Below are 115,343 nucleotides of genomic sequence, written 5' to 3'. Positions count from 1 at the left end.
CCATCGGATGCGCCATTCCCAATTTGAATACTTCGTCGACTGCCTGTGGAGTCGCAACGCCCTCCATGACGGAGTACATTGCCTCGTTTAACAGTGGCATGAGCACTCGGTTCGAAACAAAGCCGGGAGCGTCGTTTACTTCTACGGGCGTCTTGTCGAGCTTTTCCGCTAATTGCTTTGTCAGTTGATAGGCTTCATCCGAAGTAGCAAGACCGCGGATCACCTCTACCAGCTTCATGATTGGCACAGGATTGAAGAAGTGCATGCCGATCACTTTGTCGGGCCGCCGAGTCAGTGCGGCGATCTTCGTGATCGATATCGAGGAAGTGTTGCTGGCAAGGACGATCTCTGGCTGGCAGATGCGGTCAATGTCGCGAAAAATCTCCGATTTGACTTCGAACTTCTCAGTCGCAGCTTCGATGACAAAGTCACATTCTGAAAGAGCCGTGCGGTCCACTACTCCGCGAATGCGGGCAACGGCCGCAGCGCTGTCTTCAGCACTGATCTTGTTCTTCGCAACTTCACGCTCCAGGTTCTTGCGGATCGTAGCCAGGCCACGATCCAAATATTGCTGCGCCATTTCGCAGAGGACTACGTCATAACCGCTCCGAGCAAGCACGTGAGCGATGCCGTTGCCCATCGTTCCCGCGCCGATGACGCCTACTTTACGGATTTCCACAGAGTCGTTCTCCATCGATGAGTCTGGACCAGAAAGCAAACTGTCGAGTCTAGCAAAGCGCCACGCGAGCTACTGTGAAAGAGGGACCTCAGGAATCGCAGATTCCGGCGGCAGGGGTTCAAGAGACACAAGCTCAATAGCAGCAGCGAGCGGAGTATGCCGCTGATACCAAGCGGCAGTAAGAGCACGTTGCCACCACCGCAGAACGAGGAGATAGCCAAGCGTTGACTGCAGAATAAGGAAACTGACGATCACTTGAGATGCGGGAGCCGCTACCCACCAGAGGTAAATGCCAAGTGCAACTAGGAGTGACGTCAGGATCCCCAGCAACACATAACTCCCGTAGAGTCGAGCCGCGCGTCGCGCCGACTTGAATCCATAAGCGATGCTCGAGCGGATGCCGGGCGTGCCGTTTGCAACCAGCTGCGTTTGTGCAAGGTCGAACCACATGCGCACCCAGAGCAGAGCCAAAGCTTCAATCAATAGCATCCCGGTTTGGAGCGCCAAGGCCGCTTGGCGATTGGCCGAGTTCTCTGTGGCAACATCCAAAGCTGTCCGGATAGCATGCAAAATGCCACCAGCTAGTCCCGCAACCAAAACAAACACGAGGGCAATGCGAACCATCTTCCAGAAGTTCTCGCCACAGGCCGCATAAAAACGAGGTCGATCAACCTGCTGCGCCGCCAGGAATTGGGTAATGATTCCGCCAGTAAGGAATAGCTGCAACACAACGAAGAGTCCAGCGAAAACCAGTGCAACTGGGACTTGGGAGTATGGAGCTATTTCCGGCTTGTTGATGAGTTCGAGGAATACTCCGAGATCGAATCCATGAGCGAGGCGTTCGGAATAGAGACTCGAGCCTGTGACAGCTCCGATTCGGGATGACAATCCAAATGTTGTAGACCAACCCAAGAGGAGATTGGCGGCGTACAGAGTAATCAAGTGACGCTTCGATGTGGCAAGACGTTTTCCTCCATCGACGAGGAGCCATCTTCCTCCATCGACGAGGAGCCATCCACTGGCTTTCATGCCATCCACCCCAGAACCTGCGCGATCAACTGCCAGAAGCTCATCCAGTAGTTGCTGAGCTTGCGGCGCACACGCCCAGTGGACATGTCGGCGAGTCGGCCGTTGTTGAAGAAATCCACGTCGAGCCACACCTTGTGATCGGGATCGACCTCTGCGGAAACTAACTTGGCTTTCTTGTCATAGCTGAATCGCGTCCAGCGATCTTTGCCGTCCCAGTGTTCGCGCAGATGTGAACCATCCTCGAATTTGAGTTCGATTTCGACGGGGAGTACAAACTCGCCCTTGCGATGCACCATGACCTCGCTGTGATAGTTCGCGCTGGCGGTCCTGTCGTCGTACCAGTTGCTGGGCCATGACGCGGCGCTCGAGACTTCATAATCCAGGACCTGAGTACCGTAGATCGCCTGATTGAAATACCATCCCAGGTCTCGACCGGAGACTTCTTCGACGATCCTCAGAAACTCGGCTCCACTGGGATGTGTGAAGCGGTAGCGCTCGAACCATGCGCGCAGCGCACGTTGCATTGTGTCCTCACCAATCAGGCTTTCGAGAGTGAGCAGCGCGCAGCTAGTTTTTCCATACGTCATGTCACCATACGAACGCTCGCTGGCGAACTGAAATGCGTAGCGCGCAATTGGATCGAACCTCGGGTTCCTCTGATAAGACAAATGCTGTTCCTCTGCGTCCCCCCAGGTGATGCGCTTTCCATTTACCAGGCTGCGATCCTTGCCATACAAGGCGTCGAGTGTCTTAATTTCGGTATAGGTGTTGATGCCCTCGTCGAGCCACGCCTCCTCGAATTCATTAGTGGCAACCATGCCATACCAATACTGGTGTCCGAATTCATGCGCAACAACGGTTTCCGGCACCAGAAAACTATCCGGCATGTACCACGTGGTATCTGCTGTGATGAGCGTGGGATATTCCATGCCACCGGCACGAACGCTCGCCGGATCCACAATCGTGAGCTCCTCGTATGGATATGGCCCATACCATCGGTCAAAGAGCTCCATCGTGCGTTTGGCGATCGTGTTGTAGCGCGGGCCCTGCGCGGCGTTCTCCGGCTGCATCAGAGTGCGAATGCGGACTGGGCCGGAGCTTCCTGTGAACGTATCTTCGAAGATCTTGTATCTGGGATCGGCGGTCCAGGCGAAATCGTGGACATCTTCTGCATGAAAGGCAAGCGTTTTTGTGCCGTTTGAGTTGTTCAAACTCGATGTCTGCGCGCCAGTCGCTCCGACGATCTGATCTTGTGGAAGCGTTAGCTTCACGTCGAATACTCCAAAGTCAGCGAAGAACTCCGTAGTCTCATGAAACTGATGGCAATTCCATGCACCATGCCACCACACGCCCACTTTGGGAAACCACTGGGCTCCCATGGTGAAAGTTCCTTTGTAGCCGGTTCGTGCTACGACTTCGGGAAACTTGTCATGGAACTGGATACGGAACTCTACCGACCCTCCCGGCGGAATCGCCCGTGGAAGTTGCACTTGCGCCACCGTGCGGTCGTCCGGATTGTGGTCATCCGGAGATACGAATTGCAGTTTTGTGGTCAGATCGCCCTGGCCGACCACTTCAAACTTCTTGATCTCAATCGCACCGAGGTAGCTCGACTTCCATTCCTCATCCCGGTAATCGCGATGTGCCTCGCGTGTAAAAGTGGAGTTCGGTTGAAACGCGTTTAGATAGAGATGAAATGGAAAAGTCGATTGCGGCTGACCGGAAAGATTTTTGTAAGTGAGGATCTCTGTAGCGTCCAACGTGTGCGACTTGGGGTCGTAGGTCGCATCGATGGTGTAATGCACTACGCGATTGGATAGGGGAGCGTTATTCTGAGTAGCCTCTGCAGAGCCAGCGAATGAGAAGGCGAACAGCAGTGGCGCAAGGATCCCTGGTTTCATCGAACGGACATTCTACTCGCGGCTTGACTACTTAAACGGCTGGCATGAGAGGTTGCTTTAAATCACTCATGCACTCACCCCGGATGACTGCTTATGTTTCACCGCGCTGTCGCTGACGGCAGCGAGACGGCGCAGGGCGGGAGCAAGCACGAGATACAAAATCCAGATCGCAAGAGGGCCAACCAGGCACCACGCGATCATTGCATGCCAGCCGGAGACCCAGTAGGTCTTGGCGGTTTGCCAGGTGCTGCGTTTGATGGATTCAAAGATGATGGTCAACGACAACGACGCGTGCGGAGCGCGAAATAGTACTTCGCCGAAACGAATGAAGGGAATCAGCAACACCAGTTGCAGTGGATAGACGAGATAGTTCACCAATTGTATTGCGGGCAGGTTCAAGCGAAATAAGATCGCGGCGAGAGTGCAGAGAGCAGTGGTGCTGCCGATGAGGGGAAACACTCCGAGACAAATGCCGATGGCAAGACTCAGCGCGATCTTCTCCGGAGTAATGCCCTGGCGCAGCAAATCGACAATCGGCAAAATCAGTTTGCGGTAGAGAAAGATTTGCTTCATGCGTGGCGAGTAATCACATTGGCGACCGGTTCGTCAGATTGAGTCGGAACAACGGCATCAGCACGCAAGCCGACATGGCTATGTTGCCCAGTGCCATGACGAGCACGAACATAGGACGCGTGCGGCGTCGATAGCCGTTTGTAGCAGAGCCAGACGAAAAATGGGATGAGTCCAAAGTACGCGTCCCAAAGAGTCCCCATCGGCCAGGGATTGCTGGCGTATTGCGGTTGCCAAAGAGGGAAGTCCCAGAAACTTACCTGCATTTGCGTGCGGGTGGTCATTGCCACCATGAATACGAAGATGAACCGGTTTGGCGAAGAATATCGTGGAACCCTATGGCGCACAATGGCGTTGGTCACCACTGCTTAGCCAGACCATTCCCTAGTACACTCCGAACCACTCCAACCAAAAGCAGCCATGATGCAGTGCGAGGTCGAACAACTCGACGCTGTAGAGAATTGCATCAATGAGGCAACCTACGCGATTACGATCAGCTATCTGGGACGCCCGGCAGTCGCGGTCAATCTATGCAAGGTTCACATCCTCGATACTTGGCATTTGGCGCATCACGGTTCCGCAGCGCTCTACGGCAATGATGATCACGTAAAAAGAGTTGCCGTGAAGAAGCTGTGAGAAAGCCGTGTTGGGAATAAGCAGTGAGCTGCGAAACCGCAAAGACGTTTTGAGAGCCAAGCGAAGTCGTCATCGCACCAGAAGTTCCCTGATAGTTCCCTGTTATTTTTTTGCATCCCTCACTAAAAACCACTAAGTGGCTGGTGGCTGTTCGGCCTAGCGAGAAATCCACAGAACTCCCTGTTATTTCCCTGCCTTGAAGCAAAATTTGCAAGTTTCGGGCAGAATTCGACGATTTCCCCCTGAATTCGAAAATTTCCCCTGTTGTTTTCTCTGTTCTTCGATTTGGCAGTCTATTTTCAGCAGCCGATAGAGGCTTCTTTACTCCGGCAACGCTATCAATTTCACGTTGTCGATCGACGTGCCTAAGAAGCGGCTACCCAAGTGTCGAAACTTGTCCACAGAGTCGGTGGCGAAGAAGTGCACTTTCGGGATGCGGGACGACGAGGCAGCGGGGGACAGATGCTTCGCTGCGTCGTGAGCTGTAGACTGCGCCGAATCCACCAAGTGCACATCTGCCGGCAATACACGGCGCAGTAAAGGCTTGAGTAGCGGATAGTGTGTACATCCGAGTACCAGGACATCCGCGTGATTTCCATTGGTGTTTTGCTGCTCGTGCGTTAATTCATCCAAGTAGATTCTCGCAACTTGCTCCGTGACCGGATGATCGATCCAGCCTTCTTCTACGAGCGGCACAAGCAAAGGACATGCCTTCTCGACCGCCTGAATCCCCAGCTTCTGTAGCTCTTTCCGATACGCATGGCTTGCGACCGTGGCGGCCGTGCCGATTACGGAGACGTTCTTGCTGCGGGTGATCTGCGATGCGGCGCGCGCTCCCGGTTCAATCACGCCCAAGACCTCCACTGAAACCGCCGCACGAATCTCCTGCATCGCCAGCGCGCTGGCGGTATTGCACGCAATGACCAGATATTCGGCCCCGTGCTCCACTAGGAATTGAACGCTGGAGACGGCGTAGCGGGCGATCGTCGCCGCGGACTTAGAGCCGTAGGGAAGACGCGCGGTATCGCCAACGTACAAGTAGTCTGCCTGCGGAATCGCCGTAAGCAGTTCGCGTAAGACCGTGAGACCACCGACTCCCGAATCGAAGACGCCGATCTTCATTGCAGTTGTGCGACTACCTTATGGATCGCAGCCGTGCTGTATGTGCTTCGGATATCAGCGTGGCCGGCAAGCGTTTCACGCTCTTTGCCGTTGATCAGGATCTTCACCTGTTGCAATTGCGGAAGGTTGCTTGCCAATGTGTCGATAAGCGACATAACTGTGAAGTCTTCCACCATGACGCCGGAACGGTGTCCTTCGGCAAGTGCCTGGTTCAGGTCGACGACCGCAAGCTTCTGATTCACCATGAACACGCCGTTCACCGCCGATCCTTCGGCCAGCTCGTGTGGAGAAGGCTTGCTGAGGTAATAACCGATCAGCGCTTCAAGGACGCTCTTCGCGCGCGCGCTGGGCTCGGGTGGAACAATCGCCGAAATGTCGCGAGTGCGAAATACTCCGTCTTCATCGTAAGCAATCGTCAGCTTCAAAGTTTCGTTTGTACCGGCGACCGGCGCCGCCACAGGACGCTGATCAGAAGCGCGCCGAAGGTTTTCTTCAGTCCCCCGATGCAGCAGCAGGATGTATATGCCACTGCCGAATATCGCGACCAAGAGCAGCACTAGCGTGATCTGAACGTTACGCGGAATCACTGCATTCCTCCCGCGTTAGGCTTGCGTTCTGCTATCGCCTCGGCCAGGGCTCCGGCAAGTCGATCTTCGGGGATTTTTGCTCCTTTTGAGTCAGCAGGCACCTCTATAGCAATCGCAGGAGCGGCAATCGAATGCATAGGCTGCAGAAAGGCTGGCCGAACCTGCGCGTTCATCTTGCGCTTGTCCATGGCAGCGGCCGCAGCGGAAGCTAGCGAACTACTCTCAGCCGAGAAAGCTCCCTGCGCCGATTGCCATGGAAGAAATGTGTTTCGCTCTAACGGAGTTCCGGATGAGGCAGGAAGCACGGGAGTATAGATACGCAGCGTACCCCCGGGCTCCGCGTGGAGGCTGACGAAAACCGAGGGCCGAGCTAGATTTGCGGCTAGGACGCGCTGTTCCAGTGTCACATCCGAGTCAGAATCCCGGAGCATGCTCACTGCGATGTGTCGCGCCTGAAGCTCCTGGCGCAGTTTTCGCGCCAGTGAGAGTGTGATCTCTTTCTCCGGAAGATTCGGGGTAATTCGCGCTCCAGTGTCGCTTCCGCCATGTGCAGCGTCGATCACGACCACGAAGGCGGGTGTGGCGGGGCGTCGCGCTGGTGGAGGAACCGCGCTCGGAAGGACTGGTTCGCCTGCGCTTGGAGCTTGCACCGCCGCTTCCGGTGACTCTTGTGGTTGTTCTGTTGATGGCGACGATGCCGCAGCGGTCGCCGCTGGGGGGGCAGGAGCTGCACTGATGATGATGGTTCTGCCGTTCTCGGCGAACTTCGCGAGCAAGGGCGCGTTCCCATTGATCGTTAGAGTGGCGGCTCCGTTCTTTTCCTCGTACGCCGAGGAGCTGAACAGCTTGTCGTTCAGAGCTTCCTTTTCCGAAAACGAGACTACTGGGTCGCGTGTGAACGACAGAATGAGAGCATTCCCCTCCGAATGTATGTTCGGATTCACGGCTTCAGCGAAGTGGAGAGCCAGTATGCTGGGCTCTCCCTTGCGCAGCTCCGTCGATATGGCCGAGGCCGTTCCGCCAAGAAATAATCGTCGTGCAGACTCGTGGAAAGTTACATCCGTTCCCAATAGGGGAATAAGGACCGTACCAATGCCATGCAACGGCAGCAGCAGGCGATGATTTTCAACCCTTGCAGGAGCAGAGAGTGTGGTCTGTCGTCCCCGAACCTTGATTCCGGAGCTACCTTGCTCGATTTCCGCGTCAGCAAACTTGCCCGATGCCTTCGGATCAGGAAGACGAAGCTTCCATCTCTTGCCCTCAGGCTTCAGTTCTGGTGTTCCTAAAGGCTCGATGAGATCTAAAAGACCGACGTATTGCCGTCCATCAAAGCTAACGACTGGAATGCTGTAGCGCGCTCGCGGAGCGTATACGGAAAGCTTGTCGGACTCTGCGGCAGAGACAGGTCTCAGGAAGTAGAGACAGAGCAACAGGCAATAGCCGATCGGCGATAGACGAATTCGGGCTTTAGGAGCGCGAAGAACTTTAGAGACGGGCTTGGCAAAGCAAATTTGGAGGTCAAACTTCACTTGGTTTGCCTATCGCATGTTGCCAACTGCCCATTCTGGCGTTCAACATCCATTGTCGAGAGAATAAATCGTGAGTCCGCTGAGCAATTTCGGGTAAAAATCAGTCGACTTCTGTGGCAACACTTCGCCTGCGAAGGCGATTTCGCGCATCTGCTCCATAGAGACTGGGTTCATCAGGAACGCTACATTCACTTCGGCATCGTTCTTAACGGCACGAAACGCCTCGTCAGCACCGCGTAAATAGCGAAGATGCTGCTGATCGATAACCTGTTGGTGTGAGATCCCCAGCGTCTTTTCTAGCAGTAATGAGTGCAGATTGACGACATCGAGTTTCCGTTGCCGGGCAGAAAAATCGCCTGGGATCTGGATTTCGCTGCCAGTCTTCGCAGTCAGAAGGAAGCTTCCTTGTTTGGTTACTGCCACAAATGAGATCACATTCTTGCCAGATTCTGCGAGCGCGCTTACCGCCCGTGCGGAATCGAGAGCGCCAAGTTCGCGCACTTCGCACAGCTCCCTCGCCTTCTTCGCGAAGCTTGAAACATCGAAATTTGGCAATCCGAATACCACGCGATGCGTCGGTAGGATTACTAATCCGGGTGAATCCATGTTGACGAAGGTCATCATGACGCGATTTGCATTGTTTCTAAGGCATGTATTCGACGTATTCGCAGCTTCTTTGCGGAAATTCAGAGCGGTTTCGTAGCGATGATGACCATCCGCGATAATCAATTTTCTGTCCGCCATCTCCGTCTTCACAATATTCAGGGTTGCGGGATCGCCGATTCTGCGCAGCCGATGCAGCACTTTGTACTCGTCTGTGACCTCTTGCCATTCATGATTTCCGTCCTCAAACAGAAGCGAATCGATGGTTTGCGCGGGGTCGCTGTAGAGCATAAAGATTTGTCCGAAGTGCGCATGCGTGGCTCGTAGGAGGTTTAACCGGTCACTTTTGGGCTTAGCTAAAGTCTGTTCGTGACGAAAAACTACCTTTTCCGCGTAGTCGTACAGTGTTCCAGCAGCGATAAAACCCCTTCTTTCAACAGTCTCGGATGTCCCCGGTACGAGAAATCGCTGCGAATATGCGTACATTGAGGGCGAATCCTGCGCAAAAACACCGGCTTTTCGCCAGTTTTTGAGGCACTCAGCGGCTTCTGTATAGCGATTGTTGCGCTCAGTTTCCTCACCTTCAGGGCGTCCCAGGATAATTCTCACCAGGTTATAAGGGCTGGCCTGGTAATAGCGGTCCTGCATCTGCGGAGTAATTTTGTCGTAAGGCTGGGTGACAACGTCGGCTAAGCGCACCTTCTCGCGGTCGTAGCGTAAGGCAGGAAAGGCAGAAATCAGGGCCATGTCTCGGGGTCGGATGACCCTAAACTCCTCACTGGCATTTTGAACAGTCGAATTTTCGTTTGAACAGTGGAATTTTATCAGCAGGCCACTTCAGATCTGGCCAATTTCGGCGGAGAGTAATAGGTAACCATCCGCCGAAAAAAGTGATCTTATGTAATGAAAGCTGCTCACTGACCCGAGACAATTTGCCTTCGGGCCTATGGTAGTATCGCCTAAACAATAGGGGTTGACCTATGCCCGGGACCAGCGGGCCATCTGTTTCTGTTTCCCTGATCGGCAAGCGTTCGACGACTCCGCAGACATTCTCTGCGCTCGCATCAACCTGCAAAGTTACTTCCAGAATTTTCAGTCTCCTCGCGTTCGTCGCGATCTTTGCGGCTACAACATTTGCGCAAGGCACTGGCGATCTCACCGACGTTCACATCACCCCGCGCGCGAAGGCCGAACCGGCGAACGCAGTTGCGAGTCCAGACGTGAGCACGCCGTCGGTTGGACTAAAGACGACTAATCGGCAGTTCAAAGTCGATGTAAATCTAGTCCTTGTTCCCGTGACCGTTACTGATCCTATGAATCGTTTGGTTACGGGCCTCGAAAGGGACAACTTCCTACTATCGGAAGCCAATCAGGGACAGCAGATCCGCTCATTCTCCAGCGAGGACGCTCCACTTTCGCTGGGCGTGATCTTCGATCTCAGCGGGAGTATGGGCAATAAGATCGAGAAGAGTAAGCAGGCGGTGGTGGAGTTTTTCAAGACGGCGAATCCTGACGACGAGTTTTTTATGATCGGATTCGCGGACAAGCCTGAGCTCTTGGCCGATTTCACAAACTCTATCGAAGACATTCAGAGCCGGCTCGTGTTTGCAAATGCAAAGGGCAGGACCGCACTGCTCGATGCGATCTACATGGGCATGAAGAAGATGAAATCGGCGCATCACGAGAAGAAGGCGCTGCTCATCATCTCCGATGGTGGCGACAATCGCAGCCGCTACACCGACAGCGAGATTAAGTCCCTGGTCAAAGAAGCCGATGTTGGGGTCTATGCCATCGGATTATTTGACAATAGCGCTGCAACCCCGGAAGAGCGCTACGGACCCTATCTCCTCAATGAAATCTCCGATGTGACTGGCGGACGCATGTTCCGCGTGGACGATGTGAACGAACTGGCCGATGTCGCCACAAAGATTGGAGTAGAGCTGCGCAACCAATATGTGCTTGGTTACCGTCCAACAAATGCAGCTCGGGATGGCAAGTGGCGCAAGATAAAGGTTAAGCTAAATGCACCCAAGGGCCTGCCGCCACTCACTGTACATGCAAAAACCGGATACTATGCACCTACGGAATAAGCTGCCCCATGTGACAGCCCTGTTCCTGCTGGTTCTTTCTGCAGCGTTGGCGATTTCGCAGCAGAGCCAGACAGTTCAGCCCGCGACGGCCTCGCAAACCCAGGCTGCGCAACCGCAGTCCAACGCTCCGACCGGTGTGCACCGCGAGGGCACAGACAATGTCCTCGTCGACGCTGCGGGCGTTCCTTTGGAGGATCAGTCAGGCAAAACGCTGCCGCAGACTAACGCCGAAGCCGAGGCCGCTACGCCTCCGAATGTTGGAGGGCCCACGGTGAGTGTTCCCCCTCCCAAAAGTGGAGAAGTAACGAAGACAAAGAGCGGCGGATTCCTCATTCCTGTCATGGTGCAGGAGGTTGTGCTGCATGCCACCGTGGTTGATCAGCGGTCGCGACTTGTCACCAATCTGAACAAGAATGACTTTACCGTGTACGAAGACGGCCAGCCGCAGCAGATTACTCGCTTCACTCGTGAAGATATTCCAGTGTCGATCGGAATTCTGGTCGACAACTCCGGTTCCATGCGCGACAAGCGCCAGGCGGTCAACACAGCCGCCCTCGATTTAGTGAAGGGCAGCAATCCCGAGGATGAAGTATTCATCGTGAACTTCAGCGATGAAGCCATCATCGACACCGACCTCACCAGCGATATCGCGAAGATGCAGGAAGGCCTGCAGCAAGTTGATTCCCGAGGTGGAACTGCACTCTACGATGCCGTGGTCGCCTCCGCCGATTACCTGGTGAAAAAAGGACGTCGTGAAAAGAAGGTGCTGTTGGTGGTCACCGATGGTGAAGACAATGCCAGCACCGACACGCTCGAACAGGCCGTCCGGCGCGTGCAGGACGACAATGGGCCGGTAGTCTACACCATCGGAATTCTCGGTGGGGAGCGTGAGAAGCGTGCGAGGCGCGCGCTCGATTCACTAGCGCAGCACACCGGCGGCGTCTCCTTCTTTCCCAAAGATCTGGGTGAAGTCGATCAGATCGCGCGCGCAGTGGCCCGCGATATTCGCAATCAATACTCGATCTATTACCGTCCAAGCCGTCCCCAGGACCAGGGTGGATTTCGTCAGGTCAAGGTCGACGCACATGCGCCGGGCTACGGACGTCTGCAGGTCCGCACCCGCAGTGGCTACTACGCAGGCCAGCAGACACGCGCTTCCAAACAGTAGTTCAGTACCGTTCGCGGTAGCGAATGGGTGAGGTCTATCACCCATCCGCTACCGCAGACGGTACTGAACCATCAGTTGCGCTAACATGAAGCCAGATGAGCACCACTGAGGCCGTCCACCTGCGAGTAGCCGAAAGCATTACGGATCTCGTCGGCGAAACTCCCATGCTGCACCTCAGACGGATGATTCCGTCAGGCAGCGCCGAAGTCTACGCGAAACTCGAATACCTGAATCCCGGAGGTAGCGTGAAAGATCGTGCCGCGATTGGCATGATCTCGCGCGCCGAAAGCGAGGGAAAGCTGCGACCGGGCAGTACGATCATCGAAGCCACCGCCGGAAACACCGGTATTGGGCTCGCGCTCATCGGCGTGAACAAGGGATATCGCGTAATCGTCTGCGTGCCCGAGAAGTTCTCAGAAGAAAAGATGAAGGTGATGGCGGCGCTTGGTGCCGAGGTGATTCGCACACCAGATGCCGAAGGTATGCAGGGAGCGATCACGAAAGCACGCGAAATCGCCGCGAAGACACCCGATTCCTTCATTGCTCTCCAATTCGAAAATCAAGCGAATCCCGAGTTCCATTATGAAACAACGGCACAAGAGATCTACGATCAGATGCAGGGACAGATTGATGCAATCGTGATTGGCGTCGGCACCGGAGGAACTTTTTCCGGTGTTTCCCGGTTTCTGAAGGAGAAGAATCCCAGAATTCAAACCGTCGCAGTCGAGACGCAGGGATCGATCCTCCAAGGCAATCCTCCTGGTCCCCACAAAGTGGAAGGCATCGGTGTCAGCTTTATTCCCAAAACCTTCGACCGCAAGGTATGCGATGCCATCATCATGGTCTCCGACGATGACGCGTTCGCGACAGTACGCGAGCTCGCTCGAAAAGAAGGCGTCCTCGGCGGATCAAGCTCTGGTGCGAACGTTTTCGCCGCAATGCAGATTGCCAAACAACTCGGCAAAGGCAAACGCGTGGTGACCGTAATTCCTGACGCCGCCGAGCGATATCTATCAAAAAACATCTTCGACGGTGGAATTTGAAAACGGAGGCCATAGAGGAGAGTCAACGGCTAGAACACGGATTGAACGGATCTAACGGATTTGACGGATTACCAAGATTGGGTAATTTCGTAATCGAATGATCGCTGGATTGCGGGATCCCATCGCGAAATCGCGGGTTATAAAACGCGAAACAAAGAAAAATTCTTGTTTATCCGTCCGATCCGTTGAATCCGTTCAATCCGTGTTCTAGCCGTTGACTTTCCTCTGTGACCTCCGTGTCCTCCCGCGCCGTCTTGCCTGTTATCCTGAAATTCAATGAGCAAAGACCAGAATCCTAATCGCGGTTTCGCCACCCGCGCCATCCACGTTGGCCAGGAACCCGACCCTTCGACAGGCGCCGTTACCGTACCGATCTTCGCGACTTCTACTTACGTCCAGGAAGAGATCGGCAAGAACAAAGGATACGAGTACGCTCGCGTATCCAATCCGACGCGTACGCGGCTGGAAGAGAATCTCGCGGCACTTGAGGGCGGGACCTCCGCACATGTGTTTGCCAGCGGAATGGCCGCGATCACTGCAATGCTTACGATGATGAAATCCGGTGACCACATCGTCTGCGGCTCGAACGTTTATGGCGGTGTGCCGCGGCTTTTCAACCAAGTGCTGACTCACTATGGCTTGGAGTTCACGTATGTGGATACGTCAAATTCAAAAGCCGTAGAAAAAGCGATTCGGCGCAACACGAAACTTGTGCACATCGAGACGCCCACGAACCCGCTGATGACCGTTACGGATATCGCCGCGATTGCGAAGATCGCGCATGCCCACGGCGCGGAACTGTCAGTCGACAACACCTTCATGTCGCCATACTTCCAAAAGCCAATCCCGCTGGGCGCGGACATCGTGATGCATTCCACGACGAAGTTTCTTAACGGGCACAGCGATGGCCTAGGAGGTGTGCTCGTCTGCACCAAGCCGCAGCACAAAGAAACCTTTGCCTTCGTGCAGAAATGCACCGGAGGCATTTTGTCGCCATTCGAATGCTGGCTGGTCCTGCGCGGCGTGAAGACGCTCGCCGTGCGTATGGAACAGCACGACCGCAGCGGCAGGGAAGTGGCGGCGTTCCTGAATCGGCACAAGAAAGTGAAGGAGGTCTTCTATCCTGGATTGCCGGATCATCCGCAACACAAGCTAGCGAAAGAACAAATGTCCGGGTTTGGCGCAATGATCACCTTCGAGACCGGCTCGTTTCAGAACGCGCAGAAGATGCTCCGCAAAGTGCGGGTCTGCTCGCTTGGGGAATCACTTGGCGGCGTGGAGACGTTGATTTCTCATCCTGCGACCATGACGCACGCCGCCCTCGGAGAAAAAGGTCGAGCTGAAATCGGCTTGACCGACGGTATGGTGCGAATTTCGGTTGGAATCGAGGATGTGGAAGACATCATCACGGACCTGGATCAGGCGCTCGCGGCGATTTAGGCAAGCTCCTAAGCACCAGCTCTTGAGCTAAGAGCAAAACCAAAATCCGAACACGGATTGAACGGATCTAACGGATCGGACTGATTTGGTCGGAAAGTCGGAGTCACTGGATTTCTGTCCTACCAGTCTGACATCATCCGGCGAATCTGGTAGTCACAGGTTCGACTATTGGTTTATCCGTGCGATCCGTCACATCCGTCCAATCCGTGTTGGGCTTTTGATGTTGCCGTTTTGCTCATTAAGAGCGACGTTAAAAATCGAAGGCCCCCGCAGAGGCGGAGGCCCTTTATTCCCGTTGTGAGAATTATCCGCGCTTCTTATTGTTGTGTTTGTCTTTGTAGATCTCTTTCGACAGGTGGTTCTGCTGGCGATTGAGTTTTGCCCGATCGGCTGCCGTTAGCTTGCCACCATTTTCCTTGCGCATCTGACGCTCTTCCTTGTTCAGAGCGTGTTCCTGCTTCTCGAGGTGCTTGGCTTCGCCTTTCGTCAGCTCTCCGCTCTTCACACCTTCATGAATACGCGCCTGCTGGTTGTGCTTGCGATGCTGGATGGGGTGTGGCCCCTTGGTTGGAGTTGTGCTGTCGCCAAACGCTGTAGCGGTCAGCAGTCCTGTGATTGCGATTGCAATAAGTTTGTTTTTCATGGAATTTGTCGCTTCTTCCTCTCCTCTCGGTTTACCCGAGTGGCGCTTCCTTTGGGGGATACAGACACGCTAGTTATGCCAGAGTCGTGAGCCGATGGGTGGGAATGACTCAGCAAGGGCAATTACGAAGGTTCATGTCGGGAGCAGCACGAAAGAAAGCCTCCAAGCTGCTAAGCTTTTGAGCTTCTACACCAAAACCAAAATCGGAACACGGATTTGACGGATTTGGCGGATCTGACGGATGTGGGAGGGAATACTGGCTTACTCGCTACTCAGCATCCATTGAGATGGCACTCGATCTCTTAACACAGTTTGTCCCGGAAAATCTGTCCCCTTCATTTCTTTCGGGATGCGGGCTTTGGCTTTTGGTGTTGTTGTTTAGCTTAGAGGCTCAGAAGCTAAGCAGCTTAGAAGCTTCCTCGTGATACCTTTTCACCTCGATGCCTATCGACAAGAAAGGTGTTTTTAGCCAACGAGTCTGGCTCGGAATTGTGCTGGCTTTGGCCGCACTTGCCTTGAGTTTTGTTCTTATCTCGCGCACATATCCTCTGCCGGAGGCACTGCTTCGGACTACCCGATGGGCTTTGGTGGGAGCGGTTCTGGTGTATGCAGTCCTCCGTCGCTCGCTGATGACGTGGATCTTTGCCTGCATGCTCATCGGCGGAATTTTTGGTCACGAGTTTCCTCGCCAGGCCGTCGGACTGCAGGTGATCACGCAAGTCTTTCTGCGACTTATCAAGGCCATCATTGCTCCACTAATCTTTAGCACTCTGGTTGTCGGCATCGCGGGGCACTCTGACCTGAAGCAGGTCGGGCGCATGGGACTAAAGGCGCTGATCTACTTTGAGGTAGTCACGACGCTGGCTCTGATCATCGGACTCGCCGCCATCAATATCAGCAAAGCCGGCGTGGGCGTGCGCGTTCCCTCCGACCAAGCTGCCGCACCGGCTGTTCCGCAGAAGCAAACGCCGAGCGATCTGATCCTGCATATCTTCCCGGAGAACATTGCGAAATCTGTCGCTGAGGGACAGGTGCTGCAGGTGGTCGTCTTCGCCTTGATCTTCGGGCTTGCATTGGGGATGCTTCCCGAAGTGAAACGCCGCCCGATGCTGACGCTCTGCGAGAGCCTGTCCGAGACGATGTTCAAGTTCACGAATATTGTGATGTACCTGGCGCCGCTCGCAGTCGGCGCGGCGATCGCCTACACAATCGGTCAGCTTGGCGTGGGTGTTCTTTCCAATTTGCTCAAACTGCTGACTACGCTGTATCTCGCATTGATTGCATTTCTTGTTTTTGTGCTGTTGCCGGTGGCATTGATTTTTCGCGTCCCCATCCGTCGCTTTGTGCGCGCTGTCGCCGAGCCCGCGACCATCGCCTTTGCAACCAGCACCTCGGAGGCGGCATTGCCTCGTGCCATGGAGGCTATGGAGGCGATCGGAGTTCCGCGGCAGATCGTCGCATTTGTGATTCCCACGGGATACAGCTTCAATCTCGACGGCAGCACGCTCTATCTATCTCTGGCGGCGATCTTCGTATCGCAGGCGGCTGGTCACCCACTCTCGATTGGAGAGCAAGTGCTTCTGGTAGTGACGCTGATGTTGACGAGCAAAGGAGTCGCCGGTGTTCCACGCGCAAGCCTGGTGATTCTCATGGCCACGCTGGGCGGATTCAATCTGCCTGTGTGGCCGGTATATATCATCCTCGGCATCGATGCGCTGATGGACATGGCGCGAACATCGGTCAATGTGATTGGCAATTGCCTTGCCAGCGTGGTGATCGCGAAGTGGGAAGGGGAGTTTGGGAAGGAAATGCCGTCGGAAGTCGTGGTGGAGGCGTTGACAAATTAGTTGTCATTCCGAACGAAGTGAGGAATCCCTGCGGTAACCATGAGCACCGTTGCTATCGAAGCGCGTCAGAACCCGAAAGCATTGGAGACAATCGTCAAGCTAGCGCGGTGGACGCTTCTTTGGAGCTTCTTATTGCTTACGCAAGCCTGCAAAGAAGACTTCGAGTCCCACTATGGTTCGTTCGAGGAAGCTCACAAGGCTGACGCAGGTCACGGATGGTTGCCGGAGTTTTTGCCATCGACTGCTACGAATATTCGAGAGATCCACAACCTAGATTCAAATCGGGTATGGGGTTCATTTGTGAACGTTGCTGGTGCATCGGTGACGTCATTCTGTCTTAATTCCTCTACGCTTTCTGGTGTCCACGTAGATGATCCGGGGGCTACTTGGTGGCCGAAAGAGTTGGTTGGCGACATAAATTCTTCGGCTCACGCATGGAACCTTTACGAGTGTTCCGGATCTCCACATTCAATCTTGATAGCGCCTACGAATGGGAGGCAATTTTATTGGGTATCGTTGCCGCGTTAGTCGTTCGATGAGGAATTGAAGATGTTGTAGGGATTCCTCGCTACGCTCGGAATGACAAACTTACCGCTCCGGATATGCCATTCTCACGAGCGTTCGCTGAGCGAACGGTGAATAAACCGCAAGTACGAATAGCGGGAAGGCGAATCCCAGCCCTATTGTGGGAACAAGGAAGAAGGTCATCGCAGACCAAAACTCGTCGATCAAGAGCAGAAAAGGGAATAGCCTCCGAAATTTCTGGCCAAGGTAGTCATAGTCGAAGAGGATGGCAAAGCACAGGTAAAAGCGCAGCGGCAGTCCCAACGCACACCACAGAACAATCAGGGAAGCGATCGTGAACGACTGCGCCGCGCCAAAGCTAAAACGCGCCAGCATCCGCACCCAGATCAGATAGTGCAGTGCGGCGATGTAAGAAACCAGATATGCACCTTCGATGAGCAGCAAAAGCCCACGAGCGGCCGGACGCGGAGCAGTAGGCAGATCTCTCTTGTCCGGCGTAGAGACGTCCGCCGCGGCGGACTGCGTCTCTGCCTGGGACGGCGATACAGCCTCGCTATTGGCCGAATTGTTGATCGGCCCAATAAACCGGTATCCCCGCCGGGGCAGTGTCTCAATGAACCGAGGATTGTTCGCGGAATCGCGCAGCGCCTCGCGCACTTTGTTGACGGCAGTGTTCAAGCCGTGCTCGAAATCGACGAAGGTATCGGCGGCCCATAGGCTCTGCCGCAGCTCTTCGCGAGTGACCAGCTCTCCCGGCCTTTGCAGCAGCGCGGCGAGAACCTGAAACGGCTTGTCCTGAAGCTTGAGACGATGCCCCTGCCGCCGCAGCTCTCCACTACGGAGATCAGCCTCGTACTCCGCAAAACGAATGACGCTGGGGCCCTGATTCATGCTCGGGAGGATAGCACCACATAAGAATCGGGTGATCGGGCCATCGGGTCATCGGGTGAAATGAGAAGCACATGCCATCCGCGCGAAGCACTCGCTTTAAAACCATTAGTGGTGCGCAGCGCTCACAAATTCGTCGACGAGCTTGTTGAAGCGCTCCGCATCATCCACAAAAAGCGCGTGTCCGGCATCTTCGAAGTTTTCTACTCGGGCTGAGGGAAGCTTGGTCTTTACGATCTGTGCTGTGGCTGCTAGCTGCGGCTCATATGCGAAAAGCACTGGCTTATCGAGCTTCGCGAGCACTGGGGAGAGATCACCCATGGTCGCCATGTTCTGCATCAGCGTTACTGCCGTGTTTGTCGGTGTGCGCAGGCTAGCTCGGATCACGCTACGTAAATAGTCCTCCGACTGGGGCTTGCGGTACATGCTGCGCACAAACGCCTCTGTCCATTTGAGGCGATCGAGTTGCGCTTGCTTCAGCATTCCCGCGAAGGCGGCTTGAACTTGCGAGTCTTTAGGATCGAGCGCGACGAAGCCGTCGACAAGGACAACAGACCGCAGACGGCCAGTGCCAAATTGGTTTGCGTACGCCAATACTTCCGGCACTCCCATCGACCAGCCAACCAGGGTGACGTCGCGGAGCTGAAGGTGCTCCATCAATTCTTCAATGTCTCGTGAGCGTCGTTCTGGATAATTGCCGTCGGAAGGCGTGTCGGACTCACCTTGCGATCGTGGATCGACAGCTATCACGTGGTACTTGCCCCGAAGCCCCTCGAGTTGAGGACGCCAGATGGAAGCTGGCATTGTCCATCCGGGAATGAAGACGATGGGAGGCTTGGCCGTTTCCCCGGCTTCGACGTAGTGGATTCGCGCGCCGTCCGTCGTTCGGAAAGCTTTCCCTGGGAAAGCGCCTGTAGTCTCGGCGGAAAATTCGTCGCCGTGTTCTTTTGCCCATGCCTCGTCGAGTTCAAGGGCGAAGCTCAAGGCTGCAGGTTGGCCCTCCGATACTCGCACTTTGTGGGCGGAAGGCGCGAATCCGGCAAGGGCGACGAAGACATCGTAAAAGCCCGACGGGAGCCCTGCTCTCGCCTGCCCTTGCGAGTCTGTTCGGAGCTCAAGCAGGGGAGGTTTCGAGGTTTGCTCTGCGCTTGTCTCACTCCGGACGGTGACAAGCGCTTTTGGGATTACCGCTCCCACTTCATCGCTGACGGTAACCGTGAGCGGTGAAAGCTGAGGTTGGCCCTGTGCTGGAGTTTGTGGCGTTGCTGCCGAGACGCAGCCAACCGTCAGCAACAGCAGAAGCAGTCGGCGAGGCATGATTCGCGAGAATAGCACTGGAACGGCGAACACGAGGGCATGAAGGAAACTTCGGAGGTCACCGAAGGGGTAGGGCTGTCGGTACTTGGTAAATTCGATGTCTTTGCTGGTCGAGTAGCAAACCACAAAAGGAAAATGCACAATCCCCAAGAATTGTCCCGAGCATCTCCGTGACCTTGCTGTTTCCTTCGTGGCCTTCGCGTTCGCCCCTCTCCAGCTCCGGAACCACCCACTTAAACACAATTCGTAGTAGTGCCCTTTCCGGTTCCTACTTCACGTAGTTTTTTCCACACGTTTTACTGAATCGATACCCCGATCTTGAAAAAAGCCATTGACTTACAACCGCTTCGGCGTAGGATGTGGTCAAAAGTGGTTGAAAGTGGTAAGAATCAGTACCTCTAATGGGTCGAGTGGTCGAGAGTGGCAGCGGATGCGAATGAGCTTCATTAATCCGACGAACCACAGAAAAACAACCTCTAAGACCCGATTCTTCGCTGCTTCAGCCTCCTTGGCCCTGATGGCTATATCCAGTCAGAGCCAGACGGTTAATCAATGTTTCGTGGCAATCACCCAACGCGCGTGGACGAAAAGGGACGACTCAAGGTCCCTGCCGAATTCAAGCGCACCATGGACGAGAGCTATGGTGGCGCGCAATTTTACATCACCAGCCGCGATGGGAAGGTTGCCGAGATTTATCCCTTTGAAGAGTGGCAGCGGATCGAAGAGAAGCTGGCAAAGGTGTCGAACTTCAATCCGGCCAAGAAGAAGTTCCTAGACCGGGTGAATTACTACGGCCAGATGGTGGAGATCGATAACCAGGGGAGATTGCTGATTCCGCAGCTGCTGCGTGAATCGGCGGACGTGAAAGGGGAAGTGCTGGTCTTCGGGAACCTGACTTATTTGGAAGTGCGGAACGCAGAACTCTTCCGCAAGCACCTCGAAGACAGTCCGATCACGCCAGAGGATGAGAAGACACTCGCTGATCTGGGCATCTAGCGGTGGAAGACAACAAGGCCTCTCAGGAGGCCGAACATGGCGAGGATGGTGGAAGGCAACGTCATGTTCCAGTTCTTTTAGAAGAAGCGATCCATTTTCTGAACGTGCGGCGCGGCGGCACCTATATCGACGCGACCCTCGGACTTGGCGGCCACTCCTGCGAACTCGCAAGGCGCCTCGGCCCACAGGGTCATTTGATTGGCTTCGATAAGGATCCAAAAGCGCTGGAGCTGGCGCGCAAGCGTCTCGGGGATCTTGCAGCCGAACTTGGCGGCGAGGCTCCGACCATCACGCTAATCAACGAGTCGTATGCGGAAGTCGGGCAACGAATCGAGGCGGCGAGCGCAGACGGTCTGCTGGCCGATTTGGGAATCAGCTCCTTACAGCTCTCCGACGCAGCACGCGGATTCAGTTTTCAGGCGGAAGGGCCGCTCGACATGCGCATGGACCCGCGCAACGAGCGCACCGCCGATCAAGTGGTAAACCACCTCGACGAGAGAACTCTCGCCGATGTGATTTACGAATTCGGTGAGGAAAGGAGGTCGCGGAGAATCGCCAGAGCCATTGTCCGGGCACGGCCGATACGATCGACAGCTCACTTAGCTCAAGTCGTTGCGGCCGCGCTCCCGGCAATGAAACACAAGCGCATTCATCCGGCGACAACGACTTTCCAGGCGATCCGAATCTTCGTAAACCGCGAACTTGAGGACCTGAGGAGTTTGCTTGAGGCGGCTCCTCAGGTTCTCCTCCCTTCGACGGGGAGGTTGGTGGTGATCAGCTTTCACTCGCTGGAAGATCGCATCGTGAAAGATGCGATGCGCGAGGGAGCAAAGAATGGCGTCTACCGGCTGCTGACAAAAAAGCCGGTAACGGCTTCAGAGGCGGAAGTGGATCGCAACCCGCGAGCGCGCAGCGCAAAATTGCGGGCGGCAGAAGAGATTTAGGAATTGACGGCGATGAAATCCGAGCATCACGAAGAGATCCTTCGCTTCGCTCAGGATTTCGGCAGCGGGCTCAGACGCCCGCTAATCGCCGAAAGGTGGCCGGGCAGCATCGTCCTACCGGATGGACTTAAGGGCGAAAGAAAAAATCCACAGCACACCTACCTCATCGAGCGGTGCTGTCCCGGTTAAACAAGTTTAGGTAGAGACGCAGCATGCTGCGTCTGGAGTACGAGCAAGTACAAGGAGGCAAACGATGTATACAGGCAAACTGATCGACGAGCTGATCCAAAGCGTACAGCGCGCCGAGGTTGAGGCGCACATCAACCGTGAAGAAGAACTCATTGAGCAGTTCCTTCACCATGCCGATTTACTCGACGCTTCCTACATTCATGTACACGCGGGAGTAGCGTAAATGGCGACCCAAGCAATCACCGGGCGCGGCGGCTACCGCATGTGGCAGCCGGTCGGCACAGCATCGAGATCGGGCGGGCAGCATTCGCGAACCCGCCCACGGATGCGCAAGTGGGGAGGAGTCACGCCCGAGATCTACTTCAATAAGGCCATCGATAACTCGCGTCTCGTGAAACTCGCGGATCCAAAGCGTGCGCGAGAAATCGCGATGTTCTCGGTTTCGCTGGCGGTCCTGTTCTTTTTCACCATGATTTACGCCTGGCAGCACCTCAGCTCGATCGAGTACGGCTACAAGATTGAAGCGCAGAAGATCGAGCGCGATGCGCTGCTCGAGCAGAATCGTGCGCTACGTCTCGAAGAAGCATCGCTACGCGATCCCGAACGGATTGAGCAACTCGCAGCCAGATTGGGCCTCGTGGCTCCGCAGGCGGGGCAGGTAATGCATCTTGAAGCTACCGCAGATCCGACTGCTCCGGTAATGGCAAGAGCATCGGGTATTCAGGTGGTGGAGAGCAACTGGCAATAAGCTCATCTCCTAAGGGCGGCAATCTGAAGTTTCGCGGGATTTGACCCGCGGCATTGTGGTGGCCTTGGAAAACCAACCGGGCCGCCACACACGTTTTAGATCGGGTGATCGGGCCATCGGGTGATCGGGTGAAGTAAGAGTTGAGTTCCGGTCTTAGTTCACCCGATCACCAGATGACCCGATCTCAACAATGTTTCTAAATCTAATCTTGGGCTCGTAGCACCGATGCCTCCTGGTACCACGAAGCACGAAGGCCGTCTACGACTGTCGCTCTTTGCGGCTTTTTTCTGTCTCTGGATTTTCGCGATCTGCGGCCGATTGCTGTGGCTGCAAGTGGTGGAATACGGATTCCTGACGCAAAAAGCAGCGCGCCAGCAGCAGCGCAGTATTGAAGTCTCTCCGCCGCGTGGCGTCATCTACGATCGCAAGGGACGCGCGCTGGCCATGAGCGTCCAGGTGGACTCAGTCTTCGCAGTGCCTTCCGAAATTCCCGATCAGGCGAGCACTGCGAAGTTGCTCGCACACATTCTCAAAACTGATCCCAAAGAGATGTTGGCTAAGCTCGAGTCGTCGCGCTCGTTCACTTGGATCGCGCGTAAGCTCGACAACAACGTTGCAGCACGACTGCGCGCGCTGAATCTGAAAGGCATTTACTTCCAAAAAGAGCCCAAGCGCTTCTATCCAAAAAATGATCTGGCCGCGCAGGTAATCGGTTACGTCGGCATGGACGATGATGGCCTGGCAGGAATTGAGCGCTCTTTCAATCAGCGGCTGAGCGGTCGTCCAGGCAAAATGCTCATCTCGATGGACGCTCGCCATCGCTGGTTTGGACGTGTAGAGAAGAATCCCGAGCCTGGTCAGAACCTCGTGCTCACGATCGACGAGGATGTGCAACACATCGCGGAAAAGGAACTCGATGCGGCGATGCAGAAGACCCACGCTGAAGCCGGCACAGTCGTAATCCAGAATCCCAAAACAGGAGAGATACTGGCACTGGCGAATCGTCCGACATTTGATCCGAACAATTCGCGCGGTCTCGATCCTAAGTCGCTAAAAAACCGCGCTGTAAGCGATGTCTACGAACCGGGCTCGACGTTCAAGATGGTGACCATCGCCGCGGCGCTAGAAGAGAGGATCACGAATCCCAACGAGATTTTCGACTGCCAGATGGGATCGATCGTCGTAGGCGGCGTTCGCATTCACGACTGGAAGCCGTACGGGCTGCTTACCGTGAGCCAGATCCTGGAACGCTCCAGCGACGTGGGTGCGATCAAGATCGCCATGCGGTTAGGCGAAGACCGCATGTACAAGTACATCCGCGGCTTTGGTTTCGGCTCCCAAACTGGGATTGAGCTTTCAGGGGAAACCCGAGGTATCACAAAGCCTGTAAACCGGTGGTCGAAGATGAGCATCGGCGCGATCTCCATGGGGCAGGAGATCGGCGTTTCTCCCCTGCAGTTGGTCACGATGACTTCCAGTATTGCCAATGACGGTATTTGGACGCCCCCGCGTATCGTCGCTGGCAGCACCCCGGTTGGGCAAGGCCGTGCTGGATCCGCACAGACCGTGGTGTTTCGTCCGGGACAGCAACATAGAGTGATCTCGACCTTTGCAGCTGCAGAGATGAAGAGGATGCTGGAGGGAGTAGTGCTCCAGGGCACAGGAAAGAAGGCAATCCTGGATGGCTATACTTCGGCGGGAAAGACGGGAACGGCTCAGAAGATCAATCCAGTAACGCACCGTTATGATCGGGTGAAGCACATAGCCTCGTTCTCCGGCTTTGCGCCGGTCAACAATCCTGCGATTACGGTGACGGTGATCTTAGATTCTCCCGTTGGCGCGCATCACGGAGGCGATGTTGCTGCGCCGATCTTCAATCGCATCGCGCAGCAGGTTCTTGAGTATCTCGACGTTCCTCATGACGTAGAGGTCAGAAACCCGCAGCGAATGCTCCTTCGCGCCAAAGCCAAGCCCGAGGATGAGATGGAAGGTTCGCCGGATCATGTGGGCGAGGAGGTTGCAGAGAATGACAATCAGCAGGATTCAGCCGCCACGGTGGTTGCGTCTGCTGCCCCGTCAAATGATCACGGAGTCGTTCCTGCTGCCTATCGTCAAGCAGCAACTGTAGAGACGCAGCATGCTGCGTCTAGTGATGGCAGCACAACCCTGCATGAAGGTTCGAATTCCCCGCTCCTCCCTAGGACTGGAACCGTTGTGCTTGACGTGGACGCCGCAAAGACTGTGCCGTCATTCCTGGGCAAGCCGGTCCGCACAGTAATCGAAGAGAGCCAAAAGGCAGGGCTGGAGGTCGACATCTTCGGCTCCGGAGTGGCGAGGCAACAGAATCCGATGCCCGGCGCGCGACTGCCCACTGGTGGACACGTGACAGTGCAATTTGCGCGCTAGACCTTTAGTGTTTCCCTAGGTCTTTACCTCAATTATCAACGGAATTTACGCCACTATAATCGCCTCAATGAAGTTCCGAGAAATCATGCGCGACGTCGACGCGATCTCAATCGCTGGCGACGCCGATGTTCAAGGTGTCGCCTATGACTCGCGCAAGGTGCGTCCTGGATTCGTCTTTCTTGCGATGCATGGTGAAACCAGCGATGGCAATCGCTTCATCGATACAGCGATCCGCCAGGGCGCAGTTGCCGTAGTTTCCGATTCCGATGACGTTGCTTTGCCCGGCAGCGTAGCATTCGCCAGAGTAGCGCACGGCCGGAAAGCATTGGCTCGCATTAGCTCCAACTTCTATGCTCGACAAGCAGAGAAGTTGAAGCTGACGGGAATCACTGGAACGAATGGAAAGACCACGACCACTTTCCTTACCGAGCACATTCTGCGAGCCGCGAGCCGCTCGGTGGCGATGATTGGAACCATTGAGTATCACGTTGCCGGTCGCGTCATTCCTGCTCCTCACACAACGCCCGAGTCACTGGAGCTGAATGCGACATTCGACGAGGCTCTGCGGGCAGGTGCGAGCGAGGTCGTGATGGAAGTCTCGTCTCACGCATTGGAGCAGGGGCGCGTCTATGGACTGCATTACGATGTGGCGGTTTTTACGAACCTAACACGCGATCATCTCGACTACCACCGCACCATGGATGCCTACTCTGCGTCGAAGCAAAAGTTGTTCGAGTCGAATGGGGCCGCTCCTCCCCGGTTGGCCGTAGTCAATGCCGATGACAGCTTTGGAACTTCGCTTCTTGGGACAGCGAAGCACAGCGGTACCGAAACCATGAGCTACGGGCTTCGTTCCGAATGCGATGTGACTGCGCAGAACATCGAGTATCTGCCTACAGGAACGCGGTTTCGGCTGCGCGTTCGAGGCAAGTCGGTCGCGTGTGAATCACGATTGATTGGTGAGATCAACGTTTACAACGTGCTGGCTGCGGCTGGCGCAGGCTTTGCTCGCGGATGTGCTGTTGAGCAGATTCGCAACGCGATAGCCTCGTTCGAGCGGGTACCGGGCAGGTTCGAGCTGGTTGATTGTAGGCAGCCTTTTATCGTGGTCGTCGACTATGCCCACACGGACGATGCATTGCGCAATCTCACTCGCAGCGCGCGGCAATTGCGCGATAAGCAAAAGGCGCCGGGCCGGATCATAACTATGTTTGGGTGTGGCGGCGATCGTGACCGCTCTAAGCGTCCGCTCATGGGGCGTGCGGCCGGAGAAGGCAGCGACTTTGTGGTACTGACGTCCGACAATCCTCGCAGTGAGGACCCGCAAAAGATCATCGCTGATGCCCTGCCGGGCCTACTGCAAACGGGAACTCCACACGCCGTTGAGCCCGATCGTCGAAAGGCAATTACGCTCGCAATCGTTGAGGCTCGTTCGGGCGACATAGTTCTTCTCGCCGGCAAAGGTCACGAGAAATACCAGATCACTCGTGACGGCACGTTCCCGTTTGATGATGTGCAGATCGCTAAGGAAGTGTTGGCTAGTTTGAGTTATAGGGCGTTCGTTCCTGAGGGAGCGCCCGTCGCATGAAGCTGCCGTTGTGGCGAATTGCAGAGTTCATTGAAGCATCGGGCAACTTCGATGGCGAGCGGGTGGCGTCTGGTTATTCGATCGACTCCCGCACCATCCAGCCGGGGGATCTATTTTTTGCCGTAAAAGGCGAGCGGCTCGATGGTCATGAATTCGTCTCAGGCGCGCTCAGGTCTGGTGCGGTTGCAGCGGTAGTCGCGCAGGATCAATCTCAGAAGTTCGCCGGCGAAGAACAAGTACTGATCGTAAAGGACACGCTCGTCGCCCTTCAGCGACTAGGAGCCGCAGTCCGCAGACTTTGGGGTAAGCGATTAATCGGCGTGACGGGCTCTGCTGGTAAGACCACGACCAAGGATGTAATCGCGCATCTGCTCTCGGCACGCTTTCACGTGCTGAAATCACTCGGAAACCTCAATAATCATTTCGGATTGCCCTTGCAACTCCTAAAGCTCGAATCGGAGCACGACATCGCCGTGATTGAGATGGGCATGTCGCACGCAGGAGAGATCGCCGCGTTGTGCGAGATTGCAAAGCCGGATTGGGGTGTGGTCACTTCGGTCGCTCCTGTTCATCTCGAATTTTTTCCGGAGGGCATTTCGGGCATTGCGCGGGCAAAATATGAGTTGATTGCGGCATTGCCCGCGGGTGGGATGGCTTTCCTGAATGCCGACGATGCTTACGTTTCGCAGTTCGGGCGCGATTTTCACGGGAAAGTCATTCGGTTCGGCATTGAACATCCGGCCGAGGTCTGCGCAAAGCGGATTGAGGACCTCGGTCCACGCGGATCGCGTTTTCAGCTCGCTGCGAGTGGAGTGAACACTCCGCTGGAGCTGCCGTTGCTGGGACGTCACAACCTGCTGAATGCCTTAGCGGGCATCGCGGTCGCTCTCGAGGGCGGAGTCACGCCAACTGAAGCTGCAGCTTCGCTTGCTTCGCTCAAGGCTCCCGACAAGCGCGGACAAGTTACTCAGGTTGCCGGCGCCACGCTCATCAACGACTCTTACAACTCGAATCCCAAGGCGCTCGATGCTATGGTGGACGTGGTGGCGGCTTCACCGGCCAAACGCAGGATTGTGGTGGCGGGCGAGATGCTTGAACTCGGTCCCACCGCTCCCGATTTGCATCGCGAATCCGGGAATCACATTGCACAACGCAAGATCGATATTCTCATCGGAGTACGTGGGCAGGCTCGCTTTATAGTGGAAGGTGCTGCGGCCGCTGGTGTGAACGCGAAATTTTTCGCGGAGCCAGAACAGGCAGGAGATTGGCTTGCCGACAACCTTCAAGCCGGCGATGTGGTTTTGCTCAAGGCATCTCGCGGGGTGCGGCTCGAACGCGCTCTCGAACGGCTGAATGAGAAATTACGTCTTACATGACGAACTGAACAAGGTACACGTTAGGCCCATATCCCCAGGGTGATTCATATTAGATATATCGGTTAGAGCGGAGGAAGATTGCTTTATTGGTTGCTGTATCAGAGGCTGCACACGGTCTTCCCTCCTTTTCGCATCTTCAGTTACATCACTTTCCGCACCGCCTTTGCCAGTCTCACTGCGCTATTCATGGGGATGATCGTAGGTCCAGCCATTATCCGGCAATTGCGTCAGTTCCAGATTGGGCAATACATAAGAGAAGAAGGTCCAGCCGCCCATCAGAAGAAGGCGGGCACTCCAACCATGGGCGGAGTGCTTATCGTGGTCGCCATCGTCGTTCCTACGCTACTCTGGTCCGACCTGACGAACCGATATATCTGGATGGTTGTGCTCTCGACGTTGGCATTCGCAGCGATTGGATTTACAGACGATTACTTGAAGATCGTCCATCATCGTAACCTCGGGCTAACGGGCCGCTCCAAACTAGGTCTACAGATCGCGGTTAGCTTCATTATCGCGGTCGTGTTGGTTGCCATGCAGGCGACCGGTCAATACTCCACGCATCTGATGGTGCCTTTCATAAAGCGGTTTCGACCTGATCTGGCGATCGAAGCGCTGCTGCAGTCTCCTCACCTCTGGGTCCTCGCGTTTCTTCCGTTCATCATCTTTGTAGTTCTAGTGATTGTGGGATCGAGCAACGCGGTTAACCTCACTGATGGACTGGATGGGCTCGCGATCGGCTGCACAATCGTAGCCGCCGCTGCTTTGACGGTCCTTACTTACGTAAGCGGCCACGCGCGCTTTGCCGAGTACCTGGAATTGCAAAAGATGCCGCAGGTCGGAGAGCTTACCGTGTTCTGCGGCGCCATGGTCGGATCGAGTATCGGCTTTCTTTGGTACAACGCGCATCCCGCCGAAATCTTCATGGGCGACGTCGGCTCGCTGGCACTGGGTGGCGCCATCGGGACCGTCGCCGTCATCATCAAGCAGGAGCTGCTGCTGCCATTCATCGGTGGAGTATTCGTGCTTGAAGCGCTGTCGGTGATTTTGCAAGTGGGTTCGTACAAGCTTCGCAAGAAGCGCATCTTCAAGATGGCGCCACTGCACCATCACTTTGAGTTAATTGGGTGGTCGGAGTCGAAGGTGATCGTGCGCTTCTGGATTGCTGCGCTCGTGTTTGCACTCTTTGCTCTTACGACGCTGAAACTGCGCTGAAGTCCAGAGCAACTCGTGGCAGAATGGCAGATGGCGATGGATGTGAAAGGCAAACGCGTGCTTGTCGTCGGACTAGGAAAATCCGGCGTCGCATCTGCGCAGTTTTTAGCCGCTCGCGGCGCTCGTGTTACCGTCTCTGACACCCGAAGCCAAAGTGAGCTGAAGAACCAAATTCCAGCCCTGCTCGACCGTGGAATCGCGGTCGAAACCGGCGGACACGGCGAGCGCACTTTTCGCGATCAGGACCTGATCGTAGTCAGTCCGGGCGTGCCCTCGGATATCCCACAGCTAGTTCGCGCACGCGCCCAGGGCATTCCCGTGATCGGAGAAATTGAGTTAGCAACTCGCTTTCTCAAAGGAAAGATCGTCGCGATCACAGGCTCGAACGGCAAGACTACGACGACTACTCTGTGCGGCGAGTTGATCGCCAGTGCCAGTCAAAGAACTCTCATCGGCGGCAACATTGGAACACCAGTGATTCTCCTGGTGGATGATTCGACCGATGACACCGTGAACGTGATCGAAGTTTCAAGCTTTCAACTCGAGACGATTCAGACGTTTCATCCTTCGATTGCGGTCGTCCTGAACATTACGCCCGACCACCTCGATCGGCACGGCAGCATGGAGGCTTATACAGCGGCGAAGGCGCGCATATTCGAGAATCAAACCGTGTCCGATTACTCGGTGTTGAACCTCGACGATCCGGGCAGCGCTGGACTCGAAACGCGCACCAAGGCCCAGCTCTGCTGGTTCACACGCAAGCGTGAGTTAAGTGGCGAACAGGTTGGAGCATTTGTCCGAGGAGGCGAGATCTATTGGCGCGACTTTAAGCGCGAGGACAAAATCATGCCGGTCTCGGAAATTCCGCTTAAGGGCGCCCACAATCTCGAGAATGTGCTGGCTGCGGTCAGCGTTGGCCGTCTTTGTGGTTCCGATGGGACAAGTATTCGTGATGCCGTGCGGAAGTTCAAAGCCGTCGATCATCGGCTGCAGCACATCGCCACGGTTGCCGGAGTGGAGTATTACAACGACTCCAAAGCGACAAATGTCGATGCCACTATTAAGGCGATTGAATCTTTCCCTGGAAATATTCACTTGATTCTCGGCGGTAAAGACAAAGACAGCGATTACACACTGATGAACAATCTGCTGCGTGAGAGAGTAAAACGCGTCTACACGATCGGCGCGGCGGCGGAAAAGATCCGTTCGCACGTGCAGTCAGCGGTTGAGGTGCTGCCGTGCAAGACCCTCGACAATGCGGTCGAGCGTGCCCGTGATCTCGCCAAAGTGGGAGATGTCGTATTGCTGGCTCCAGCCTGTTCCAGCTTCGACCAGTTCGAGAACTACGAACACCGCGGACGTACTTTCCGTACATTAGTGGAACAATTCGCTAGCCCTGCAACCGCAGGCCAGGAGCGCCGCTGATGGCGAAGCGCGTCAGCGTTGATCGCTGGCTCTTCGGCGCCACTCTCCTTCTTGTTCTTCTTGGACTGGTCATGGTCTTCAGCGCTTCAGCCGTGATGGCCAAAGACCGCTTTGGGTCCCCGTACACCTTCCTCTTGCGGCAAATCGGTTGGACCTGCGCAGGAGTGCTCGCGATGGTTGTGCTCATGCGAGTGGACTACCGGAAATACAAGCATCCCGCCGTGGTCTTTACCCTACTCGGCGTGACGATGGTGCTGTTGGTAGCGGTGCTGTTTCTCGACCGCTCGCACAATACTCATCGTTGGATACGCTTCGGCGTGCTCTCCTTCCAGCCTTCAGAGCTGGCAAAGCCCGCGCTCATTTTCTTTCTAGCATTCTTTTTGGAGACCAGAACCGGAGCGATCGATGATTGGCGGCGAACTCTGCTGCCCGCCGTGCTACCCAGCCTGATTTTTTCACTGCTGATTGTGAAGCAGCCCGACCTGGGCACCGCTCTAGTCTGCATGGCCATGACTGCCTCAGTGCTGTTTGTTGTCGGCATGGAGCTGAGGTACCTGGGATATGGAGTGCTGGCTAGCTTGCCCGCGCTGTATTACCTCCTCTTTCATGTCGGCTTCCGCCGTCAGCGCATGCTGGCATTTGTGGATCCTTGGGCCGACCCGCAGGGCGCAGGTTTCCATATGATTCAGTCGCTCATTGCGGTGGGCACGGGGGGCATCGCTGGTATCGGACTTATGGAAGGGAAGCAGAAGCTCTTTTATCTTCCTGAGCCGCACACCGATTTCATTTTTGCCGTGATCGCCGAAGAACTCGGCCTGCTGGGCACGGTGGCAGTGGTCGCGTTGTTTGGAGTGTTTTGTTACCGGGGCATGCGAGCGGCGATCCGCACCTCAGACCTCTACGCTCGATTGCTTGCAGTTGGCATCACCAGCACGATCGCGATTCAAGCCTTCTTCAATATCAGCGTGGTGCTAGGTTTGCTCCCGACGAAGGGTATTCCTCTGCCGTTCATCTCCTACGGCGGAAGTTCGCTCTTCATTACGCTCGCCTGCGTGGGTGTGCTGCTGAATATCAGCCAGCAGACAGACTAGTCGATGCGGGTAGCGATTGTGGGCGGAGGCACTGGCGGTCACGTAATTCCTGCACTGGCCGTCGCGCGCGAGCTTCGCCAGGTTCACTCTGCAGAAGTCATCTTCGTGGGCACGAGTCGGGGGATCGAGACCCGCCTCGTTCCGCAGGCCGGGTTTGAGCTGCGTCTAGTCCAGGTTGGACAACTGAAGGGTGTCAGCTTGGCTCGTCGTGCCAGGACGCTCACGGATATTCCTCGAGCAGTCCTCGCCTGCCGCAAGATCTTTGCCGAGTTTCGGCCGGAAGTTGTGATCGGTGTTGGCGGATATGCTTCTGGTCCCGGCATGTTGGCAGCTCTGTTGATGCGCATCTCCACTCTCGCTTTCGAACCTAATCTGGTGCCGGGATTCGCCAACCGAGTCGTGGCCCGTTACGTGACCGCAGCAGCGGTGCATTTTGAGGAGACCAAGAAGTTCTTCCATAATGCCCGTGTGACCGGCGTGCCCGTGAGGCAGGAATTCTTCAAAATCGCCGAGCGAAAGTTCTCGCCTCCAGGCTCGTTACTCGTGTTTGGCGGCAGCCAGGGCGCGCGCATACTCAACCAGACCATGATTGACGCTATTCCAAAGTGGCACGCACTTGGCATTCACATTCGCCACCAGACCGGCGAGCGCGATTTCGAGCGCGTAGATGCGGCGTACAGGCAGGCGAACCTCCCGGTCGAGGTGAGCCGCTTCATTGATGACATGCCTGCGGCATTTGCTCAGGCGGATGCGGTGTTATGCCGATCTGGAGCCAGCACCGTCGCCGAGATTACTGCCGCAGGAAAGCCCGCCATATTCGTTCCATTTGCGTTAGCAGCCGATGATCATCAACTCAAGAATGCACAGGCATTAGAGAGCGCGGGCGCAGCGCGCATGATTCCGGAATCGCAACTCAGCCCGGCGAGCCTCAGTGCGGTCGTCGCGGAAATGCTCGGAAATCCAACAGCGTTGCTTAGCATGTCAGCCAAAGCGCAATCGTTGTCCCATCCGAACGCAGGAAAGGAAATCGCCACGATGGCGGCGGACATATCAAAGACCCCTGGGGTAAGGAAATGACCATTCCTATCCTCCTGTAACCTGTTGCCTGTACGCTGTCTTTTAGACCATGTTTGCCAAAGTTCAACGAATTCATTTCGTCGGCATAGGCGGTATCGGCATGAGCGGCATTGCTGAGGTGCTGCTTAACCTGGGCTACAAGGTCTCGGGTTCCGATTTGCGCGAGTCATCGGTCACGCAACGCCTTGCGAGCCTCGGTGCCATCATCTTTATTGGGCATCGTGCGGAGAATGTCACAGGATCCGAGGCGGTGGTCACCACATCGGCGGTCACGCGAGACAATCCCGAAATCCAGGCTGCGCGAGCACAGCACACTCCGGTGATTCCCCGTGCCGAGATGCTCGCCGAACTCATGCGCCTGAAGTACGGCATCGCGATTGCCGGCATGCATGGCAAGACCACAACCACATCGATGGTTGCCGCGGTGCTCGCGGCCGGCGGACTCGATCCCACAGTCGTCGTTGGTGGACGCGTAGATGCTATGGGCTCTAATGCACGCTTGGGGAAATCGCAGTATTTGGTCGCCGAAGCCGATGAGAGCGACCGGTCGTTTCTGAAGCTCTCGCCGATTCTGTCGATTGTGACCAACGTCGATCGCGAACACATGGACTGCTATCGCGATATGGACGATGTGGAACAAGCTTTCGTCGATTTCATGAACCGAGTTCCTTTTTATGGCGCGGTGATCGCATGTCAGGACGATGAACGTCTTCGCAACCTGCTCCCCCGATTAGAGCGCCGTGTAATTACGTACGGTGCTGGGGAGGAGTGCGATTTTCACACTCGCGTGTTGGAGGAAGGCTGCAGATCCGAAGACGGGCGGCCACGCAGCCGGTTCGAGGTCGTGAACCGTGGGACGAAGATCGGCGAGTTTGATCTCCATGTGCCCGGCCACCACAACGTGCTGAATGCGACGGCCGCGGTCGCAGCCGGAATCGGACTGGATATCCCTGCAGAGAAGATTTCCGAAGCGCTCTCGCAATTTCGCGGCGTAGATCGCCGTTTCCAGCTCAAAGGCAAGGTCGACGGAGTGAGCGTCGTCGACGATTACGGGCATCATCCCACAGAGATACGCGCGACTCTGGCAGCCGCTCGGCAGTGTGGATTCAGGAACATCCATGTGATCTTTCAACCACATCGTTACACGCGCACCCGCGATCTCGCCGACGAATTCGAAACCGCTTTTGGCTATGCCGATACGCTTCAATTGCTCGATATTTATGCTGCGAGCGAAGAACCGATTCCTGGTGTAACGGCCGAAGGACTAGCTGAGCGCATCACGTCTTCTGGAACACAAGCTGAATACGTCACCTCGTTTGCTGATGCTGCAAGTCATGCTGCATCAAATGCGAAGAGTGGAGATCTCGTGCTCACTCTCGGTGCAGGCAGCGTTTATCAAATTGGACCACTAGTATTGGAAGAGCTTGAGAAGCGAAACGCGCGCCGCATGTCGAGCAAACAGGGCGTTTCATCGCTTGAAGGCAAATCACCCGATCACCCGATCACCCGATGACCCGATCTGCTACGAATTCAATTCAAAAAAATCTCTCGACCTTCATTTTCCTGCTCTGAAAATTCATCGTTTGCGGTTATAGTTGCAAGTACGGCGATTCTCTGACAATCGATTAATGCCGCGAAACGACGCTCAGTATAAAGAGTTGGATATTTCCACTCGCGTCGATGTCGCTTCTGCTGGCGACGACGAACTCAACTCGGGGTTCGGTGCGGACTCGTCTCTCGCCGATACGAATCCTGAGCCACAATTTCGCCGTGCCGGCCGGCGAGTTGTTGTTCGCAAGGGTGCTCTTCCTAAGAAGACTGCCGGTCGCATCCGAATCGCGCTGAGCGTGGTGGCGCTGCTCTCGGTCGGGGCGCTTGCTTACGGCAGCGTTTATCGCTACGGAACAAGAAACTGGCGGTTTCGCGTGCTGTCGAGCGACGACATCAGTATCAGTGGCTTGGATAAGGTGCCCCGTTCCCAAGTCATGGAAGTGCTCGGTGGAGATATCGGGCGCAATGTTTTCTTCATTCCGTTGGAGCAGCGCAAGAAGCAGCTTGAAGAAATTCCCTGGATCGAATCAGCAAGCTTGATGCGCCTGTTGCCGAATCGCCTTGCAGTGCAGGTTCAAGAGCGCACACCTGTTGCCTTCGCTCGCATCAATGGGCGTATTCACTTGGTGGACGCCCACGGCGTCATCATGGAACCAGCGCGCAGAGCACACTATTCCTTTCCGGTTGTATTCGGTTTGAGCGATTCCGACCCAATTTCAACTCGTGGCGTTCAGATGAAGTTCTATTCGCGATTGATGAGCGAATTGGATGCTGGCGGAAACCATTACTCAAACGACCTGAGCGAAGTAGATCTGACGGACCCTGAGGATCTGAAAGTGACAGTTGCCGATCCTGCTGGGGCGGTGCTCGTTCATCTTGGCGCTGATCAATTTCTTTCGCGCTTCAAGCTTTATCTGTCCCATGCGGGCGCATGGCGGCAGCAATTTCAGACGCTCGATTCAGTCGACCTGCGCTACGACGGACAGATCATCGTGAACCCAGATAGCAGCAACGAGGTTATGAAGAGGAATTTCACCGCGGAGACACGGAGACACGGAGGAAAACGATGAGGGTGCGCGCGGAAATCAAAGGCACTGTCGCCTTTCATCAAAATTCCTTCGAATTGCTCTTCTCCGTGCCTCCGTGTCTCCGTGGTGAAATCGGGTTTTAGGAATAATGGCAAAAGTAAACGAGAACTCGATCTGCATTCTCGACGTAGGCAGCGTGAAGACCTGCGTCTTGGTTGGGGAAGTTACGGAAGCTGGCCTGCGCTATCGCGGACACGGCATCGCCGATTCGAAAGGCTCGCGCAAAGGCGTGATTGTCGAGCTCGACAAAGCTACAGCCTCGATTCAGCGTGCGGTTGAGCAGGCCGAAGCAACGGCTCAACTGCCTATCGAGCGCACGGCGATTGGAATAGGCGGCCCACACATTCGGGGTTTCAACAGCCGGGGCGGCATCAACCTGGGCTCGCGCCCGCGCGAGATCAATCGCGACGACGTTCGCCAGGCCGTGGAACGGGCGCGATCGGTGTCTCTTCCTCCGGATCGCCAGACCATCCACCTGCTTCCGCAGGAGTTCATCGTCGATGAGCAAGGCAGCATTCAAGATCCCATCGGCATGATTGGAATGCGACTCGAAGTGAATGCGCATGTCGTAACCGGCGCTACCGGAGCCGCGCAGAATCTGGTGACCGCAGCCAATAAGGCCGGAATTCACGTTGACGATATCGTTTTCGAGCCGCTGGCTTGTGCCGACGCCACGCTCGATGCCGACGAGCGCGAATTAGGTGTCTGCCTCATCGACATCGGAGCTGGGTCGACTGAGGTAGTGGTCTTTTACGAAGGCGCTATCGCTCACACCGGAGTCGTTCCCATTGGCGGCGATCACTTCACTAACGACGTGGCAGTTGGCATGCGCACACCTCTGGCTGAGGCAGAGAAAATGAAACGGATGTTTGGTGCCGCCGTGGTGACCAGCATTCCGGAAGGAAACGAAATCGAAGTACCTTCCGTAGGCGAACGACCCGCACGGCTGATGTTACAGCGGACCCTAGGCGAGATCCTCGAGCCTCGTGCGCGAGAGCTCTTCGAGATGCTTCGTGATCAGCTTCGCCAAGCCAGGGTTTTTGAGGGACTTGGCGCTGGTTGCGTCCTGATCGGCGGCGCCTCGCGACTGCCAGGAATTTGCGAAATCGCGGAGCAGGTTCTGCGTTGTCCCGCACGATTGGGACACGTGAGCGGCATTCCACGAATGCCGACGAGTCTGGCACAGACGGATTTTGCTAGTTGTGTTGGCTTGCTGATGTACACGCATCGTGCACGTGTGGGGCGAATCAAGGAGGAGCAACAGAGTCTCAAGGCAAGGCTCAGAACGTTGTTTGTAGGAGCCTGAAGAATCGGGTGATCGGGCCATCGGGTGATCGGGTGAAGTAAAGACATCGGGTGATTTCGTGATTTTGCGATTTAGCGATGTAGCGATGTCAAACTCACCAAATCAGGAAATTACGAAATTGCAAAATAAGCCAGATCGGCTGTTAGTTCACCCGATGGCCCGATCACCCGATTGTGAGAGCGAGCGCAAAACTTGAAGGGAGAATGACTTATGGCAAAAGGCAAAGCCGAAGGTAGTTCCGAAGACATCCGCATTAGCTTCAACGAGGATCCGCGCAACAACGCGAAGATCAAAGTGATCGGTGTGGGCGGTGGCGGCGGCAATGCGGTGAACCGCATGATCAATGCCAAGGTGGAAGGCGTTGAATTCCTGGTAGCCAACACCGATCTTCAGGCGCTGCAAATGTCGCAGGCCTCGGTGAAGATTCAGCTCGGCGTAAAGCTCACCAGCGGGTTGGGTGCCGGCGCAAATCCCGAAGTGGGAAGGAAAGCCGCGCTCGAGGACGCTCATCAGATCATCGAAGCGCTCGAAGGCGCAGACATGGTCTTTGTAACAGCAGGACTCGGCGGCGGCACGGGCACTGGCGCGGCTCCGATTATCGCGTCGTTAGCCAGCGAAATGGGCGCACTGACAGTCGCCGTCGTCACCAAGCCCTTCGCATTCGAAGGAAAACGCCGCAAGTCGCAAGCTGATCACGGACTGGACGAGCTCATCGAATCGGTAGACACAACCATCGTGATCCCGAATGAGAAGCTGCTCGCGGTGGCGCAAAATGCGGGCTTTTTTGAATCCTTCCGCGTTGCCGATGACATTCTGCGCCAGGCCGTGCAGGGTATCTCCGACATCATCACCATTCCCGGCATCATCAACCGCGACTTTGCCGATGTGAAGACGATCATGCAAGGCATGGGCTATGCGGTAATGGGCACGGCCACAGGTCGCGGCGAACGTCGCGCTCTGGAAGCAGCGCAGGCGGCTATCGCGTCTCCATTGCTCGAAGCAGGTGCGATTGACGGAGCACGCGGCATCCTTATCAACATCACGGGATCAAGCACGCTTAAGTTGGCCGAAGTGAACGAGGCATCCACCATCATCCAGAATGCGGCCCACGAAGATGCCAACATTATCTTCGGCGCTGTGCTCGACGAAAAGATGAAGGACGACGTGAAGATCACAGTCATCGCGACGGGGTTCAAGAGCGATCATATACAGCGCAGCGACCGCGCTACGGGCGTCGCTGTCGGAGCAATCGCCGCTGCTCGTGCTACTTCACCGCATGCGCCGAGTCCACAGGTGACGATGCAGGAAAGATCCTCGCCAGTTGCGGCAGTTGAGTCCCACGCACACAATCATCATGAGTTGGAGGATGAAATACATGCGTCAGTAGGCGTCGCCGCTCCAGTCGCAGTTTCCGCGATGTCTATGGCCTCACGCGTAGTGGCGCCGGTGAGAGATTCCATCTCTCTCGAAGCAGTTCGCAACAGCGTAAACGGCATCGATGGTGACGACCTCGACGTGCCTGCATTCATCCGCAAGCGTGCTGAGAACTAAACTGGGAAATAGGGGACAGCCTACAAGTGCAGTTTTGCTGTAAGCTGTCCCCATAACTTTTTCCAGAGCACTTCTGCCCCGACTTTTATTGAGGAGTTCCCCTATGAAGTCCCGTCTCGCCTTGCTCTTCTTCCTAGTTCTAGCCGTGCCAGGTGTAATTGCGCAAACGTTTCGTGGCACCATTTTGGGCACAGTAACCGACTCTTCCGGCGCCGTCGTTCCCGGTGCGAAGGTCACCGTACGTCAAGTGGCGACCGGCCTTGAACGAAACACCGAGACCACCTCTGACGGCAGCTACAGCGTTCCTGAACTACCGATGGGCAGCTACACTGTGACTGTCGCTGCAACGGGTTTTCAGACTTCAGTCACGAGGAATGTCATTGTCGACGTTGCGACCGAGCGTCGTGTGGACGCACAGCTACCGGCGGGACAAGTCTCCGAGACTGTCGAAGTTTCAGGAGAGACGCTGTCGCTGGTAGAGACCACGTCGGCTGAACTCGGCGGGACCCTGACTACGAAAGCGATCGAAAATTTGCCCGTCAATGGACGTGACTACACCAAGCTGATCTACCTCAATCCAGGGGTATCCGGCTCGCCCGATCAGATTTCGGATTCCCCCGGATCCTTCGGCACGTTCTCGATGAACGGTTCACGCGGCCGATCGAACAATTTTCTGCTCGACGGCACGGACATGAACGACGGCTTCCGCAACGATCCCGCCATTAACGAGGCTGGAGTTTTTGGCGATCCGGCGACGATTCTCCCCATTGACGCGGTCGCAGAGCTGCGCGTGCTTTCGAACTACGAAGCCGAGTATGGGCGCAATAGCGGGGCTGTGGTGAACATCGTTACGAAGAGTGGTACCAACATATTTCACGGTTCGGGGCTTGAGTTTCTCCGCACTGGTCAAATGGGCGCGCGCAATTACTTCAACAACGTCGGCGGAAAGAATCCTTTCCACAACAACCAATTCGGTGGCGCGTTCGGTGGCCCGATCATCAGGAATCGCACTTTCTTCTACGTCGACTATGAAGGCCAGCGCGAGACCGGCGCTCAGGCTGGACTCAGTTGCGTTCCCGATCCCAAGCAAATCGCCGCCGACATAGCTGCGAACGGGAATCCCAATCCGGTAATTGCCTCGCTGCTCAAACGCAATCCCTGGCCCGTGCCGAATCTTGCTGTGACCAGCGATGACTCGGGATGCCCGAACGGCGGGAATCTCTCTACGGCCACGCGCTTCAAGAATCGCGTGGACAGCATGATCGCGAAGATCGATCACAACTTCGATAGCAATAACCTGCTTACCGGCCGCTACTACTTTGGGGACAGCGATCAGAGCTTCCCCTTTGCTCAGCTAGCCGGAGGCTTGCTGCCGGGCTTCAACACGGTCACGCCGACGCGTGTACAACTGGTTTCGCTGTCGTACGTGAAGGTCGTGAACCCAAAGCAGGTGAACGAAGCGCGTCTGGGATGGAATCGCTTTGCCGAGGGATTCTTCCCCGAAGACAGCGCGTTCAATCCAAGCTCCATCGGCTTGAACACAGGCGCACAGCCTTTCGATTTCGGGTTGCCGAAGATCTCGGCTGCCGGATTTTCAGTCATTGGCGCGACCGCCAGCGTGCCGCGTGATCGTGTCGACTCCAACTGGCACTTCATCGACAACTACACCTGGAAAGCAGGTAGGAACGATATCAAGTTCGGATATGAGTACCGTCGGACGACCATCAAAGTCATCCAGGACTCGAATTTCCGCGGCAGGCTCTCATTCGACACGCTGAGCGACTTCCTGCAAGGCGTTCCAAGCGGCGGCTCGCAGGCGCAAGGCTTCACCGCGCGCCATTCAGTCGAGAATAGTCACAGCTTCTACGCTCAGGATAGCTTCCGCGCCACTCCGCGCTTAACCCTGAACTTAGGCCTGCGCTGGGACTATTTTGGTTTGGTAAGCGAGAGGGATAATCTCTTTTACCATTTCGATCCCACATTGGATGCCGTCTTCCAAGTGGGAACTGGTGGTACTTCGCGGAATTTGTACGAGCCCGATTACAACAACTTTGCTCCGCGTTTGGCCTTCGCCTACGACGTCCGTGGTCAGGGAAAGACTGTGGTTCGCGGTGGCTGGGGATTGTTCTACGACGCGTTCTCGCAGGACATCTTTCTCGGACACGTGCCGTTCAACTGCACGTTCTGTCCCGGCCCCGCCTATTCAGGGATTGGACCGGCAGCCATCTCTTTTGCGGGCTTGAGCGGAACGCCGTTGTCCGCCAATACTCCTGTGTATTCAAGTCCGGCACCCCTGGGAGACTTCTTCGGAGTCGATCCGCACATCCGCACGCCCTATGTCCAGAATTTCAATCTAAATATCCAGCGGCAGCTTGGCAGTAGGGCTGTCGCCCAGATTGGATACGTCGGTGCAAAGGGTACCAAGCTTTTCCGTTTTCGGGACATCAATCAGCCCAGTCAGGCTGCGATTACGGCCTCTGATCTGGCCAACGGCATTCAGAGCTTTAGTGTTCCCAGGCCATTTAGCAATTTCTTTTTCATCAATCAGGAGGAAGCCAGCGCCAATTCCATCTATCACAGCCTGCAGACAAGTCTGCGGCTCAGCGGTTTCCACGGAATAACCTCGCAAGCGAACTACGTTTACTCGCACTCCATCGACAACGCCAGCGACAGCGAGGACTTCATTCCCAATGCTGCACAGCCGAACAACAGTCTTGCTCCCAATCTGGAACGCGGAAATTCCAACTTCGATATTCGCAACCGCTTCACCTGGAACTTCACCTATGAGTTTCCAAATCGCAAGGGAAGTCACGCACGACTCACCGATGGCTGGGGTCTCGACGGAGTCCTAAACCTGCAGGACGGCCAGCCGTTCTCGTTCAACTACAACTTCGAGGGCGATTTTTCGGGGGCGGGAGAAGGATTTGACCGTCCCGATCTCGCCGGACCGGTTCGTTACGGCAAGGTGCCATTCAATTTCATCGATCTAACGTCGTTCCGCGTGCCGTGCACGATCGCCGCTGGCGTCACTTCTGCGTCCGACACAGATTGTGTGCCGGGCACGCGGCACTTCGGCAACCTCGGACGCAACTCCCTGCGCGGTCCGAGCTTCAAGGAATTCAACGCGACCATCTTCAAGAACACGCCGCTCACAGAGCACGTAACGCTGCACTTGCGCGCGGAGTTCTTCAACCTGTTCAACCATCCGAACTTGGCGAATCCGGAGTTGCCGAACTTTATCGCCGATCCGGCGGTAAACGGACTTGATGGCGCAGGTCGCGGCATCGGTTCCTACGCGCTAACTGCTACCGGAGATGTGGGCATTGGCAATCCATTCCTCGGCGGCGGTGGTCCGCGTGGATTGCAATTCGCGGCCAAGATCAGTTTTTAGCGAGCGCAAGCTGAAAAGCAGAGACGTACGCTGCAGCGGACGTCTCTGCTTCGATGGGTCTTGGTTGGGGGATCAGAACGCTAGTTTGACCCCCAAACTATTCAGGGCTCTTCTTCAATTACTTTGGCGGAGGAGTGGGGTCCGTCGGAAGCTGCTTCCCGTCGTAGAGGATCTTCGTCTCCGAGCCGAAACGCTTGTAGTCCGTGTACTTGATGATGATGCGAATGTCGACGTCGCCTCCCTTGAAGTGCAGCGTGTCTTTCGCGCTAGTGTATGTGGGGAACCAGTAGACGTTGTCGACCTGTTCTCGGTAGGTCGTGAAGCGCGGAAACAAATTTTCGTCCTTGCCGCTGCGCAGATCTGGCACTGACTTTCCGTAGGTTTTCACGATCTGGAAATCATGATTGTCCACCCAAATGCGACCCTGAAAGCGTCGATGAGTCTTTTCGATCTGCTTCGGCGCGATGTCGAACACGTAAGTCTGCAGCTCGTCTTCGCGCTGTTGGCCTACGTACAAGATGTTGTAATCGGGAATCTCATCAGTCGTGAGCACAAATGGCATTACATTCTGCAGATCGTTTGTGTCTTCACTTGTCATTGAGATGCGCGTGAGCGTTGGCTCCGGAGCATAGGTCACTGCGATCGAACGCTTACCGTGCGTGTCGAAGTTTACGTCCCAATCCTGGCGATATTCGCCGTCGGCAGTGTTGCCTTCCAGTGTCTGAATGATGTTGGATTGCCGATACGTGTAGTGGGCGCGCGCCGCCTGAAAATCTTTCTCCTTAGCTGCAAATCGCCGAATAATCTCGTCAACCTGGATCCCCGAGGGCGATGTCGACACCACTGCTCCCTCTCCCCGTTGCGCCTGTGCAGACAAAACGCAGAAGAAAGTCACGAGAGTCAGGAGACCGAGCAGAATGAAAGACTTGAGCTGCGGAAAAGCTCGAAATGACAATGAATTGTAAGTATCACGGGGTGACATCTATCTACTTAGACGTGCAAACTCTCCGCCAAGACGCACAAATACCGCGTCCCGAATTCATTAATCGAGAGTTGTTCGTCTTATCCCTTTGCTTGTACAGACGCAAATTCCGCGAAGGAGTTGCGATCACTTGGGACAATGTGGCCCTTTATTTTGACTTTTGCGAGGGCGCTGTTCGGAGCCCGTAAGGTTGCGCGCGGCCTTGGCAGAACGGAAGAATCATCCCACGGACTGTACATTTTCCTAGTGGCGGGCTGGCTCAAGCATCAAGCCTGAATCGAGTTTCCGCGAGACGATAGAGAGGACGCCACACCAGACGATTCACCGTCACCACCATCGTTGCCATCACAATTGTGGAAAGCAGAAGTAGCGGGAAGTTTCCGGTATCGGTCGCACGGCTGATTGCTGCGCCCAGCCCCAGAGTCGACAAGGTTTGGTCTTTCATATGGAAATACTCTGCGACAATGCTGGCGTTCCATGCGCCTCCGGATGCAGTGACGAGCCCGGTGATCAGATAAGGAAAAATGCCAGGCAGGATCACCGTCTTCCAACGGTCTCTCTTCGATAAGTTGAAGACATCAGCGACTTCGCGCAGGTCCGAGGGGATGGCCATGGCTCCGGCGATCACGTTAAACAGGATGTACCACTGAGTGCCTAGCAGCATGAGCGCAATTGACCCGACGCCGAGCCCTCCGCCCAACTGCACAATGCCCAGCAGCAGAATAGGAAACAGAGCCGTTGCCGGCACCGACGCAGCGATCTGTGCGAGCGGTTGCGCGATGCGAGCCAGGCGCGGATGGAAGCCGATGGCTACGCCTGCTGGGATCGTCCAGGCGGAGGCAATGAGCAACGAAGCATTCACGCGCAGGAAAGTCGCTGCCGCACTCTTGAGAGTCAGAAGAAAATTGGATCGATCCACGTCGCGCAGTAGTCCGATTGCGCGGGTTGAGGCGTAGATAGTGACAGTGGCAAGAACTGCAATTATGAGGACAGCGAGCGTGTAACTCAGCGCTTTATCTGTCTTCTTCTCAGGCCGGGGACGCTGCGCTTTTTGAGCCAGGCTCAGCACGAACTGTTCAGCGAGTGGCCGGACAATCCTCTTGCTCAACACCTTCACCGCCTGAGAGCGCCGCAAAGCTTCCAGAATAGGAGACCTGGGTACTGCGACGCTCTCCACCTGCTCGAACTTGAACTTGTCCGACCAGGCAATGATCGGCCGCCACACGAGTTGGTCGAGCAGCACGATGATTCCGATCATCGTCGCGAGCCCCCACAGGATGGAGACCGTGTCGCTGGCGCTAGCCGCCGTTTGTAAGTAGGATCCAAGCCCAGGCAGGCGAAAGTCGCGCTTCCCCAGCACGAACATCTCGCAGGCCATCAGGAAGAACCAGCCGCCGGCAACTGATACCATCGAGTTCCAAACCAATCCGATGGTGCCGTAAGGCAGTTCCAAAGTGAAAAAGCGTTGTAACGGCGAAAGCTTATAGATGCGTGTAGCTTCATGCAGCTCTCGCGGAATACTCTTCAGCGATGAATAGAAGCTGAAAGCCATATTCCAGACTTGTCCAGTGAAGATCAGGATCACGACGCCTATTTCCAGCCCTAATTGTCGCGTCGGTATCAGGGCAACGAGAGCCAACATCACACCGGGGAGGAAGCTAAGTACCGGAATGGACTGAAGCACGTCGAGGATCGCGAGCAGCGGCGCTTCGAGGCGAGGCTTGTGAGCGGCCAACCATCCATATCCAAGAGCAAACACCAGGCTCAGAAAGTACGCAATCAGAATGCGAACCAGCGAGTAGAAGGCGTACACCGGGAGTGCCGTGGGAGAGCGATCGATCTGGGCTACGCGTACAAACCCGCCAGACCAGTAGCGTGCGATCAGAACGATTCCGTAAAAACACGCTAGCCCACAGAAGAGAACTACAAAGTCAGTGGCAACCGTCCATGTCGGTTGTTTCACCACTGAGCGCGCGAAAGTGCGGACACGGATCACTGCTTCACCTGATTCAGAGGGGGCGATGGTTCTACTCCCTGCGGAAGCATCAGGCGGTGTCGGCCGGCATCGTAGTCAAAGATCTCGGCATAGCGACCCCAGTTGATCGCGGTTTCCATCTGCTTGATGGTTTCATCCTCGCTGAATTGCTCGTCCAGGAGATCGTGGAAGAATTCTTCATGAACCGCATGGTCCGACTTGCTCTCGAGCACTCGCGTGATTTGCCGGAAAAGCAATAAACGTTTGAGCAAGGCTTCACGGAAGAGTTCCTTTTGCCGCTGGATCTCTGCGTACGCGAACGCACGGCCCTCGGGAGTGATCTCGGCATAGCCCTGTTCGACCTTGAGGAAGCCGAGCATGACGGCGGCATCTATGAGCGGAAGCAGATCGTCGATTTCGAAGCTCAGGTCTTTCGCGAGCCGGGAGATTTCCTCTCGTCCGCCGCGATCGTCGAGCATTTCGAGCAGTCCGGCGATGCCGCCGGGACGAACGTGCGGCAGCATCTCATACATGGTCTTCGCCCCCTGCTGCTGAGCGGGTTGCTCGTGCTGTCCCGGAACAGACGGGACCGCCTCGGGCTGCGTGAGCACGGTATAGATGTAATCGATGTAACGGTTGAAAAGTGACTCTTTGCGGTCGCGCGGCCGAGGCAATTGCACGCGGAAGTCGGTGCGGATGCGCGCGGGATTTCGTCCGAGTACGATGACACGATCGGCAAGCAACACTGCTTCCTCAATGTTGTGCGTGACGATGAAGATGGACCGTGTGGGAATTTCCTTCTTTTCCCACAGCTCAAGCAATTCACTGCGGAGGTTCTCTGCCGTGAGAACATCGAGGGCAGAAAACGGCTCATCCATGAAGAGCACTTCCGGTTCGATCACCAGAGCACGTGCGAACCCGACACGCTGTTTCATTCCGCCGGACAGTTCTTTCGGATACGCTGCCTCAAAACCATCGAGACCGACTGTGTCCAAAATCTTGAGTGCACGCTTGCGCCGCGGAATCGCGGGCACTCCTGTCGCTTTCAGAGGCAGCTCGACATTATCGAGAACCGTGAGCCATGGAAAAAGCGCAAAGCTCTGAAAAACGATCGCGACATTCGGTTTCACGGTGCCGAGGGGCTCGCCGTGCCAGAGAACGCGACCTGCGGACGGCGTCGAGAGTCCGGTAAGAATCCGAAGCAGAGTGGACTTGCCGGAACCTGATGGACCAAGCAGTGCCACGATTTCGCCGGAATTTATGGTCAGATCTGTGGGCGCAATCACCAGGATCGGATCGCCATGGGGCTGTGGGTACGACTTCTGTACCTGTTTTGCTTCGACGATGATTGTTTCCTGGTGCATCGATCAGTTAGCTCCGCCTATCCAGCACGCTGGGCGTGTCACATGATTCTATGGATTGGAACGTGAAAGGGGAATGATAAGGAACACTACAGCACACAGCCTTGACGAAGAACCGTTAACTCAGTGACTCACTCGCGAGCTTCCTGATATGTAAAGCGCGCGTCTCAGTTGTTGCCTTGCCGGGTGCCCCGCCCTTGATTTTGTTTTCTCATAATGAACCCACCAGGTGGGTGCCCTACCTTCCGCGATGTTCGGAGGGTGGGCTGCAATGAATTATGCAACTCTGGATTGAGTCTTCGACTTGTATCATTCCTGAAACGGGCATGTCAAAGCAGTTCTAAGCAAGCCATTGCAGGCAGCATGGCCACCCTCCGAAAGTCGCGGAGGGTAGGGCACCCACCGCTTCGGTTCGTTAGCAAACAGCGAAACACTAAATGGGGGAAAGGCTGAGGCACTCGGCCCGGTCAATTTATTTGGCCGCTTCATCTGCGCATTTGACGCGCCATTTTTCACCGCAGAACGCGACGGCATCCCTCGCAGCAGATTCTAATTGCGATGCCTCTTGTGGGTCCGTGGCGGCATTAGCCGCTTCCTTCAGAACCCTGATTGCTTCTGGCGGCGACTCCCTGTGGATGAACATCATCGCACGAATCCCGTTTTTCCTTTCCGTCGGAGAAGCCTTTCTGGTCTTCAACTTTGTCAGTAAATCGGGGATCGCAGGGCTCCCAACTCCGAAAAGTGCCGATACGGCCGGGAATTTATCGTGCGCATCGAAGACGTGAAGCTTTTCAGCGTCACTATCTGGCCTGCGAAAGTCCAGCAGATCCACCAGAACCGCGATTCCTAAGGGTGAACGGAATTCGCCCAGACGCCGAATTGCCAACGTGACGCATTCCGGGTCAGCCGTGCGCGCCTGCGCCTCAAGGAATTGAACTAGATCGGCAGGATCGGATTCGACTGGCTTTGGACACTCCAGTGCTCGCGCAAGACCTGAAACAAGCACTACGAATATCACGCCGACTGTAAAATTCCGTCGCCGGGTGCCCCGCCCTTGATTTTGTTTTCTCATAATGCACCCACCGCTTCGGTTCGTTAGCAAACAGCGAAACACTAAATGGGGGAAAGGCTGGTGCACCCCGCAGGGAGTATACGGGAGCGCAGTGCCGCGTCTTCCTGTTCTCTCATGGCGTTTTGACAAGTACCTGCTTGTTCCAAGGCGCCACACTTTCCTCATACTCCATGGGATCGCCGAAACCTTCGGTCTGAACGCCGAGTTGGCGCAGAACGTCTAAGGCCATCAATCGGCGATGGGCGTTGAAGGTCATGATATGGGCGAAGACGCCGCCAAACGTGAAGGTCTCCGCCGGTTCGCACAGACCGTCGACGAACGTATCATCCCAGGCGGAGCGGTTTCGGACGTCACTCAAAATACGATCCAGTTCAGCATCGGTCTTTTCGAGCCTTTGCAGCATCGCTTGTGGGGAACGCCGCGACTTAGGAGGGTTCATATCGGTACTCGTTCCGGACAGCGCGGCGGTCCAAACTTCTTTCGTGAAGATAATGTTTTCCAACAACTGCCTTAGCGTCTTATTCGACTCCCGCCAGGGCAGCAACTCAACGACCGTGGCCAGCGGCCGATCCAATTGCTCGTCTGTCAAGGTATTCGCATATTCCAACAAACGCCGCGTGTGCCAGGAGTCGTTGCCTGCAAATCGATCAAATAAATCCATGTCACTTCCTCCTTTGGTTGAGGAACCAGGGGCAAAAAAGTGAATTTTGTTGGACGCCGGCAAATGAAAGTGCGGATCACGCATGCGCCGATAGAGGCTCGGAGAGATCCGAAAAGCTTTTCGGAAAGCGCGAGTGAACGCCTCCAACGAACCGTAGTTGGCGTCCAGGGCGACGTCCGTGACCGACATTCCGGTATGCGCCAGTTGATATGCGGCTCTTTCCAACAACAACCGTCGTCGCATGGCACCCGGAGTTTCTTCGATCACCGTTCGGAACAACCTGTGAAACTGCGTGCGGCTTTGGTACGCCTGGCGCGCTAGATCCTGCGTTTTCGCCTGAGTGTCCAGCGAGCTCACCACGATTGCAGAGAGACGGTCTGCCGTGTCCTGACCGTCCGCTTTACTCATGGTTCCTCATCCTGAACGAATCATAGACAAACGATGAGCCTCGCGCCTGATCGTACGTACCAATCTTCTCCATTGAGGTAAACCCAGGGATCCGAAACAGGCACGTGTTGGTGCGACTTTCCTCGCGATGCCTGCATCTAGACAACGCCCAGGATTATCAAGCGCCTCGGCAAGATGCCCAGAGGAGACAAGCGATGTCCAATAGCATATCGACCTTGCTGATCCGCAATCTTCGTGATGTCTTCGGTGAAAACGACCCCGCGCGTCGGCGCGCGGCCATCGACGAGCTCTACACCGAAGACTGTGTGTTCTACGACCCCAGCAAGGGAGTCTACCGTGGCCGTGACGAGATCGATCGCATCGCCGGCGCGGTCAAGGCTACTCACCCTGATTTTCAATATCAGCCAACTAACGAGCCCGAGGAATCGGGCAATGGCGGGCTGGTCCGATGGGTATCGGGCCGCCCCGGCGAGGCGCCGGCTTACTCCGGAACTGATGTCATCATTGCCCGGGACGGCCGAATTGCCGCCCTTTATCTATTTTTCGACAAGCTACCCTGAGCTGCATTCTGCCGTGCGACAGTCCTATACGTGGGATTTGGCAACGGAAGCGAACCCGGCGCGTCGCATGAGCAGCATGGCAAGGAAGCCGCCGGCGAGAACGTCGAACGAAAGGCAGAAGCCGGGCCACCACACCGGGACACCGGGATTCTGAATGAACCGGTGATGAAAGAAGTCGAAAACTCCGTGTCCGGCGAGGGCAGCCACAATCAGCCAAAGGTTCTTCTTGAAGCCTGCCACGGCCAGCACGAAAAAAGCGCAAGCAATTAGGGACTCCAAGACCAGCACCCGCGTCGAACTCCCCACGACGGCAAACAAAATGTAATAGGTGGCAATCACTATCGCCACCGTCGGATAGAAGACGCGGTCGCGATCAAATCCAACCAGCATGGCGAAGGCGCACGCTACCACTGCTAGTCCAACCCCGATCAGGTATTCCATAGATTCCTTTCGTCTGCTTTGGAGCGAGTTCCACATCTTCTAAAGCCATCGCCAATACTCTTGTGTGACCATAATCACGTATTGGAGGATGAATGCTGGGTGGCCGCTCTTGATTTTGTTTTCCCTTAATGAATCGACCAGGTGAATGCTCCCAACACAACAGCCGCAGATAGAACAGATCAAACTGTCCCGTTTTGATCTCCACGTCATGCGGGCTAGCGCTGGCGGGCGGCGTAGGCCGCCACCTTGAGGCGGTTGCCGCACAGCCGCATGCTGCACCAGCGCCGGGTCCCTTTCTTGCTGGTGTCGTGGAAGTGCAGCACGCATTGTCCGCACTTGCGCACGCGATTCCGGTCCGCCTCGGCGAAGAGCGTGGCCACGCTGTGGGCCAGCGGAGCAAACAGGTCTTCGGGCTGATGCGGTTCAAACCAGAGTTCTGTGGCGGGCTTTTTCTGCGAGCTTAACCGGACGCGCATGGGATGCTCCGCCATCAGCTGGTTCACTTCTTTCACCATTGCCGGATGAACTGAAGCCCCGTCTTCCCAGGTAGTGACCTGTTTCCTCAGCCGCTCGCGCCACTGCCGCATCTCCTCGACTATCCGCTTGCCGGCGGGAGACTCCGCCCACTTTTTTGCCAGCTCATGTGCCTGATGCTCAGTCAAGACCCCGGCAGCTCGAAACCACCGAACGAGTGCCGCGAAGTCCGGCAACAACTCGGTCGCCTCGCCATCCAGGACGGGTCGGGTATTCAGGAAATCCAGAGCTAACTCATTTCCAACAAAGAGAAAGCCATCTCTCCAATCAGGTCCCTCAATGCGCTCGACCGGTTTCATCGCCATCCTGTGTAAATTTCTTAACACCAATAATGAAACTTTTTATCGGTTAGTTCATCCGATGCGGTGGGCAAGTAAAACGTCGCAAGAGCCTAAAGGAGGCACACTATGACTAGCTATCACTTTGCCGAGTTTGACGGCAAGAAGATCTTTTACCGCGAAGCCGGCGCCAGATCCGCACCCGCAATCCTGCTGTTGCATGGCTTCCCCACCTCTTCGCACATGTTCCGCAACCTGATCCCGGCCCTGGCTGAGCATTACCACGTGGTCGCGCCCGACCTGCCAGGTTTCGGCTTTTCCATCACTCCCGACCGCAAGACCGTCCGTTACAACTTTGAAAACCTGGCCAAAGTGATCGGGAAGTTCACTGAGACTATCAAGCTGGAACGCTTCGCTCTCTACATCTTCGACTACGGCGCGCCTGTCGGTTTGCGGCTGGCTCTGGCACATCCGGAGCGCATCATCGCCATCATCTCGCAGAACGGCAATGCCTACGAAGAAGGCTTGAGCGAAGCATGGAACCCGATCCAGCGATACTGGAAAGAGCCCACCGAGGACAACCGCAACGCGTTGCGCGAGTTCCTGACGCCCGAAGCCACCAAGTGGCAATATACCCACGGCGTGGCCGATGGGTCACAGGTTGCCCCGGAGAGTTACACGCTCGATAGCGCGCTGCTGACCCGGCCCGGCAACGACGAGATCCAACTCGACCTTTGCCTCGACTACGCGAGCAACGTGGCACTGTATCCCAAATTCCAGGAATACTTCCGCACCAAGCGGCCACCTCTGCTTGCCGTCTGGGGCAAGAACGATCCGTTCTTCCTTCCTCCCGGTGCAGAGGCCTTCAGGCGCGACAATCCAAACGCAGAAGTGAAGTTGCTGGACACCGGGCACTTCGCACTCGAGACCCACGTCGAGGAGATTGCCCGCGAGATCCTGGACTTTCTCGGACGCAAGCTCGTGCGAACAGCCTCGGTTGCATGAAGGCCGTTCCGATCCCAGTTGCCGGGTGTACCGCCCTTGATTTTGCTTTCCCTTAATGAACTCACCAGGTGGGTGCTCTTCGATAGAACGAAGGGCACCTGCATCTTCGGATCGTTGGCACGCAGCGAAACACCAAGTTTGACCGTTGCCGCGTTCTAGATGAGATTGTTGCGAGTTTTGAGGGTATCTTTGCTGTCAGCCATGCTCTGGCCCTCCATGCAAAGAGAAATTCGGCGATAATTCCACTCCAACCGCACACAGAGCATCTGCCCGGTACTCCAACTTCGCGATTGTCCACAGGAGGGATGAATTCGTTATGACGACGACGCTCTTTCTTCGAATCGCTTCGGCCATTTCGCTGTTGTTCACGCTCGGTCACAGCTCAGGCGGCCTGCAGAAGTGGTCACCGATGGGGGACAACGAGGTATTGAAGGCCATGACGGCTGTTCATTTCGACGTTATGGGCACGAATCGCTCGTACCTCGACTTCTACCTGGGCTTCGGCTGGAGCATCAGTGTGGCCATGCTGATGCAGACGCTACTCTTGTGGCAAATGGCCTCCCTGGCCCGGACTAGTCCGGCAAGCGTGCGGCCCATGATCGCGGTAATTGCGCTTGCAACCGTCGCTAGCGGTGTGATCGCCTGGCGTTTCATCTTTCCGGTACCGGCGCTCTTCACGGTCGCGTTGGTGATTCCCCTGGCGGCAGCGTACGTCGTGGCGCGTTAATGGCTCTGGGTGGCCATCTTCCCGTTTTAGGTTCTGCAACGGATTGTTGCGCTGTGGGTGCCGGGTGTGCGCCCGGCAGTCTTCGCCTGGGTCACTTTGGGAAACTTTCCGTTCTGCTCCCTCTGCTTCCTACATTACCGGCATCGAGACGGTGCCGACATTCTCACTGAGATCGTCGCGAACGATGAAGCGAAGCCTTGTGCTTGCCGCAGGGATTTCCATTTCGTTTCCGTAAAGAAATCCGTGCGTTCTGATGCGTTGCAGCTCTTCCCTTGTGGGATGAAGATCTAGCTGCTGCGTCAAGTCGTTCAGCACCTTTCCCTTGTCGTTCATTGCCAGAACGACGATGTGCAAACGGATGTGATTGCCATCGGCTTCGTCAATACTGAGAGCCCCCGGGGCAATACCAAGCTGGAAGTTTCTCTTGTTACGTCTCTCCAGGAATGGACTAGTTCCGGCTGAGGGTTTTTCCGCTTTTCCGCCTGAGTCTGACCAGCGGGCGCTGATTGGGACTCCACGGAACTCGACTGGCGTCTGAGAGGCCTCGGCTACGTCTCGCTTGCGTCTCTCCTCAGGATCGCCTGTGAGACCTACCGAGTAGTATCCGTTTCGTGCCTTAACGTCCAGATTCTCGCCGCGCACCTTCACGCGTATTTTTCGCCACTGGCTCCTGTCGCTTGGCTTGACGTAGTAGGTGAGAAGGTAATAGTGGGAAGTGAGGTCCGACATTTTCTGGAAGCAGTGTCGATCCCGGCGCATGAGGCAGTAGTCACCCCCAGTTCGCTGCGCCAGGTCCCAGAAATTTTGAATGCGTTGGATTTCAGGTGTGAGCGACAAGTGAGTACTTCTGCTCGGGTCGGGCAGCATATGCATCGTGTCCCGGAACGCCGCATTAGAACTTTCCAGCACGGTATCAATCGGCGTGACGACGATTGTCGCTGCATTCAGCAACTTCCAGGTTTCTTCATATTCATCAACCAGACGAAGCGATCTCGTATCCATGATCCGAGGCAAGACAATTCCTCCCGATACCCAGATCAGCGATTTCATTCCGGGAACGGAGGACAACCCGCGTGCGAGTTGGCGCAGCTCCAGCAGCGTGGTCTCGCGATCGTTGTCGGCAATGAATTTGTCAAAGCTATCTTTCCCCTGGGTGACAGATGGATCGCCAAAGAATTCCTTCTCGAGCGCTTCATATTCAGCGGAAACGTCGATCTGCTGCAGGAGTGTTCCAGAATCATCCTTCTGCACAACCGCATCGCTTTCCAAGTCGTGCTTTCCATCTCGCTTCAGATGACGAACGAGTGTCTCCAGCACTTGAGGGTCGTTTGTGAAGTCGTGAATGACTCTCAGCCCGCTGCGACTAAGGATCGCCAGCATAGTCGGTCGATCGGCGCGATAAGAGTGCTGCAGATAATCGAGAAGCTCGCGCTTTACCGGCTCTTGATTGAGATAAGGCGTGTTAATCAAGTCAAGCGCTATGATCGTCATCGTCACCGGGCCATCGGAGAGCACTTCGTTCGTGTAGATTCCGGGAGGCGGTGAAATCGGTTTCGCTGACTGCGCCAGGCCAACCTCCTCGAAAGTGGCCAACGTCATCGGATGACCATCTTCTTCGATCTCGAAATCACCCTTGGGAAGGCCGGTTACATGCTTCCCGTGACTCAGAACAATGACCGGAACTGTGACCAGCTCCGTTCGAGCAACGAACTTCTGCACGCTCGCTGGAGGATTTTGATGAGCACCCAGCGGCAGATTGAGTAAAACGAAAAGAAATGCAATGACTGACAGGAAGTATCTGCGAACGGAAGGGTTACCGGTACGAGCTAGAGTCATAGTGGCCGGCGCTGTCGCAAATTATACGCGCGGTTTACTGTGGCCGTGTGTCCCGCCTTTGATCTTGTTTTCCCTTAATGAACCCGCCAGATGGGCGGCGTATCCTCCGCCATGTCACGGAGGGCTGGGACCCTCGTCTACGGCTTGCTAGCAAACAGCGAAACACCAAATGGAAGAAAAGGCTGCGGCACCCGGCGCCGGCACCCACAACGAGATATCAACAAAAGTTAAACCGTGTTGAAACAAAAGTGCATTATTGTCTAGAAGCGAGATAGTGCCGAGGAGTCAATCATGATCGAATCTTCCGATTTTCGGAGCATGGGAATACCGCTTAACCACGGAGGCCGGATGCCGGCACTCGGGTTCGGCACACTGATTCCTTATGCCGCCGCAACTATAAGCGCTACCAGGGACGCGCTAGAGGCCGGATTTCGACACTTCGATTGCGCGGAGCGATACGGCAACGAGCTTGAAGTAGGCGAAGCGTTACAGGCAGGACTTGCCGCTGGCGGGATCGCGCGCGAAGACGTCTTCGTCACAACCAAATTGTGGAACACCAATCATCGGCCTGAGCGCGTGAGACCGGCTTTCGATGCGAGTCTGGATCGACTCAGGCTCAACTACCTGGATCTCTACCTCATTCATACTCCATTTGCGTTCCAACCGGGGGACGAGCAAGATCCGCGGGATCAAAACGGCAATGTCATCTACGACCGCGGCGTGACTCTGCTCGATACCTGGAGAGCGATGGAGAGTCTCGTAGATCAAGGCAGATGCCGCGCCATCGGCTTGTCGGACATCGACTTGAGCGAACTGATGCCCCTCTATGAATCTGCAAGAATCAAGCCAGCCGTGGTCCAGGTGGAGTCGCATCCGTATCTTCCCGAAACGGACCTTCTGGAATTCTGCAAGAAGAATGGCGTTGTGCTCTTGGCTTTTGCGCCCCTGGGTCACGGAATGAGGCCGGGGCCGCTCGAAGACCCAGTGATTTTGACAATCGCCGTACGAATTAAAAAGACGCCGGCGCAAGTGCTGCTGGCATGGGCGGTGCAGCGTGGCACGGCTTTACTTACTACGCCTAGAACTGCGGCTCGGGCGAAGGAGAATTTCGACATCTCCGCCCTACCGGAAGATGCATTCAACGAAATCAATCGAATTCAGACTCGACAGAGACTCAATGAGGTGGTGAAAACCGGCGTCCCAGGATTCATTCCACGAGGTCGTTCCGCATGAAACCTTTCGGAGGATGAATGCGCCTGAATATATTTCTCCTAGTGGTAATGGTCATTGTTGTGCCAGCCCGGTTCGCCTTCGCAGGGTCGCCATTCCTATGTCCGATTGCAGTCAATTCTGTTCACGGAAACGCACTCGCACTCGTCAACGACACTATTCAATGGAACGGACAGACTGGCAAACTGATCAGGCACCAGTTCACTGTGATGTCGAAGAATGTCAACGATTACCAGAAGATTTCCGCACCTGTGACTTATTGGGGCGCCTGGCGTTGGGAAGTCGTTCTAGACGTGAATAAAGAAAGTGAGCACCCCTTCTCGATGTCCTGCCTGGTGCCGTTGGTCACGGACGATGCACGTTTCCTGATTCTCCTAAGAACCGGGGATGCATTCGGTGCGGTCTTGCGCATATATCGTAAAGGTGATTCCAGCATCCGGATGGAAGACGGCTCGATAAAAGGCGTTCTGGTTAGAGAGATCAAACTCGATGAATTGTGGCCTGAAGGGAAAATTGAGTCCTTTTGGTCGGATCACACACCTGAATGGTTTGCTGGAGGCAGCTTTGATTTTCCTGAAGATAACCTTCATCTGGTTCATAAGACCCGCTGGGGAACGACTGTCCGCATTGACTTACAGGATGGCCGGGTGCTGAAAGAGTAAGAACTGTCTTCCCCCAACTGACACATACATCGACACAACCCGAACATCTATGAGGGCTTTTCAGAACGTCCTTCAAGTCGTGACACTAACTCATCGAACAGCGCTGGTAACTTCGCTAAGGGATACCTCTCTCCCTCTGTCCTGACGTCCGGCGAAAGCATCTCGATAAGGCCAAGCCGGTATTCAACGTCGTACTCTCCCAATGTGTCATCGAGCAACAAGTAACCGATTTGCTTCCAGTCGGCATTGCTCTCTTGGTAACCAGGAATAAACAGATACAAGCCAGCTGTCTTTCCGTTATCAAGTAACGAGAATCGGACATCTGCTGAGTCAACGCGCTTATCTCGAAATTCCACAATGTTTGGAGGTATTCGGCGCGGACGAAAGGCAGTTACCAGGAATCGATCCAAAGCAGGTGCGGCGTTCACTATCGTAGTAACAGCTGGAAATGCGCTTTTTATGCCGCCTGCACTGATAACGAATTCTCTTCTTGTCGCCCTTGGACCAAATTCGAAAGTAAGGTGCGCATCAACCTTTTGCAGCTCACTTGCGAGTTGGTCGAAAATCCTTTCACGTTCAGTTTCCTTATCAGGATCGAATCGAAATAGCTCTCGTTCATGCTGGAGAAACCAAGCCCAAAACTGTTCTGCAGCTGTCCTCTTGGTTTTCTCCACTGATCGACCTCACGTCAGAATCAAAATGCGAACGTTCCAATATCTGCAAACCTAAAGTGTTCCTCTTTCACGCTTTCCACGCTGCAATTCGCAATCTCCGGTAGTCGAGCACCCAACTGCCATCCCGAAACAGCTCACTCCTGCATTGCCGTTCCACCTCTCGAATCCATCGCTGCGCGTCCTGTTCGCCCATCTTTTCAAGGAACGTCTGTCGGAACACGCGAATCCAGTTTTCCAGTCCTCGCTCCCCCTCTTCCAGCTTCGTCGGCCGATCGAACAGCGATGCTTCACGCACTTCCAGGCCATGCTTCTCCAGCAGTCCCGCATATTCTGCAATGCTCGGGTAAAACCACGGACCCACGGCCTCCGGTTCTGGCATTTCCAAGGCCGCCAATGCCCGGTGAAATCCCTCCACCAGCCTTCGAATATTCCCCTTGCCTCCAAACTCTGCCACGAATCGTCCGCCGGATTTCAGCGCCTCCACTACCCCGGCGATTACTTGCTCCGCCTCTGGAATCCAGTGCAACACCGCATTGGAAAACACTGCATCAAATTCCGCGTTAAATCGAAGCTGTCTCGCGTCCATCGTCTCAAAGTTCAGCGCCGGGAATTTCTTTCTCGCCTGCGAAATCATCTCCTCTGACTGGTCAACCCCCAGCATTTGTGCGCCGCTTTTGCCAATTTCCGCTGTCAACACTCCAGTCCCGCAACCAACATCGAGAATCCGCTCGTTGGCCTGCGGCGCCAGCAGCTCCACCAGTCCCTTTGCCTTCTCATAGACAAACGCATGTTTCGCGTCGTATTGCGCCGCATCCCACCGATTGGTCATTTCCCTCAATTTATACTCCCGGGTGCCCGCGGCCACTTTGATTTAGTTGTTTTGGCTGAAGGCGTTTGCTTGCTGACGTATCTCTCGGCGCATCTGGATGCAGCCGGAAATTTCACACCGGGCACACATGGAGGCTGGGAGCCTGAGGCCAGAGCTAAAATGGGAAGGACGGGCCACTCGTCTACCCCTTTTGGTCCCTTTGGTTTGCTCACGGAGGATGAATGCGCCTCAAGATGTTTTTCCTAGTCGTGATAGCCGTCATAGCCTCGGCTTCGTTCTCATTCGCTGGACCACCGTTCCCATGCCCCACGGCAGTCAACTCTGTCCACGGAAACGCTCTGGCAATCGTTCATGACACGATTGATTGGAAAGGCGACACAGGCAAACTGCTGAGCATTCAGTTCACAGTCATGTCGAAGGCTGCCTTTCTCAACGACTATCAGAGGATTTCTGCGCCTGTGACGTACTGGGGTGATTGGGCTTGGGCGGTTGTTCTAGATATGAATAAAGAAGCTGATCGGAGCTTCTCGTTCTGCGGCGTGCCACTGATTACGGATGATGCCCATTTCCTGATTTTGCTGGCAACCGGACCTGCATTCAGGTCGGCTCTGCGCATATACCGCCAAGGCGATTCTAGCGACCGGATGGAGGACGGAACCATAAAAGGCGTTCTGGTTAAGGAGATCAAACTCAATGAATTGTGGCCCGCGGCGAAGATTGATCCGATTCTCGTTTGGACAGATCACACACCAGAGTGGTTCGCTTTTGGCACTTTTGATTTTACTCCCGATAACCTTCAACTAATTCATAAGACCCGCTGGGGAAACGCCGTCCGCATTAACTTGTCGGATGGCAAGGTGCTGAAGGAGTAGGACCCACACAAAGGGGACGGCCGAAACGCGTCTAAATCCCTAGCTCGACTTCACCTCAAAAAAAAGGACGCAGCGCGGGCTTGCTCCTTCGTTCCAATGACGAGGATAGCCTCCCATGAACCGTAATCGAGTCTCGATGGTTGTTCTTTTGCTTTCCGCCCTTACCATTGCTCAGTCTGGTGTTCCGTCCCCTCAGCAAAAACCGGTGGGGGAAATAATGGGAACCGTAGTAGATGAGAGGAGTGAGCCTGTTGCAGGTGCGAAGCTACATGTGGCACTAAGAATCGGGGCTGTTGTTGCCAAGGCGATCCAGTATTTCGACTCAGATGATCATGGTTCTTTTGCCGTTCCAGTGTGGGATTTCGGCACCTATTTCGTTTATGTGGGCAAGGAAAGCGCGGGTTACCCGGATACGCTTTCCTTTTACCCGGAGAGGGTGCCACTCGTAGAGGTTACAGGTGAGAACCCCAATCCGCGAGTGATTGTAAATCTTGGGCCGAAAGCAGCTGTTCTAAGCGGTACCGTCAGAGATGCCAAAACCGGCAGGCCGCTATCAAGCGCCTTCAATCTGCATTGGGTCGATCAGCCAAAAAGGTTCTATTCAACCTCCGAATCACCGAGCTTCCGACTGCTCGTTCCTCCCCGACAAGATATAACGCTCGATGTAACCGCTTCGGGCTACGAGAAGTGGGTTTATAACACTCAACCTGTATTGCGTCTTGAACCGGGGGCACGAATGCGCTTAGACGTTGTCTTGGAGCGATCCAACAATGATGCGTTTGGCCATGTGCAGTACCTCGTGCCTACCGGCTATGTAGGATGGGTGAGAATTCGTTTTGACACGCAAGATGGAGCAGCTGCTGCTACAGAAGGTGGAGTCGCAATTGTGAAGGTTCCGTCGAGTGGTGAACTAATGACATCCTCACCCGTACCGGAGATTGGCGCACGTGAGGAATACCTTTTCCTGTCGCCGGACGATTCTACTCGTCCAATACCCTTGGATTACTGGAATGACGACGGCATGATCTGGGGAGAGCACGAGGTCATGAGAGGAGGACATCGTAGCGAAATCGATTTTTTTGTCGGAAGCGAGGAACAATTCCTTCAACACATATCCAAAGCGGAACGCCAGTTCTGGGTGCTTGAGCAGAACGATGAACAGACGCAGGCACATTGATTTAACAGGCAGTCGCTGCGCTCATCTTCATCGCGGAGGGTACGGCACCCGACCTAGTGCGCTCATCAAGGGAAAACGAGAATCAAGAGCGGGACACGCGGCGTAATTGTTTGAGATGGCGGCGGAGATCTTCAGCAAGTCGCTCTTCCTCCCGCGTGCGATTGGTTATGCGGGAGCGTCGATTGTGACCGCTATGGCTGCAGAAATCGGACCCGACCTGCGGTTAAAAACGTTAAACAGCGCCTCGTCTTCCATCGGAGTTACTCCGGCAACATGCCCTTCCTTGCAGCTCAACACCAAATCGGCAATGAAATAGTCGAGAGTCCAAGGTGGCAGGTTCATGTCTTGAGCGCTTCCGAAAAGCTGCTGGAACATCGGGTTCTCTCCCTTTTTCAACCCTCCTGTCTTCAATTTCCCGTCAAGCGTGCGGGCGGAAATGACCCGACATCCGATGATTTGGTTCCCGCTAACGTTTGAAATACCTCTGGCTTCAATGGGGAAAGAAACTCGAATGGGAAGTGAAGTGGGATTGTATAAGAGGTAGTGAACAGGTAAGCCACTGTCGTCTGTATAAGAGAGCACGGCTTTATACTGTTTACCTTGGTATTCGAAAGCTCTATACCTCGACTCTTTCACAAATGTGAAAGTGCGTTCTCGCACAGACGACTTATATTCCTGTTCTGCAGGCAACAGCCGACCAAAACCAATAGCGTAGTCAATACGGTGATCTTCCGCTGACGCTTCTGCTTCGACTGGATACAACCTCTTCGACTGCAAGAGAGCAATCTTGGTTTGCTGGGCCGCTCCGCCACGCCTGAATATTACAAGAATCCCAATGTCGGCAATTTCCCATTGTCCCCAATATCTGCCGCCACCGAGATAGTGCGTCTCCAATCGCACACTCCAACTTGACGAAAACCGGAATGGTGCAGCGTGTTGAGATAGCTCTTCGATTAACGTAATGTCCAACGAAGTTTCGTGCGTCGTCGGAATCCTTGTGAGCTTCTGTGACACGCGAAGATTTACGTCAGCAAAAACGGCACGAATCCAATCGATCACTTCTTGCGGGATCTGAAACGGGAGTTCAGGCATCACGCAAGTATAAGAGCGGAAAGTCGGGTTCAGATAGATAACATCGTCAGGGCCAAAAGGGGAGGCCGGGTGCCCGGTTCTTACCGGCTGGGTGGCCCAGCCTTCTTCCCGTTTCGGGCTTTGCACACGACTCCCATGTAAAGGATGGCCCAGCCAGCGAATCGGCTTCAGGATGCGTCAGATGCCGGTGTACCAGGCGTAGCCTGCCTCACAAGCTGCAGATCCGCAGCCTTTACCAAACGTTTTCAGGTTGTCTGTGACCGTCAGGCGATTGATGAATTTAATGTTCTTGTACCCGATTTGCCGAGGGAGCCGCACGCGCAGCGGCCCACCGTGCGGTACTGGAAGTTCGCCGCCATTCATGCCGTAACACAGAAAGGTTTGCGGATGCAGAGCGTCGGCCATATCGATGCTGTCCCAGGTATCGGGTTCCATTGAGACATACACGACGTACTTGGCTTGTGGGTGGGCCCCGACAAGGTTCAACACGTGGGAGAGAGGCACGCCAATCCACTCGGCGATGTAGGACCAGCCCTCTTCACACGCGATTTCGGTGATGTGGCTGCGAGATGGGCAGCTCTTGAGATCGGCGATCGAGAACGACGCAGGTTCGTGGACCATGCCGTCTATAGACAGCCGATAGTCCGCGAATCCACCCGCCTGAAGACGCTTGAAATCTGCCGTCAGCGGCGCGAGTTCGTTCTGGAATGGACGCGGCGAAATTTGGCTTCGCGGGAATTCGCGTGCCAGTGAATGGCTCGTCAGCAGCCGCTGCGCGGCGTAAGTGAGCGTTTCGCCGAGACCGTAGATTCCGCCATGATCGGGAGGAATCAATCCATACTTCTGCGCCAGGCGCGCTGCCACTGCCACTCCCGACGCACTCGCGGTCGCGGCGAGTCCGGATACGATCAGCTTTCGGCGTGAAATGATCATGGGGATTCCTTAGGCGTGCCGGTGCGGCCTGTGATCATCGCTCCTGTACGGCTCCAGAAACCGGCCAGCCAAACCATGGCGACGTGAACGAACATGAACAGCACGAGCGCAAGCGACACAAAGAAGTGAATCGTGCGGGCCGATTGTTGGCCGCCCAACAGAGTAAATTCTTCGGCCAACATCGGGCCTCAGAATGACAGGCTTTGGAGAGATAGGGACTTAGGATGACAGTTCTTATTTGGTATAAGGGCTGAACTCGTGCCGCGAGACGCGGCACGTATTTCGATCGATTGCGCTTACTGTGCTCTCACTCCAGGCTCGCGCACCCTTTCCTGGTTCTTGTTTCCAAGGCCCAGGAAAAGAGTGTGCTACCCGCGGAGCTCATGTGCAGTCTTACTTGCCTGCGGCTTCTGAGCTGGGTACCGCCTGGTCCCCGGCAACGGTCTCCTGTTTAGCCTGAGCGATTGCTCGCTCCTGCCGCCTGGAATACATGAACTGGTGGCCAGTCAGGCTGCCTGGGTAAAACCACTTCACGAGCATCTCGGGCTGTCCACTTTCTGGTTCTGCCAGAGTAATTGTGGTCTCTCCAGTTGGCTCCTGACGATCGGTTGGGATTGTCTGCAGAGTCGCGTAGAGAACGCTGCGATCAGCGCTGAGGATTCGGACAAGGTCCTGATCGTCATTGGGATCTGCCTGCTCGAACACGTAGGTTCCCGCGGGCAGTACCTTTCCCGGAATCTGAACTGGAGCGCTGAACGTGATCTTAGTTAATTCATTCGTCTGGTCCGCATGAGCGGCGAGCTCGAAGAACAGTGCAAAAGCGATAACAAGACCAAGTACGATATAAAGTTTGTTGATTCTCATTTTGTAAATCTCCTTCCCATTATGGGTTTGTGCTTCTCTCCCCGGCGATCAGAAGAGAAACTTTACGGCCTTTACGGTTGCTTTCGAGGTGTCCTTGCCTGCGACCGCAACGGCTTTGCCTGAATCCTTACCTGCGACCGTAACGGCTTTGCCGGAATCCTTACCAGCAACTGTGACGCTATGGCCGACGACATTGCCTGCAAATGAGGGGACCGTCATGCCGAGTGCAAGAACAATTAGAGCTACCTTCTTCATATTTCCTCCTTACGTTTGCCGCTCGTGGCGTACCCCATCAACTCGAGTACCGAAGAGCTGAATCCGTGCGCCCCTCGTCGGCATTCTTTTCACACTTGGGACAAAAGCAACGCGCGTGCCAAACCTCGGAGCGCCGTGGATCTCGCCTCACAACAAGTGGTTTCAATCGTTTCCGAACTGAGCCATGCGGATTTGTTTTGGGAACGATTTCTCCTTGAGTCCATTTCCGGGCGCGAGATGTCAACCGATGGACAGCGAAACGCCATCTGGATCGCCTGCCGCCCGGCGGTAAAGGAGTGGAGAGCCGGGAGCACCGTCGTCCGACGGCGGCGTCTTATCTGGGATTCTTTCCTGCAAGGAGTGGAATGGGCTTTTTAAAATGCAGGCCTCAAAGGCGAACAGTCGGCCTGCTCCACCCAACAGCTGGCCTGCTCCATTCCCAAAAGAAACCTTTAGATGGAGCCATCAGGGCTCCGGTCTTCCTTGGTCTGTTACGCCGAATGTGGCCAACAGTCCTTGCAGCACCTTTTTGTCGGCCTCCTCGAGCTCAGCGGCGGACTTTGGTGACTGCTCGCGCGGCTCCTGGTATGCCTGCATGAGTGCGCTTAGCAGGCGGAATGCGGCGGTGTCGCCGGCGGCGGCTTTTGTGACCAGCTGCTCTAGGGCCGCTTCGAGCTTGGTCACGCTGCGGGTTTCGCCGTCCTGTTCGATCGTGGTCAGGGCGCCCAACGTCCTTTCCAGGGCGGTGACGATGTCCGCTGTGGGCTTGCGTTTCCCGCCAGGATTTCCGGATTTCCCTTTGTGGAAGCGCGTGTGCTTCGGAGGCTTCTTGTATCCGACTTCGTAGTTGGCCATGGATGATCTGATCCCTCGGTGCGCAGGGTTCTCCCTGAGACACTATTGCGCTGCTACCACCGAAGCTTTCGGCGCGCAAGCGATTTGCATGGCTTGCGTCGCAGCGAATGATTTCTTGTGTCCCCCTAATTTTCGTGGTAGCACGATAGTGGCGGGCGGTCAAACAAATTCTTTCTCCGTTTTGGGAATCGAACGGACGTGGGGAAGCCGGTTGGAAGAAGGCGGTGAGACGATATTCTCTGCTGCTTCCCTCAGGATTTCCCTCACCGATTGCCGATCGCCAGTGTCTCTGCGGGTCGCGCGGTCGGAAATTTTCTCCGCGGGAAAAATTCTCTACCGAATTCTCTGAAGCAGGGAATCCGGCTATTCACCGGATTTGAACCGGTTACTTCTGCCTTTGACCCAATCTCAGTGCAATTTCCTAGTTGGTAGTTAGGCACTTCCCAGAGAGTCGAGCACTTTAGTCATCTACTTTTCCCGCTTGAACCGTGGCACAGTCGGCACTTGCATCCACCTTATTTCTGCAAGCCACCGAGGGGAGAATGAATTTCCAATCTAAAAAGAGATTAGTGCTCACCGTGTGGGCTCTCGGGGTAGTGTCCCTACTCACAGTGAGCTCGCTATATGCCGCGCAACCCACGATCGGACCTGAGGGCGGCGATGTCCGCACCTTTGCTTACAATCCTCAGAATCCCGATCAGATCCTGCTCAGCACCAGCGCTGGACAGATGTATTCGTCGAATGACAATGGCAAGACCTGGTCGCGTTTCGCCCGCATTGGCGAAGGCGGCGACTACGTTCTTGACCACATCTATTTTCATCCAAGCGATTCCCGCATCATCTACGTTGCCGCGTGGAGCGTAAATGGCGAGAACGGCGAACTGTTCCGCACCGAAGATGGTGGCCGCAGCTGGTCTTCGCTGAAGGAGATGAAAGGGAAGTCGATTCGCTCGCTGACGATTGCGGCTTCGAATCCGAAGATGATCGTTGCCGGTGCGCTGGATGGCGTTTACCGCAGCGACGATGGCGGCAAGAAGTTTGCCCGCATCTCTCCCAGCAACATCCACAATGTCCAGTCGTTGGCAATCGATCCAACCAACGCGAACGTGATCTATGCGGGAACCTGGCGTCTGGCTTACAAGACGAGCAATGGTGGAGAAAGCTGGCAGCAGCTCGCGAAGGGCATGGACGAAGACTCTGACGTATTCTCGATCGCTATCGATCCCAAGACTCCTTCAACTGTCTATGCCAGCGCCTGCACGGGCGTTTACAAGAGCAAAGACGGCGGCATGACGTTCACGAAAGTTGAAGTCATTCCTGTTGACCAGCGTCGTGTTCGCGTGATCAAACAGGATCCGAGCAACCGCAGCGTTGTTTACGCAGGCAGCACAACTGGTCTGTGGAAGAGCGTTGACGGTGGATTGAAGTGGCGTCGTGTATCCGCAGCGAACCTGATCATCAACGACGTGATGATCGATCCCCGCAACTCCAAGCGCGTTCTTCTGGCAACCGATCGCAGCGGCGTAATGGCCAGCAACGACGGTGGCCTTACTTTCGTTTCATCCAATAGTGGATTTGCGCATCGCGCGATCCAGGCTCTGGTCCTCGACAAGTCCCAGGCTGATGTGATGTACGCAGGTGTCGTGAACGACAAGTCGTTCGGCGGCGCTTTCGTTTCCGCAGATGGCGGCTCGCACTGGTCGCAGATCAATCGCGGACTGAACGGCAGCGATGTGTTCGCGCTTGCTCAGGATGCGAACAATCAGATCATTGCCGGAACCAACAACGGAATCTTCCGTATGGAACCTTCAAGCCGCACGTGGACCAGCGTATTTACCACTTCGGTTTGGCATCCGTACGTAACCGACCTCCACATCGAAGGAGAGAACTGGTTTGCGGGCACCAGCTCCGGCCTGCTCTACTCGCATGACGGTGGACGCTCATGGCAGGTCCAGCGCAACAATGGGAAAGAGCCGATCACGATGGTCCGCAGCTCCGGCAGCCGCATCGCCGCCGCGGGATATCGCACGCTCTTGACTTCACGCGATGAAGGCCGCAACTGGGGCAAGATGCCATCGCCCTCGGTTTCGCTTATGACTGGAATGATCCTCGATCAGGACGAGCGGCTTTGGGTTTCCTCGCCGCAAGGTCTGTTCCATGAGAAGGCCGCAGGTGGATGGGAGACTGTAAAAACCAATCTGCCGGAAGGCAACATCAAGGCGTTGACCTACGACAATCACATGCACCGCCTGTACGCGGTCACGGATTCGTCGAACGAAGTCTTCGCCAGCACCGACGGCCAAAACTGGACGTCAGTGTATGAAGGCGCCTACGCAGTGCACGAAGTTGTGCCTGCCGGCGACAGCCTGATGGTAGTAACGAAGTATGACGGCATCGTGAGCTTCAGCGCTCGCGACCTGAATGCGAAGCTGACTGCCGCCAACACCAAGTAAACTCCTCCACCGTTCATTAAGGAGAGGCGGGACTTCTGAGTCCCGCCTTTTCTCTTGATGCCCGGATGAGCGCGTCAGCAAGGGCCCTATCTCATACTCCAAGAGTTGAAGCCGTCCCCGTCCGTCCCACTTTTCTCCAATTTTCTCGCATCGGTTCCCGGTTTTCTCACATCGAGAACGAGACATCCTTCCTTCAGTTCTGAGTTGGATCTTGAGATACTCGGCCTGGCTGCAACGTCAATGGAGGAACATTCTTGTTTCTCCATCGCACCATTCCCGCGAAATTGGAGATGTGCAGAAGCTTGTCCATACTGAGCCCGCAGCGATGGCAGAAGGTCAGTTCTCACCTGGACCACGCGCTTTCCTTATCCGAGCCTGAACGTGGCGTCTGGATGAATTCATTTCGAGTTAGCAATCCTGAGTTGGCTGGAATCGTCGAAGAACTCCTGGCCGAGCACGACGCGTCGGAAATCGAACAATTCCTCGAGCGGCCGTTACTGGAAATCGCGGAATCATCCTTGGCAGGGCAAACGATTGGTCCATATACGCTGATCTCCCCTCTCGGACATGGGGGCATGGGCGTAGTCTGGCTTGCCGCGCGCAGCGACGGACGCTTTGAGCGGCGGGTCGCCATCAAGTTCTTAAAATTCGCGGTAGCCTCGCGGATCGGAGAGAAACGCTTCCGCCAGGAAGGTCAGATCCTCGGCCAACTCAGGCATCCGCATATCGCGGAGCTGATCGATGCCGGTGTCACCTCAACCGGAGAGCCGTTTCTGGTTCTCGAATACGTCGAGGGGGAACCGATTGACGAGTACTGCGACCGACACAAGTTGAATGTCGAGGCTCGTATCAAACTCTTTCTCGATGTGCTCGGTTCCGTAGCTCACGCACATTCCAACTTGATCGTTCACCGCGACATCAAGCCTCCTAATGTGCTGGTAAGAAATGATGGCCAGGTGAAACTGCTTGACTTTGGAATTGCGAAGTTGCTGGGCCCCGACGGAAATTCCGCAGCTATACAAGCCACGCGAGAAAGCCAAGGAGCGCTGACTCCGCAGTTCGCGGCTCCGGAACAGATTACCGGCGGGACCATTACCACTGCGACTGATGTTTACGCTCTCGGCGTCGTCCTCTACATGATTCTGACCGGACAGCATCCTGCCGGACCTGGGCCGCATTCTCCGGCGACGCTGGTCAAGGCAATTGTTGAGGCGGAGCCTACCCGTTCCTCCGACGCGGTTACAACCGACGCCGGCACAGCGGCAGCAGAGAAACGCGGGGCCACTCCCGACAAGCTTCACCGCCAGCTTCGTGGCGATCTGGACACAGTACTGGCCAAGGCTCTCAAGAAAAACCCTCAGGAGCGCTACGTTTCGGTCACCGCGTTCGCCGACGATCTGGGCCGGTATCTGAAGCATCAGCCGATCAGCGCGCGGCCAGACAGCATCAGGTATCGGGCAGCGAAGTTTATTCGACGCAATCGCATGGGCCTTAGTGCGGTAACACTGGCTCTGTCCGCCATCCTCGCAGCTTCCGGCGTCGCTGTTTATCAGGCCCGAACGGCGGAACGGCGTTTTCAGGATGTGCGCAAGCTGGCGCACACCTTTGTTTTCGATTTGCACGACGAAGTCGCTAAACTCGAGGGATCGATCAAAGTGCGGGAGATGATGGTTCGGACCGGGATGGAGTACCTGGACAACCTCGCGCGCAACGCAGGCGGCGATCTGGAACTGCAGCGCGAAATCGCCGCCGCTTACATGAAGATCGGCGACGCTGAGGGCTATCCCACGAAGGCCAATCTAGGCCGCACCTCGGATGCGCTGGCGAGCTACGCGAAGGCTGGAGACATATACCGTGAGATCGCAGCGCGGGAGGTGGCGTATGTTCCCGATTTGGCGAGGTTCTACCAAAGCTATGCCGGACTCGTCCGGTTTACACACGACTACAATCGAGCAAGAGTGATTTCCCAATCCGGCATTGATACTCTCGACCGCTTTCGCTCTTATCGCCCACTTGAAGGACAGTTGGCGATTGACTACCTACAGGCATGGTGCACGCTCGGTGACATAGATGAAGATCTGCTTCAGTTTCATCAGTCACTCGAGGAGTATTCACACTGCCGTGACCTGGCTAGTAGCCAACTCAGTAAGAGGAGAGACGCGCAAGGGTTGTTGCTATTGGCGCACGCAGATGAACGTGTGGCCACGTCAGCAGACTCGCTGGGACATCTCGATCAGTCACTTCGGGCTCTGGAGGATGATCAGCTGGCGCTGACAGAACTGCTTGCCGCCGAACCTCACAATCCAACTCTGCATCGCCGTCTCGCCTTGGTGCACCACTACCGCTCTGAGGTTTACTACAGCGATGTGGACCCCAACCTTGGCGAGCCGTCACGAGCACTGGAAAGTGCCAAGCTTTATTTGCAGACGGCGGAGGAGATGTTCCGCAGCGATCCTGCAAATACTTCGGCTCAGTTCAGTCGTGCAATTGCTAGCTACAAAGTTTCCTTTTATCTGCGTGAATCCGATCCTCGGGCAGCCGAAAAGCTGGCAGCGAACTCTGTGCAGATGTTTGACACGATGCTTGCATCGGGCAAGTCGGATTACTTGATCACCTCTCGCCGCGTGCGCGCATTGCTACATCTGGGCGAGGCACAGTTAAAGGCCGGACACGTTGCAGAAGCCCGTGCGACAGCCCACACAGCCCTTGAGACACAGCGGCCCGTAGCCGCAAAACGTGGAGCTGAGTGGGACGACGAGCGCAGAGTCCTGATACAAATTCTGACCCTATCCGCTCATGTCAGCGGAGCTTCCGGCGACTACCGGACGGCAGAAAGTCGGATGGAGGAGGCTCGCCAGGAAGCTCTCCAGATTGCTCAATCCCAAGAAATCTCGGCCACGATTCCGTTGGCCAACGTAGAGCGAGCTTGGGGAGCTTTGTATCTTCGCCAGCGTCGCAAGCAAGACGCGCGCGGGTGCTATGAACGGCTGGCCAAGCTTTGGCAGCAATTTCCAGAAACAAACCAGTATGTCGATCTGCAAAGACGCGCTGCGAAGCAAATGCTCGCTTCGCTCGACTGAGTTCGCAGTTTCAGTGCTATGCAATACATTGCACACGGTGCACCATTTTTGGGTACTCGGGCGTAAGCTGCCGCAGGAGAGCGATTTACGCTCGTAATTCTGCCAGTTCCAATTGAATAATTCTCGAAAATAATAATGAGGGAACCCGCAGCTCGGGGCAGCATCTCAGATTCTGTGGGGTTTACACACTTGGCTCCATTGCGGGTGGGAATCAGCTTGCAATCGAGCAGGAGCTCACTTAACATCGGCAAAGCCAATAGAACCAATTGGTAAGGTCGTGGAAAAGTGGTCCCGACAGTGCTGCTGGTTCCGGAGCAAACCATCTCCGATAGGGATCGAATGAAGAAGAGTCAGGCCTACCGCTATCTTGCTGTCGTCATAGTCTTTTTCGTGGGCGCCGGAACGGCGCTTGCCGCCAAAATCTCCACCGCTGGAACCTCTACCACCAAGCGGGCAACACGCAAGGTAAACGAATCGAAGCGAACCCAGGCGAAGATTAGCCGGCTGCGTCATAGCCGTCGCGTAAAGTACACGCGCAAGAGCCGGAGGCGTCATCGCTATTATGAGCGCTTCACGGCAAACTCGTTTGCTACGAGCGATTTGACCTTCGGAGATGTTACTGCGGGCGAGGATCCAGTGGTGCGCCAGGCCGCACTCGATGCTTTGGGTAACATGAACGGCACGGTGGTCGCTATCGACCCGACGAGCGGACGCATCCTCGCGATGGTGAACCAGAAGCTGGCTCTCTCCGAAGGCGCGACTCCTTGTTCTACCATCAAGTTATCGGTGGGGCTCGCAGCGCTGAGTGAGGGCATCATCACCCGAAACACACCGGTAAAGATTGGTCCTCACGCGTACATGACTCTTACCGAGGCCCTCGCAAAATCAAACAATCTTTATTTCGAAGCCCTGGGACGCAAGCTCGGCTTTGAGACCGTCCATCGCTATGCGACTCAGTTCGGGCTAGGCGAGCTGGCAGGCTACAACATTGAAGGCGAGCATCTCGGCGTCTATCCGGACGAGGAGCTCGATGCGAAGCTCGGCGGCGTTGGCCGCATGTGCTCATTCGGCGACAGCATTTCGATGACTCCGCTTCAACTCGGAGCCATGGTAGCCGCGATGGCCAACGGCGGTACGCTCTATTATCTGCAGCATCCGACCAGTCCCGAGGAAGTTCTGAATTTCCAGCCCAAGGTGAAGCGTACCCTCGAAATCGCGAACTATCTCCCCGAAATGAGCGACGGTATGGCGGCGGCGGTACAATATGGGACAGCGCGTCCTCTGCGCGTGAACTTCTCTGAGGAGCAGATCCTGGGCAAGACAGGCACGTGTTCCAATTCAGGAACGCGCTACGGATGGTTCGCCTCCTATGCCAACACCAGCTACGGACGCATCGTAACGGTTGTGTTCCTGGAAGGCGGGCGTTCTACCTTCGGTCCGAAAGCCGCTGAGATTGCAGGACGCATGTATCGCGGTCTGTATGATCACAGCTTCTTTGCGGTCAAAGCGCCGGTGGAAAAGGCCGGAACTACTGAGGTCGGTGTATCGCAATAGTCTTAGATTTGGTCATGTAACGGCCTCTTTCGGGAGGCCGTTCTTGTGCGTCACAGGGCACTGCCACACCTGGTATTTCCTACGAGACTTCTCCGCCATCGCCTCCATCGGGAGACTTTTGCATACGGCCACTCGTAGAAAGACTCTGATGCCGAAGGGGTGACTGCATGCTGCGTAATCTGAAAGAGTTTGTGAAGAGGCTGCTGCAGCCCCGCCGACCGGCGGATCCTCCGCGCGAGCCGTATGCGGAAGTTCCTGCCCCCAGGAAGCCCAAGAGGCCACAACTCAGTGGAGCTGTGGCCCTGGCTGAACCTGAAGACGAGTGAGCAACGCTACTTCGAAATCGCCGCGAACAGATCAGAGTTCACGAGACTGACGAACTTTCGATCATCGGTTTCAAACTTCAGCTTCAGCGCGCTGCTGTCTGAATCTACCACTAGATTCTCGAGGGCGACCTTCTCTGTCGGAGTGGCATTCATCTTCTTATACAGCACACCGGCCTGAAGCAAAGTCTTGAGCGTGGCCGCTGTAAAAGCATCAGAAGTGTTGACGTTCAGGTTGAACTTCACGCCATTGCCAAAATCCATCTTGTAGGCCGAATTCTTGATGCGGTTCTTGATGGAGTTGTAGTCAGCGAGATTCGACGCATCGCCAAGGGCGGACTTCATCATCTCCTGCGTGCCCTTCTCATCAAGGACGCTCCAGATGGCGTCCGAATCGACTGAGGAGATCATGTCGGTGATCGCCGAATTTGAGTTTAGGCTGCTACCTACTCCATCGCGCACGTCGAGCGCCGATTTGAGAGCGGCCGAATCGCCGAAGAGCATGTTGTAGTTATCGAGCAGCGTCATCGACAGGCCGCCGTCGAGGGGATATATCCTGGAATCGCGATAGACGACTGCCTTGATCTTCTTCGACTTCAGGCGGGTCACAACTTTGTTGATGGCAAAGTCGCCTTGCGCCACGCCTACTACTTGCAGCCCGTTCTTCACTCGGAACGATGCGAAGGTAAGTTGCTCGACATCCTTATCAGGATCAACGCCGACGCCTTTTAGCGCGGTCTCGAATTTCTTGAGCTGGTCAGGGAGCACACGTGCTTTCAGAGCTTGTCCGCTCTGCGAATTCTCCATACTGCGGTAATCCACGTTAATAATTTGCTGGATGTCGGAGGGGATCACTGCTCGGGTCGCGCTTGCAAGCGACGATCCAAAACTGAAAGCGGGAGCCAAACAGAGAGCGACAATACCTGGTAGTCGATACTTCATAGATTCCTTAATTTTAGCTAAATACGTGGACGAGCAGCTCTGGATGAATGGTATCTCAAGGTGTGCCACTCAAGTTACCGGTATTAACCCTAGGAGAGGCCCTCAGTTGCTGGTGTTGATTACGGAGGCCGCCTTACTCATCTCGGCTTTGAACGTTTCATCCTTCAGTTCTTGCAGGTTGATTTCGACGTTGGCCAAGCCGCCTTCAATTGCGGTCCTTGCCAGGGAGGACGCTACAGCCAGGTCGGACCACATGTTCTTACTCGTGATTGGCTTGAGAGACTCGACGATTTGGCGAACTTCGTACGACTTCTGAGCGATCCCTAAGGGAACGCGAGTCGCATTTTTCAGCGCGTCGGATATTGCGCGTTCACCAAGTTCTGGCGAAGCGCTTTTTGCGTCCTTGTAAGCCTTCATCACTTCTGCATACGAAGCCGCGTCGAGATCAATGCTGGCTTTGAGTTCCTCACGCAAACGATTAAGTCGTGCCAGGGCATCGCTGAGTTCATGTTCGTACTGCTGGAAGGCCTTCTTGCCGCGCGACATTCCGGCAACCATGCCTGCGAGCGCTGCGGCCATTGCGCCCGCGGCTGCGGATGCGCTGCCTCCGCCCGGTGTGGCGGTCGGCGCAGCAAGCTGCTCGATGAACGGCTCGACCCCTGCACGAATCCCGCCGACCGCAGCTTTGCCTCCGGTCACGGCAGCAAGGCGATTTTCGAGAATCAGCGAAGAATCGAAGTTCTCCACCTGCAAGAACCACTCCGCAGCTTCTTCCAGTGCCTTTTTAGGAATCAGCCCGACAATCTCGCTCGACACTGGCATTACTCCATAGCGGGCCGCCTCGCGCTTCACGAACTCGAAGACGCGGGCAATCGGGGTCTGCTCAAAATCGGTAAGGTTCATCGAAACCTGTGCCATGCCGCGAACGAGGACGCCCATACCTTTTACAAAACGCAGCCCGCCGGAGGAAAAGCGCACCGCCTTGCCGATTTTCTTCGCGATCTCAACGTCGCTTGTGTTCAGGTAAACGTTATAGGCGATGAGCGGCTTGCGCGCACCTACCACGGTTGCTCCAGCAGTTGCGTGCAAAGCAGCTTCACCAAAGTCGGGACGGCGGTCGGGATTGGTTCCCACGTCTGCTTGCAGTCCCTCGAATTGTCCACGGCGGATGTTCTCGAGGTTCTGTCGTTCGGGCCGGGTCGCAGCCGCTTCGTACAGGTAAACCGGCACGCGAAAGCGCTTCCAGATCTCAGCACCAACGTGCCGGGCGATGGCAACGCAATCTTCCAGTGTCGCGCCCTCGATTGGAATAAAAGGCACAACGTCCGCAGCGCCAATCCGAGGGTGAGCTCCTTGGTGCTGAGTGAGATTGATCAACTCGGCTGCTTTGCCAACGCCCCGAATGGCGGCTTCGGCAACGGCGTCACGATCGCCAACCAAGGTAATCACGCAACGGTTGTGATCGGCGTCCATCTCTTTGTCTAGTAGATAGACGCCATCCAGTTTCATGGCGGCGATAATCGCCTCGACCTTGGCGGCATCGCGGCCTTCGGAGAAGTTGAGGACACATTCAACGAGAGTCATAGGGTATAGGGGACAGGGAACAGGTTACAGGGTACAGGGAACGACCAAGGTTGAATCTCGCTTTTCCTGTCCCCTGTAACCTATCCCCTAGGCTTTGAACGCTTCCTTATTTACAACGTAAGGCATCTTTGTGAAGTCACCGCCGTAGTTCTTTTCCAGCACATCGATCAATCCCTGAGCACAGCGTCCGGCCATTCCTATATTGGGATCAGGGGACAACCTCGTTTCAGTGGCTCCGCTTGCGAAATGGTGGAAGATGCGGCATCGGTCTTCGATTTCAGGATCACGCAGAGGAGAGTTTGCCGGCAGCGGCTCCTTCTCGAAAACGTCGAGCGCTGCACCAGCGATCCAGCGCTGCTTAAGAGCCTTCGCTAAAGCGGCCTCATCGATAACTGGGCCGCGTGATGTGTTGATCAAGTAAGCGCTGGGCTTCATCATTCGCAGCGTCTTCTCGTTGAAAAGGTGAAGAGTCGGAGTAGACGATTCACCGTCACGCAGCAGCGGTACATGCACGCTGACGAAATCGGCTTCGCTGAGTGCATCTTCGAACCTGACGTACTTAATCTGTGTCTTGTGCTTCTGGATGCCGCGCTCGTGGCGCAGGTCCATCAGGCTTTGTATGCCGGCGATGTATTCGCGATTTTCGTATGCTGGGTCGTAGCACAGGATATTCATATCCATACCCGTACACTTCTTGATCATCGCCAGGCCGATTCGGCCGGTGCCGATGATCGCAACGGTCTTGCCAGTGACCTCATCTCCCAGAAAGGGAAGAAATGGATGCCACGCTCCCCAGCGATTCTCCCGAACCAGTCTCTCGCTGGGCCAGAGCTTGCGAGCAACAGCGCCCAGCATGAAAAAAGCAAACTCGGCCGTCGCCTCGGTGAGGACGTCCGCGGTATTGGTGAATGGGATCTTGTAACGGTTCGCGTCCGCACGGTTAATGTTGTCGAACCCAACTGCGATCTGCGATACGACCTTCAACTTTCCTTTTCCCGCTTCGAATACTTCGGCGTCAATCGAATCACGCAGCGTGGTAATCAGACCATCGACGCCATTTCGCACTTTATCGACAATCAAGGACTTTGGCGGGGGATCGGAATTCGCATAAACCTCAACCTCGTAGCTGCGCTCACGCAGACGATTTAGTGCTGCTTCACCTACGTCGCAGGTGGCGTAGACACGGAATGGCATTGCTAGATCCGCTTTCCTGTCCACTGCCTTATGCGCTCAAGTGCCTTTTCGATATTCTCGATCGAGTTGGCGATACTAAAGCGGATGTAGCCTTCGCCGAAGCTGCCGAACGCGGTTCCCGAGAGGCAAGCTACTCCTGCTTCCTCCAGCAACGCATCAGCGAGATTTTTCGATGTCCAGCCCGTGCCTTCAATATTCGGGAAAACATAGAAGGCTCCGCCTGGCTTCTGACAGCGGAATCCCTTGATGCCGTTCAACGCGTCAACCATCACATCGCGGCGACGGAGAAACTCCTGTCGCATTCGCTCGACAGACGCTTGATCGCCGTGTAGCGCGGCAACTCCAGCCATCTGCGTGAAGCTGGCAGTGCAGGAATTGGAGTTGGTCATCAATCGCGAGACTTGCATGGCCAGATCGGGACGCATCACGCCATATCCCAAGCGCCATCCAGTCATTGCATATGTCTTCGAGAAGCCATCGAGAAGAATGGTGCGATCACGGAACTCCGGGATCGACATAATCGAGAAGTGCTCGCCTTCGAAGATCAGACGACTGTAGATTTCGTCAGACAGCACCATAATGTCGCGATCGCCAATCGCCTTAGCGATTGCTCGCACATCTTTCTCATTCAATACCCCACCGGTTGGGTTGTGAGGCGAGTTGAGGATAATCAGCTTGGTGCGATCGGAGATCCTGCTTGCGAGATCGTTGACATCGAACCCAAACGCACGTTCTTCCCGCAAATGAATGGGAACGGCACGCGCGCCGAGAAACTCGATCATCGATTCATAGATCGGAAATCCCGGATTGGGATAGATAACCTCGTCGCCCTCTTCCACCAGAGCCAGGATCGTAAAGAAGATGATCGGTTTGCCGCCAGGAACAATCACCACTTCTTCGGGATTGACCTTCACATGGCGACTTTGCGCCACATACTCAGCGACAGCCTCGCGCAGCGCCGGCAGGCCAGGTGAAGGACCGTAGTGAGTCCAGCCACCCCTAAGCGCGTCTACTCCGGCTTCCACAATATTGCCCGGCGTATCGAAATCAGGCTCCCCGATTTCAAGATGCACGATGTCTCGTCCCTGCGCCTCAAGAGCGCGGGCACGCGCGAGGACTTCGAACGCCGTTTCCGTCCCAAGCCGTTGCATGCGCTTGGCCAGCTTAAGGGGACGGAGGGTTTGTACCGGAACCATGAGCGATTTTTAGGCAGCAGGCAAACCGCTGATTATAGACCTGTTTTTGAGCGCAAAGTGACAACGCCCCAGGCAGCCAATTAGCCGCTGGAGCGTTGGATTCGGAGGGCATCCGATTACGTCTTAGGTATTACTGCCGCTATAAGCTTTCCCAGGCGATCATGGTGCCCATGCTAATTCGTCACGAGGTGGAAAGGAGCGAAAAACCTCGACCTTACATTACCGGAGTAACTTTCGCGGACTGAAACAACAAACAGATCAGCCACCTGCTGTGAGCAGCCGCAGTTTCTCGACGATGCTCTTACGGAATCTCGTCCACGGATATTGCTCCGCGGTTACGCGCGCTGAAGCCCGCATTTGTCGCACTTGATCCCGATTCTGCGATGCCCATTCCAGGGTGGCGATCAGAGCCTCAAGATCTCCGGCAGGAACTACAAAGCCGTTCTGGCGATCAAGAATCAGATCAGAAGCACCGCACGAACTCGTGGTCAGTGCCGGAGTACCGCAAGCCAGCGCTTCGAGGACTACTTGACCGAAGCCATCACTCAGCGAAGGCAAGCACAGCAGATCGCCCGGCGATACTCCTCGCGAAGCCCGATCCACTCTAATGGGCCGAGAAACCGCGCCACCTGTGCGTAATTAGTGACAATGCCTTTGTAACGAGGGAAGCGCCCCACAATGCGCAGTTCGGTATTTCGCAGATCGAGGCGACGCCACGCCTCTAATAAATAATGCAAACCCTTTTGCCGGCATACCTGGCCCACGAAAAGTACTGAGAATCTGTCTCGTTGAGAACTCCCTGGGCAAAAGAACTCGAGATCGACTCCGTAAGGAATGACAGAAACTCGATCCGAGCTCACACCGTTCTCGGCCAGCGTTTTACGCGTATAGCTTGATGCAACAATGCACAGATCGGCTTGACCTGGCTCTCTCGAAAACGTTTCAAATACCTCTTGCGGCCAAGTGACCTCATTCCTGATTTGGTCCTGAAACTCCGGCAAGAACTCATCAGTCAGTAAGGCAGACTTCACGGCGGCCGGATGAGGCTGCATCTGCATCAGCACTCGTCTATTGGGGCCGGCAGTAGAGAACGCAGAGGTGGCCACATGCGCGTACGAGAAAATCGAGCAATGCTCGGTAGCTGCGATCTGTCCCGCACGTTCACCGAGCTGCCCGACACGATGCATCCAGCCTTCAGGATCCCACCAATTCTTGATTGCGTAATTGAGGTGAGACTCTACGAATCCCGACGGTAATGCCGGATTAAAACGCCTGCCGAGTTTTGCGCGTATCGATATTGGCAGGAGTTTCGTGGCGCGACCGAACAGCTCTCGATCGAAAGGCGCATAGAAGTCTGTCACCAGAGTCTGCAGCAATCCAGATTCACGCAGGGCAATGGGAACCTGATATGAATCTCGTGCGCCTGCGAAAGCAACAACCCAGCGATGGTCGTTGGCTGTCGCCATTAGTGAAGGGAATACGTGATCACTGCTGCTCGACTCGCATGCGCCATTGTTTGGCGGCGTCTTGTTCGACGACTATGACCAATCGGCCGTCCTCGTTGGCTACTACGGTTGGCCCCTTCTGCTTAAACGTCTTTCCGTCTCCTTGCTCAAAGCTGAGGGTGACTTCGCCGCGCGAGAGCGGCTTGATGCGATATGAGAAGGAAGCGCCGGGAGCGATGGTTCCGGTTCCAAAGGCGGCACCCGGATAATCGAATTCCACGTTCCGGATCGTGGTCTGCCCATCGTTGAGAATGGTAACGTCAATACCACGGGAGCGACACGCGATAATGTTCGCGATGACTGCAGACAAGACAAAAATGATGGCGGTCTTCGATCTCAAGGTGCGTTCAGGGTTTATGCGCTCGTTGGGTCAGGCATCTTCAACGGATCTCTCCGCTCGAGAATACGAGCGCTTAGCACGGCGCCGTTGCGATTGTCGTGCAGCTTGAGCGAGAAGACCAGCACATTCCAAATGTAACGCGGACTTTTCTTGGGTAGGGGAAGGCCACGAAAGGTGCGGTCGATGTAAGTTTCACGCGTGTCGGCGACCGTGCGAATGATCTCCTGCCACTCCTCTCCGAGTTCGGGAAATTCATGAAACAGGTTCTTGCCGATGAACCATGATCGTTTCTTCTCGAGTAGCTTGGCCAGAGTGTCATTCACATACTGCCAATTTCCGTCGCGATCCATGATCTCGAGCACAACATCGTCTCCCATCGCCATGTTGATACGCGAGTAATAAAAGTCGCGCGCATCAACCACGACGGGCTTTCCGTGCCGCTTGGCCTCAAACGAACGAAGAGCCGCGAGCAGATCGTCGACCGAGCTGTAGCCCTTCAGGAGGTGCATGTCTTCCACGCCGCCAAACTTGCGTTCGAGCGTTGCCGAAAGAATGATGATCGGTACCTGAGGACGCTTTTCGCGAAGCGTGTTGGCCACTTCGGTTCCGAATTGCCCGGCGCCGAGATGGTAGTCAAGCACCGCGATATCGGCGTCGTGCAAGTGAGCCTCAGCTTCGTCAATGGTTGAGGCTTTGATGGCTTCGTAGCCATGCTTGCGCAATATGGCGGACCGCAGGATGAGGTTATCGATGTGATCGTCGAGGAGAAGCACACGAATCGGACCTCGCTCGGTTGCTGGCTTCTTTTCGTCCATGGTCGTGAGGGATTGTCCCGGTCCATCCATCCAGCTACTCACCTCTACGGGTTGGATGCGAGCGCTTCGGTAAGAGTCTATTCGATAGCTGTCTCTTCGCGCGCGGGGCTCTTTTTGGCTGAGCGCAGGCTCCTCGCAAGCTCCGGCAGGCGGCTGAAAACCGCTACTGCACGCAGCCATTGGCGATTGTCGATAGCGGGATATCCGCTGACGATTTTTCCGGCCTCCACGTCGTTGGGAATGCCGGTCTGAGCAGTGGCGATGACTTTATCGCCGATGGAACAATGACCGGCAACGCCCACCTGTCCTGCGAGAATCACGTCATTGCCGATATGCGTGGATCCGGCAAGTCCAACTTGAGCGCAAAGCAGCGTGCGCTTTCCGACTTTGGATCCATGGCCGACTTGGACCAGGTTGTCGACTTTCGAGCCGCGTCCAATTCGAGTTTCCCCCACGCTGGCGCGATCGATGCAGGCGTTTGCTTGAATTTCCACGTTGTCTTCGATTACGGTTGGCCCGGATTGCATAATCTTGTGCCACTCCCCGTTGTCGTCTTTCGCGAAGCCAAATCCATCTGATCCGACCACGGCGCCATTCTGAAGGATCACGTTGTCTCCAAGCACGCAATTCTCACGCACGACGGCGTGGGCATGAGCAAAGAAGTTATCGCCGATGCGCGCACCGGGATAGATGACGACGTGAGCAAGCAGGGTACAGTGACTCCCGATCTGGACGTCGTGTTCAACCACGACATACGCCCCGATTGATGCGTCTTTTCCAATCCTGGCTGACGGATGAATCACAGCCGTCTTGTGCACGCCCGGAACGTGCTCGTCCTGGGGATGAAAGAGCTCGATCGCACGTGCGAATGCCAAATACGGATTCTCGTGGCGGAGCAAGGGACGAGGCAGGTCGGGGAAGTCGTTGCCCACAATTATCAATGACGCCCGCGTGGAGCGCGCCATCCCAGCGTACTTAGGGTTCGAGATAAATGTGACTTGTCCCGGAGAGGCTTCCTCTATCCCTGTGACGCCCGTTACGGTGGGGTTATCAGTCGCATTTTCCAGCTTTCCCCCAAGACGCTGCGCTAATTCATGCAGTTTCATGGGCGCAATTCTAGTAGGAGCGGGGGAAAAGCAAAACACGACACGGATTGCACGGATTTTACGGATTACGCGGAGGCCAAAGGGGATCCGGCTGCGGCTGCTCTAGCCACTTTTCGTTCGTTGTCGAAAATGAGACGCCTGACCTGCGCTTTGGGACCGAAGTTAAAGAGCAGTCCTACTTCGAACTGCGTCGCTTTCAAGTAGTTCGTGATCTGGCGTTCGTGGGCGGACTCGAGTACCTGCACGGCTTTCAATTCCACGATGACAAGAGATTCCACGACCAGATCAGCCCGGAATTCACCCAACGAGACTCCGCGAAAGCTCACGTTGATCGGGAATTGCTGCGCGAATTTCAGTCCCGCCTGCTGCAATGCATATGGGTGTAAGCCTTCTGATAAATGCTTTCAAGAAATCCATGGCCAAGCTCGTTGTATACGTCGTAGAAAATCCCTATCAATTGTTGGGTGAGAACCTCGTGTTTCATCGCCCGAGCATTCTACACTCCCTTGAAAATCCGTGTAATCCGTAAAATCCGTGCAATCCGTAAAATCCGTGCAATCCGTGTCGTGTTTTGCTCTTAGGAGCCAGCCGCTTCTTCGTCGAACATCGCCACCTGGCCCGTATCCTTCTCTTCTTTCCTACGACGTATACCTCCACCGATCACGGCAAGTACTGTTAGGGAAGACAAAGCTGAACGTGGCACGAAGATGCGCTGCGTGTTTGATCGCGTGTCGGGAGGAATGACGAAGTATCCGTCTCCTTCGAGAAGAGTGAGGTCATTTGGCATCAGGCCTTCGAGAACATCGTTGTCGGCGAACTCGATCCTTACCCACAAACCCTCGCTACGTGGACGGCTGGTGAAGGTCTTGCGTCCCAACGACTCGGCATCGCCAAAGTCGCGGACGAAGTAAACGCCTTTCACCTCCCGAAGATCGATGAAGATCACTTTGCCGGACTGCGTTAGCAACTCCAGCCTGCCATCCGCAATGAACTTCGACGCCACATAGCCAGTCAGGCTATCGCGATCCATTTTGCGAACGATGACTTTCTTGTGAGTCGAGGGCATGAGACGTCAGCTCTGGAACCGCGATTCTCGCATGTTTACCAGTGTGGTTTACCGTTACGGGGCCGGCAGTAGCCAACTTGTTAACTGCTGTGATATTGTTCTAGGTTTGCCGTGACCTTTCAAGGCCTGCTTCAGGCTAAGTACCTGTATTGGAGATACTTATTGGCTTACGGTATCCGGGCCTGGCAGTCCCAAGCACGTCCTTCCCGGGCTGACAGTCTGGGCTTTTGGCTCGCTGTGAACATCCTGCCGTCCAGGGACAAGCAACACCAGAATGGCTGATTACATATACATGATGGAGAGCCGGTTATCACCGGCGCAGCTCCAGGTTGTCGGACAAGTGCTGGAAATCGCCCGCTCCCACGAGATGAACGTCTATCTCACTGGCGGTGCGGTGCGCGACATCATCAGCGGATTCGCGATTCGTGATCTCGACTTCACCGTCCAGGGAAATGTTCACAAGCTCCGGAAGGATCTCGAGAAGATCGGAGCGATTATCCAAGGAGAGGATGAGGATCTCCGCATTCTCTACGTGCTTTTTCCCAATCATGTTCGGACAGAGATCGCGAGCGCTCGTTCGGAAAGCTACCCCAAGCCGGGGAAGCCCGAAGTAACGTTCGAGACGATCAATGAAGATCTGCGCCGGCGCGACTTCACTGTAAATGCGATGGCGCTTTCGTTGAATCCAGGTTCACGCGGATTGTTGATGGATCCGTTCAACGGAGTCGCCGATCTCGAAGCCAAACACCTGCGCATTCTTCAGAACTATGCCTTCCTCGAAGAACCATCACGCATGCTCCGAGCAGTTCGCCTCATGACGCGCTTCCATTGGACGCTGGAAGAACGAACGCAAGCGCGTTTTGACGCGGCCAAGGAAGGCAACTATCTCGAAAACATTTCCAACCGGGCAATCGGCTACGAGATCGAACAAATCGCGCACGAGGACGATCCGGTTGCGGTCATGAAGGCCTTCGAGAAAGAAGATTGGATGAAAATCCTCTTCCCGTCTTGGAGCATTGCGAAGGTCGATGTCGCGGGACTCACGGCCCTGCAGAAGACGCGGCAGCAGTTGACCGATATCGGAGTTCAATCCGATCCGGCCGCGGCGCGCATGTACTTCCTGACGCACAAAATGTCGGACAAAGACGTGCATGCGATGGAGAAGCTTGTGCCACGTCACCATTTTGTCGAGCAGTGGCAAAAGATTGAAGACCACGCCAAAGATTTGGCCAAGCAGTTGTTGTCCAAGGAGTATGCCGCCCCTTCCGCCACGTGGAAGCTGCTGATGTCCACGCGTCCCGAATTGATTCTGTTTCTCGACGTGTCAACACGGCAATCAGCAGTTGAACAGAAGATTAAAGCGTTCCTGACCAAGTGGCCGCAGTATCGCCAGAAAATGCCGTTGCAAAAGATGGCGGAGATGCGCATCACTCAGGAGTTGCCTGTCTATCAGAAGCTGCTAGACGAAATGTTCCTCATGATGCTCGACGGCAAGCTTAAGAACGAAGCCGAGATCGTCAAGTATCTCGAGCCACATTCGCCGCCATTGCCGGTCGCGCCCCCAACTCCTACCCGGCGTGGCCGAGGGAAAAAGAAAGCCGCTGCAGCAGCAGCAGTCCCCGCTGCTCCTGCACCTGACCAGGCAGCGCAGGGTGCGGCTGCTGGCTCCTCGGTAGCAAAGACTGACAGCAAAACGAAAGCGCCGAAAAGGGAAGTTGCGGCAGCTAAGACGTCCCCCGCACAAGCCACCACAGAGAAAGCTGCGCTGCACAAGCCCGTTTCGGGAAAGTCCCCCGAAAAACCGGCGCCGGCTCCGCATGCGAAGCCGGAGGCAAAGAAGGCTGCAGCAAAGAAACCCACCAAAACCGCATCGAAGCCAAAGGCCAAGCCAAAGCCGGCCGCCAAGAAGCCTGTCGCCAAAAAGCGAAAATAACCCCTTCCGTAGCCGATCTGCGTTAACACCTGTTAACGAGCAAAAGCGGTCATCGACAAATCGGAAGAGCGGAATCCGACTTCAGTTCAACACACTGGTTTCTGGATGATTGTTGTGCAAATGCTCCTCACAAGTAGTGGGCGTGTGCAAACTTTTGCGCTATCCGGGCGAGGTCAGGTAAGTGGCCTTTAGATACGAAATGCACAAGATTGGGATAAAAAGTCGCATTGCTGCAACGAGATTGTTTACATGGAAAGTAGAGTAGCGTATGTTGCTTCGGCCAGATTCAGCTCTGGATCTGAGCTTTGGAGTTAATGGATGAAACTTTCTGTACGTTTTCTCACTTCGTCTCTGTCTGTACTGGCCTTGACAATGGCTGGTGTCGCGCAAACGAACGACTCGGCAGCGTCCCTGGCGGGTAGCACAGCCGGCTATGCCGACGTAAGCCCAATTGACATAAATCAAGCGTCACAGGTGACCATTGGTTCGGATTCGGTCTTCGACGCAACCACAGGATTACTCGAAAACAATGCTGCAGGCGGACAGGGTCCCGGCCCGGGTAGCAGCGCCAGAGCCGTTCGAACCGACACCTCCACAATTGATGGAATGGACAGCCTGGTTACATTCGATGGCGCCTTTATTACGCAAGCAGGACCAAGTCTCGGTAAGCTGTTTCGCTTTACCATGATCGGAAATCACCCTCTTGTTGGAGGGAAAACCAACATTCCTGCCCCCATCGCAACCGTCTCTTTGAATTTGCTGAATCCCGACGGTACCCTTTTCGCTACTGTACCGTTCGCTCCCTTCGAGAGCCTTACGCTCCAGTCGCCAGACTTCAACTTCATAAACTACCGATCGGGAAACCAGATTCAATATGCCGACGCTGTACATCGAGCTCAGTTCTTTAACCGGATGGCTCCAAATTGGCATACAACACTGGTTCCAAACATCGTAGACCGCGTAACCTTTACTGTCCCCAAATTTGTGAGTGTCCGTCTCGCGAATGGCAATATCGTGCAGGCACTCGCCTACCAAAGCGGAATTGCTTCCGATGGCAGCAGGTTCGTCCTGATGCTGAATCTGCTTTTCAACTCGTTATTCAGCAACGGGTTTATAAACGAAATCAACAACGGGAACTTCACTACAGATGCCTTGAGCACGCTGATGTTGCCCAATACGTATCTCTACTCGCTTAACACGACTAATCCGCTAATTCGGGGAAGTTGCTGCGTTCTCGGTTTCCATACCTATTTCCGCGATTCGAGTGCAGTTCCGCAACCTCGCTTCGTTGCGGAATACGCGAGCTGGATCTCTCCCGGACTATTCGGTGGAGGCTTCCAGGACGTTACAGCTCTGTCGCACGAGATATCCGAAGCTTTTGCGGATCCGTTTGTGGACAATGCAACGGCCTCCTGGCAGTTCGCCGGTGTGCCCGCGAATTCCAAGATGTGTCAGGCCAATTTGGAAGAGGGCGACCCGATCGAAACTCTACCGGTTGCGTCTATTCCAGTCGCCATCAAGGAAAAGGGTCAGACGTTCGTCTACCATCCTCAAGTCATTCCGTTGCTGCAATGGTTTGAGATGGGACCGACTTCGAACGCCATCGACGGAGCATTTAGCTTCCCAGACGAGACGACTCTGCCGCATTCGGCAATACCGTGCCCGCAGTAAATGTTTCGAGAAGTTAGTCCTCACGAAGGCGCCGAGATCTTCGGCGCCTTTTTCTCCAAGGCCTGAGCAAAAACTACCTCGGGAAACGAATGCAGCTAACCCGGATCACCGGGCCTCACCGATATTCCGAATTGGGCCTCGATAATAACGACCTCGAATGCAGTCTTCATCGGTCGAATCCTGTGAAATCACTCCACAGCATAGACTTGCAGCGAATGCGCAATCGTTTTCACACGCCTGAATGCAAAGTTTCGTAAAGAGTGCCTGTTTATCCCGCTTGCGTATGACATGGCTGTTTACTCCCATCTTGTACCAGCGTATTGTGAGTTGCTCCCTACTCACCTCGTCTTTAGGAGACTCAATCTGTATGAGAATTGCTTCCCGATTTACTGCATGTCTCTCGTGCGCAGTGCTCATTGTTTTTGCCATCGGCACAAGCGTTGCGCAGGAGCTTGATGTAATTTCCAACGATGATTTCCTGGCCGGATCCCACCCGAGAACTGCTGCTATAGCGCCTCGAGGACATCAGAATGGGCAAGCGCACGCCCGTTTTGGAATTTTTGGGATCGACTCGCTCGCCAATTTCAACGGCCACTACTTCGTCGACGGCTTCGACTCGAACGGCAATCCGAATAATCACTGGTATTTCAACACCGTCGGCAATCCGCCGCAGTTGGGCGGTACAACTCTAATCAACGCGCCGGTTGTCCCAGTGGCTGTTGATCTGCGAGATGCAAACGGCAATCCTCGGTTTAACGGTACCAACCGCCTCCTGTCGGACCCGACACCCTTTGTTGCGCCCACCATCAACTCACCGGTGTTCCAGAACTTCAGCTACATGAGCAGCGACGTGCCAACCCAGTTCACCGATGCTGTCCAGAGAGCTGAGTACTTCAATCGGGCAAAGTCAGACTGGCACACCCTCCTAGTACCAAGCGTAAAAACCATGAGGACTATGGCCATTAATCAGGATCCAAATTGCGGACAAATGGTCGGAAATCCTCCGAAGCCCGGACATTGCAACTATCAATTCGCACTGAACGCGAACGGGACGTGCTGTCGCTTCATCCTGGCGGATATCGATGTCTTCGCAAATCTGTTGTTCCCTGCCACTGACGCGGACACTACTACTCCGGTAGGCGCTGCAGAGCATGCTGGAGAAATGACAACGAAAGACATGTCGAGCTTCTTGTTCCCTAACACGTTCCTGTACTTTGGCACGAGGGCCAATTGTTGTGTTTTGGGATTTCATACTTTTGATGTCGAACCCGGCGATGCCAGCAACGGGAATCAGTTCAAGCTCTATGTGACCGATTATTCAAGCTGGATATCGCCAGGACTATTCGGCAACAGTTTCACGGACATAACTGCGCTCAGCCACGAGATCGCCGAAGCCTACAACGATCCGTTCGTTGCAGCCATCGGAACGAACAATATCACTCCCTGGTGGAAGGCTCCCAATGGCCTATGCCAAAACAATCTCGAAACCGGAGACGTGATCGAGGGACTGGCGAAGGCCACGTTCCCAATCACGATGAACGGCTTTACCTATCATCCGCAGAACGAAGCTCTGCTGCAGTGGTTTGAATTCCAGCAGCCGTCCGATGCTCTCGGTGGTGCATACAGCTATCCCGATACAACTGTTCTCACCGGACCATCAGCGCCGCAAAAGGCAAACTGCGCGCAGTAAGTCGCTCACTGCCAATCAAGGATAAGGAGGCACCAGCAAAAAAGGGGCCTCTTTTTTTTGTGGCGATTGGAACGTCCACATCCCGCGGATTCCCTCATGGCCAATTTGAAAACCACTCGCAGTTCCAGATCCTCGCTTATCGCCACCCGGCAGTTTTGTACGTGCCCTTTGCGAGCCCAAGCCCCAAGGGTCTTTTTGCCTCGCCGCTGGGATCATGATTCTGTATAATCGCTAAGAGGCGAACAAATGGAGAATACTGCTCGTGGGCTCATGTGATCGTCACTGCCCAATTGGCAAGGCGCTGGTAAATGGAAGAACGGTTGGCAGAGGTCGAGAGCGGCGACAAGATGCACCGCAAGATGTTGCGTTTCGACCATGCCTAAACCGGAAGATCTTGCGTTATCGCCCATGAGAAATCGGCGAGAAAGTGAGCTAAGTCTTTTAACAGTGCGATTTTGCCGAGAAGTGGAAGTGGGAGGGGGAGGGAGAAACACGGACTTAATTGCAAACAGCTAAGGCAAGTACCGCCCGGCAGCGTGTTCTACACACCTAGAAGCTGGCGAAATATTTAGCGTTCTCTTGGACTCGTTTTCCACGCGAGGACCGTGAAATCCTCAGCGTGTTACGAATCTATGTCCGATTAGAATCGAAATGACGAACCTACCTGCGATGTCTGAGTTTGCCCACCTCCATCTTCATACCGACTATTCGTTGCTGGACGGGGCCTGCGATGTCGACAAATTGGTCAAGCGGGTAGCCGAGATTGGCCAGAAATCCGTGGCCATGACCGATCATGGCAACATTTTTGGTGCTGTTGCCTTCTACGACGCGGCGACCAAGACGGGCGTAAAGCCGATCATTGGCTGCGAACTTTACGTTTGCAAGAAGGAAGACCATCGCGCCGCTCCTGAGGGCGATGAATACAACCATCTGCTCGTCCTTGCCGAGACCGACGAAGGCTATCGCAACCTGGTGAAGATCACCTCCGAGGCCTCTCTGAATGGCATGTATTACAAGCCGCGGGTGAGCAAGAAGTTTCTTGCTCAGCACGCAAAAGGACTTATCGGGTTGTCGGGCTGTCTTGCAGGAGAGCTCTGCGAGAACCTGATGGCTGGAAAATATGAGGCTGCCAGACAAACAGCAGGGACTTACAGCGACATTTTTGGTCGCGGAAACTTCTTCCTTGAGATTCAGGACCAAGGTCTTCCACTTGAGAAGCAGATTCGTCCAGATCTGCTGCGGCTCGAAAAAGCCCTCGATATTCCCTTAGTCGCTACGAATGACAGCCACTACATTTGCGGCGAGGATTCTTACGCGCATGAAGTTCTGCTCTGTGTGCAAACCGCTTCCTCTATCCACGATGAGAAGCGGTTCAAGTTCGACAGTGATCAGTTCTACGTAAAGTCAGCCGATGAAATGCAACGCATCTTCGGCGAGATTCCAGACGCGCTCAAGCGCACCCTGGCGATCGCCGAACGTTGCAACGCGAAGATTGACAAGGTCAAGAATCCGTTTCCGAAGTTCGATGTTCCTCCAGGCGAAGACCTCGATAGCTATTTCGAACATGTCTGCCGCCAGGGATTCGCAAAACGCGTGGAGATGATTCGCGCTCTGCAGGCGAAGGGCGAACTAAGAAAATCGATCAGCGATTACGAGCAGCGCCTCTCACGCGAAATCGATTGCATCAAGCAGATGAAGTTCTCCGGATACTTCCTGATCGTCTGGGACTTCATTCGCTATGCAAAAGAAAACCATATTCCAGTTGGGCCGGGGCGTGGTTCTGCTGCTGGTTCGCTTGTCTCATTCGCCATGGGGATCACCGATATCGATCCTCTGCAAAACGAGCTGCTTTTCGAGCGATTCCTGAATCCGGAACGCGTTTCGATGCCCGATATCGACATCGATTTCTGCATGAACCGCCGCGGCGAGGTCATCGACTATGTGACGCGTAAGTACGGACGTGAGCAGGTGGCGCAGATCATCACCTTCGGCACGATGGCCGCGAAGGCCGCGATCAAAGATGTTGGCCGGGCGATGGACATTCCTTACGGCGATGTGGATCGCATCGCCAAAATGGTTCCCAACACGCTGAACATCAGCATCGAACAGGCGCTGGCGGATTCTCCTCCTTTGCAGCAGGCGTATGAGAATGAAATTCAGGTAAAAGAGTTGATCGACATTGCCTGCAGGCTGGAAGGATTGGTTCGTAACTCCGGAGTTCACGCCGCCGGTGTCGTGATATCGCCGCAGCCGCTTACTGACCTTGTCCCCCTCCATAAGACAAAGAACGACGAAATTGTTACCGCCTTCGACATGAAGGCAATCGAGAAGATCGGTCTGCTCAAGATGGATTTTCTTGGGCTCACCACACTCACCATCCTTGAGGATGCGCTGCGACTAATCGAGCAATCCTGCGACACTAAGCTCGACTTGCTGGCGCTGCCGCTCACCGACTCGTTGACTTACCAAAAGGTGTTTCACACTGGACTCACCTCCGGTGTATTCCAGTTTGAATCTCAGGGCATGCGCGATGTGCTGCGCCGTTACCAGCCCACGGCCGTTGAAGATCTCACGGCTCTAAACGCGCTGTATCGTCCCGGACCAATTCAGGGTGGCATGATCGACGACTTCATCGAGCGCAAGCATGGTCGTCGCAAAGTTGAGTATGAACTGCCGGAACTCGAAGAGATCCTGAAGGAGACGCTGGGCGTCATTGTCTATCAGGAACAGGTGATGCAAATCGCCAACCGGTTGGCTGGATATTCACTCGGTGAAGCCGATCTCCTGCGCCGTGCCATGGGCAAGAAGAATCCGGAGGAAATGGCCAAGCAGCGCGACCGCTTTGTGAAGGGTGCCGTCGAGCGCGGCTTCCCCGAGAAGAAGATCGTAAAGATCTTCGACCTGATGGAGCAGTTCGCCGGATATGGCTTTAACAAATCTCACTCTGCCGCGTACGCTCTGCTTGCGTTTCAAACCGCGTATTTAAAGACCCATTATCCTGTCGAGTTCATGGCTGCGCTGCTGACGTCACAGGCGGGTAGCACCGATGACGTGGTGAAGTACATCAATGAATGCCGAGAGATGGGGATTCCGGTTGAGCCGCCGGATATCAACTTCAGCGACGCTAATTTCACGCCGCACGGCGAAGCCATCCGCTTTGGACTTGCCGCAGTGAAAAATGTCGGCCGCAATGCCATCGACTCAATCATTCAGGCCCGCGCTGAGGTCAAGAAGTTTTCCTCGGTTTTCGAGTTTTGCGAAAAGATCGACCTGCGGCTCCTGAACAAACGTGTGCTGGAGTCACTAGTCAAGAGCGGTGCTGTGGATTCGCTGGGCACGCGTGCGCAACTCATGGCTGGACTGGATCGTGCGATCGAACGAGGCCAGAAAGCGCAGCGCGATGCAGAGTTCGGCCAGCATGGACTCTTCGGCGTGTTTGCCTCGGATATGCCGCAACAGACGGACCGTCTGCCGGATGTTCCAGAATGGGACGAACACCAGCGTCTTACGGCCGAAAAGGAGATTCTTGGGTTCTTTATCACCGGACATCCGATGGAAAAGTATCGCGACAAGCTCATGAACTTCAGCGGATACCTGGATACCGCTGCGATTGGCGCGATGAAGCAGGGAACCGGCAAAGACGAAATTCCCACTGCCGGCATTATCTCGGGCGTGCGTGTGATCAAGTCGCGCAAAGGAGATCTGTATGCGCAAGCGGTTCTCGAAGACATGGCTGGATCGGTCGAGGCAATCGTTTTTCCTGAAGCCTACAAGCGGCTGGCTGAAAAGCTGAAGATGGAAGTGCCGGTATTCGTCCACGGGACGGTCCGCGTGGAAGAAGGGGCAAATCCCAAGCTGGCAATTTCGCAGATATCATCGCTCGACGAAGTTAAGCCAAAGCTTCCGCGATCGCTGCGCATTCGCTTGCCCCTCGATAATGCGCTGCCAGAAACGGTAGATGCCCTGCACACCCTGTTTCGCGATCGCCGGGGAGAAGCCAAGGTGCTGTTCAATTTGGAACGTCCGGGTGATTTCATGGTGGTGATGGAAGCTGACGGCTATAATGTTCAAGCTGATCGGCTTTTTATTTCACGCGCAGAGGAACTCTGCGGTCGTGGCAGCGTTCAGGTCGTCGACTGATCGTCTCTCGCCCTCAGCCCTCCCCATTCATGGACGCAGCTACTAGAGCCAGAAAAGACATCGAGCACATTGAGAGGCAGATCTCGCACTTGGAAACCATTTCCGGGGCTGATCTCGAAACCAAGCAGCAGCTGTACGAACTCCACCGGCAAGTCGAGAGCCTGCGCCGGCAGTTCGACTCCGTGAACACAGCCTGGCAGAAAACCGAACTTGCGCGGCACGCACAGCGACCCTATTTCCTCGACTACGTCGAGCGCATCTTTTCCGACTGGAGCGAAATTCACGGCGACCGGCGGTTTGCTGACGATCCAGCGCTGCTCTGCGGGATGGCCCGTTTTCACGGCGACGAAGTATTGCTGCTGGGAACGCAGAAAGGTCGGGATGCGAAGCAACGCGTTCAGCGCAACTTCGGCATGGCTAATCCTGAAGGCTACCGCAAGGCGCTGCGCGCGATGAAGCTGGCGGAAAAGTTCAAGCGCCCGATCATCAGTTTCATCGACATTCCTGGAGCGTATCCCGGATTGGGAGCGGAGGAGCGCGGCCAAGGCGAAGCTATCGCGCTCAACCTGCGAGAGATGGCGCGCTTGCGAGTTCCTACGATCGCGATCATCACCGGCGAAGGCGGAAGCGGCGGCGCGCTCGCCATCGCTGTCGCAGATCGCGTGCTGATGTTGGAGAATGCAATCTATTCCGTGATTTCACCGGAGGGTTGCGCGTCGATCATGTGGCGCGACGCCACTAAGAAAGAAGTTGCAGCGCAGGCAATGAAGATTACCGCTACGGATCTTCAAGACTTGCAATGCATCGACGGAATTGTTCCCGAGCCCGATGGCGGCGCTCACACCGATGTGGATGGCGCGGCCGCATTGGTCGACGAAGCTCTTCAACGTAATCTGAAAGAGCTCAAATCAATGCCGCCCGATCGCTTACTCGAATCGCGCTACAACAAGTTTCGCAATATCGCGCAGTTCTTCACCGAGAGCTGATGCCGAAATCTCCGCGCCCTTCAGCTCAGCCGAACAAGAGTGACACGATCGTTGCTCACGCGTCCTGTCGTGTGGACTTGGCTGGCAGTACGCTCGATCTTTGGCCGCTCTATCTCTTCCATCCTGGTGCAGTGACGGTGAATTTTGCCGTGAACATACTCACCCGCTGCCAGATTATTCCGAGTAATGATGAAGCGATTCACTTCAAGTCGATCGATACCGGTCGCGAGGATCATTTCAGGAACTTCGACGAGTTTTGCCGCGCCAGGACAACAAAGCATCACTTGGCTGAGCATCTGGTGCGCTTCTTTTTGCCGGATGGTCCAGTAAATGGGCGTGGATTCACCCTCCAGACCAACTCCGAATCTCCCGCCGGTGCAGGCATTTCAGGATCTTCAGCGCTGATGGTCGCCACAGTGGCGGCGCTGGCTCGATACAGCGGGCGCACGCTCGATCGAGAGCAGATTCGCGTGATTGCTCAGAACGTCGAAGCGCAATTGATCAAGGTTCCTACGGGATGTCAGGACTACTACCCCGCGCTTTACGGCGGAGTGAACGCGATTCACCTCGACCCTGACGGCATTCACCGCCAATCAATCGCGGTCGCGCCCGAAGATATCGAGTCAAGGTTTGTTCTCGTGTACACCGGAGCACCGCGCCAGTCAGGCATCAATAACTGGGAAGTATTTAAAGCTCATATAAACGGTGACAAACGAGTCTTCCGCAATTTCGAGCAAATTGGCGCGATCGCGCGCGAGATGCACGCCGCACTCGAATCAGGAAGGTGGGACGACGTTTCCCGGTTACTTGGCGAAGAATGGAAGCTCCGCCGCACCAATGCACCGGGTATCACGACGCCATTGATTGACAAGCTCATCGCCGTCGCAAAGCGCAAAGGCGCATTAGCCGCAAAAGTCTGCGGCGCAGGTGGTGGTGGCTGCTTCGTGTTGTTCGTGCGCGAAGGCAGCCACGAAAATGTTGCCGAAGCCATTCGCAAGAATGGAGGCCGCGTACTTCCTTTTCGAGTAAATCCGGAGGGAGTGACTGTTGTTAGTGGAGCCGCTGCAAGCTCACCCTATTGCTGAGGGGAACCGAACTCTCATCTGCAGGACGTGGAGAGCCGGGCGAACGCGCCCAGCGGAGGATGATCCATAGGCAAACAATGTCTCTCGTCATGGATCCAACGCAATAACCGCCGAGAGTGGCAAAAATCTTGCGAAAGCGGTTGAGCTTCATCCCGCTCCAGCCTCCCTTCATCCTCGTGTTGTGGGCCGTTCCATCAGTTTTCGGTTCAAGCCGCACTGTTCGCAGGCGAACACTCGTGAAGCGCATTGCAGATGTCATTCCAGTTCGGACAAGGTGAAATCGGACCCTTGTTGAACGATCAGCATAATCGCGAAAAACAGGTCCAACCTTTCCTGCTCTTTTCGGTCTAACACTTGCCCATTCCATCTCGGGTCTCACGACGGGAGACATTATGCAAGCGTTGATTCAAGACCTCCGCTTTGCTCTGCGGCAGTTGCGCACCTCACCTGGATTTGCGATCGTCGCGATTCTTTCTCTTGCGCTGGGAATCGGCGCTACCTGTGCGGTGTTCAGTGTCGTGTACGCCGTCTTAGTGAATCCGTATCCTTACGCGAACTCGGATCGCATGGTTCATCTCGTTGTGAAGGACAAAGGTGGGAACCCGCGATGGATTAGCTTCACGGGACCGCAGCTGCAGGAATTTCGCAAAGCGAATTCAGTCGAGAGCGTTTCCGGGATGGACGAGTGGAATCTCACGACGACCGGTGGCGATCTGCCTGAAGACCTCACTGCTATTTATTTCACTGGGAACGCCTTCAACCATTTTGGCGTTCCGATGCTGTTCGGTCGTGGCCTGCTTCCGACGGATGCGCCCGAAGGTCAGGATCCGCAGCCGGTCGCAGTGCTGGGATACCAGTTTTGGATACGCCACTACAACGCCGATCCGGGCGTGGTCGGCAAGACGATTCAGTTAACGCATAAGTCTTACGCCGTGGTCGGAGTTGCTCCTCCGCGCTTTACCTGGGGCGACGGAGACGTGTATCTGCCGTGGAAATTCACCAATGATCCAGCGCGAACAGTGATGCCTCAGGTCAGGCTGAAGCCTGGAGTGAGTCACGCCGCGGCAAATGCGGAGTTCCAGATTCTGTTGGAGCAGTTTGCGAAGGAAACGCCAAAGCATTTTCCAGAACAGTTCAAGACGGCGATTCAAGGACTTAACGATCAATTCATCGAACGGTTGGGAGGAACGCTCCGCCTGCTCTTCATTGCGGTTGCGTTGCTGTTGCTGATTGGCTGTGGCAACGTGTCTATCCTGTTGTTGGCTCGGGGAACTACCCGTCAGCATGAAATGGCCGTGAGATCAGCGATCGGCGCTGCCGGCAGCAGAATTCTCCGTCAGCTCCTGACCGAGTCGTTACTCCTCTCCTTTACTGGCACTCTGCTGGGTGTTCTGGTCGGATATGGACTGCTGGCGGTCATTGTTAAGTGGCTCCCCGCGTTTTCATTCCCGCACGAAGCTGCCATCAAGATGAATCTTCCGGTGCTCGTATTCAGCGCCGGTCTCGCGCTGTTGACTGGAATCGCGTTCGGAATCGCACCCGCGCTGCGATCTTCTCGTCCTGATATCGCACAGGTCATGCAATCAAGTACACGCAAGATGACCGCCGGCGTCAAAGGCCGGCGCATGCACACCGGCTTGATTGCTGGACAAATGGCGTTGACTCTGCTGCTGCTTGCTTCGGCCGGAGCGGCGATGCAGGCATTCGTGCGCATGATGCACGTGGAACTCGGCTATGATCCGCACAACGTGATGTCAGTTGGGATTCCAGTTCACGACAATACCTACACAACTTGGCGGGCGCGCGCTACCTATTTCGACCAGCTGCGACAGAAGATTGCCGCGATGCCGGAGGTAGTTTCTGCTGGCATTTCCACGAATGCTACTCCCCCCGACAACGGTTGGGAGCAGCGCTTTGAGATTTCCGGCAAGCCCTCGGCGGAGCGGCAGCGGGCGGCGTTGAACTTTATCAGTCCCGAATACTTTTCTGTACTGCACATTCCTTTGCTGCAGGGCAGAATTTTCGATCAGACCGAAACTGCTCACGGGGCGCGCGTTGCTGTGATCAGCAAGACTATGGCTCAGCAGTATTTCCCAAACGGGGACGCCGTCGGCAATCAGTTCCGTATTCCTGAATTGAAAGGTGAGCCGCCGTTTCAGCTCTCTGTTCCAGAAAGCGATTCCTGGATACAGATTGTAGGTGTGGTGGGAGACGCTCGCGACGATGGGCTCAGCAAACCGATTAAGCCGCAGTTTTACTTGCCCTACACCGTGATGATGCCAGTATGGACGCAAGTCCTCGTGCGCACGCATAACGATCCCCTTGCATTGCTTCGGTCGGTTCGCCAGCAAATACAGACTATCGATCCAGATCAGCAGACATTCAGGGAAACGAGGAGCCTCGAAGAATGGATCAAGAATCAGCAGGAATATGCCCGAGAGCACATGATCGCGTTTCTTTTTGCCTTGTTTGGACTACTCGCCCTGGGATTGGCTGCTACGGGGCTCTACAGCGTCGTGTCTTACACGGTGGCGCAGCGCACCGGAGAGTTCGGAATTCGCATGGCGTTGGGCGCCATGCGCGAAGACGTAGTCATGATGGTCTTTCGCTCGGCGGCGGTCAGCGTTGGCTCGGGAGTTCTGGCGGGACTCATTCTCGCGCTTGCACTCAACCGGCTGCTGGCAAGTTGGATAGAAGGCAGTTCACGCAATCCTCTCGTACTGTTGGCGGTCACGTTTCTGCTGATTGCCGCATCGGCCGTTGCATGTCTCATGCCTGCACGGCGCGCATCATCAGTCGATCCAATGGAGGCGTTGCGCTACGAATAGAAACTTCAGTCGGCCGAGGAGGCGAGAACCGATGTGTCCTCCATTCCGAGCGCATACTTCACCGCAGCCTGGGCAAGCAATCGCGTCGAATCCAGAGTAGGCAGAGGGCAATCGTCTGGTCTGACCAAAAGAGGAATCTCGGTGCAGCCAAGTATTACGCAGTCACACCCTTTGTCTTTCAGCCGTGAGATTACCTGGTTGTATCGGAGCCTGGACGTTTCAGGAAAGGTGCCGCGGACGAGTTCGCTCCAGATCACGTCATCGATAATCTGCTGATCCTCAGGAACTGGCGGGAGCACGTCCATGGAGTGGCGCCGGAAAACATCCCGATACATAGGCCCATTCATGGTGAAGCGAGTGCCGAGTAGTCCCGCCTTCTTCCAGCCGCTTCGCTCGGCATCGTTTGCCACAACCTCGCCGATGTGCAGCCAGGGAATCGGCGATCGATCGATGAAATACTCCCAGGAGAGGTGACAGGAATTGTCGGGACAGATGGCAAAATCGGCTCCAGCTTCCGCAACCACTTTGGCCAACTTCAGCATGAACTCCCCAACCTTCCGGTAGTCGCGGGCGTTGAATGCAGGCATCCACTCGCCCATTGCAATCGAGTGCATTGTGATTGTGGGATGGTTGTAATCGCCGACGTACTGTTCGGCGACTTGAGCGATGGTCCGATAGCAGAGCGCAGCACCCTCGGCGCTGCAGGCGACAATTCCTATGTGCTTCATAAGTTACAACTCAAAATCTCTACGCCGCACGAAGAGTGACCAGCGTGACTTCAGGAGGACAGAGAAAACGAAAAGGAAGTCCTACAGTTCCAATGCCGCGATTGGTATACAACTGCAAGCCTCCCACACGGTAGTACCCCTCATAGTATTTGATTCCCATCGGAGGCAAATAAAGCGGCGCCAGACCCGGAGCCCGTACTTGCCCACCGTGAGAATGGCCGGAAAACTGAACGTCGATTCCTAACTTCGCTGACTGGTCTACGATATCGGGTTCGTGAGCCAACAGGATCTTGATTTCCCCTTGTGGAACGCTAGCTACAGCCGCATCGATATCGCAATTCGACTCGAGAGCATCGTTCGTGCCCAAGAGCCAGAGCCTGCCTCCATCCTGCTCGATTGCATGATTCGAATTCTGCAGAAGCGAAATGCCGCGAGAGGTCAACTGCTCTGCGACAAAGTTTGGATTCGTCACAGCGTCGTGATTTCCCAGGACGGCGAATGATCCAAGCCTGGATTGCAATCGCGCAAGCACTTTGGCGCACGGGTCAGCTTTTTTCGCAGCGGATCGTTTGCCGCCAATCGCAGGCTCAGTAACAAAGTCGCCGAGTAACGCAACCATGTCCGGATGCAGGCGGTTCACGGCGTCCACTGCAGCGCCGATTTCCCGCTCACCCGTATATGGACCGAAATGCAGGTCCGAAAGCAGAGCTATCTTGAAGCCGTCAAAAGCTGGGGAAAGTCGTTCAAGCTTGAGTGTCACATGCCTGACGTCAATCTCATTCGGTTCGATTGCCCAGGCGTAATCGGCCAGTCCCAAACCGGCTGTCCCCGCCACGAGCGAAGCCCGTTTCAGGAATGCTCGACGCGAGAGTTTTGGTGGAACTGGAGCACCTGGCGGCACGACAGGAAGACTGATCACGGCTTCCTTAGATTACCTAAGAAACGCGGCACGAGGGTTATACCCGAGTAGGACGTCAGCGCTTTAGCGCAAAGAGCAGGATCAAGAGCACGGCGATCAAGAAAAGGACATTGAGTCCAATGATGAGCGGCAGGTAAGTCAGAATCTTCGATTCCGCTTTGGGAACTGGCACCGGGGCCACAGCTGGAGGAAATGCTGTCGGCACAGCCGGTACTTGCGGAGGTTGCCATGCGAAAGGCGGAGCTTGCTGTGCTTGGACCTGCGGTGCTTGCCACTGTGGAGCGGCTTGGGGCATTGGAGGTGTACCTAACTGTTGAGCAGGCGCGGGTGTGATGCCGGGCATCGAGGGTGCCGAAGCGGTTGGCCACGCAATCGGAGGAGCTCCGGGAAAACCTGGCGCTTGTCCCGTCGGCGCGGGAGTACTTGCTGCTGGGGTCTGCTGTAATTCCTTCAATTGACGAGGACTTACGATCCGTGTGTACTCGCTTGGACCCGCTGGCAGCGGAGCCATAGCCGGCGCTGCACTTTCTCCGGTGAACAGTCTTGTTGCTCCTGCTTGCGGCGTAGCTCCAGGACCAGCCGAAGATGGCTTTGACGTAAGACCGCCAGAGATCATCTGGGTGAGTTCCCCGGCAGGCTTTGGTGACACTGGGCTTGGCCGAGCGGGGGCTGCAGAACCCTTGAAAAGTTGCGTAAAGCCGCCTTGCGTAGACTCAGTGGTTGGCGGCACGACAGGTGACGGCGCAGCCGGCTGTGCCGAAACCGAGGGTGCCTTGAAGAGTTCCGTAAACCCGCCGGCACCCGAACCGGTGAAAGGTGTCGGTGCTGAAGCTGGCTTCGGTCCCGGCGCGGTGGAGTCGCCCTTGAACAGTTCAGTGAATCGCCCGGCTCCCGGTTGAGCAGACAAAGGAGAAACCGGTAGCTGCGCCGCCGGTGCTGAGGGAGCTTGTGATTGTGGTTTGAAAAGCTCGGTAAATCCCGGCGTTTTGGATGCCGCCGTCCTAGATTCGAACGGGCTCACAAGAGCCGTGGGCTTCTGAGGTTCAGGTACAGAAGCCGCGGGCCTTTGCGAATCAAACATTTCCGTGAATCCGCTCGGCATTGATTCCTTCGCGGCAGGGGCGGTTGTGGCCGAACGATCAAAGACCCGCGTTACCTCAGTCGGGGATTCGGAGGGCTGACTTCCAGCAGCCGAGTTGGATCCGAACATCGTGGTGAACGATTCGGGAAGGCCAGTTGGCGGTTGACCCCCTCTGTCCAAGGGTTCCGGAACAGAACCGGAATGCACAACATCACGGATGGGAGCGAATGCATCCGTGCTCCCAAACTGAGCCGTAAAGGGGGTTGGGGATTTCGGACTCACCGACTCGAAAGCAGCCGATGCACTCGTGCCCGCGCCACCGCCCATAAAGGACTGAGTAAACGAACCCGGAGCTTTGGGTTTCTCGTCCTCGGTTCTTGGGGGAAAGAACTCGTCATCGTCTCGATTCGAATTCGCGTTGTTCGACACCTATTCCTCGACTGTTTGGCGCTTGCCTAACATAGGAGTACGAGCCGCTAGCTTACTCTGGTTGTCCTTGACAGTAAAGGAGAACCCGCATACGATGCAGTTCCCAAATCACTTCAGTTTTTACCCTCGGTCCTTCAACTTGAGGGTCAGTGTGGTGTTGTCGAATTTTCATTCACCAGGGACCCGGGCAAAGCCTGCGGATTGAGTTATGAAATCACTTTCCCGGGTTGTGTGGTCCGAGGGAATGTATCTCGGCCCGCACCACTTCCAGACGCAAAGCCGGTATTTCGAAGACTCCATCCACTTCGCCGTGGAACAGTGTTGGTTCGAACCTTGGGGCCTGGTGTCCTGCCGGCTCGACGAATCTGCGATCCAGAATGGCCGCGTCGCATTGCTTGGCGCGCATGGCATCTTCGAAGATGGCTTAGTCTTCGACATGCCAGAATCCGACGAACTGCCTGACTCCCGCGACATCCGCGAGCAGTTTTCCCCTCTGAGCCAGGAGATGTTGATCATGCTGGCGGTTCCAAGGCGGCGAGCGGGTCAGGCGAACTGCGACCTGGAAGGCAGAAACGGTTCAGTTCGCTACGTTGCCGTGAAGCGAGCCGTCTCAGATATCAATAATGGAAGCGACGAAAAAGAAGTTCGCGTTGGGCAGAAGAATATCCGCATTCTGGTTGAATCCGAGTGTGACGATTCCTTGCTGACTATCCCCATCGCGCGGGTCCGCCGTGACGGAGCCGGGCACCTTGTCTACGACAGTAAATTCATCCCGCCGTGTACGAAACTTACGGCGAGTCCTCAACTCCTCGCGATCGTGAGGCGATTGCTGGAGACACTTCAGGAAAAGCAAAAATTTTTTTCCCGCACGCAGAATGCGGCCGGTGTCTTTCAGGCCGGGACACGCCAGCTTGATGTTGCGAACTTTTGGTTTTTGCACACGGTGAACGGAGCCATTGCCGCACTGCGGCACCTCTACACCTCGAAGCGTGGCCATCCGGAAGAGCTGTTTGGCCAGTTGTCTCGCATTGCCGGAGAGTTGTGCACGTTTGGCATGGATTCGCATCCCGACAATCTGCCGCTCTACGACCATCGGCAACTCGAGCAATGTTTTGGCGCCTTGGAAGCTCATATCCGGACTCATCTTGAAATCCTGGTACCCACGAATACGGTCAACATCCAGTTGGTTCCGGTGCAGCGTAACTTCTATCGAGGTGTTGTCCAGGATCAGCGCTGCTTAGGCCGATCGACGTGGGTACTCGGAGTTCGCTCAGCAGGAAGTGAGGCACGCCTGATCGCACGCGGACCCGAAATCGTGAAAGTGTGCTCGCACGAATGGATAAGCAAGTTAGTCGCACGGGCATTGCCCGGACTGGTAATGAGACACCTGACCGTTCCCCCAGCGGCAATTTCGCCGAAAGTTGAATTCCAATACTTCTCGCTCGACAAGATGGGACCATGTTGGGACCATATCGCCAGCACGCGGGAAGTGGGAGTTTACGTTCCGGACGATCTTCCCTCGGTCGAGCTTGAACTGCAGGTTGTCCTGCAGACTCAGTGATGGTTGAGCCGGACATCCGTTCTTCAAACAGGGGAGGCCCCATGCCTGCTGAAGCTATAGAGAGAAGATCGAACCTGGCACTCAGTTTTCAGGAGATATTCACCGCAATTGTCCGTCTGCGTTTCAATCGCCAGGCCGTATCGAGTGCCGACAGCTTTCGCGAGCACATGCGCAATGCGCTCCGCACTGCCTCGCAGGAAGCTGTGCAAAAAGGCTACAACGTTGACGACGTGAAGTTAGCCGCATTCGCCGTCATCGCATTCCTGGACGAATCTGTCCTGGCTTCCACGAACGCTGTGTTTTCTACCTGGTCGCGATTACCGTTTCAGGAAGAGCTATTTGGTCAACACATGGGAGGCGAAGCCTTCTTCCAGTATGTGCAGCAACTGCTCGCGCGTCGTGACTCCGCTGAAACTGCTGACGTCCTCGAAGTCTTCCATCTGGGCTTGTTATTGGGATACCGGGGTCGGTATGGAATGGGTTCGTCCGGCGAATTGCACGGCGTTATGGATAGCATTCGCGACAAGATTCATCGCATTCGCGGCTCGAACGCTCCCCTGTCGCCGCAGTGGGCTATCCCTGCCGAAGCGGCTCCCCCCAGGCGTTCCGACCCGTGGGTGAGCAGGATGGTCATGGCCGCCGTCGCGACTGCGGCCATCACGTTAGTGGCCTATGCTGCTTTCCTGTTTGGGTTGATTTCTGGCGCCTCAACGCTTCATGGGATTGCCGGATAGCCGCAGCGGTCAGCAGCCCGATTTGGGAATCACAAGGAATTCATGACGCTGCAGCGTGCAAGCGTCCTGTAAGGGGCTCAAAATGGGGATCTATATCATCACCGCCGTCCTACTGCTTGTCTGCCTGATCATTTCATGGCTGGTTGGCTCGATCCTGCACCTGCAAGGCACGAGCCTGTGGTTGCTGCGTGGGATCCTCTCGCTGCTCTGCATCGCCGGGGCTGGTCTGTTTCTCTGGTTTCATCGCAAGGTGAAGCGAGAAGAATCTGGAGCCGGAATAGCTGCTGCGGGGACGGAAATTGATGTCTTACTGCGTGAAGCAGACAGAAAGCTCAAGGCGTCGCGGGCAGCCTCGGCCACTATCGCGTCGATGCCGGTGATCTTCATTCTTGGCGAAAGTGGGAGCGCCAAGACTTCCGTCATGCTGCACTCCGGGCTGGAGCCTGAGCTTCTCGCGGGACAGGTGTACGACGGCTCAGACATTGCATCAACAAGTTTCCTTAATGTGTGGTTTGCCCGGAAAACTGTATTCATTGAAGTCTCGGCGAAAATCTCCTCCGATCCTCCCAGTTGGGCTCGCGTTCTGCAAAAAACTCGTCCCAGTCAGATCAAGTCCGCTTTTGGAAAGGGACAATTTGCGTCCCGCGCGGTGCTCATGTGCTTCGACAGCGAGCGATTCTCCTCCGGTGGGGATGCTCTCGCCGTGTCGGCACGCCGGTTTGCCTCACGTCTGAGAGAGATGGCTGCTTCGCTGGGAGCAGATTTCCCCGTGTACACGCTGTTCTCGCGGATGGACAGGTTGCCGCACTTCACCGAATACGTTTCCAATCTCACTCAAGCCGAATCCGGCGAGGTCCTCGGTGTAACGCTTCCGCGCCGTACCGGTAGTCAAGGGCTCTTTGTTGAGGAAGAGAACAATCGCATCAGCCGAACTTTCGATCAACTGGTTTACTCGCTGTCAGAAAAACGGATCGAATATCTGCCGCGTGAGGCCGCAGCGGAGCGGTTGCCGTCCATCTATGAATTTCCGCGCGAGCTCCGCAAGCTGCGGAGTATCGCTTCGCAGTTCCTCATCGAACTAACTAAGCCAACGCAGCTCGGTGCCAACTGCTTTCTTCGTGGTTTCTATTTTTCAGGTGTGAGACCTGTAGTTGTGATGGAGTCGGTAGCGACAGCCGTGCCTGCCGCTACCGCAGTTGCCGGAGGAGGTGCTACTCGGATGTTCAGAGCTGCCGACATCCAGGTGGCTGCTCAACCTGCTGGACGCGTCGTGCAATCGCGCAAGGTCCCGGAATGGACCTTTCTGCCGCATTTATTCAATGAGGTGATTCTGCGAGATCGCGGAGCCCTGGGCGTAAGTGGCCAGAGCGCTCATATACAAGTCACGCGCCGAATCGTGTTCGGGATGGCTGCGCTTGTCTGTCTAGTGGTGTTGGCCCTGGCAGCGGTTTCGTTTACCAACAATCGCGTGCTCGAGCAGAGTATCGCCGCGTCCGCTGAGTCTCTATCGCGTTCCGTTCCCGGGCCCACCGACACCCCATCACTCGACCAACTGCAGGAGCTGGAGAAGATCCGCGCTGCGCTCGTTGATCTGCAGACATACAGCAAAGATGGTGCGCCGTTCAGTTATCGCATGGGCCTCTATTCCGGCGATCGCATCTACCCGGACGCCCACAAGCTGTACTTCCGCTACTTCCAGCGTCTGCTTCTTTCGCCCGCCCAGGCGAGCATGCTCGCAAACCTGAAGCAGCCTCCGACGACCCGCAGTAGCGACGATTTTCAGCAGATGTATGCCACGCTGAAGACTTATTTGATCACCACTTCGCACCATGAGAAGGCGGAGTGGCCCGGGTTTGTTCCGGCGCTACTCGATCGATCCAATGCATTTCGACGAACGACCGATCCCGCTACGCAAGACCTGATCCGCAAGCAGGTTGCGTTTTACTCCGCTGATCTGATTGCGGCGAACCCGTTTTCTTCGGAGATCGATGCTTCGGCCGTAAATCAAGGTCGCGCATATCTAAAGCAGTTCAGCGGAATTGAGGCGATCTACCAGGCAATGCTCGACGATGCCGGACGCGGAAAAGCACCAGTGAATTTCAACCGCCAGTTTCCCGGATCGGCACAAGTGGTTGTCGATACGTACGAAGTTCCGGCAGCGTTTACCAAGAACGCATTTCAGGCCATGCAGAAGTCTATGCAGAATCCCGAGAAGTTCAGCGGAGAGGAATGGGTCCTTGGCCCGCAGACTTCGCTGAACATTCCGCTGGACTCATTGCGCGCTCAACTCGCGCAGCGCTACTACGGCGATTACGCGGCCAAGTGGCGCACCTTTCTGCGATCGGCACACGTGGTCGGGTATGGAGGGCTGAAAGACGCGGCTGCGAAGCTCTCGCGACTCGTAGCCAACGACTCTCCCCTGCTCGGACTATTCTGGGTTGCGAAGGAGAACACCGCCGTGGAGGCTCCAGCCATTCGCGACGTTTTTGATTCGGTGCAGACGCTGGCCAAGGATTCCACGGCTGAGAAATTTGTAGGTTCAGGGAACCAGCCATATATGGGAGCTCTATCGCAGCTGCAATCGGTGATCACCGCAGTCTCCAGCGCTCCCAAGCCCGATCCGGCATTGCTCGGGCAGGGATCGCAAGCTGCTTCGGGCGCGCACAGCGCAGTAACGCAGATCGCGCAGAGCTTCCGCATCGACACGCAAGGACGAATCGACGCGCAAGTCAAGCAGCTGATGGAAGAGCCGATCGTTCGGACCGAAGGTGTATTGCGCGCCGCCGGAGGCGCAGGCGCCGAAGATGTCTGCCGCATCGTGAACCAGGTAACGGCAAAGTATCCGTTCAATTCCAGAGCAAGCCAAAGAGCTACGTTGCAGGAAGTCCAGGATCTGTTCCGTCCCCAAACGGGAACGCTCTGGACGCTCTACGATGCTCAGCTTAAGAGCATCCTGCTGCGCCAGGGAAATCAGTTTGTCTCAACTGGCACAGTACCGGTTTCGCCTCGATTCATTGGATTCATGCAGCGAGCGGCAGAATTTACCGACACGCTATTCCCGAACGGTTCTCCAACAATCCGGCTGGCATTTGCGTTGCGCCAGCTTCCGAGCAAGGGTATCGATCAAGCCACGATCGTGATCGATGGTCAAACGCTCGCCAGCACTGCGCGTCAGCAGTTTGTCTGGACTGGAAGCGACGCCTCCAGTGTCTCGCTCACCGCCACTTCCGGCGCGGTAACTCTGCCGCCGCTCACCGGTCAAGGACCGTGGTCGCTCTTCGAGTTCTTCGAAAGCGCCGACTGGACGGGCAGCAATCCGGCAACGCTGGAATGGCCGCTACAACTTCAGTTCGGCCACAAGAACATCAGCGAAGGCGCCCGCACCGCAGTTCGCTATGAACTCGATACCCAGGGCGCACAGGTCTTCAGAAAGGGATTCTTGGACGGCCTGCGCTGCGCCGCAAGATAGTCCAAACTCCGTAGTACAATGTACTCTGTAATGTAAAGTTAACTGAGGCGGGCAGCGTGTCAGGTACGACACGCTGCGTGTCTCCCCTGCCACATCACGGAATCGGAACGACCCTGCAGGCGTTTTGTTTGCAATCGCGGGGCATGTGGCAGGCACTTTGCAGTCCCAGGGTGCAAACGAACGGAGGGATTTCCTGTGTCAAAGCGAATTGCAGCAATTGTGTTCATTTGGCTATGTACAACGGTGGCATGGATTGTTCTCGGCGAAACCATCTTCTCGCGCACGTATTCGTCCGACGAGAAGTTACAGTCCCGAGTGGGATCCACGTGGGGTACGAAGCAGGAACAGGGTCCGCCATGGGTGCACTACTCAAGGAACGAACCGAGGCTCGTGGAAATCGAAAGCAATGGAAAGAAGACGGTTCGGACCGAGCATGTAGTGGTTAGCTACAGTCTTCCTCTCGAGAGCAGCCAAATCAATGTCGATCTGGGCCTCTCACATCGCCAGAAAGGACTCCTCTGGTACAGCACCTATGTGGTGAAGTTCGCGGGCGTCTTCAGCTTCACTAACAATAGCTCCGACGAGCAGATGGTGACGTTCTCCCTCCCATTTCCGGCGCAGCAGGCGATTTACGATGGCCTGATCATGGAGGTCAATGGACGCCCGCTTCCTTTGAGCACAAACAGCTCCAGCGCTTCAGGACAGACTGCTGTCAAAGCCGGCGAGACCGCGATTCTGCGAGTCGGCTATCGATCGCAGGGGATAGATGCCTGGAACTACAAGCTTGGGGACGATGTGGCGCAGGCGAAAAACTTCTCGCTCAACATGACGACCAATTTCAAGGACATCGACTTCGCTACTAACACGCTTTCGCCGACGGAAAAACATCAGACCGCACATGGATGGGAGTTGACCTGGAAGTACGTCAACTTACTCTCCGGGTTCCAGATTGGGATGTCGATGCCGGAGAAGCTGCAACCCGGACCACTCGCCGGACAGATCAGCTACTTTGCTCCGGTCTCACTCTTCTTTTTCTTCTTCCTGATCTTCATAATCACGACGCTGCGGAACATCGATCTGCATCCGATGAACTACTTCTTCCTGGCAGGCGCGTTCTTCGCCTTCCACCTGCTCTTGGCATATCTGGTGGACCACATCTCGATCCATCTGGCGTTCGTCATCTGCTCCGTAGTCTCGATTTTTCTGGTGATTAGTTATCTGCGCCTTGTGATTGGGATGCGCTTCGCCGCGCTCGAAGCAGGCACGGCGCAATTGGTCTACCTGGTGCTCTTTTCCTACGCGTTCTTCTTCAAAGGCTTTACCGGACTCGCAATCACCATTGGCGCGATCATCACCCTCTTTGTAGTGATGCAAGCCACTGGACGAATCAAGTGGTCTGAGAAGTTTGCGAGCTATGGAGCATCGCCACAGCTCGCAAGATGAAGTCCGCCGAAATTGGACAGTTGAGCACTCAGGAGTGTCAGGAGTGAAGGGCAAGTGGAGTCTTGCGAGAATCATTGGATGCGCAGCTACAGGTGTAATTTTCTTGGCATGGGGGGCGCTGTCGGGGAATGTGGAACAGCGCTCTACGAGTCCGGATGAGCGAGTCATTGCAGAAGTGCGGCAATACACTTTCACCCCGGCTACGGAGGCCGCTCAGACCAGAGTTGAGGTCAGGTCTCGCTTTGGGCTGTTCAACCACACCGTGTTTGAAGGACCGAATTATGGTGCAGACGTGCAGATTTCTTGGGTGAATTCGAAAACTCTGCGAATAAAGTGTGTGAACTCTAACAATTTCAGAACTGTATCTACAGAACAACAATGGGGGCCGGTCTCGATCGAATACGACATGCAGTGATGTCGACGATAGATTCGACGGCTCCCTGACGTTTCATTACTCAGTAGTGCGATGGGGTAGCTTCTTGCTGTTTCTCTGAGCATCGGGACTTCTGAGTTCCTGCAGCTCGCTTTCACCGATCACAAATTCTGTGGAGCCGCAAACCAAGCACACTGAGAGCATCGGAAACACGAACACAGCTGGCCGGTCGAGATTCTCAAAACCGGGGATGTGGACGCATACCTCCGCCCTAAAATGACTTTTAACTGAGTGGCACGAACACGCCATCTGACACCTCACTACCCCTCACGATCTCGCGCCTTAGGGACGCTAGAATTGCATTCAGATGGTTGATAACCCTGCTTGCATGAGGTTCTCTTTCCTAATTTGTCTACTCCGGACTTACTTCCGGCGGCTGGCTTACCTCGCTCTCATGCTCTTTAAGCGACAGTCAAGAACGCCAGTCGATGCATCAGCGCGTCCGTCGTACAAGTAAATGCACCGCGGGGACCAAATAATCAGGAGCTGCTTAATCTCGCAGATCGTGTGAGTTACGGTCCGGTTCGGGAATTGACAGTGCTGACTCTGCGTTGATCGGCGGACAGAGCTGTCGATACAACGACAAGAGCAAAGGGCGAATCGATGACAAAGTGCCGCATGCTTATACTCTGCAGGAGGTAAGCTCCGCGATTGGGAATCTATCTGGTTGCACAATTTTGAGCGAAGCTTCAACAGTCAAAGGAAATTCAGAACCGCGACCGTGTCCAGTACTCCGCTCTTTACTTAATCGTGCGAGCAAGAATGGGGCCTAGCAGCGCGAGCAGCAGAACGTAGGCGGCGGATAGAGCTTCGAGTCGTGGTTCGAGCGTTGCTCCCAGGCCAGCGATGACGATGGAGAATTCTCCACGTGCTATTAACACAACGCCTGCGCGGAGTGCTGCCCGGGTGTCGGCTCCCAGGCGACGAGCTGCCCAATATCCTGAAGCTATCTTTGTAATCGCGGTCACAAGGCCAAGTCCGGCTGCGATCCCAAGCACTGAGATCAACGATGCCGGATTGATCTGCAGGCCGAAGAAGAAGAAAAAGATTGCAGCGAAGAAGTCGCGCAACGGCGCCATCAGGCGATGCGATTGTTCCCGCATTGGTCCTGAGACGGCGATGCCGACGAGAAAGGCTCCGATCGCAGCCGACACTTGAAGACGCTGTGCGATACCGCCAACCAGAAGAACCGTGCCTAGGACCGAGAGGAGGATGATCTCGTCGGACTGGTGTGCCGCGAAGCGACTCAAGCTCTGACCGTACCGGACGGCGATGAACAGGACCAGGAATACGGCGGTCACTGCGATCGATACCGAAATGGCAATTCGTGTGGGATCGCCGCCAACGAGAAGGACAGCCACTATTGGAAGATAGACCGCCATGGCCAGGTCTTCGAGCACGAGCACGGATAAGATGGCAGGCGTTTCTTGATTATTGAGCCGTCCGAGTTCAGACAGGATCTTTGCGATCACGCCTGAGGAGGAGATGTACGTTATGCCTCCCAGAAGTACTGCTGCAAGTGGTTTCCAGCCGAGCAGTAACCCCGCTATGAAGCCCGGCGGAAAGTTTAAAAGGAGGTCGACAACGCCCGGCGCGATGCCGCGTCTCAGACTGTTCTTCAGGTCTTCTCCGGTGTACTCGAGTCCGAGCATGAACAGGAGAAGCAGAACCCCAATCTCGGCGCCGATGTGAATGAAGTCCGCACTGACTTTGAGCGGAGCCAACCCGCCATTTCCGAATGCCAGCCCAGCGAGCAGGTAAAGCGGTATGGCAGAGAAGCCCCAACGATTGGCGAGGCGCGCCAATATTGCCAGGCCGAGTATCGCTGCTCCTAATTCGACGAAAACCAGGGAAACGTCAGGGGCCATTCGGGCGTCCTTGGGTTAGAGAGTAACGCAGCAAGTGGCCTGAAGATGGTGGCACTCGTCGTACTCGAATCTTCCTTGTTTCCCCTTAATTTTTGTGGTACCACGGTAGTTGTGTGTATTCAAGCAGAATCGGTCGTTCGTTATCGGGAAGCTGGAAGATGGGAGCAGAATTAACTGTGCGAGCAGAATACATTCCCTGCAGGTTTCCTGCTAATTCCCTGAGCGGTTGCGAATCGCCTGTATTCATGCGGCTTTCGCGATTAAAATTTTTTCTTCGGGAAAATTTCCCTACGTTATTCCCTGAAGCAGGGAACTCGCTGTGTTCGAGGATCAAGTTGTCAGGCACGTGAGTACAAGAAGCTCAATCTTGCCAAGCGAACCGCAGTAGAGACTCATCTCGAGGCCGCTAGCTTCTCCCTTTGACGGGCAATAGAATCACCAGCTCCAATTCCACATTCCGAAACTCCGCAGGCGCGTAGACACCAATATTTCTCGCTCGCTGGACGCCTTCCCAGACTGAACCTGACGTGTCGAGGCTGAAGTATTTGTATTTAAGCTTGACTGGAATCTCCGAAGGTGGAGCGGAAAGGTGCGTCAGCTTCAGCCCTGCCATGGCGTGACGGACTATCTCTTCTACGTATCCTGCGGCTCCCACTTTCATTAGCTGCGGAGTGCGAGTGATCAGATCTGCGTCTTTCATCTCCGCGCTTACTGCGAGGTAGAGGCGCGTGTCCTTGAGATATTTGTCGTCTTCGATCGCAGCGGCGTAAATGGACTCGCGCACGAACTTGAGCGGGATCGAGACGAAGTTCGTGGGAACCACTTCATCCAGCAAAATGCGAATCTTTTCGTTCAAGTCGCGGAAGCAGTCGCCGAGGTTCTCGTGATCGTAGTCGCGCAGATCGCGGGACTGGATGGTTAGGGAAAAAGTCGTGAGGGCGCCTGCAAGCTCAAGCATCGCCGAGTACATTTGCTCGGGATGAACTACCGACCGATGCAGCAGATGGCGGAATACCGGCAGATGGGAGTTGACGGTGTAGAGGAGCCAGAAGCTGGCAACATCGGCTGCCGTGAAGTCGGCCAGGCTTTGGTTCTTCTGCTTCCGGGCGCTTGCCAGTACGCTGCTTCGGGCTGCGAGTCTCTCCACCAGCGATCGGAGCATGCCGAGGAGAAAGTCGCTACCGTGAACATCGATTAGTGGTGGGACATAGCCGGGGACCAGCCGGTAAGTGCCGTCGGCGGTTTGCTCGACTTCAGCGATCTGCATTACCGTGCTGCCTTCGCGGCTCTCCGTGTCAACCAGCAGGCGCAGGTTCTTGCGCGCAATCTGGATTGGTTTCTCCGAAGTGCCTGAATTTTCGTCACGTAGCATGCGGGTCTCCGCCACATAGCGCGCCTTGATGTCGGAACGCTGGCTTACGTTCACTCCTCCCAGATGCTGTTCCGGCACAGCTAGAAAGACGCCGATCTCGCGCTTTTCCTCGCTGAAGAACCCGTTGAGCTGACGGGATGAGGGAGCCGCATCGGGCCCAGGGAAGTCGAACAATAGGCCATCGGGCATTACGCCTGCACCGGCTGTGATGCTGAGTAGTCCCTCTGTCAGTTTGCTTTCATCGATTTGCAGCCTTGAGAACCCCCAGAACCGGAAAGATAGCGATTCGAAGAAGAAGCGCAGGCTGTCTTCGACATAACGGTCTTGAATTTGTAGATGTTGCGGGGTGAGGAAGGTGCCCTTGGACCAGATGACGTGCTGCAGTTGTTTCATCGCGACGGAAACGGACAGCCGATGCTCCATGAATATGCCGGGAGTATACCCGAGTGCCGGATTTGCCCTGGGAGGAGAAGGGGCACATCCGTGAGCGGGGAAAAAATCGTAAGCCAAATGTAACTATTTGTCAGCAAAGTTTCGCTTCGGGAAGCTTCCCATTTTTTTTCCAGGGGTGGAGCTGCAGAGAGTAGTTGACTCCGGCTCGGCGTGAGATATAATCCGGCACCGAATTAAATTAACAACCTCCGGGTGTCCCCCTTCCCGTAAGGCTGCCAGCATCGGTGTGTTCGCTCGCGCAGATCGCCGTTGCATTTTTTAACTTCAGGAATTAAATCCAGGGCCAGTCAGACTGTCCCTCCATGGGGTTGCATATGGGCAGAGAAAGCACACAACAAAAACTGTCTCGTGTTCGTTCACCGCGCGTGCACATCACCTACGACGTTGAAGTCGGCGACGCGATCGAATTAAAGGAACTCCCATTTGTCATGGGTGTTCTCGGCGACTTTACCGGGCACGCCGAACAGCCGCTTCCGAAACTGATGGAGCGGAAGTTCGTCGAAGTGAATCCGGACAACTTCGACCAGGTGCTCGACAAGATGAATCCGCACCTCGCATTCTCGGTCGAAAACAAATTGAGCGACGATCCCGATTCGAAACTCAAAGTCAATCTCAACTTTCATGAGCTGGGGGATTTTGAGCCGGAGCAGGTTGCGAATCAAGTAGGCCCGCTCAAGGAGCTGTTGGATCTGCGGCGTAAACTCGCCGACCTTCGTGGAAGCTTGCAGGGCAACGAGAAGCTCGACGAGATTCTGCAGGATGTAGTCGGCAACACCGAGAAGCGTCAGAAACTGAGTGCAGAACTGGGCCTGGAACAGGGCAGTAATGGAGGCAACAATGGCTGAGGCAGCGAAGTCCGCGGCAGCGGCAGCACAGGCGGTTGAACAATCGAGTCTGCTGGATCGGATCGTCGAAGAAGGACGGTTTACGTACAGCGACGCGGCGCGCGAGCGTGGCAAAGACCTGGTCAAGACGTTTGTCCAGGAAGTTTTGCAGCGCGCGGCGACAGTTCCGAAAGATGCAGAGACGGCGATCAACGCTCGCATCGCGCAAATCGACAAGCTGGTTTCAGCGCAGCTCAACGAAGTGATGCATCATCCGGATTTTCAGAAGTTGGAAGGAAGCTGGCGCGGACTGAGATATCTCCTTGATCAGAGTGAGACCGGTGAAGGGCTGAAGATCAAGATCTTCAATGTGAAGAAGACCGAGCTGCTGCGGGATCTGCAGCGGGCAGCCGAGTTCGATCAAAGCGCACTCTTCAAGAAAGTCTACGAGGAGGAATTCGGTGTCTTTGGTGGAGCTCCATTCTCAGCATTGGTCGGCGATTTTGAGTTCGGTCCAAAGCCGGAGGACATGGAGTTGCTAGAGAAAGTTGCGCAGGTCGCCGCCTCCGCACATGCGCCGTTCCTGTCGGCAGCAGCCCCGGACATGATCAACCTCGACACTTTTACCAATCTCGGCTCGCATCGCGATATCGGCAAGGTCTTCGACAACTCGGCGTATGCCAAGTGGAAATCTTTCCGTCAATCGGACGACTCGCGCTACGTTGGACTCACGCTGCCTCATGTTTTGATGCGTCTGCCCTACGGTGCCGACACCAAGCCGGTGGAAGCGTTTTCCTACGAAGAGGGTGTCGAAGGCACCGATCATTCCAAGTATCTGTGGGGCAATGCTGCCTACGCCATGGGCGCCCGGCTTACCGGCGCGTTCGCCAAGCACGGATGGTGCGCGGCGATTCGCGGCGTGGAAGGTGGCGGACTGGTCGAAGGTCTGCCCGCTCACACCTTCCGGACAGACGAAGGCGATGTTGCTCTGAAGTGCCCAACGGAAGTTGCGATCACTGATCGGCGCGAAAAGGAACTAGCCGACAACGGGTTCATCCCGCTGGTGCACTGCAAGAACACGGATTACGCTGCGTTCTTCAGTGTGCAGTCGTGCAACAAGCCGAAGACGTATGACAAGGAAGCTGCGAACGCCAACGCACGGTTGTCAGCGCAGCTACCGTACATCTTCGCTATGTCAAGATTCGCTCATTACCTGAAAGCGATGATGCGCGATAAGCTCGGTTCCTTTATGTCCCGTTCGGATTGCCAGAGATTCCTGAACCAATGGATCAACAATTACGTTTGCGCCGATGACAACGCGAGTCAGTCCGTCAAAGCGCAACTCCCATTGCGGGAAGCGGCGATCGAAGTTCAGGAGATACCGGGCAAGCCAGGTGCTTATCGGGCAATTGCGTTTCTCAAGCCGCACTTCCAGCTTGATGAACTTTCCGTGTCGTTACGTTTGGTTGCCGATCTTCCCGCTTCAGCACGGAAGTAACTGAAGCCGGATGGTTGTGAAATCTAACTGACGCAGTGGATTCGTTACTGAGACAGAGGAGATAAAGAAAATGGCCTTGGTTGATTATTTTTTGAAGATCGACGGCATTGAAGGCGAGAGCCAAGATGCCAAACACAAAGGCTCGATTGATGTCCAGAGCTTTTCCTGGAGCGAGCAGCAGACCGGCAGTCATGTCGCCGGCGGCGGAGGCGGAGCGGGCAAAGTCAGCATGGGTGACTTCCACTTCGTCATGAACGTTAACAAAGCAAGTCCGAAGTTGATGCTGGCTTGCGCAACCGGTGAGCACATCAAGAAGGCAGTCCTGACTTGCCGCAAAGCGGGAAAGGATCAGCAGGAGTTTTACAAGATCACCCTGTCCGATCTCCTGGTCAGCAGCTTCCAGACCGCCGGAAGTGGACACAGTGACATAGTGCCCAACGATTCAATCTCTCTCAACTACGCAAAGATCGAGTGGGAATACAAAGAGCAGAAGGCCGATGGCACGCTGGGTGGATCAGTTAAGGCTGGCTACGACCTGAAGGCAAACAAGGTAGCCTAGGAGTCCGATGACGGCCGCAGAGCTTTTTCGGGCAGGAAGACTGCAACAAGCGATTGAGGCGCTTGGCGAGGAGGTGCGAAATGCCCCTCTCGACGCCAAGCGCCGCACCTTCTTGTTTGAACTGCTTTGTTTTGCCGGCGAGTACGATCGGGCCGAAAAGCACTTATCCATTCTTGCTGACAGTAGTCAGGCAGCGGGAATGGGCGCTCTGCTTTATCGCTCGGCCCTGCACGCCGAACGAGAACGGCAGCAGATGTTCGCTGATCGCAAATTCCCTATGGCGCACAAAGTCCCGTTGCGGAGCATCAGCCGTGGAGGCGAGTTTGGCCAGGCATTCGGCGATGCTGATCCAAGAATTGGTGGCGCGCTGGAATTGTTTGTTGCCGGCTCGTATACGTGGGTCGCGCTCGAACAGATTGCCCGAATCGAGATTCCCAAACCGAAACGCCTGCGCGATCTACTTTGGACGCCTGCGATTGTCACCACAACGCCGGAGTACAAGGCGATGGAACTAGGTGAAGTGCTCGTGCCTGCAATTTCGCCGCTGTCCTGGCAGAACCAGGATGATGATGTCCGGTTAGGACGCACTACGGTCTGGATCGAAGATGAGACGTATGCCGACGTCCCGGTCGGGCAGAAACTATTTGTGCTAGACGGGCAAGAGATCCCCATTCTGGAACTGGGAACCATCGAGTTCGAGGATGCACTGGGAGCAGGCCGTGCCGCTTCGTGATGATCTCCTCAATCCCATTCCTGGAAACAATCCCTGCGGGGAGAACCTCCGATACGATCCCGTATACGATAAGATCAAGGAAGCCCGTTTCGAAGATGAGGACGATGCTCCACAAGGAGAATGGCAGCGGGCACGAAAGAAGGCGGATTTCCCGCTCGTCATAAAGCTCGCCAGCGACGCTCTCACGAAAAAAAGTAAAGATCTCCAACTGGCCGCATGGCTGGGCGAAGCCACGTTACGGCGGGAAAGCTTCGCCGCTCTTCCCGAAAGCATTTCTCTCCTTCAGAAAATGCAAGAGCAGTACTGGGAGAATTGCTATCCCGAGATTGAGGACGGCAGTCCCGAATTGCGTTGCGCCCCACAAGAGTGGTTCGCGGCCCGATGCGACTACATTCTCCGCCGCCTGCCAATCACCAAGAGCGGTCTTGCCTGGATCGACTATCAAACCAAAAAAACTGTCCCTACAGAAGACGACGCAAAGGCTGACGAGAAGAAAAACGAGACTCGCGAAGAAGCCGTAAAGGACGGCAAGCTCACGCCGGAAGAGTGGAACGAAGCCTTTGCGGCGACTCCGAAAGAATTTTACGAACAGCTTGTCGCTTCACTCGATGCCTCGCTAGAGGCAACAGCTTCTTTAGATCAGTTCTGCGACGAAAAGTATGGGAACGACGGCCCGAGTCTCGGCAAGCTTCGCGCTGTTCTCGAGGAGATGAAGGTCCTCGCGAATGTCCTGTACACCGAAAAGGGCGGTCCGGATTCGGAAGAGCAGCCGGCCGAAGAAATCCCAGGCGCGGAGTTCGGCGCGGAATCTGCTTCTGGCGATGCCGGTGCCGCAGCCGCGCCTGCACGCGCCAAATCGGGAGCAACGTGGGCGGAACCGGCAGATCCCGAGGCGGCAGCCGCGCTCGTCGCTCGCATCGCCGATTACTTGCGCCGCCAGGATCCGTCTCAAGTCGCTCCCTATCTTCTTATTCGCGCTTTGCGTTGGAGTGAGTTGCGCTGGCATGGCGACAGTCTCGATGAGGCGTTTCTTGCCAGTCCGTCTACCGAAACAAGACAGCTGTTGCGGGCGATGCAGCGCGAAGGCAATTGGGAAGGATTGTTGAATGGCACGGAAGCAGGCATGGCAACACCGAGTGGGCGCGCGTGGCTCGATCTGCAACGATACGCGTGGGAAGCCTGCTACAACCTGTCATACTCCGCTGTAGCGAAGGCAATTTGCTCCGAGACGCGAGCGCTGCTGCTGGATTATCCAGACCTGCCCTCCGCCACGTTGAGCGACGGTACAACCGCTGCTGACAAACAAACGCTCGACTGGCTGCGTGACAACGTGCTCCTGCCACAGGGTGCTCAAGTGGAGCAGGCCGCTCCGGTTTCTGAGTACGCGGAGACGCAGCCCGCTGGTGAGAACGGCCATGCCGATTACTTCGAAGTCGCGATGCAATTGGCTAAGTCTGGCCACGTAGCGGAGGCGATCGATGGATTTGCTCGCGAGGCAGCTCGCGAATCTTCGGGACGTGAGCGCTTCCGCCGGCAGTTACAGATGGCGCAGATATGTCTCGCTACTCAGCATTTCACGTTGGCGTATCCGATTTTGCAGGGACTTGCACAAGAGATCGAGAGGCGTAATTTACTCGACTGGGAAGATCCCGCGTTTTTGGCGCAAGTCTTGGCCATGCTGGTGCAGTGCATCGACCGCACAACGCGTGATCAGCAGGAACGGTCGCGTGCCTACAGTTTGTTATGCCGGCTTGGACCGGTTGCGGCACTGCAATTTGAAAAATCCTGATCCAGGAAAACAACCTTGCCCATTGCGGATATCGACGGCTTTCCCACTCCATCGCTGATCGATCGGCTCAGCAGCGACGAACCGGATTTCTACGACTCGACAAACATCGATGCCAGCGGCCAACTTCGCCGGCAGACCAACAAGGCCAAGAGCAGGGAAGCGGTGCGGCGCTACGAGGACTCCGTTCGCAGAGATCTGGAGTGGTTATTCAACTCGAGGCGAGTAGAGGACGATCGCCTGGAGAGATATCCGCAAGTCCGGAGCAGCGTCTTCTGCTATGGCATTCCCGATTTGAACTCGGAAGATCCTTCGCGTACTCACGACAAAGACGAGTTGCTCCACAACATGGAGGATGCGGTGGCGCGCTTCGATCGGCGCTTGCGCGACCTGACGATCGAATTCGGTTCCCAAGTCCTTGGCAGTCATCTGCTCCACTTCCACATCGCGGGCGTCGTGATGATGGACCCGGTCCCGGCGGAGGTGGCATTCCAAAGTTCGCTCGATCCAACCAACGGCGAATGTAAGGTGAGTTGACGTGGCAGGCATCCGGGAAGACCTTCTCAACTACTACGAGCGCGAATTGACTTACATCCGCCAGATGGGTGCGGAGTGGGCGCGTAAGTATCCAAAGCTCGCCGGCCGGCTGCTCATGGAACCGGATCGATGCGAGGATCCTCACGTCGAGCGACTCCTCGAAGGCTTTGCTCTGCTGGCTGCGCGCGTACACCTAAAGATTAACGACGACTTCCCTGAGATCAGCTCGGCACTGCTCGAATGCTTATTTCCCCACTACATTCGCCCCGTACCCTCGATGACGGTGGTGGAATGCCAGCTTGATCCTGAGCAGGGCAAACTTTCTACCGGTTTGCGCATACCAGCGGGCTCGACCGTTCAGTCGAACCGGGTGAACGGAGTCGCGTGCAAGTTTCGCACTGCGTACGAGTCGACGATCTGGCCGCTTCAAGTCAAGGCGGCGACCTTCCGCTCCAGCGAAGGGATGTTTCAGCCCGCAGGTACAGGCACCGCGACCGCCGCTCTAAACGTGCACTTGGAGTGCATGCCGGATGTGTTCTTTCAGAAACTCGAATTGAACTCGCTGCGGTTCTACCTATCAGGCGAG

The 115,343-nt window shown here is 55.4% G+C and carries 94 protein-coding genes (1 of these 94 running past the window's edge); 50 read left to right on the top strand and 44 right to left on the bottom strand.

Annotation, left to right across the window (positions count from 1 at the left end; genetic code table 11):
• The 5 genes from VNX88_02330 to VNX88_02310 all read right to left on the bottom strand — a co-directional run.
• On the bottom strand, positions 1–679 hold the 5' portion of the coding sequence (locus VNX88_02330) for a 3-hydroxybutyryl-CoA dehydrogenase (protein ID HWY67469.1). The gene continues 170 nt to the left of window position 1, outside the view; the window shows 679 of its 849 coding nt (coding positions 1–679); its start codon is at positions 677–679; its stop codon lies beyond the left edge, outside the window.
• Positions 680–748: 69 nt separating this feature from the next.
• Positions 749–1,708, bottom strand: a complete 960-nt coding sequence (locus VNX88_02325; GenBank protein ID HWY67468.1) for a hypothetical protein — start codon at positions 1,706–1,708, stop codon at positions 749–751.
• Positions 1,705–3,609 (bottom strand): M1 family metallopeptidase, encoded by a 1,905-nt coding sequence (locus VNX88_02320; protein HWY67467.1) that lies wholly within the window; start codon positions 3,607–3,609, stop codon positions 1,705–1,707. Before VNX88_02320 ends, VNX88_02325 begins: the two co-directional genes overlap by 4 nt.
• A 66-nt stretch (positions 3,610–3,675) precedes the next feature.
• On the bottom strand, positions 3,676–4,182 hold the full coding sequence (locus VNX88_02315; GenBank protein ID HWY67466.1) for a DUF2062 domain-containing protein: 507 nt from the start codon (positions 4,180–4,182) through the stop codon (positions 3,676–3,678).
• Positions 4,179–4,541: a hypothetical protein gene (locus tag VNX88_02310; GenBank protein ID HWY67465.1), complete on the bottom strand. Its 363-nt coding sequence runs from the start codon at positions 4,539–4,541 to the stop codon at positions 4,179–4,181. The genes VNX88_02315 and VNX88_02310 overlap by 4 nt, the downstream gene beginning before the upstream one ends.
• 58 nt (positions 4,542–4,599) lie before the next feature.
• Between VNX88_02310 and VNX88_02305 the strand changes: the two genes are divergently transcribed.
• Positions 4,600–4,815: a hypothetical protein gene (locus VNX88_02305; GenBank protein ID HWY67464.1), complete on the top strand. Its 216-nt coding sequence runs from the start codon at positions 4,600–4,602 to the stop codon at positions 4,813–4,815.
• Between the two features lie 321 nt (positions 4,816–5,136).
• Here the strand turns inward: VNX88_02305 and murI are convergent, their stop codons facing one another.
• Genes murI through VNX88_02285 form a run of 4 tightly spaced genes read right to left on the bottom strand, consistent with a single transcriptional unit; the run spans position 5,137 to position 9,403 of the window.
• Positions 5,137–5,937 (bottom strand): glutamate racemase, encoded by an 801-nt coding sequence (gene murI, locus VNX88_02300; protein ID HWY67463.1) that lies wholly within the window; start codon positions 5,935–5,937, stop codon positions 5,137–5,139.
• A complete protein-coding gene (locus VNX88_02295; GenBank protein ID HWY67462.1) occupies positions 5,934–6,524 on the bottom strand; it encodes a GerMN domain-containing protein in 591 nt (196 codons plus the stop codon). Before VNX88_02295 ends, murI begins: the two co-directional genes overlap by 4 nt.
• A complete protein-coding gene (locus tag VNX88_02290) occupies positions 6,521–8,053 on the bottom strand; it encodes an N-acetylmuramoyl-L-alanine amidase (GenBank protein ID HWY67461.1) in 1,533 nt (510 codons plus the stop codon). Before VNX88_02290 ends, VNX88_02295 begins: the two co-directional genes overlap by 4 nt.
• A gap of 42 nt (positions 8,054–8,095) precedes the next feature.
• Positions 8,096–9,403 (bottom strand): DUF1015 domain-containing protein, encoded by a 1,308-nt coding sequence (locus tag VNX88_02285; protein ID HWY67460.1) that lies wholly within the window; start codon positions 9,401–9,403, stop codon positions 8,096–8,098.
• 233 nt (positions 9,404–9,636) lie between these two features.
• Here VNX88_02285 and VNX88_02280 point away from each other — a divergent pair, with 233 nt between their 5' ends.
• The 4 genes from VNX88_02280 (at position 9,637) to VNX88_02265 (ending at position 14,397) form a co-directional block, all read left to right on the top strand.
• Positions 9,637–10,746, top strand: coding sequence for a VWA domain-containing protein (locus VNX88_02280; GenBank protein HWY67459.1), 1,110 nt, complete (start codon positions 9,637–9,639; stop codon positions 10,744–10,746).
• Entirely contained in the window at positions 10,730–11,914 is a 1,185-nt protein-coding gene (locus tag VNX88_02275) for a VWA domain-containing protein (protein ID HWY67458.1), read from the top strand. The genes VNX88_02280 and VNX88_02275 overlap by 17 nt, the downstream gene beginning before the upstream one ends.
• A gap of 95 nt (positions 11,915–12,009) precedes the next feature.
• A complete protein-coding gene (cysK, locus tag VNX88_02270; protein ID HWY67457.1) occupies positions 12,010–12,957 on the top strand; it encodes a cysteine synthase A in 948 nt (315 codons plus the stop codon).
• Between the two features lie 276 nt (positions 12,958–13,233).
• Positions 13,234–14,397 (top strand): PLP-dependent aspartate aminotransferase family protein, encoded by a 1,164-nt coding sequence (locus VNX88_02265; GenBank protein ID HWY67456.1) that lies wholly within the window; start codon positions 13,234–13,236, stop codon positions 14,395–14,397.
• A gap of 304 nt (positions 14,398–14,701) precedes the next feature.
• Here the strand turns inward: VNX88_02265 and VNX88_02260 are convergent, their stop codons facing one another.
• Positions 14,702–15,040, bottom strand: a complete 339-nt coding sequence (locus VNX88_02260; GenBank protein ID HWY67455.1) for a hypothetical protein — start codon at positions 15,038–15,040, stop codon at positions 14,702–14,704.
• A 440-nt stretch (positions 15,041–15,480) separates the two neighbouring features.
• On the opposite strand from VNX88_02260, the gene VNX88_02255 reads away from it, so the two are divergent.
• On the top strand, positions 15,481–16,887 hold the full coding sequence (locus VNX88_02255; protein ID HWY67454.1) for a cation:dicarboxylase symporter family transporter: 1,407 nt from the start codon (positions 15,481–15,483) through the stop codon (positions 16,885–16,887).
• Between the two features lie 588 nt (positions 16,888–17,475).
• Here VNX88_02255 and VNX88_02250 read toward each other — a convergent pair.
• Both VNX88_02250 and VNX88_02245 read right to left on the bottom strand, forming a co-directional pair.
• Positions 17,476–18,303, bottom strand: a complete 828-nt coding sequence (locus VNX88_02250) for a winged helix-turn-helix domain-containing protein (GenBank protein ID HWY67453.1) — start codon at positions 18,301–18,303, stop codon at positions 17,476–17,478.
• Between the two features lie 105 nt (positions 18,304–18,408).
• Positions 18,409–19,617: an alpha/beta fold hydrolase gene (locus VNX88_02245; protein HWY67452.1), complete on the bottom strand. Its 1,209-nt coding sequence runs from the start codon at positions 19,615–19,617 to the stop codon at positions 18,409–18,411.
• Positions 19,618–20,169: 552 nt separating this feature from the next.
• On the opposite strand from VNX88_02245, the gene VNX88_02240 reads away from it, so the two are divergent.
• The 16 genes from VNX88_02240 (at position 20,170) to VNX88_02165 (ending at position 41,556) form a co-directional block, all read left to right on the top strand.
• A complete protein-coding gene (locus VNX88_02240; GenBank protein HWY67451.1) occupies positions 20,170–20,613 on the top strand; it encodes a hypothetical protein in 444 nt (147 codons plus the stop codon).
• 2 nt (positions 20,614–20,615) lie between these two features.
• On the top strand, positions 20,616–21,557 hold the full coding sequence (gene rsmH, locus VNX88_02235; GenBank protein ID HWY67450.1) for a 16S rRNA (cytosine(1402)-N(4))-methyltransferase RsmH: 942 nt from the start codon (positions 20,616–20,618) through the stop codon (positions 21,555–21,557).
• A gap of 253 nt (positions 21,558–21,810) precedes the next feature.
• The gene (locus VNX88_02230) at positions 21,811–21,969 is read left to right on the top strand and encodes a hypothetical protein (protein ID HWY67449.1); all 159 of its coding nucleotides are present in this window, start codon (positions 21,811–21,813) and stop codon (positions 21,967–21,969) included.
• A complete protein-coding gene (locus VNX88_02225; protein ID HWY67448.1) occupies positions 21,970–22,494 on the top strand; it encodes a hypothetical protein in 525 nt (174 codons plus the stop codon).
• Between the two features lie 225 nt (positions 22,495–22,719).
• Positions 22,720–24,900 carry a penicillin-binding protein gene (locus VNX88_02220; GenBank protein ID HWY67447.1) on the top strand — a complete coding sequence of 727 codons (2,181 nt, stop codon included), beginning with the start codon at positions 22,720–22,722 and terminating at the stop codon, positions 24,898–24,900.
• Between the two features lie 67 nt (positions 24,901–24,967).
• Positions 24,968–26,488 carry a UDP-N-acetylmuramoyl-L-alanyl-D-glutamate--2,6-diaminopimelate ligase gene (locus tag VNX88_02215; protein HWY67446.1) on the top strand — a complete coding sequence of 507 codons (1,521 nt, stop codon included), beginning with the start codon at positions 24,968–24,970 and terminating at the stop codon, positions 26,486–26,488.
• On the top strand, positions 26,485–27,864 hold the full coding sequence (murF, locus tag VNX88_02210) for a UDP-N-acetylmuramoyl-tripeptide--D-alanyl-D-alanine ligase (protein HWY67445.1): 1,380 nt from the start codon (positions 26,485–26,487) through the stop codon (positions 27,862–27,864). The genes VNX88_02215 and murF overlap by 4 nt, the downstream gene beginning before the upstream one ends.
• Before the next feature lie 78 nt (positions 27,865–27,942).
• A complete protein-coding gene (gene mraY, locus VNX88_02205; protein ID HWY67444.1) occupies positions 27,943–29,076 on the top strand; it encodes a phospho-N-acetylmuramoyl-pentapeptide-transferase in 1,134 nt (377 codons plus the stop codon).
• 15 nt (positions 29,077–29,091) lie between these two features.
• The gene (gene murD / locus VNX88_02200) at positions 29,092–30,501 is read left to right on the top strand and encodes a UDP-N-acetylmuramoyl-L-alanine--D-glutamate ligase (protein HWY67443.1); all 1,410 of its coding nucleotides are present in this window, start codon (positions 29,092–29,094) and stop codon (positions 30,499–30,501) included.
• On the top strand, positions 30,501–31,592 hold the full coding sequence (ftsW, locus tag VNX88_02195; GenBank protein ID HWY67442.1) for a putative lipid II flippase FtsW: 1,092 nt from the start codon (positions 30,501–30,503) through the stop codon (positions 31,590–31,592). The genes murD and ftsW overlap by 1 nt, the downstream gene beginning before the upstream one ends.
• 3 nt (positions 31,593–31,595) lie before the next feature.
• On the top strand, positions 31,596–32,669 hold the full coding sequence (gene murG / locus VNX88_02190; protein HWY67441.1) for an undecaprenyldiphospho-muramoylpentapeptide beta-N-acetylglucosaminyltransferase: 1,074 nt from the start codon (positions 31,596–31,598) through the stop codon (positions 32,667–32,669).
• A gap of 49 nt (positions 32,670–32,718) precedes the next feature.
• Positions 32,719–34,182 (top strand): UDP-N-acetylmuramate--L-alanine ligase, encoded by a 1,464-nt coding sequence (gene murC, locus VNX88_02185; GenBank protein ID HWY67440.1) that lies wholly within the window; start codon positions 32,719–32,721, stop codon positions 34,180–34,182.
• Between the two features lie 115 nt (positions 34,183–34,297).
• Entirely contained in the window at positions 34,298–35,290 is a 993-nt protein-coding gene (locus tag VNX88_02180) for an FtsQ-type POTRA domain-containing protein (GenBank protein ID HWY67439.1), read from the top strand.
• A gap of 106 nt (positions 35,291–35,396) precedes the next feature.
• A complete protein-coding gene (gene ftsA / locus VNX88_02175) occupies positions 35,397–36,614 on the top strand; it encodes a cell division protein FtsA (GenBank protein HWY67438.1) in 1,218 nt (405 codons plus the stop codon).
• 210 nt (positions 36,615–36,824) lie between these two features.
• Positions 36,825–38,165 (top strand): cell division protein FtsZ, encoded by a 1,341-nt coding sequence (gene ftsZ, locus VNX88_02170; protein ID HWY67437.1) that lies wholly within the window; start codon positions 36,825–36,827, stop codon positions 38,163–38,165.
• A gap of 103 nt (positions 38,166–38,268) precedes the next feature.
• Positions 38,269–41,556 (top strand): TonB-dependent receptor, encoded by a 3,288-nt coding sequence (locus VNX88_02165; protein ID HWY67436.1) that lies wholly within the window; start codon positions 38,269–38,271, stop codon positions 41,554–41,556.
• 118 nt (positions 41,557–41,674) lie between these two features.
• Here VNX88_02165 and VNX88_02160 read toward each other — a convergent pair whose 3' ends face one another.
• From VNX88_02160 to VNX88_02140, 5 genes are all read right to left on the bottom strand, one after another.
• Complete coding sequence (locus VNX88_02160) at positions 41,675–42,397, bottom strand: hypothetical protein (protein ID HWY67435.1); 723 nt, start codon at positions 42,395–42,397, stop codon at positions 41,675–41,677.
• Between the two features lie 400 nt (positions 42,398–42,797).
• Complete coding sequence (locus VNX88_02155) at positions 42,798–44,501, bottom strand: ABC transporter permease subunit (GenBank protein ID HWY67434.1); 1,704 nt, start codon at positions 44,499–44,501, stop codon at positions 42,798–42,800.
• A gap of 29 nt (positions 44,502–44,530) precedes the next feature.
• The gene (locus tag VNX88_02150) at positions 44,531–45,877 is read right to left on the bottom strand and encodes a nitrate/sulfonate/bicarbonate ABC transporter ATP-binding protein (protein HWY67433.1); all 1,347 of its coding nucleotides are present in this window, start codon (positions 45,875–45,877) and stop codon (positions 44,531–44,533) included.
• Between the two features lie 469 nt (positions 45,878–46,346).
• Positions 46,347–46,706 carry a hypothetical protein gene (locus VNX88_02145; protein ID HWY67432.1) on the bottom strand — a complete coding sequence of 120 codons (360 nt, stop codon included), beginning with the start codon at positions 46,704–46,706 and terminating at the stop codon, positions 46,347–46,349.
• Between the two features lie 352 nt (positions 46,707–47,058).
• Positions 47,059–48,015 (bottom strand): helix-turn-helix domain-containing protein, encoded by a 957-nt coding sequence (locus VNX88_02140; GenBank protein ID HWY67431.1) that lies wholly within the window; start codon positions 48,013–48,015, stop codon positions 47,059–47,061.
• 194 nt (positions 48,016–48,209) lie between these two features.
• On the opposite strand from VNX88_02140, the gene VNX88_02135 reads away from it, so the two are divergent.
• The gene (locus tag VNX88_02135; GenBank protein ID HWY67430.1) at positions 48,210–48,575 is read left to right on the top strand and encodes a nuclear transport factor 2 family protein; all 366 of its coding nucleotides are present in this window, start codon (positions 48,210–48,212) and stop codon (positions 48,573–48,575) included.
• Positions 48,576–48,599: 24 nt separating this feature from the next.
• On the opposite strand, the gene VNX88_02130 is transcribed toward VNX88_02135, so the two are convergent.
• Entirely contained in the window at positions 48,600–49,016 is a 417-nt protein-coding gene (locus tag VNX88_02130) for a hypothetical protein (GenBank protein HWY67429.1), read from the bottom strand.
• Positions 49,017–49,231: 215 nt separating this feature from the next.
• Positions 49,232–49,849, bottom strand: a complete 618-nt coding sequence (locus VNX88_02125) for an ABATE domain-containing protein (protein ID HWY67428.1) — start codon at positions 49,847–49,849, stop codon at positions 49,232–49,234.
• 108 nt (positions 49,850–49,957) lie between these two features.
• Here VNX88_02125 and VNX88_02120 point away from each other — a divergent pair, with 108 nt between their 5' ends.
• Together VNX88_02120 and VNX88_02115 are read left to right on the top strand one after the other, a co-directional pair.
• The gene (locus tag VNX88_02120) at positions 49,958–50,833 is read left to right on the top strand and encodes an alpha/beta hydrolase (GenBank protein ID HWY67427.1); all 876 of its coding nucleotides are present in this window, start codon (positions 49,958–49,960) and stop codon (positions 50,831–50,833) included.
• A gap of 316 nt (positions 50,834–51,149) precedes the next feature.
• Complete coding sequence (locus tag VNX88_02115) at positions 51,150–51,560, top strand: hypothetical protein (protein HWY67426.1); 411 nt, start codon at positions 51,150–51,152, stop codon at positions 51,558–51,560.
• Between the two features lie 129 nt (positions 51,561–51,689).
• Here the strand turns inward: VNX88_02115 and VNX88_02110 are convergent, their stop codons facing one another.
• The gene (locus VNX88_02110; protein ID HWY67425.1) at positions 51,690–53,396 is read right to left on the bottom strand and encodes a VWA domain-containing protein; all 1,707 of its coding nucleotides are present in this window, start codon (positions 53,394–53,396) and stop codon (positions 51,690–51,692) included.
• Positions 53,397–53,687: 291 nt separating this feature from the next.
• On the opposite strand from VNX88_02110, the gene VNX88_02105 reads away from it, so the two are divergent.
• A complete protein-coding gene (locus VNX88_02105) occupies positions 53,688–54,629 on the top strand; it encodes an aldo/keto reductase (protein HWY67424.1) in 942 nt (313 codons plus the stop codon).
• A 206-nt stretch (positions 54,630–54,835) separates the two neighbouring features.
• On the top strand, positions 54,836–55,288 hold the full coding sequence (locus tag VNX88_02100; GenBank protein HWY67423.1) for a hypothetical protein: 453 nt from the start codon (positions 54,836–54,838) through the stop codon (positions 55,286–55,288).
• Positions 55,289–55,335: 47 nt separating this feature from the next.
• Here the strand turns inward: VNX88_02100 and VNX88_02095 are convergent, their stop codons facing one another.
• Positions 55,336–55,962: a hypothetical protein gene (locus VNX88_02095; GenBank protein HWY67422.1), complete on the bottom strand. Its 627-nt coding sequence runs from the start codon at positions 55,960–55,962 to the stop codon at positions 55,336–55,338.
• Between the two features lie 67 nt (positions 55,963–56,029).
• Positions 56,030–56,791: a methyltransferase domain-containing protein gene (locus tag VNX88_02090; protein HWY67421.1), complete on the bottom strand. Its 762-nt coding sequence runs from the start codon at positions 56,789–56,791 to the stop codon at positions 56,030–56,032.
• Positions 56,792–57,012: 221 nt separating this feature from the next.
• Between VNX88_02090 and VNX88_02085 the strand changes: the two genes are divergently transcribed.
• Positions 57,013–57,663, top strand: coding sequence for a hypothetical protein (locus VNX88_02085; protein HWY67420.1), 651 nt, complete (start codon positions 57,013–57,015; stop codon positions 57,661–57,663).
• A gap of 115 nt (positions 57,664–57,778) precedes the next feature.
• Positions 57,779–58,840: a hypothetical protein gene (locus tag VNX88_02080; GenBank protein HWY67419.1), complete on the top strand. Its 1,062-nt coding sequence runs from the start codon at positions 57,779–57,781 to the stop codon at positions 58,838–58,840.
• 165 nt (positions 58,841–59,005) lie between these two features.
• On the opposite strand, the gene VNX88_02075 is transcribed toward VNX88_02080, so the two are convergent.
• The 6 genes from VNX88_02075 to VNX88_02050 all read right to left on the bottom strand — a co-directional run bounded on the left by VNX88_02075 (position 59,006) and on the right by VNX88_02050 (position 62,839).
• Positions 59,006–59,932 (bottom strand): hypothetical protein, encoded by a 927-nt coding sequence (locus tag VNX88_02075; protein HWY67418.1) that lies wholly within the window; start codon positions 59,930–59,932, stop codon positions 59,006–59,008.
• Between the two features lie 177 nt (positions 59,933–60,109).
• Complete coding sequence (locus VNX88_02070; protein HWY67417.1) at positions 60,110–60,865, bottom strand: molybdopterin-dependent oxidoreductase; 756 nt, start codon at positions 60,863–60,865, stop codon at positions 60,110–60,112.
• Positions 60,862–61,047, bottom strand: coding sequence for a hypothetical protein (locus tag VNX88_02065; GenBank protein ID HWY67416.1), 186 nt, complete (start codon positions 61,045–61,047; stop codon positions 60,862–60,864). The genes VNX88_02070 and VNX88_02065 overlap by 4 nt, the downstream gene beginning before the upstream one ends.
• A 211-nt stretch (positions 61,048–61,258) precedes the next feature.
• Positions 61,259–61,729: a hypothetical protein gene (locus VNX88_02060; protein HWY67415.1), complete on the bottom strand. Its 471-nt coding sequence runs from the start codon at positions 61,727–61,729 to the stop codon at positions 61,259–61,261.
• 48 nt (positions 61,730–61,777) lie between these two features.
• Positions 61,778–61,984: a hypothetical protein gene (locus VNX88_02055; protein HWY67414.1), complete on the bottom strand. Its 207-nt coding sequence runs from the start codon at positions 61,982–61,984 to the stop codon at positions 61,778–61,780.
• 465 nt (positions 61,985–62,449) lie between these two features.
• Positions 62,450–62,839 (bottom strand): DUF5681 domain-containing protein, encoded by a 390-nt coding sequence (locus VNX88_02050; protein ID HWY67413.1) that lies wholly within the window; start codon positions 62,837–62,839, stop codon positions 62,450–62,452.
• 542 nt (positions 62,840–63,381) lie between these two features.
• Between VNX88_02050 and VNX88_02045 the strand changes: the two genes are divergently transcribed.
• From VNX88_02045 to VNX88_02035, 3 genes are all read left to right on the top strand, one after another.
• On the top strand, positions 63,382–65,292 hold the full coding sequence (locus VNX88_02045) for a YCF48-related protein (GenBank protein ID HWY67412.1): 1,911 nt from the start codon (positions 63,382–63,384) through the stop codon (positions 65,290–65,292).
• Between the two features lie 392 nt (positions 65,293–65,684).
• Positions 65,685–68,372 carry a serine/threonine-protein kinase gene (locus VNX88_02040; protein HWY67411.1) on the top strand — a complete coding sequence of 896 codons (2,688 nt, stop codon included), beginning with the start codon at positions 65,685–65,687 and terminating at the stop codon, positions 68,370–68,372.
• Positions 68,373–68,711: 339 nt separating this feature from the next.
• Entirely contained in the window at positions 68,712–69,926 is a 1,215-nt protein-coding gene (locus VNX88_02035) for a penicillin-binding transpeptidase domain-containing protein (GenBank protein HWY67410.1), read from the top strand.
• A gap of 332 nt (positions 69,927–70,258) precedes the next feature.
• On the opposite strand, the gene VNX88_02030 is transcribed toward VNX88_02035, so the two are convergent.
• From VNX88_02030 to VNX88_01980, 11 genes are all read right to left on the bottom strand, one after another.
• The gene (locus tag VNX88_02030) at positions 70,259–71,191 is read right to left on the bottom strand and encodes a hypothetical protein (GenBank protein ID HWY67409.1); all 933 of its coding nucleotides are present in this window, start codon (positions 71,189–71,191) and stop codon (positions 70,259–70,261) included.
• A 102-nt stretch (positions 71,192–71,293) separates the two neighbouring features.
• Positions 71,294–72,775: a glutamate formimidoyltransferase gene (gene ftcD / locus VNX88_02025; GenBank protein HWY67408.1), complete on the bottom strand. Its 1,482-nt coding sequence runs from the start codon at positions 72,773–72,775 to the stop codon at positions 71,294–71,296.
• An 87-nt stretch (positions 72,776–72,862) separates the two neighbouring features.
• Positions 72,863–73,969, bottom strand: coding sequence for a D-glycerate dehydrogenase (locus VNX88_02020; protein HWY67407.1), 1,107 nt, complete (start codon positions 73,967–73,969; stop codon positions 72,863–72,865).
• A gap of 2 nt (positions 73,970–73,971) precedes the next feature.
• Positions 73,972–75,165: a pyridoxal phosphate-dependent aminotransferase gene (locus tag VNX88_02015; GenBank protein ID HWY67406.1), complete on the bottom strand. Its 1,194-nt coding sequence runs from the start codon at positions 75,163–75,165 to the stop codon at positions 73,972–73,974.
• 258 nt (positions 75,166–75,423) lie between these two features.
• Positions 75,424–75,723 (bottom strand): glycosyltransferase, encoded by a 300-nt coding sequence (locus VNX88_02010; GenBank protein HWY67405.1) that lies wholly within the window; start codon positions 75,721–75,723, stop codon positions 75,424–75,426.
• Positions 75,711–76,631: a hypothetical protein gene (locus tag VNX88_02005; GenBank protein HWY67404.1), complete on the bottom strand. Its 921-nt coding sequence runs from the start codon at positions 76,629–76,631 to the stop codon at positions 75,711–75,713. The genes VNX88_02010 and VNX88_02005 overlap by 13 nt, the downstream gene beginning before the upstream one ends.
• A gap of 19 nt (positions 76,632–76,650) precedes the next feature.
• On the bottom strand, positions 76,651–77,010 hold the full coding sequence (locus VNX88_02000) for a hypothetical protein (protein ID HWY67403.1): 360 nt from the start codon (positions 77,008–77,010) through the stop codon (positions 76,651–76,653).
• Between the two features lie 14 nt (positions 77,011–77,024).
• Positions 77,025–77,855 carry a response regulator gene (locus VNX88_01995; protein HWY67402.1) on the bottom strand — a complete coding sequence of 277 codons (831 nt, stop codon included), beginning with the start codon at positions 77,853–77,855 and terminating at the stop codon, positions 77,025–77,027.
• A 47-nt stretch (positions 77,856–77,902) separates the two neighbouring features.
• Positions 77,903–78,931, bottom strand: coding sequence for a UDP-3-O-(3-hydroxymyristoyl)glucosamine N-acyltransferase (lpxD, locus tag VNX88_01990; GenBank protein HWY67401.1), 1,029 nt, complete (start codon positions 78,929–78,931; stop codon positions 77,903–77,905).
• A gap of 65 nt (positions 78,932–78,996) precedes the next feature.
• Positions 78,997–79,302 (bottom strand): GxxExxY protein, encoded by a 306-nt coding sequence (locus VNX88_01985; protein HWY67400.1) that lies wholly within the window; start codon positions 79,300–79,302, stop codon positions 78,997–78,999.
• Between the two features lie 206 nt (positions 79,303–79,508).
• A complete protein-coding gene (locus VNX88_01980; GenBank protein HWY67399.1) occupies positions 79,509–79,997 on the bottom strand; it encodes a hypothetical protein in 489 nt (162 codons plus the stop codon).
• 274 nt (positions 79,998–80,271) lie between these two features.
• Between VNX88_01980 and VNX88_01975 the strand changes: the two genes are divergently transcribed.
• The 7 genes from VNX88_01975 (at position 80,272) to VNX88_01945 (ending at position 94,330) form a co-directional block, all read left to right on the top strand.
• Complete coding sequence (locus VNX88_01975; GenBank protein ID HWY67398.1) at positions 80,272–81,930, top strand: hypothetical protein; 1,659 nt, start codon at positions 80,272–80,274, stop codon at positions 81,928–81,930.
• 318 nt (positions 81,931–82,248) lie between these two features.
• Positions 82,249–83,601: a hypothetical protein gene (locus tag VNX88_01970; GenBank protein HWY67397.1), complete on the top strand. Its 1,353-nt coding sequence runs from the start codon at positions 82,249–82,251 to the stop codon at positions 83,599–83,601.
• 367 nt (positions 83,602–83,968) lie between these two features.
• Positions 83,969–85,291, top strand: a complete 1,323-nt coding sequence (locus tag VNX88_01965) for a hypothetical protein (GenBank protein ID HWY67396.1) — start codon at positions 83,969–83,971, stop codon at positions 85,289–85,291.
• A gap of 651 nt (positions 85,292–85,942) precedes the next feature.
• Positions 85,943–89,431, top strand: coding sequence for a DNA polymerase III subunit alpha (gene dnaE, locus VNX88_01960; protein HWY67395.1), 3,489 nt, complete (start codon positions 85,943–85,945; stop codon positions 89,429–89,431).
• 29 nt (positions 89,432–89,460) lie between these two features.
• Positions 89,461–90,417 carry an acetyl-CoA carboxylase carboxyltransferase subunit alpha gene (locus VNX88_01955; protein HWY67394.1) on the top strand — a complete coding sequence of 319 codons (957 nt, stop codon included), beginning with the start codon at positions 89,461–89,463 and terminating at the stop codon, positions 90,415–90,417.
• Positions 90,417–91,502 (top strand): hypothetical protein, encoded by a 1,086-nt coding sequence (locus VNX88_01950; protein ID HWY67393.1) that lies wholly within the window; start codon positions 90,417–90,419, stop codon positions 91,500–91,502. The genes VNX88_01955 and VNX88_01950 overlap by 1 nt, the downstream gene beginning before the upstream one ends.
• A gap of 392 nt (positions 91,503–91,894) precedes the next feature.
• The gene (locus tag VNX88_01945) at positions 91,895–94,330 is read left to right on the top strand and encodes an ABC transporter permease (protein HWY67392.1); all 2,436 of its coding nucleotides are present in this window, start codon (positions 91,895–91,897) and stop codon (positions 94,328–94,330) included.
• Between the two features lie 5 nt (positions 94,331–94,335).
• Here the strand turns inward: VNX88_01945 and VNX88_01940 are convergent, their stop codons facing one another.
• Genes VNX88_01940 through VNX88_01930 form a run of 3 tightly spaced genes read right to left on the bottom strand, consistent with a single transcriptional unit; the run spans position 94,336 to position 97,487 of the window.
• The gene (locus VNX88_01940; GenBank protein ID HWY67391.1) at positions 94,336–95,058 is read right to left on the bottom strand and encodes an amino acid racemase; all 723 of its coding nucleotides are present in this window, start codon (positions 95,056–95,058) and stop codon (positions 94,336–94,338) included.
• Between the two features lie 19 nt (positions 95,059–95,077).
• Entirely contained in the window at positions 95,078–95,977 is a 900-nt protein-coding gene (locus tag VNX88_01935; GenBank protein ID HWY67390.1) for a metallophosphoesterase, read from the bottom strand.
• Positions 95,978–96,032: 55 nt separating this feature from the next.
• Positions 96,033–97,487, bottom strand: coding sequence for a hypothetical protein (locus tag VNX88_01930; protein ID HWY67389.1), 1,455 nt, complete (start codon positions 97,485–97,487; stop codon positions 96,033–96,035).
• 208 nt (positions 97,488–97,695) lie between these two features.
• Here VNX88_01930 and tssK (VNX88_01925) point away from each other — a divergent pair, with 208 nt between their 5' ends.
• The 4 genes from tssK (VNX88_01925) (at position 97,696) to VNX88_01910 (ending at position 104,694) form a co-directional block, all read left to right on the top strand.
• Entirely contained in the window at positions 97,696–99,048 is a 1,353-nt protein-coding gene (tssK, locus tag VNX88_01925) for a type VI secretion system baseplate subunit TssK (GenBank protein HWY67388.1), read from the top strand.
• 41 nt (positions 99,049–99,089) lie between these two features.
• Positions 99,090–99,782, top strand: a complete 693-nt coding sequence (locus tag VNX88_01920) for a DotU family type IV/VI secretion system protein (protein HWY67387.1) — start codon at positions 99,090–99,092, stop codon at positions 99,780–99,782.
• Positions 99,783–99,864: 82 nt separating this feature from the next.
• A complete protein-coding gene (locus VNX88_01915; protein HWY67386.1) occupies positions 99,865–103,251 on the top strand; it encodes an ImcF-related family protein in 3,387 nt (1,128 codons plus the stop codon).
• A gap of 195 nt (positions 103,252–103,446) precedes the next feature.
• Positions 103,447–104,694 carry an inner membrane CreD family protein gene (locus VNX88_01910; protein HWY67385.1) on the top strand — a complete coding sequence of 416 codons (1,248 nt, stop codon included), beginning with the start codon at positions 103,447–103,449 and terminating at the stop codon, positions 104,692–104,694.
• Positions 104,695–105,867: 1,173 nt separating this feature from the next.
• On the opposite strand, the gene VNX88_01905 is transcribed toward VNX88_01910, so the two are convergent.
• Positions 105,868–106,995 carry a cation:proton antiporter gene (locus VNX88_01905; protein HWY67384.1) on the bottom strand — a complete coding sequence of 376 codons (1,128 nt, stop codon included), beginning with the start codon at positions 106,993–106,995 and terminating at the stop codon, positions 105,868–105,870.
• 406 nt (positions 106,996–107,401) lie between these two features.
• Entirely contained in the window at positions 107,402–108,760 is a 1,359-nt protein-coding gene (tssK, locus tag VNX88_01900; GenBank protein HWY67383.1) for a type VI secretion system baseplate subunit TssK, read from the bottom strand.
• Positions 108,761–109,134: 374 nt separating this feature from the next.
• Here tssK (VNX88_01900) and tssB point away from each other — a divergent pair, with 374 nt between their 5' ends.
• The 7 genes from tssB to VNX88_01865 all read left to right on the top strand — a co-directional run.
• Positions 109,135–109,665, top strand: a complete 531-nt coding sequence (gene tssB / locus VNX88_01895) for a type VI secretion system contractile sheath small subunit (GenBank protein ID HWY67382.1) — start codon at positions 109,135–109,137, stop codon at positions 109,663–109,665.
• Positions 109,658–111,142 carry a type VI secretion system contractile sheath large subunit gene (tssC, locus tag VNX88_01890; protein ID HWY67381.1) on the top strand — a complete coding sequence of 495 codons (1,485 nt, stop codon included), beginning with the start codon at positions 109,658–109,660 and terminating at the stop codon, positions 111,140–111,142. The genes tssB and tssC overlap by 8 nt, the downstream gene beginning before the upstream one ends.
• A gap of 70 nt (positions 111,143–111,212) precedes the next feature.
• Complete coding sequence (locus VNX88_01885) at positions 111,213–111,701, top strand: type VI secretion system tube protein Hcp (protein HWY67380.1); 489 nt, start codon at positions 111,213–111,215, stop codon at positions 111,699–111,701.
• Positions 111,702–111,708: 7 nt separating this feature from the next.
• A complete protein-coding gene (locus VNX88_01880; protein HWY67379.1) occupies positions 111,709–112,434 on the top strand; it encodes a type VI secretion system accessory protein TagJ in 726 nt (241 codons plus the stop codon).
• A complete protein-coding gene (gene tssA, locus VNX88_01875; protein ID HWY67378.1) occupies positions 112,421–114,223 on the top strand; it encodes a type VI secretion system protein TssA in 1,803 nt (600 codons plus the stop codon). Before VNX88_01880 ends, tssA begins: the two co-directional genes overlap by 14 nt.
• A gap of 15 nt (positions 114,224–114,238) precedes the next feature.
• A complete protein-coding gene (gene tssE / locus VNX88_01870; GenBank protein ID HWY67377.1) occupies positions 114,239–114,757 on the top strand; it encodes a type VI secretion system baseplate subunit TssE in 519 nt (172 codons plus the stop codon).
• 1 nt (position 114,758) lies between these two features.
• On the top strand, positions 114,759–115,343 hold a 585-nt coding region (locus VNX88_01865; protein ID HWY67376.1), incomplete at its 3' end, for a type VI secretion system baseplate subunit TssF.

Source organism: Terriglobales bacterium (assembly GCA_035567895.1).
Classification (GTDB): Bacteria; Acidobacteriota; Terriglobia; order Terriglobales; family Acidobacteriaceae; genus Gp1-AA112.
Note: the sequence above shows the minus strand (reverse complement) of the source record. Positions and strands in the feature narration are given on the sequence as shown.

Bases quoted from the DNA above. Each gene is read 5' to 3' on its own strand.
- VNX88_02325 (HWY67468.1), bottom strand. From the start codon at position 1,708: ATGAAAGCCAGTGGATGGCTCCTCGTCGATGGAGGAAGATGGCTCCTC.
- VNX88_02320 (HWY67467.1), bottom strand. From the start codon at position 3,609: ATGAAACCAGGGATCCTTGCGCCACTGCTGTTCGCCTTCTCATTCGCT.
- VNX88_02315 (HWY67466.1), bottom strand. From the start codon at position 4,182: ATGAAGCAAATCTTTCTCTACCGCAAACTGATTTTGCCGATTGTCGAT.
- VNX88_02305 (HWY67464.1), top strand. From the start codon at position 4,600: ATGATGCAGTGCGAGGTCGAACAACTCGACGCTGTAGAGAATTGCATC.
- murI (HWY67463.1), bottom strand. From the start codon at position 5,937: ATGAAGATCGGCGTCTTCGATTCGGGAGTCGGTGGTCTCACGGTCTTA.
- VNX88_02285 (HWY67460.1), bottom strand. From the start codon at position 9,403: ATGGCCCTGATTTCTGCCTTTCCTGCCTTACGCTACGACCGCGAGAAG.
- VNX88_02280 (HWY67459.1), top strand. From the start codon at position 9,637: ATGCCCGGGACCAGCGGGCCATCTGTTTCTGTTTCCCTGATCGGCAAG.
- VNX88_02275 (HWY67458.1), top strand. From the start codon at position 10,730: ATGCACCTACGGAATAAGCTGCCCCATGTGACAGCCCTGTTCCTGCTG.
- cysK (HWY67457.1), top strand. From the start codon at position 12,010: ATGAGCACCACTGAGGCCGTCCACCTGCGAGTAGCCGAAAGCATTACG.
- VNX88_02265 (HWY67456.1), top strand. From the start codon at position 13,234: ATGAGCAAAGACCAGAATCCTAATCGCGGTTTCGCCACCCGCGCCATC.
- VNX88_02260 (HWY67455.1), bottom strand. From the start codon at position 15,040: ATGAAAAACAAACTTATTGCAATCGCAATCACAGGACTGCTGACCGCT.
- VNX88_02255 (HWY67454.1), top strand. From the start codon at position 15,481: ATGCCTATCGACAAGAAAGGTGTTTTTAGCCAACGAGTCTGGCTCGGA.
- VNX88_02250 (HWY67453.1), bottom strand. From the start codon at position 18,303: ATGAATCAGGGCCCCAGCGTCATTCGTTTTGCGGAGTACGAGGCTGAT.
- VNX88_02245 (HWY67452.1), bottom strand. From the start codon at position 19,617: ATGCCTCGCCGACTGCTTCTGCTGTTGCTGACGGTTGGCTGCGTCTCG.
- VNX88_02240 (HWY67451.1), top strand. From the start codon at position 20,170: ATGTTTCGTGGCAATCACCCAACGCGCGTGGACGAAAAGGGACGACTC.
- VNX88_02230 (HWY67449.1), top strand. From the start codon at position 21,811: ATGTATACAGGCAAACTGATCGACGAGCTGATCCAAAGCGTACAGCGC.
- VNX88_02225 (HWY67448.1), top strand. From the start codon at position 21,970: ATGGCGACCCAAGCAATCACCGGGCGCGGCGGCTACCGCATGTGGCAG.
- VNX88_02220 (HWY67447.1), top strand. From the start codon at position 22,720: ATGCCTCCTGGTACCACGAAGCACGAAGGCCGTCTACGACTGTCGCTC.
- VNX88_02215 (HWY67446.1), top strand. From the start codon at position 24,968: ATGAAGTTCCGAGAAATCATGCGCGACGTCGACGCGATCTCAATCGCT.
- murF (HWY67445.1), top strand. From the start codon at position 26,485: ATGAAGCTGCCGTTGTGGCGAATTGCAGAGTTCATTGAAGCATCGGGC.
- ftsW (HWY67442.1), top strand. From the start codon at position 30,501: ATGGCGAAGCGCGTCAGCGTTGATCGCTGGCTCTTCGGCGCCACTCTC.
- murG (HWY67441.1), top strand. From the start codon at position 31,596: ATGCGGGTAGCGATTGTGGGCGGAGGCACTGGCGGTCACGTAATTCCT.
- murC (HWY67440.1), top strand. From the start codon at position 32,719: ATGTTTGCCAAAGTTCAACGAATTCATTTCGTCGGCATAGGCGGTATC.
- VNX88_02180 (HWY67439.1), top strand. From the start codon at position 34,298: ATGCCGCGAAACGACGCTCAGTATAAAGAGTTGGATATTTCCACTCGC.
- ftsA (HWY67438.1), top strand. From the start codon at position 35,397: ATGGCAAAAGTAAACGAGAACTCGATCTGCATTCTCGACGTAGGCAGC.
- ftsZ (HWY67437.1), top strand. From the start codon at position 36,825: ATGGCAAAAGGCAAAGCCGAAGGTAGTTCCGAAGACATCCGCATTAGC.
- VNX88_02165 (HWY67436.1), top strand. From the start codon at position 38,269: ATGAAGTCCCGTCTCGCCTTGCTCTTCTTCCTAGTTCTAGCCGTGCCA.
- VNX88_02150 (HWY67433.1), bottom strand. From the start codon at position 45,877: ATGCACCAGGAAACAATCATCGTCGAAGCAAAACAGGTACAGAAGTCG.
- VNX88_02140 (HWY67431.1), bottom strand. From the start codon at position 48,015: ATGAGTAAAGCGGACGGTCAGGACACGGCAGACCGTCTCTCTGCAATC.
- VNX88_02135 (HWY67430.1), top strand. From the start codon at position 48,210: ATGTCCAATAGCATATCGACCTTGCTGATCCGCAATCTTCGTGATGTC.
- VNX88_02130 (HWY67429.1), bottom strand. From the start codon at position 49,016: ATGGAATACCTGATCGGGGTTGGACTAGCAGTGGTAGCGTGCGCCTTC.
- VNX88_02125 (HWY67428.1), bottom strand. From the start codon at position 49,849: ATGAAACCGGTCGAGCGCATTGAGGGACCTGATTGGAGAGATGGCTTT.
- VNX88_02120 (HWY67427.1), top strand. From the start codon at position 49,958: ATGACTAGCTATCACTTTGCCGAGTTTGACGGCAAGAAGATCTTTTAC.
- VNX88_02115 (HWY67426.1), top strand. From the start codon at position 51,150: ATGACGACGACGCTCTTTCTTCGAATCGCTTCGGCCATTTCGCTGTTG.
- VNX88_02110 (HWY67425.1), bottom strand. From the start codon at position 53,396: ATGACTCTAGCTCGTACCGGTAACCCTTCCGTTCGCAGATACTTCCTG.
- VNX88_02105 (HWY67424.1), top strand. From the start codon at position 53,688: ATGATCGAATCTTCCGATTTTCGGAGCATGGGAATACCGCTTAACCAC.
- VNX88_02100 (HWY67423.1), top strand. From the start codon at position 54,836: ATGTCGAAGAATGTCAACGATTACCAGAAGATTTCCGCACCTGTGACT.
- VNX88_02090 (HWY67421.1), bottom strand. From the start codon at position 56,791: ATGACCAATCGGTGGGATGCGGCGCAATACGACGCGAAACATGCGTTT.
- VNX88_02085 (HWY67420.1), top strand. From the start codon at position 57,013: ATGCGCCTCAAGATGTTTTTCCTAGTCGTGATAGCCGTCATAGCCTCG.
- VNX88_02080 (HWY67419.1), top strand. From the start codon at position 57,779: ATGAACCGTAATCGAGTCTCGATGGTTGTTCTTTTGCTTTCCGCCCTT.
- VNX88_02075 (HWY67418.1), bottom strand. From the start codon at position 59,932: ATGCCTGAACTCCCGTTTCAGATCCCGCAAGAAGTGATCGATTGGATT.
- VNX88_02070 (HWY67417.1), bottom strand. From the start codon at position 60,865: ATGATCATTTCACGCCGAAAGCTGATCGTATCCGGACTCGCCGCGACC.
- VNX88_02065 (HWY67416.1), bottom strand. From the start codon at position 61,047: ATGTTGGCCGAAGAATTTACTCTGTTGGGCGGCCAACAATCGGCCCGC.
- VNX88_02060 (HWY67415.1), bottom strand. From the start codon at position 61,729: ATGAGAATCAACAAACTTTATATCGTACTTGGTCTTGTTATCGCTTTT.
- VNX88_02055 (HWY67414.1), bottom strand. From the start codon at position 61,984: ATGAAGAAGGTAGCTCTAATTGTTCTTGCACTCGGCATGACGGTCCCC.
- VNX88_02050 (HWY67413.1), bottom strand. From the start codon at position 62,839: ATGGCCAACTACGAAGTCGGATACAAGAAGCCTCCGAAGCACACGCGC.
- VNX88_02045 (HWY67412.1), top strand. From the start codon at position 63,382: ATGAATTTCCAATCTAAAAAGAGATTAGTGCTCACCGTGTGGGCTCTC.
- VNX88_02040 (HWY67411.1), top strand. From the start codon at position 65,685: ATGAATTCATTTCGAGTTAGCAATCCTGAGTTGGCTGGAATCGTCGAA.
- VNX88_02035 (HWY67410.1), top strand. From the start codon at position 68,712: ATGAAGAAGAGTCAGGCCTACCGCTATCTTGCTGTCGTCATAGTCTTT.
- VNX88_02030 (HWY67409.1), bottom strand. From the start codon at position 71,191: ATGAAGTATCGACTACCAGGTATTGTCGCTCTCTGTTTGGCTCCCGCT.
- ftcD (HWY67408.1), bottom strand. From the start codon at position 72,775: ATGACTCTCGTTGAATGTGTCCTCAACTTCTCCGAAGGCCGCGATGCC.
- VNX88_02020 (HWY67407.1), bottom strand. From the start codon at position 73,969: ATGCCATTCCGTGTCTACGCCACCTGCGACGTAGGTGAAGCAGCACTA.
- VNX88_02015 (HWY67406.1), bottom strand. From the start codon at position 75,165: ATGGTTCCGGTACAAACCCTCCGTCCCCTTAAGCTGGCCAAGCGCATG.
- VNX88_02005 (HWY67404.1), bottom strand. From the start codon at position 76,631: ATGGCGACAGCCAACGACCATCGCTGGGTTGTTGCTTTCGCAGGCGCA.
- VNX88_01995 (HWY67402.1), bottom strand. From the start codon at position 77,855: ATGGATGGACCGGGACAATCCCTCACGACCATGGACGAAAAGAAGCCA.
- lpxD (HWY67401.1), bottom strand. From the start codon at position 78,931: ATGAAACTGCATGAATTAGCGCAGCGTCTTGGGGGAAAGCTGGAAAAT.
- VNX88_01980 (HWY67399.1), bottom strand. From the start codon at position 79,997: ATGCCCTCGACTCACAAGAAAGTCATCGTTCGCAAAATGGATCGCGAT.
- VNX88_01975 (HWY67398.1), top strand. From the start codon at position 80,272: ATGGCTGATTACATATACATGATGGAGAGCCGGTTATCACCGGCGCAG.
- VNX88_01970 (HWY67397.1), top strand. From the start codon at position 82,249: ATGAAACTTTCTGTACGTTTTCTCACTTCGTCTCTGTCTGTACTGGCC.
- VNX88_01965 (HWY67396.1), top strand. From the start codon at position 83,969: ATGAGAATTGCTTCCCGATTTACTGCATGTCTCTCGTGCGCAGTGCTC.
- dnaE (HWY67395.1), top strand. From the start codon at position 85,943: ATGACGAACCTACCTGCGATGTCTGAGTTTGCCCACCTCCATCTTCAT.
- VNX88_01955 (HWY67394.1), top strand. From the start codon at position 89,461: ATGGACGCAGCTACTAGAGCCAGAAAAGACATCGAGCACATTGAGAGG.
- VNX88_01950 (HWY67393.1), top strand. From the start codon at position 90,417: ATGCCGAAATCTCCGCGCCCTTCAGCTCAGCCGAACAAGAGTGACACG.
- VNX88_01945 (HWY67392.1), top strand. From the start codon at position 91,895: ATGCAAGCGTTGATTCAAGACCTCCGCTTTGCTCTGCGGCAGTTGCGC.
- VNX88_01940 (HWY67391.1), bottom strand. From the start codon at position 95,058: ATGAAGCACATAGGAATTGTCGCCTGCAGCGCCGAGGGTGCTGCGCTC.
- tssK (HWY67388.1), top strand. From the start codon at position 97,696: ATGAAATCACTTTCCCGGGTTGTGTGGTCCGAGGGAATGTATCTCGGC.
- VNX88_01920 (HWY67387.1), top strand. From the start codon at position 99,090: ATGCCTGCTGAAGCTATAGAGAGAAGATCGAACCTGGCACTCAGTTTT.
- VNX88_01915 (HWY67386.1), top strand. From the start codon at position 99,865: ATGGGGATCTATATCATCACCGCCGTCCTACTGCTTGTCTGCCTGATC.
- VNX88_01905 (HWY67384.1), bottom strand. From the start codon at position 106,995: ATGGCCCCTGACGTTTCCCTGGTTTTCGTCGAATTAGGAGCAGCGATA.
- tssK (HWY67383.1), bottom strand. From the start codon at position 108,760: ATGAAACAACTGCAGCACGTCATCTGGTCCAAGGGCACCTTCCTCACC.
- tssB (HWY67382.1), top strand. From the start codon at position 109,135: ATGGGCAGAGAAAGCACACAACAAAAACTGTCTCGTGTTCGTTCACCG.
- tssC (HWY67381.1), top strand. From the start codon at position 109,658: ATGGCTGAGGCAGCGAAGTCCGCGGCAGCGGCAGCACAGGCGGTTGAA.
- VNX88_01885 (HWY67380.1), top strand. From the start codon at position 111,213: ATGGCCTTGGTTGATTATTTTTTGAAGATCGACGGCATTGAAGGCGAG.
- VNX88_01880 (HWY67379.1), top strand. From the start codon at position 111,709: ATGACGGCCGCAGAGCTTTTTCGGGCAGGAAGACTGCAACAAGCGATT.